The organism is Dactylosporangium sp. NPDC049140 (genome assembly GCF_040648435.1).
Genome location: NZ_JBEZDS010000001.1, coordinates 336,015 through 450,541 on the forward strand (window position 1 = coordinate 336,015; position 114,527 = coordinate 450,541).

Consider the following 114,527-nt stretch of genomic DNA (forward strand, 5'->3'; position numbering starts at 1 on the left):
GCCGATCAACGGCCGATCGTCCACGCGCTCGCCGTGACGGTCGGCCGCCTGTCGAGCCTGCACCTAGCCGTACGGCTCGGCGGCGCGGACGGGCCCTCCGAAATCGGCTCGGCGGCGCACCCGGGCAGATCGGCCTCCGCCCACCGTCCGACCGTGGGGATCGGGTTGCTGGCTGGTGGTCACCGCGCGGGAGGCATGGGACGGCGGCGTCGGGCTGGGCATCGTCCGAATCCTAGGGGCGGTTCGGCGAAGAACTCCGGCGCAAGAGGGGGCGTAGCGGGGTGTTCCGGACTGGCGGGTACGTGGCACGATCACCCGCATGGGAATCCTCATCCGGCTCGCTGTGAGCGCGTTCACGGTCTGGCTGGCGACGCTGGTGATCTCGGGGATCACTGTTGAGGGCGACACCGGCCGCAAGGTGCTCACGCTCGTCGTGGTGGCGGTGATCTTCGGGGTCGTCAACGCGGTGCTGCGGCCGATCATCAAGACGATCGGGTGCTTCGCGTACATCCTCACGCTCGGGCTCGTCTCGCTCGTCGTGAACGGGGCGCTGCTGCTGCTCACGAGCAAGATCGCCGAGGCGCTCGACCTGCCGTTCCACGTCGACAAGTTCTGGCCGACCGCCGTGCTCGGGGCGCTGTTCATCGGCGTGGTCAGCTGGCTGCTCAACTTCTTCGTTCCGGACGGCAAGGACAAGAAGCGCAAGCGGGACGACCGCGACTACGACCGCCGCCTGCCCCCGCCCCCGCCGCAGCAGTACGGCGGTGGGTACCAGCAGGGCCAGGGCCGCGGTAACCAGGGCTACGGCAACGGTAACCAGGGGTACCGCGACTACCGCTGAGGCCGGACCCGGTGACGAAGAACATTGCGTGAGGGGCGGGTTCCGGACCCGCCCCTTACCGTTGAAGGCATATGTTGTAGCCCGTGGACCCTCTGCGCCGTGGATATCTCTCCGCGTTGACCGCCAACGTGCTGTGGGGCGTCTTCCCGCTGTACTTCCATGCGCTCCGCCCCGCCGGCGCGGTCGAGGTGCTCGCGCACCGCATCGTGTGGTCGCTGGTGACGATGACGCTCGTGATCGTCGCCATCCGTCACTGGCGGCGGATCGGGGAACTGCTGCGGCAGCGGAAGCGCATGGCCGGGCTCGCGGCCGCGGCGGTCCTCATCGCCGTCAACTGGGGCGTGTACATCTTCGCGGTGAACACGGACCGCGTGGTGGAGGCCTCCCTGGGGTACTTCATCAATCCGCTCTTCGTCATCCTGCTCGGCGTGCTCGTCCTGCGGGAGCGCCTCCGCCCGCTGCAGTGGACCGCGCTCGGCATCGGCGCGGTCGCGGTGGTCGTGCTCAGCGTCGACTACGGGCACCTGCCGTGGATCGCGCTCACGCTGGCCGCGTCCTTCGGCTGCTACGGGCTGGTCAAGAAGCGGCTCGGGCTCCCCGCCGCCGAGGGCCTGTTCCTGGAGTCGGGCGTTCTGATGCTGCCTGCGCTGGTGTACCTCACCTGGCTCACCACCCAGCACCAGTCGACGTTCGGCACCGTCTCCGCGTGGCACTCGGTGATGCTGGCGGGCAGCGGCGTGCTGACCGCGGTACCGCTGCTGCTGTTCGCGGAGGCCGCCAACCGCGTGCCGCTCTCGGGGCTGGGTATTTTGCAGTACCTCACCCCGACCCTGCAGCTGATCATCGGTGTCGCGGTCTTCAGCGAGCCCCTCCCGCCCGCACGGCTGGCCGGGTTCGTGATCGTCTGGGCCGCGCTCGCCGTGTTCAGCTTCGACGCCATCCGCGTCGCGCGCCGCAACCGGGCCGAACGCGACGCGACGGCCGCGGTGCGTGAACCCGCGGTAAGTGTGCGCGAATAGTCGGAGAAAACGCGCAAAAGCCGCGCCACCCCAGCGGACCGCGCCTGGAAGCGGCCGCCCGCGGGGCGAGGAAGTGGCCATCGCCGGACACGGCCGAACGCGACGCGGCGGCCGCCTCGAAGGAAGCGGCCGCCGCGGCGGTGTGAGTGAGACAGGCGTTCGCGTCAGGTACGCAGGGACAGCAGCGGCGTCCCGTCGCCCTTGCGGATCTCGATGTGGTCGATGTTCGACTCCTTGATGTCGCTGTGCGCCGACAGCTCCATCTCGTCCCCCGGCCGCGCCGTCCAGGTGCTGACCTCCTCGGCCGGCCCGGACTTCGGCACCACGACGAGCGTGTACGACCACTTCGCGTACTCGTCGCCCTCGCCGTTCTTGTACGCGCAGCGCATCCGCACGGTCGCCCCGCCCGAGTCGGAGGAGACGGCCAGCGACGCGCTGATGGGCACGGTCGCGGCCACCTCGCGCATCGACTCGTAGTCCGGCTGCCCGACCCCTGCCGCACGGACCCCGATCACCGCGAGCACGCCCAGGAACGCGGCCACGAGCGCGGTGCCGGCCGTCTGCCAGCGCCGGCGGCGGCGGGCGGTGCGCCGGGCGCTCTGGGCCCGGTCGAGCACGCGCGGCAGCAGCGGGTCGACGGCGCTGCCGTTGACGGGCGCGGGCACGGCGGTGGGGCCGGCCCAGCGCGAGTCGGCGGGGCTGAGGGCCGGGCCGTCATCGGGCGTGACGGTAGGACCGGCCCAGCGCTGGCCCGGAACGGTCAGGTCGCGCTCGGAGTGAGCGCCGCCCTCCCGGGCGAGCCCCGCATCGGCCAAAAAAGGCGGCCCGTCCGCGTCCGGAGAGCCGTCGTCTGACGCCAGGGCGATCTGTGCGGCGATCTCCGGATCGAGCCGGCCGAGCAGGCCCGGCAGGTCGGAGAACTCCGCCACCTCCGCACGGCACTGCGCACAGTCGGCGAGATGCCGCTCGTATGCCTCGCGCTCGGGCGGCGACAACGCCCCCAGCACGTAGACGGCCGAGTCATGGAGGTGCTCACACCTCATTGCGTCACCCCCAACTCCTCTAGGACGACCTTCAGCGAACGCAGTGCGTAGTATGTGCGCGACTTGACCGTGCCCGCGGGCACGCCCAGCCGCTCCGCCGCCTCGGCCACGGAGCGCCCCTGGTAGAAGCATTCCACCAGGACCTCGCGGTGCGGGCGGGAGAGCCGGGTCAGCGCATCCGCGATCACCCAGGACTCCACCGCTCGTTCGGTCTCGTCGACCACCACCGGAGTCTCCGGCATCTGGTCGGTGTACACCTCACCCACCCGCGCCGATCGTCTTCGCCACGCGTCGATGGCGAGGTTGCGGGCAGTGGTGAAGAGCCAGGCTCGGACCGAGCCACGGGCCGGGTCGAGCGCCTCCGGGTGTTGCCAGGCCCGCAGCAGGGTTTCCTGTACGAGGTCCTCGGCCCGTTGGCGGTCGCCGCCGGTCAGTCGCAGGGTGTGCGCGAACAGCGCGTCGCCGTGCTCCGTGTGGAGCGCCTTCAGCAGGTCAGCATCGTCTCTACTCACGCTTCGTTATGTTTCCGATCCCTTCCACCAGCTTCTACGCACTAATACGCAGAGAGGTTCAGGTGGAGTAGACATGTCGCGGATGCGACAGTGCCACGGGTGATCGCGGGATTCCGGCATAACCGAAAAATCCGATAAGTCGCGGCGCGGAGTGCCCGACTTATCGGACCAAAGCGGTCACTCGGCGAGAACGGTCGCCAGGTGATGAGCCGTCGCCAGCAGGCGCGTACGCACCACCTTGGCCGAGGACATCAGCTCCGCCGGCGGCAGCGCGCACGCCAGCACCACCCGCCGGTCCTGATCGCGGTCGTTGACCACCATCACGGCGGCGCACGCGAGGCCCGGGCGGAACTGCCCGATCTCGATCTGCATCCCCCGGCGGTCGCCCGCGGCCAGGTCCGAGTCCAGCGCCTCCGGCGAGGTAAGCGTCGCCGAGGTGTAGGCGCGCATCCCGTACTCCTTGAGGAACCGCCACCGCTGGTCCGCGCTCATGGTGGCGAGCAGCGCCTTGCCGAGCGCGGTCGCGTGCGCGGCCTCGTCGTAGCCCGGCACGACATCGTCCGTCGGCGGGGTGCGCGGCCCCTCGGCCATCGCGGTCACCGCCACCCGGCCGCCCACGAAGCGGCCGAGATAGTGCGAGTACCCGGTCTCGGCCGCCGCACGGCGCAGGCGGTCGACGACGGCGCTCGGCCCGCGGAAGGCGAGCACGAGCTCGCGGTAGCGGTCAGCGATCTCCAGGCCGACGACGTAGGTGCCGTTCTCCCTGCGGATCACGTAACCCTCGTAGGCCAGAGTTCGCACCAAGTGATAGGTGGTGGCGACGGTGAAGTCACATCGGCGCGCGATCTGCTTCACTGTCAGACCACGGGGCGACTGGCCAACCGCCTCCAGCACTCGTAGGGCCCTCGAAACGCTTCGGATGAGATCCGAGGGTTCGGCTTGTGGATCTCGCACCGCCGCCCTCCCCAGCCGCAGCAGTAACTGGAGTCACACCATATGAAATCGGAGAGGGTCGAGGGAACAACCTGATCATTTATGGCGCGAGGTCAGGGGATGTACGAGGGCTGCGCATAGCGATGAATGCACCATATTGGACATAGGCCTTGTGCTACTCATGGCACGACACGCCGATGTATCACAGTAATGGCCCTAAGTAAGGGTCGTACGTCTGAGTAAGTAATGGCCTAGTAAGTAGGTACTTGGCGCAGAAGTGCGCATGCCACACTTCGGGGCGTCATCACGCCGTTGCGACTTGTTGCCGGGTCGGGTATCCCGCCAGGTGGCGTTGAGCAACGTGCAGGCGGCGAGCATGGCGCGGTCCCAGCCGGTACCAGCCCATGCCACCGGCCGGCGCCCGGTGAAAGTCACATTGACGGGCGTCGGTCGATGTCGGGAAACGTCAGTTGGTGCGGTCCGCGATGAAGTCGCAGAGGGACTCCAGGGCCACGCGGGCCGGCACCTCGGGGAGCACCGCCAGGGCCCCGCGAGCGGCATCGGCGTAGCCGCGGACGGTCTCGCGGGCCTGCTTGAGGGCGGCCGAGTCGCGGAGCAGGCCGAGCGCCTCGGCGTGCAGGTCGTCGTCGGTCACCGGGCCCGCCGCGAGGATGTCGCGCAGGCGAACCGAGGCCACGTCGTCGTCGGAGGACGCCAGCGCGTACAGCACCGGGAGCGTCGGCACCCCCTCGCGCAGATCGGTGCCGGGCGTCTTGCCGGACTCCGTGGCGTCGCTCGCGATGTCGATCAGGTCGTCGGAGAGCTGGAAGGCGATCCCGAACGTCTCGGCGAACGTCGCCAGCGCCTCGACCTGCTCCGGCGGGCACCCGCCGAACATCGCGCCGAAGCGGGCGCTGGTCGAGATGAGCGAGCCGGTCTTGTGCTCCAGGACGCGCAGGTAGTGCTGGATCGCGTCCTCACCGTCCAGCGGACCGGTGGTCTCGTCGATCTGGCCGTGCACCAGGCGCGAGAACGTGCTCGCCTGGATCTTGACGGCGTCCACGCCCAGCTCGGCGGCGAGGTCCGCGGCGCGCGAGAACAGGTAGTCGCCGACGAGGATGGCCAGCGCGTTGCCCCAGCGGGAGTTGGCGCTGGGCGCGCCGCGGCGCACCTCGGCCTCGTCCATGACGTCGTCGTGGTACAGCGTGGCGAGGTGGGTCAGCTCGACGACCGCACCGGCGATGACGACCTCGCGGGAGGTCGCGTCGCCGAACTGGGCGGCCAGGCCCACGAGCAGCGGGCGCACCCGCTTGCCGCCCGCGTCGACGAGGTGGCGGGCCGCCTCGGTGACCATCGGGTTGGCGCTGTGCACGGAGTCGATCAGCACCGCCTCGACGTCCCGGAGGATCGCCGTCACGTTGCGCTCAAGCTCCGGATCGGCCAGCGTCAGGCCGACCGAAGCAACCGACTGCACGGTTCCCGTACTCACCACAGCTCCAACGATGCCATACGAACTTCCGACTCCCGATACAGGGACGTCCCCACGTGGCAGGCCACGGGGGACGTCACCGTCGGGTTTTGCCGACAGGTTAGCCGAGGAACTTCCCCGCGTGCTCCGTGACCTCGAGCAGTGCACCGGGCGCGATGCCCAGGACCAGCGTCGCGACCGTCCCGATGACCAGCGCGGCCGCCGTCATGGCGCCCGGGATGGACACCGCCGGCGTGGTCTCGCCCGGCTCGGACAGCCACATCATGACGACCACCCGCAGGTAAGGGAAGGCGAGGATGGCGGAGCTCACCACGCCGGCGATCACGAGCCAGGTCTGGTGGCCGTCGACACCCGCCGCGAACACGCCCACCTTGGCGGTGAAGCCGCTGGTGAGCGGCAGGCCGGCGAAGGCCAGCAGGATGAACGTGAAGAGTGAGGCGTACAGCGGCGAGCGCCGCCCGAGCCCCGCCCAGCGCGACAGGTGCGTGGCCTCGCCGTCCGCGTCGCGCACCAGGGTGACGACACCGAACGCGGCGAGCACGGTGAAGCCGTACGCCACGAGGTAGAACAGCGAGCTGGAAAGGCCCTTCTCGTTGAGCGAGATCACGCCGATGAGCACGTAGCCGGCGTTGGCGATCGACGAGTAGGCCAGCAGGCGCTTGATGTCGGTCTGGGTGACCGCCAGGATCGCGCCGAGAATCATCGTGAGCACCGCGATGGTGCCCAGCACCGGCTGGATCGTCCACTCGGTGCGGTGGAAGCCCACGTAGACCAGGCGCAGCAGCCCGCCGAAGGCGGCGACCTTGGTGCAGGCCGCCATGAGCGCGGTGACCGGCGTCGGGGCGCCCTGATACACGTCCGGCGTCCACACGTGGAACGGCACCGCGGCCGCCTTGAAGAGCAGACCGATGGCGAGCATGGCCAGCCCGACGTACAGCAGGATGTCGTCCTTGCCCCCGGCCTGGATCGCCGAGTCGATCGCCTTGAAGTCCACCTGGCCCGCGTAGCCGTAGACGAGCGCGATGCCGAACAGGAAGAACGCCGAGGCGAACGAGCCCAGCAGGAAGTACTTCATCGCGGCCTCCTGCGACAGCAGCCGCCGGCGGCGAGCCAGCGCGCAGAGCAGGTACAGCGGCAGCGAGAAGACCTCGAGCGCGACGAACATGGTCAGCAGGTCGTTCGCGGTGGTGAACAGCAGCATGCCGCCCAGGGCGAACATCGTCAGCGGGAAGACCTCGGTCGCCCCGCCGGCGCGCTGGGCCTGCTCACGGTCGCGGTCGGTGTTGGCCGTGACCGCCGCCTGCGCGACGAACGCGCCGCCCGGCTCCAGCGTGCGCTCGCCGATCAGCAGCAGCGCGACGATGCCCAGCACGATTATCGCGCCGGACAGGAACAGGCCCGGCTTGTCCACGGCGACCGCGGTCGAGGCGGTGATGACCGGGTTGTCGCCCTGGCGGATCACCATGACCAGCGCCGCCACGAGACCGGCCAGCGCCAGGGTGAGCTGGACGGTGTGCCGCACGCGCCGGGGCACGAAGCCCTCGACGAGGACCCCGACGCAGGCGATGCCGAAGAGGATCAGCATCGGCGCGAGCGCCGCGTAGTCCAGGTGCGGCAGTTGGAGTTTGTCGTTCACTTGCCGGCCTCCACGGTACCCACGGTGGCTTTCGGGTCGGTCTTGCCGACGTCCTGCATGGTCGCCTTCACCGCCGGATTGATCACATCGGTCAGCGGCTTGGGGTAGAAGCCCAGCAGCAGGATCAGGGCGATGAGCGGGGCGACCACGACCGCCTCGCGCACCGACAGGTCGCGCCCCATGGCCTTGATCTCGGCCAGCTTCGGGTTCGGGGTGCCCTGCGTGGTGCGCTGGATCATCCAGAGCACGTAGCCGGCCGCCAGGATGATGCCGGCGGTGGCGATGATCGCGACCGTCTTGTTCACCGTGAACGTGCCGATGAGCACCAGGAACTCGGAGACGAAGGGCGAGGTGCCGGGCAGCGCCAGCGAGGCGAGGCCGGCGATGAAGAACACGCCCGCCAGCACCGGCATGAGCTTGCCGGCGCCGCCGAAGTCCGTCACCAGCGCGCTGCCCCGGCGGGCCACCAGCATGCCGACGACCAGGAACAGCAGGCCGGTCGCGAGGCCGTGGTTGACCATGTACAGCACCGCGCCCGTGCCGGCCTGCGAGGTGAAGGCGAACACGCCGATGCCGATGAAGCCGAAGTGCGCGATGGACGTGTACGACACCAGGCGCTTGAGGTCCTTCTGGCCGATCGCCACGAGCGCGCCGTAGATGATGCCGACGAGCGCGAGCGTGAGCCCGAGCCACGCGAAGTCCTTCGACGCGTTCGGGAAGAGCGGGAGGCAGTACCGCAGGATGCCGAACGTCCCGACCTTGTCCAGCACGCCGACCAGCAGTGCGGCCGCCCCGGCCGGCGCGGCGCCACCGGCGTCGGGCAGCCAGGTGTGGAACGGGAAGAACGGCGCCTTGATCGCGAAGGCGAGGAAGAACCCGAGGAACAGCCAGCGCTCGGTGTTGGTGGAGAAGTCGGCGTTGACCAGCGTCTGCCAGTCGAACGTCTCCCCGCCCAGCACCCACAGCCCGACCAGCGCGGCGAGCATGAACAGGCCGCCGAGCAGGGAGTACAGGAAGAACTTCACCGCCGCGTACTGCTTGTTCCGCCCGCCGTACGAGCCGATCAGGAAGTACATCGGCACGAGCATGACCTCGAAGAACACGTAGAACAGGAACACGTCCTGCGCGGCGAAGACGCCGATCATCGTGCACTCGAGGGCGAGCAGCAGGGCGAAGTACGCCGGCACCGACCGCTTGCTGGTCTCCGCGTCGTGCCACGAGGCCAGGATGACCAGCGGCACCAGCAGGGCGATCAGCGCGATCATGACGAGCGCGATGCCGTCCACGGCGAAGGTGAACTTGGCACCCCACTGGGGGATCCAGGTCCAGGAGTCCTTGAGCTGGAAGCGGTCGCCGTTCGGCTTGAACTGGGCCCACAGGCCGACGCCCAGCCCCAGGACCACGACCGACCAGGCCAGCGCGACGCGCTTGGCGAGCTCGGGCTTGTCCTTGGGCAGCAGCGCGACCCCCGCCGCGCCGACGAGCGGCGCGGCCGTGAGGACGGTCAGGTAGGGGAAGTGGCTCATCCGAACCTCACCGCAAGCGTGGCGGCCACCACGAGCACCGCACCTCCAAGAATGGAAAGGGCGTAGGAGCGCACGAACCCGGTCTGGGCCCGGCGCAGTCGGCCCGATCCGCCGCCGACGCCCGCCGCCAGGCCGTTGACCAGCCCGTCGATGCCGCGGTTGTCGAGGTAGACCAGGGCGCGGGTCAGGTAGCGGCCGGGCGCCTCGAACACGATCTCGTTGAACGCGTCGGTGTAGAGGTTCCGGCGGGCCGCGGTGACCAGAGGCCCGGCCGGCTCCTCCTCGAGCGCGGTGCCCTTGTTGAACAGCGCGACGGCGAGCAGGCCGCCGACCGCGGTGAACAGGAGCGACAGCGTCGTGATGAGCCAGGGTGCCATCACCGGGGCGTGCTCGGTGTGCTCGGCGCCGTACACCGGCGTCAGCCAGTCCGGAACGGAAGTCTTCAGGAGGACGCCGGCGAAGACCGAGCCGACCGCCAGCAGGATCAGCGGGATCGTCATGATCTTCGGCGACTCGTGCGGGTGCTTGATGTCGTCGGTCCAGCGCTTCGGGCCGTGGAAGGTCAGCCAGAACAGCCGGGTCATGTAGAAGGCGGTCAGGCCGGCGCCGAGCATCGCGGCGCCGCCGAAGAGCCAGCCCTGCCAGCCCTCGCGCTCGAAGGCCGCCTCGATGATCGGCTCCTTGGTGAAGAAGCCGGACAGGCCGGGGAAGCCGATGATCGCGAGCCAGCCCAGGCCGAACGTGGCCCAGGTGATCGGCATGAGCCGCCACAGGCCGCCGAAGCGGCGGATGTCGGTCTGGTCGCGCATGCCGTGCATGACCGAGCCCGCGCCGAGGAACATGCCGGCCTTGAAGAAGCCGTGCGCGAGCAGGTGGATCAGGGCCAGCGCGTACGCCGCCCCGCCGAGCCCGACGCCCAGGAACATGTACCCGATCTGGCTCACCGTCGACCAGGCCAGCACCCGCTTGATGTCGTCCTTGGCGCAGCCGATGATGCAGCCGATCAGCAGCGTCAGCGCGCCGACGGCGACCACCACGGTCTGCGCGTCGGGCGAGGCGTCGAAGATCGGGTGGGAGCGGGCGATCAGGTACACGCCCGCGGTCACCATCGTGGCCGCGTGGATCAGGGCCGAGACCGGGGTCGGGCCCTCCATCGCGTCGGGGAGCCAGGCCTGCAGCGGGAACTGGCCGGACTTGCCGGCCGCGCCGAGCAGGAGCAGCAGCGCGATCGCGAGGACCGGGCCCTTGCCCAGGCCGCCGACGCTGTTGAACACCTCGGCGTAGTCCACGGTGCCGAGGTAGGCGAACATCATGAAGATCGCGATCGCGAAGCCCGCGTCACCGACGCGGTTCATCAGGAACGCCTTCTTCCCGGCGGTCGCCGCGCTCGGGCGCAGGTACCAGAAGGAGATCAGCAGGTAGGAGGCGAGACCCACGCCTTCCCAGCCGAAGTAGAGCATCACGTAGTTGTTGCCGAGGACCAGCAACAGCATCGCCGCGATGAACAGGTTGAAGTAGCCGAAGAACTTCCGGCGCCCCGGGTCGTGCTCCATGTACCCCACCGCGTAAAGGTGGATCAGGGAGCCGACGCCGGTGATGAGCAGCACGAACATCGCCGACAACGGGTCGAACAGCAGGCCCAGGTCGACGTGGAAGGTGCCGACGCCGATGTAGTCCCACAGCTTGATCTCGACGCCCGAGCGGTTCTCCAGGCCCCGGAGGGTGAAGAAGTACGTCAGCCCGAGCACGAATGAGGCGGCGACGCTGAGCACGCCGAGCCAGTGGCCCCAGCGGTCGGCCCGCTTGCCGAGCAGCAGCAACACCGCCGCGCTGGCCAGCGGGATCGTCGGGAGCAGCCAGAACGAGCCCAGCCACCCGGACGCCGCCGTGAAGGTTGTGTCCACCACCCGCTCCTTTAGTACTTCAGCAGGTTCGCGTCGTCGACGCTGGCCGAGCGCCGAGTCCGGAAGATCGACATGATGATCGCCAGGCCGACGACGACCTCGGCCGCCGCCACGACCATGACGAAGAACGCCATGATCTGCCCGTCGAGCGTGCCGTTGATCCGGCTGAACGTGACCAGCGCGAGGTTGGCCGCGTTCAGCATCAACTCGATGCACATGAACAGCACGATCGCGTTCCGGCGGATGAGCACGCCCACCGCGCCGATCGTGAACAGGATCGCCGCGAGGACGATGTAGTACGTCGGAGTCACTTCTCGGTCCCCTTCGGTGCGACGTCCGCGGACGTCAACTCCCGGGTCGGCAGAATCTTGGAGATGCTGCGGTCGGCCGGCGTGCCGTCGGGCAGTCGCGCCGGGGTCGCCACCGAGTCGGAGCCGGCGAAGACGCCGGGGCCGGGCTTCGGCGCCGGGTAGTTGCCCGGGCGGAAGCGCGCCACCATGCGCTCCGGCTGGCTGACCTTGTCTTCCTTGCGCTTCTCGGTGTGGGCCAGGATCATCGCGCCGACCGCCGCCGTGATCAGCAGGGCGGACGTGACCTCGAAGACCCAGACGTACTTGGTGAACAGCAGGCGCGAGATCCCGATCACGTTGCCGGCCGAGTTCGCGTCGACCAGACCCTTCGGGTCGGAGTCGCCGAGCGCCCGGTAGAGCCCGATGCCCAGCAGCAGCGCCAGGCCGAGGCCCAGGAGGCTGGCCGCCATCCGCTGCCCGCGCAACGTCTCGATCAGCGAGTCCGAGGAGTCACGGCCGACGAGCATGAGCACGAACAGGAACAGCATCATGATGGCGCCGGTGTAGACGATGATCTGCACCATGCCGATGAACGGGCCCGCCTGCAGGATGTAGAACACGCCCAGGCTGAGCATCGTGATGATGAGCGACAGGGCGGAGTGCACCGCGTTGCGGGCCCACACCATGCCGAGCGCGCCGAGCACCGCCATCGGGCCGAGGATCCAGAAGGTGACGGCCTCGCCGCCCTTCACGTCGCCCGCGGACGCAAGCGTCTGCAGCGCCAGGGTACTGGTCACGAGTGGACCCCCTTGTACCGCTCGGCACCGGCGGAGGTGCCCGGGTTCTCCAGCGCGCCGACGTAGTAGTCCTTCTCGGTGTCGCCCAGCCGCATGTCGTGCGGCGGGCGCTCCATCCCCGGCAGCAGCGGCGCGAGCAGCTGCTCCTTGGTGAAGATCAGGTCGCGGCGGTTGTCGCGGGCCAGCTCGTACTCGTTGCTCATGGTGAGCGAGCGGGTCGGGCAGGCCTCGATGCACAGCCCGCAGAAGATGCAGCGGGCGTAGTTGATCTGGTACGTCTGGGCGTAGCGCTCACCGGGCGAGAAGCGCTCGTCCTCGGTGTTGTCCGCGCCCTCGACGTAGATCGCGTCCGCCGGGCAGGCCCACGCGCACAGCTCGCAGCCGATGCACTTCTCGAGCCCGTCCGGCCAGCGGTTGAGAATGTGCCGGCCGTGGTACCGCGGAGCAACGACCTTGCGCTCCTCCGGGTACTCCTCGGTGACCACCTTCTTGAACATGTGCGAGAAGGTGACCCCGAACCCCTTGAGGGTTCCACCAAAGCTCATGCCACCGCTCCGCTTCGCTCGGCGCCGGCATGAGACAGCGGCTGCAACATGATTCGCTCGCTTCGCTCACTCATAAGTCAGCTCTCCTTGCCGGTCGGGACGGTTTCCCGCTCGACGATCACGCGCTTGGCCCGCGGGCTGGGCGGCACCTCGAGGTTCATGGGCGGCAGCGGGAAGCCGCTCGCCCCACCGACGCGGCCGTCCGGATGGACCGGCGGCAGCTCGACGCCGGCGCCCCGCCGGGAGCGCTGGAGCGCGACAAGCGCCAGGACCAGCACCACGAGCACGACGATCCCGATGATCACGCCGGTGCGGGCACCGGTGCTGATGCCGCCGTTCTGCAGCACCCGGATGCCGGACAGCGCCAGGATCCAGACCAGGTTGGCCGGGATGAGCACCTTCCAGCCGAAGCGCATGAACTGGTCGTAGCGCAGCCGGGGCAGCGTGCCGCGGAGCCAGACGAAGACGAACAGCAGCAGCAGTACCTTGATCGTGAACCACAGCACCGGCCACCACCCGTGGTTCGCGCCGTCCCACAGCGAGAGCGGCCACGGGGCGCGCCAGCCGCCGAGGAACAGCGTCGTGCACAGGCCCGAGACGGTGACCATGTTGACGTACTCGGCGAGGAAGAACAGCGCGAACTTCAGCGACGAGTACTCGGTGTGGAAGCCGCCGACCAGCTCCGACTCGGCCTCGGGGAGGTCGAACGGGGCCCGGTTGGTCTCGCCGACCGCGGAGGTGAAGTAGATCAGGAAGCTCGGGATGAGCAGGATGCCGTACCAGGCCGGCAGGTGCCAGGTCATGCCGAAGACCTCCGCGGTGCCGTTACCGGCCTGGGCGGCGACGATCTGCGACGTCGACATCGTGCCCGAGACCAGGAAGACCGAGACGATCGACAGGCCCATCGCGACCTCGTAGGAGATCATCTGGGCGCTCGAGCGCAGGCCGCCGAGCAGCGGGTACGTCGAGCCGGAGGCCCAGCCGCCGAGCACGACGCCGTAGATGCCCATCGAGGAGCAGGCCAGCACCAGCAGCACGGCCACCGGGATGTCGGTCAGCTGCAGCGGCGTGTGGTTGCCGAAGACCGACACCACCGGGCCGAACGGGATGACCGAGAACGCGGTGAACGCGGTGATCGTCGAGATCACCGGCGCGAAGAAGAAGACCACCTTGTCCGCCAGGCGCGGCATGATGTCTTCCTTGAACGCCAGCTTGAGCCCGTCGGCCAGCGACTGCAGCAGGCCGAAGGGGCCGTTGCGGTTCGGGCCGGGCCTCACCTGCATGCGGGCCACGACGCGGCGCTCGTACCAGATGGCGAACAGCGTCATGACGACGAGGAACGCGAAGATCACGACGACCTTGGCGAGGACCAGCCACCAAACGTCCTGGCCGAACTCGTCGAGGTTGCCGGCGGCGGATGTCATCTCGTGCTACCCCCAGTGCTGATCTCGACCAGCGCGCCCTCGGTCACGCCGAGCGTGCGGCGCAGGGTCGAGCCCGGTGAGTTCGTCGGGATCCACACGACCCCGTCGACCATGTCGGTGACGAGCGCCGGCAGGGTGATCGCGCCCCGCTCGGTGCCGACGGTCACCGCGTCCCCGTCCACCACGCCGAGGTCGGCCGCGGTGCTCTTGGAGATCCGGACCACGGCCGGGCGGGCGGTCCCGGCCAGGTGGCCGTCGCCGTCCTGCAGCGAGCCGCCGTCGATCAGGTGGTGCCAGGAGGCGAGGACCGCCTGGCCACCGGCCGGCTTCGCGGGCGCGCCCGGCGCCACGTCCGGTGCGGTGCCGCGGACCAGGCTCGGGTTGCCCGCGCCGACCGTGCCGACCGCGACCGTGCCCGGCAGCGGCAGCCGGGCCAGGGCGGCCAGCTGGGCCCGGACCGCCTCGACGTCGCCGACGCCGAGCTGCACGCCGAGCTCGCGGCCCAGCGTGTCGAGGACGCGGGCGTCGGTCATGGCCTGGGTCTTGAGCACGGTGCCGAACGGACGGACCCGGCCCTCCCAGTTTACGTAGGAGCCGGACTTCTCGACCGCCGGGGCGATCGGCAGGACGACGTCGGCGCGCTTGGCGACGGCGCTCATCCGCAGCTCCAGGCTGACCACGAAGCCGACGTTGGCCAGGGCCTCCTCGGCCGCGAGCGGATCGGCCAGGTCGGCCGGGTCCACGCCGCCGACGACGAGCGCGCCGAGCCGGCCCTCGCGGGCGGCGGCGACGATCGCGTCGGTGTCGCGGCCGGACGCGCTGGGCAGCACGCCCGCGTCCAGGCCCCACGCGGTGGCGACCTCGCTGCGCGCGGCCGGGTCGAAGACCTGGCGGCCGCCCGGCAGCAGGGTCGGCAGCACGCCGGCCTCGACCGCGCCCCGGTCGCCCGCGCGGCGCGGGACCCAGGCGAGGCGGGCGCCGGTGGACTCGGCCAGGCGGGCCGCGGCGGACAGGCCGCCGGGGACGCTCGCCAGGCGCTCGCCGACGAAGATGAGCGCGCCCTCGGCCGACAGCGCGTCGCGCAGCTGCTCGGACGCGCCGAGCACCTCGGCCTCGCCGCCGGGGGCGGTGAGGAGGACCGTCGTGCCGAGCTTGCTGTACCCGCGGCTGACGAACGGGGCGACCGCGTAGCTGGGCAGGCCGCGCTTGAGGTACACCTTGCGCGCCCGCAGGAAGATGATCGGGCACTCCTCCTCGGGCTCCAGCCCGACGAAGACGACCGCGGGGGCCCGCTCGATGTCCGCGTAGGTCACGTCGGCCCGCCCGACGACGTGGGAGCCGAGGAACTCGGTCTCCTCCGCCGACAGCGGCCGCGCGCGGAAGTCGAGGTCGTTGGTGCCGAGGGCGACGCGGGCGAACTTGGCGTACGCGTACGCGTCCTCGACGGTCAGCCGGCCGCCGGCCAGCACCCCGACGCCGCCGTTGTCCTTCGCGGCGGCCAGGCCGGCCGCGGCGACGCTGAACGCCTCGGGCCAGCTCGCCGTGCGCAGCTCGCCGGTCTTCGAGTCGCGCACCAGCGGCGTGGTCAGGCGGTCGGTGGCGGTGACGTACTGGAACGCGAAGCGCCCCTTGTCACAGTTCCACTCCTCGTTCACCGCCGGGTCGTCGCCGGCCAGGCGGCGCATGACCTTGCCGCGGCGGTGGTCGGCCCGCTGGTCGCAGCCCGCCGCGCAGTGCTCGCAAGCGTTGGGCGTCGACACCAGGTCGAAGGGCCGGGCGCGGAAGCGGTACTGCGAGCTGGTGAGCGCCCCCACCGGGCAGATCTGGATCGTGTTGCCCGAGAAGTAGCTGTTGAACGGGGCGTCGCTCCCGGGCGAGTCCGGGTCGCCCCGGAACACGCCGATCTGCTCGTTGCTCGAGCGCTCCATCAGGTCGATGAACTTGTCGCCGGCGATCTCGTCGGAGAAGCGGGTGCAGCGCTGGCAGAGCACGCACCGCTCGCGGTCGAGCAGCACCTGCGTGCTGATCGGCAGCGGCTTGGGGAACTCCCGCTTGTGCTCGACGAACCGCGACTCGGACTGGCCGTTGCTCATCGCCTGGTTCTGCAGCGGGCACTCGCCGCCCTTGTCGCAGACCGGACAGTCGAGCGGGTGGTTGATGAGGAGGAACTCCATGATGCCCTCTTGGGCCTTCTTGGCCACCTCGGAGGTCACCTGGGTCTTCACGACCATGCCCTCGGCCACCGGCTGGGTGCACGAGGCGACCGGCTTACGCTGGCCCTCGATGTCGACCAGGCACTGGCGGCAGGCGCCGGCCGGCGCGAGCAGCGGGTGGTCGCAGAACCGCGGGATCGAGATGCCCGCCTGCTCGGCGGCCCGGATGACGAGCGCACCCTTGGGCGCCTCGACCTCGACGCCGTCGATGGTGAGCTTCACGGTCTCGGTCGCGGGAACCACGTCGGTCATCTCAGTGGGCTCCTACCAGCTCGCCGTGGAACATCGGCGCCTTGCGGCCCTCGATGTAGTCCAGGTAGTCCTGCTTGAAGTACTTGATCGAGGACGTCACCGGGCTGGTCGCGCCGTCGCCGAGCGCGCAGAACGAGCGGCCCAGCAGGTTGTCGCAGGCGTCCAGGAGCGTGTCGAGGTCCTGGAGCGTGCCCTGGCCGGCCAGGATGCGGTGCAGGATGCGCACCATCCAGTAGTTGCCCTCGCGGCACGGCGTGCACTTGCCGCACGACTCGTGGTGGTAGAAGGCGATCCAGCGGTAGGTCGCGTAGACGATGTCGTCCTGGTCGGAGAAGACCTGCACCGCGGTGGTGCCGAGCATCGTGCCGACGCTCATCATGCCCTCGAAGTCCATCGGGGTGTCGAGGTGCTCGTCGGTGAGCATCGGCGTGGAGGAGCCACCCGGCGTCCAGAACTTGAGCTGGTGGCCGTCCTGCATGCCGCCGGCCAGGTCGATGAGCTGTCGCAGCGTGACGCCGAGGCCGCACTCGAACTGGCCGGGGTTGTTGACCCGCCCGGAGATCGAGTAGATCTTCGGGCCCGGCGACTTCTCCGTGCCCATGCTGCGGAACCACGCCGAGCCGCCGAGCACGATGTACGGCACGCTGGCGATCGTCTCGACGTTGTTCACGACGGTCGGGGAGGCGTAGAGGCCGTGGGTCGCCGGGAATGGCGGGCGCAGCCGGGGCTGGCCGCGGTAGCCCTCCAGCGAGTCCAGCAGCGCGGTCTCCTCGCCACAGATGTAGGCGCCGGCGCCGCTGTGCACGATCAGGTCCAGGTCGAAGCCGCTGCCGAGGATGTTGGAGCCGAGGTAGCCCTTGGCGTAGGCCTGCTCCACCGCCGCCCGCAGCCGCCGGGCCGCGTGCACCGCCTCGCCCCGGATGTAGATCGCGGCGTAGTTCGCGCGGATCGCGTAGGAGGCGATGATGACGCCCTCGACCAGCGCGTGCGGGTCGGCCATCATCAGCGGCAGGTCCTTGCAGGTGCCCGGCTCGCCCTCGTCGGCGTTGACCACGAGGTAGTGCGGCTTGCCGTCGTTCTGCGGGATGAAGCCCCACTTCATGCCCGTCGGGAAGCCGGCGCCGCCGCGGCCGCGCAGACCGGAGTCCTTCACCAGCTGGATCAGGTCGTCCGGGTGGGCCTTGAGCGCCTTGCGCAGGGCCGAGTAACCGTCGAGGCGCTCGTACACGTCGAGCTTCCACGCGTCCGGCGAGAGCCAGCGCTTGGTGAGCACCGGCGTGAGCCTCGACAGCGAGTCCTGCGAGGGCTGGTAGTCCACGGCCATCAGGCCTTCGCCTCCTTCTGCGGCAGCGGTCCGTCGCCCGCCGGCTTGCCGTCCGATGCCGGCTTGGGCGTCGATGCCGGGGCCGCGGGCGGCGCCTGCTTGGCGGCCGCGTCTTCCTTCTTGGCGATCGGTGTCTTCGGGTCGAAGCCCGGCACCGAGATGCCGAAGCGCTCGGCGAGCCGGTTACCCGCGAGGGTGGGGGCGCCGGCCGGCCCGTCGGCGATGACCTCGTCGCCGCGGTCGTCGGCGAAGCCGGCCAGCTGGACCGCCATCTCCTTGAGCGTGCACAGGCGGGTGCCGCGGCTGGGCTGCGGGCGCTCGCCGTCCTGTAGCTGCTTGACCAGCTTCAGCGCGGTGTCGTCGTTGACCTGGTCGAAGAACTCGTAGTTGACCGTCATGACCGGCGCGTAGTCGCAGGCCGCGAGGCACTCGGCGTGCTCCAGCGTGATCTTGCCGTCGGCCGTGGTCTCGTCGTGCCCGACGCCGAGGTACTCGCTCACGGCCTCGTACGCCTTGTCGCCGCCGAGCACGCCGCACATCGTGTTGGTGCAGACGCTCACCAGCCAGTCGCCGGTCGGCTTGCGCTTGTACATGGTGTAGAACGTCGCGACCGCGCCGACCTGGGCCTTGGTGATGCCCAGGATGTCGGCGCAGAAGGCGATGCCGTCCGGCGAGACGAACCCCTCCTCCGACTGCACCAGGTGCAGGAGGGGCAGCAGCGCCGAGCGCGAGCGGCCCTCGGGGTAGCGCGCGATGATCTGACGCGCGCGCTCGCGCGTGAGGTCACTGAACACCATTAACGATCACACCCACCCATGACGGGGTCGAGCGAGGCGCCGCCCACGATGACGTCGGCGAGCAGGCCGCCCTCCGCCATCGCCGGGATCGCCTGCAGGTTGATGAAGCTGGGCTCGCGGTAGTGCACCCGGAACGGGCGCGTGCCGCCGTCGGAGATCGCGTGCACGCCGAGCTCGCCGCGGGGCGCCTCGATCGGCACATACACCTGGCCGGGCGGCACCCGGAAACCCTCGGTCACCAGCTTGAAGTGGTGGATCAGGGCCTCCATCGACTGGCCCATGATCTTGGCGACGTGCTCGAGCGAGTTGCCCAGGCCGTCGCCGCCGACCGCCAGCTGCGCCGGCCACGCGATCTTCTTGTTGGCGATCATGATCGGGCCGGGCTCGAGCCGGTCCAGCGCCTGCTCGACGATCCGCAGCGACTGGCGCATCTCGTTGAGCCGCACCTGGTACCGGCCCCACGCGTCGGCCGTCGTCGCGGTCGGGACCTCGAAGTCGTAGGTCTCGTACCCGCAGTACGGCTGGTGCTTGCGGATGTCCCAGCCCAGGCCGGCCGAGCGCAGCACCGGCCCGGTGATGCCCAGGGCCACGCAACCGGTCACGTCGAGCACGGCGACACCCTGGGTGCGCTCGCGCCAGATCGTGTTGCCCGAGAGCAGGTCCTCGTACATGTTGATGCGGTCCGGCATCCAGCCGAGCAGCTCGCGGATCTTCGCGATCGCCTCGTCCGTGACGTCCTGGGCAAGGCCGCCGGGGCGGATGTACGCGTGGTTCATCCGCAGGCCGGAGACCATCTCGAAGATGTCGAGGATGTACTCACGCTCGCGGAAGCCGTAGATCATCATCGACAGGGCGCCGAGCTCCATGCCGGTCGTGGCGAGCCAGACCAGGTGGGAGGAGATCCGGTTGAGCTCCATCATGAGCACACGGACCGTGCGGGCCCGCGCGGTGATCTGGTCCTCGATGCCGAGCAGCTTCTCGACCGCCAGGCAGTAGCCGGTCTCGTTGAACATCGGCGCGAGGTAGTCCATGCGGGTCACGAACGTGGTGCCCTGGGTCCAGTTGCGGAACTCCAGGTTCTTCTCGATGCCCGTGTGGAGGTACCCGACGACGGTCCTCGCCTCGGTGACCGTCTCGCCCTCGAGCTCCAGCACCAGGCGCAGCACCCCGTGGGTGGACGGGTGCTGGGGGCCCATGTTGACGACGATGCGCTCTTCGGACCCGGCCTCGTTGACGATCGTGTCCCAGTCTCCGCCGGTGACGGTGAAGACCTTGCCCTCGGTGGTTTCGCGGGCGGCGGCGTAATCGGTGGTCACAGGTAACTCCTCCGCTGGTCCGGCGGCGGGATCTCCGCACCCTTGTACTCGACCGGCACGCCGCCGAGCGGGTAGTCCTTCCGCTGCGGGAAGCCCTCCCAGTCGTCCGGCATGAGAATCCGGGTCAGGTTCGGGTGGCCGTCGAAGACGATGCCGAACATGTCGTAGGTCTCCCGCTCCTGCCAGTCGGCGGTCGGGTAGACCTGGGTGACGCTCGGCAGGTGCGGGTCCTCGGCCGTCACGGCGGCCTCGAGGCGGATCCGGCGGCGGAACGTCATCGACGTCAGGTGGTACACCGCGTGCAGCCGCCGGCCGTCGCTGCCGAGGTAGTCGACCCCGGACACCGAGGAGCACAGCTCGTAGCGCAGCGCGTGGTCGTCCCGCAGCGCCTGGCAGACCTCGGCGATGCGCTCCGGCACGATGTGCAGCGTCAGCTCGCCCCGGTCGACGACGATCCGCTCGATCGCGTCGTCGAAGCCCGGGAAGGCCTCCTCGAGGGCGTCCACGACCTCGTCGAAGTCGCCGCCGAAGGGCCGCGGCGAGTCGAGCTCGACCGCGCGCCGGCGGCGCAGGCCGCCGAAGCCCGACGTGTCGCCGCTGCCCTGCACGCCGAACATGCCGCGCCCGGCGCCCGTCGACGGCGGGGTCTGGGCGGGGGCACCCAGCTGGGCGCCGACCGGCTCTACGTTCGTCACTTCGACCCTCCGGACAGGTTCGCCCGCTCTTCCATCCACTTCTCGATGCGCAGCTGCTCCTCGCGGCCCGCGGCGACGGCCTTGGTCCACTCGGCGCGCCGCGCCTTGTCGAAGCGGTAGCTGGACGGCATCGCGCCGGGCGCGACCACCGGGGCGCCGTCGCGCTCGACCCGCGCCTCGATCATGCGGCGGCGCCGGTCACCCAGCGGCTCGGCCATGACCTTGTCGTGCAGGCGCAGGATGGCGTCGATGAGCATCTCCGGCCGCGGCGGGCAGCCCGGCAGGTACATGTCCACGGGCACGATGTGGTCCACGCCCTGGACGATCGCGTAGTTGTTGAACATGCCGCCGCTGGAGGCGCAGACGCCCATCGAGAGCACCCAGCGGGGCTCCGGCATCTGGTCGTAGATCTGGCGCAGGACGGGGGCCATCTTCTGGCTCACCCGGCCGGCCACGATCATCAGGTCGGCCTGGCGCGGGCTGGCCCGGAAGACCTCCATGCCGAAGCGCGCCAGGTCGTAGCGCGCGGCGCCGGTCGCCATCATCTCGATGGCGCAGCAGGCCAGGCCGAAGGTGGCCGGCCAGAAGCTCGCCTTGCGAGACCAGTTGACCAGCTTCTCGACCGTCGTCAGCAGAATGCCGGTCGGTACCTTTTCCTCGATGCCCATGGCTCAGTCCCAATCCAGCCCGCCGCGGCGCCAGACGTAGGCGAACGCGACGAACACGGTGACGATGAACAGCACCATTTCCACGAACCCGAACAGGCCGAGCGCGTCGAAGTTCACGGCCCACGGGTACAGGAAGATGATCTCGATGTCGAAAACGATGAACAGCATCGCGGTCAGGTAGAACTTGACCGGGAAGCGGCCACCGCCGACAGGCTGCGGGGTCGGCTCGATGCCGCACTCATAGGCGTCGAGCTTCGCGCGGTTGTATCGGCGCGGCCCGACGAACGGTGCGGCCGCCACCGAGAACAAGGCGAATGCGGCGGCTAGGGCGAAGAGCCCAAGAATCGGTACGTACGGCGCCAGCGACATCGTGCTGCTCCGTCCTTTCGGCGAGCCCACGGGGCGGTCGGCTCCGGGGACCACTCAAGCTGTATGCGGTTTAACACTATTCGGTGATACCTGGACGGCTTCGTCCGGGGCACCCCAAATGCGGCCTTGGCCAGTACGTTTGGGGATCAGGCGGCTGGCGCCAGGCGGGTCATGGCGTTGATCACGCGGTCCATCGCGTCGCCCCCTCGCGGGTCCGTGAGGTTGGCGAGGAGCTTCAGCACGAACCGCATGAGGGTCGGGTGGGGCATACCGTGCTTGGTGGCGATCCGCATCACCTGCGGATTGCCGATGAGCTTCACGAACATGTTCCCGAGCCGGTAGTACCCGCCGTAGCGGGCCTTGAGCTCGGTCGGGTAGTTGGCGAGCACCCGCTCGCGCGCCGTGCCCTGCGGACGGGCCAGCGCCTGGATGGCGATCTCCGCCGCCAGCTCGCCGGACTCCATCGCGTAGGCGATCCCCTCGCCGTTGAAGGGGTTGACCATGCCGCCGGTGTCGCCGACGAGGAGCACACCCCGGGAGTAGTGCGGCACCCGGTTGAAGCCCATCGGCAGCGCCGCGCCCTGGGCCTTGCCGTCGGCGTTGGCCGGGTCGGACAGGCCCCAGTCGGCCGGGGTGTTGTCCAGCCAGTCGGCGAGCAGCGTCTTGTAGTTGGTCTTGCCGTAGGCGACGCTGCTGTTGAGCACGCCCAGGCCGACGTTGACCCGGCCGTCGCCGAGGCCGAAGATCCAGCCGTAGCCCGGCAGCAGCTTGTCGCCCGACTCACGGCTGCGCAGCTCGAGCCAGGACTCCAGGTAGTCGTCGTCGTGGCGGGTCTCGCTGCGGAAGTACTGCCGCACGGCCACGCCCATCGGCCGGTCGTCGCGCTTGGCGATGCCCAGCCCCAGCGCGAGCCGCCCGGAGACGCCGTCGGCGGCGATGACCAGCGGGGCGCGGTACTCCAGCGGCTCCCGATCCGGCCCGGTGGCCGCGACGCCGACCACACGCCCGGTGCGGTCGAGGATCGGCCCGGTCACGTTGGTACCGCTGCGCAGCACGGCGCCGGCGGCGGTCGCGGCGGTCGCCAGCATCTGGTCGAAGTCCATGCGGGTGCGGGTCAGCCCGTAGTCGGGGAAGCTCGCGAGCTCCGGCCAGTCGAGCTCGAGGCGCACCCCGCCACCGATGACGCGCAGGCCGCGGTTGCGCAGCCAGCCCTTCTCCTCGGTGGTGTCGATGCCCATCTTCACGAGCTGCTTCACCGCGCGGGGCGTGAGCCCGTCGCCGCAGACCTTCTCGCGCGGGAACTCGGTCTTCTCCAGCAGCAGGACCCGAAGCCCGTGCCGGGCGAGGTGAAACGCCGCGGACGAGCCGCCCGGCCCGGCGCCGACGACGATGACATCCGCGTCTTTCCCGGTGTCGGTCACAGCCGTCACACCCCCTACCGTTCTACTTCCGCTCGGCTCGTGAAAGTCTTCACAAAGTCGCCCGAGGAGCAGTCTAGAACCGTGAAGTGCGCCGCTGCCGGTAAGGCGACCCTAATTTTTCACCCGACCGGGGACACCTTTGATCTGTACACCCGACGCGCTTTTCGTGATCCACTGACCCAGCTTGTCGTGGGCAGCACGTCACCGCACGGATATTGTGAGTAACCGCGCGGCGCAGTGCGAAATGTGTCAGATGCGGAAGCCGCGGTGCAGCGCCACCACGCCACCGGTCAGGTTGCGCCACGCGACCTTGCGCCAGCCGTTCTCGGCGATCTTGGCGGACAGCCCCTGCTGGTCCGGCCAGGCCTTGATGGACTCGGCGAGGTAGACGTAGGCGTCCGGGTTGCTCGACACCCGCTTCGCGATCGGCGGGATCGCGCCCACCAAATAGCCCTGGTAGGCGGCGCGGAACGGCCGCCACGTCGGGGTCGAGAACTCGCAGATCACCAGCCGGCCGCCCGGCTTGGTCACGCGGGCCATCTCGGCCAGGGCCCCGGCGGTGTCGGCGATGTTGCGCAGCGCGAAGGAGATCGTGACCGCGTCGAACGTCCGGTCGGCGAAGGGCAGGTGCAGCGCGTCGGCGGCCAGCAGCGGCACCTCGGGGCGCTTCGCACGGCCCGCCTGCAGCATGCCGACCGAGATGTCGGCGCCGACCGCGTAGGCGCCCGAGCGGGCCAGCTCCAGCGTCGACACGCCGGTGCCGGCGCCGAGGTCGAGCACGTTCTCGCCGTCCTTGAGGCCCAGCGCCAGGCGCGTCTCGCGGCGCCACATGCGGTCGCGGCCGCCCGACAGGACCGTGTTGGTCAGGTCGTAACGGCGGGCGACGCCGTCGAACATCGCCGCGACCTCGTGCGGCTGCTTGTCCAGGGAGGCGCGGCTCATGAGTTCACCGGAGTAAGAGGAAGGCTGCGGCCCGTGCCGCCGCCGGGGATGGCGATGGAGGAGAAGTGCGACTGGACCCGCTCGTCGGTCGGATCGTCCGCCTCGGTCCAGTGCACCTCGAGGTGGCGGTACTGCGTGTCGCGCTGGGCCGGGATGCGGTCCGCGCCCCGGATCATCTGCACCAGCTCGGTCAGACGCGAGCGGTGCCGGGCGCCGGCGGAGGAGATCACGTTCTCCTCCAGCATGATCGAGCCGAGGTCGTCGACGCCGAGGTGCAGCGACACCTGGCCGACGTCCTTGCCCGTGGTCAGCCACGAGGACTGCAGGTGCGGGATGTTGTCGAAGAACAGCCGGGCGACCGCGACCAGCCGCAGGTACTCCAGGCTGGTGGCCTGCGTGCGCCCCTTGAGGTGGTTGTTCTCCGGCTGGTAGGTCCACGGGATGAAGGAGCGGAACCCGCCGACGGTGCCGGCCAGGTCGGCCTCGACCGAGTAGCCGTTGGCGACCGCCTGGTCCTGCACCTCGCGGATCAGCCGCAGGTGCTCGATGCGCTCGGCGTTGGTCTCGCCGGTGCCCATCATCATCGTCGCGGTCGAGGAGACGCCGAGCTTGTGCGCGACGGCCATGACTTCGAGCCAGCGCGCGCCGGACTCCTTCAGCGGCGCGATCGCCTTGCGGGGCCGGTCGGGCAGCATCTCCGCGCCGGCGCCGGCGATGGAGGCCAGGCCCGCCGCCTTGATCCGGGTGATCGCCTCCTCGATCGAGGTGCCCGAGACCTTGGCCATGTGCAGCACCTCGGACGGGCCGATCGAGTGGATGACCAGGCCCGGGAACGCCTCGTGGACCGCGGAGAAGAGCTCCTCGTAGTACTCCACCCCGTAGTCGGGGTGGTGCCCGCCCTGCAGCATCACCTGGGTCGCGCCGAGGTCGAGCGCCTCCGCGCAGCGGCGCAGGATCTCCTCGGTGCCGTGCGTCCAGCCCTCGGCGTGCTTCGGCGCCCGGTAGAAGGCGCAGAACTTGCAGGCCGTGACGCAGACGTTGGTGTAGTTGATGTTGCGGTCGATGATGTAGGTGACGATGTTGTCCGGGTAGCGACGCCGGCGCACCGTGTCGGCGGCCTCGCCCAGCGCGTGGAAGGGCGCCTCCGTGTAGAGCAGGAGCGCCTCGTCCGCGCCGATCCGCCCGCCGTCGGCGGCACGCTGCAGAATCTCGCTGATCACCGGAGCAGTCACACCCAAGAGCGTACCCAGGTCACCCACGCCGTCGAGCAGGCGTGCCTAGTATCACGGGAGTGATTGATATGCGTTACCGGCGCCTCGGGCGCTCGGGCCTCACCGTCTCCGTGGTCGGCATCGGCTGCAACCAGTTCGGCCGGATCGACGCCGCGAGCAGCGCGGAGGTCGTCGCCGCGGCCCTCGACCACGGCGTGACCCTCTTCGACACCGCCGACATCTACGGCGCCACGCCCGGCTCGTCCGAGGAGGCGCTCGGCGCGGCCCTCGGCAAGCACCGCGACGACGTGGTCGTGGCCACCAAGTTCGGCATGGACGCCCGTGGGCTGCACGGCCCGGACTGGGGCGCCCGCGGGAGCCGGCGCTACATCGTGCGCGCCGCCGAGGCCTCGCTGCGCCGGCTCGGCACCGACTACATCGACCTGTACCAGCTGCACCAGCCCGACCCGACCACCCCGATCGAGGAGACCCTGGCCGCGCTGGACGACCTGGTCCGCTCGGGCAAGGTGCGCTACGTCGGCCACTCCAACTTCTCCGGCTGGCAGACCGCCGACGCGGCCTGGGTCGCCGAGACCCAGCACCTGACCCCGTTCGTCAGCGCCCAGAACCGGTACTCCCTGCTCGACCGGAGCGTCGAGGCCGAGCTCGTGCCGGCCCTGGAGCGCTTCGGCCTCGGCCTGCTGCCGTTCTTCCCGCTCGAGATGGGCCTGCTCACCGGCAAGTACCGCCGCGGCGACGCCCCGCCCGCCGGGACCCGGCTGGCCCGCGAGGGCATGGAGCGCGTGCTCGCCGGCGCGCCGTGGGACCGCATCGAGCGCCTCGCCGCGTTCGGCGCCGAGCGCGGCCTCGACCCGCTGACCGTCGCCATCGGCGGGCTGGCCGCGAAGCCGGCCGTGGCCAGCGTGATCGCGGGCGCCACGAAGGCCGAGCAGGTCGCGGCCAACGTCGCCGCGGCGGGCTGGGAGCCCACCGCGGACGACCTGGCCGAGCTAGCGCAGATTTAGCTTCCCGACGATCTCGGTCGGGGTGCCGGTCGTGGATCCGCCTTTCGGCTCCTTGCTCAGGCCGAAGGTCGGCTTCAGGCCCTCGATGTAGAAGCGGCCGCTGCCCGCCTCGGTCAGGCCCACCGGGCGGTAGGAGGCGGCCTCGGTGTCGACCATCCACAGCTGGTAGGCCCCGTCGGGCTTGCGGAGGTTGCTCAGCAGGGCCACTCCGGCGTTGTGCGACGGGGAGACGACCATGGTGATCCGGCCGCCCTCGACCTCCTGGCTGACCAGGTGGGCGTCGGCGGCCGCGAGCACCGCGTCGATCGACGCGCTCGAGGCGTAGTGCTGCCGGGTGAGCGCCCACGTGCCGGTGCTCACCCCGCCGGCGAAGAGGACGGCCGCCGCAGCCGAGGCGACCCAGGCCCGCCACCGGCCGGGCTCCCGGCGCTGGGCCGGTGCGGGGCGGATGCGCTCCTGCGGGGTGCTCGCGATCTGGGCCAGCACGGCACCGCGCAGCCGGGGCGGGGGCGCCTCGGCGACCGGCCCGGCCAGCCGGGTCGCGGTCTCGCGCAGCTCGGCCACCTCGGCCGAGCAGGCGGGGCAGTCGCGCAGGTGCCGCTCGAACGCGACCCGCTCGAGGTCGTCGACGGCGTCGAGGGCGTACGCGCCGACGAGCGCATGAATGTCCACGGCTCCCGTCATGACAACGCCACCCCCAGGCAGTCGCGCATGCGGATCAGGCCGTCGCGCATCCGGGTCTTGATCGTCGGCAGCGCGGCACCGAGGAGATCCGCGACCTCCCGGTAACTGTTGCCGCCGTAGTAGGCCAGCGTGATCGCCTCGCGCTGGAGCTCGGTCAGGCCGTCGAGGCACCGGCGCACCTGCTGCCGCTCGATGCGGGCGGTCGCGGCCTCGACCACCTCGTCGTAGGGCGTCTCGACGCTGACCGCGGCGGCCCGGCGGACCCGCTCGACGCCGGCCTGCTCCGAGCGCACCCGGTCGACGGCCCGGCGGTGGGCGATGGTGAAGACCCAGGCGGTGGCCGAGCCCCGGGCCGGGTCGAAGCGGCCGGCGGTACGCCAGACCTCGACCATGATCTCCTGGGTGACTTCCTCGGACTGGGCGGGGTCGCGCAGGACCCGGCGGACCAGCCCGTACACGCGGGCGGACACCAGGTCGTAGAGCTCGGTGAAGGCCCGCTCGTCGCCGCGGCCCACCCGGGCCAGCAGCTCATCCGCGTCGGGCGGGCGCGACTGCGGCGGTGGTACCGCGACGAGCCGCTGCGTGGGCCGCTCCTGTTCCGGTCTCATGTCGCTCATTCGGAACGGTCGCCGATCCGGATGGGTGTGACACGGGTCATGCGTCGAAGTCGACCACAACACGGTCCGAGATCGGCATCGCCTGACAGGTCAGGACATAACCGGCGGCGAGCTCGTCGGGCTCCAGCGCGAAGTTGCGCGCCATCTCGACCCGGCCCTCGACCACCTTGGCGCGGCAGGTCGAGCAGACGCCGCCCTTGCACGCGTACGGCAGCTCAGGCCGCGCCCGCAGCGCCGCGTCGAGCACCCGCTCGTCGTGGGCCATCGTGAACGTCGTCGCGCGGCCGTCGAGCACGATGCCGACCTCGGCCCGCTCGCCGGCGTCCTCGGGCGCCGCGGCCGGGCGTGCCGCCGGCGGGGCGTCGTCGACGTGGAAGAGCTCAGTGTGTACCGCCGAATCCTCGACGCCCCGCGCGGACAGCGCCACCTTCGCGTCCAGCACCAGGCCGTAGGGGCCGCAGAGGAACCACTCGTCGACCGTCCCGGCCGGCAGCAGCGCGTCGAGGACCGCGCCGATGCGCGCCTCGTCGAGCCGGCCGGACAGCAGCGGCGACTCCTGCGCCTCCCGCGACAGCACGTGTACGACGTGCAGCCGCTCCCGGTGCCGGTCCTTGAGATCGGCCAGCTCCTCAGCGAACATCACCGAGGCGGCCGCCCGGTTGCCGTAGACCACCGTGACCCGGCTTTCGGGCTCGGTCTCCAGCGCCGTGGCGGTCAGCGAGAGCACCGGTGTGATGCCGGAGCCGGCCGCGACGGCCGCGTAGTGCCGGGCCCGGCCCGGGTCGAACGCCGTGGTGAAGTGCCCGAGCGGCGGCAGCACGTCGACCTCGTCGCCCGGCGCGAGCCCGGACAGCGCGTAGGTCGAGAACGCCCCGCCGACGACCCGCTTGATGCCGATCCGCAGCTCCCCCTCGTCGCGCAGGCGCGACGGGGTCGAGCAGATGGAGTACGACCTCCGGATCTCTTCCCCGGTCTCGCCGTGCCGCCGCACGGTGAGGTGCTGGCCGGCCCGGAACGCGAAGAGGTCCCGCAGCTCGGCCGGCACGTCGAAGGTCACGGCCACGGCGTCGTCGGTCAGCCGCTCGACGTCGACGACGGCGAGGCGGTGGAACATGGGCCGCCGCTTCACCGGCCGGCGGATCTCCGAAACGGTCATGTCCTCAGATCGCCTTCACGCGCTCGAACGGTTCGCGGCACGCCCGGCAGCGCCAGAGCGCCTTGCAGGCCGTGGCGCCGAACCGGGACAGCTCCTCGGTCTCGGGCGAGCCGCACCGGGGGCAGCGCACGCTCAGCGTCAGCCTGGTCCTGGTCGAGGACGGCGGCGCGATCCCGGCCGCGGCCAGCTTCTCGAGGCCGGCGGCGGTGATCCAGTCGGTGGTCCACGGCTCGGCGAGCGTGGTGTCGACGGCCACGTCGGCGTACCCGTCGGCGTGCAGGGCCGCGGTGATGTCGGCGCGGATCGCGTCCATGGCGGGGCAGCCGGAGTACGTCGGCGTGATCGTGACCGTCACGCGCCCGTCACGCTCGGCCACGTCGCGCAGGATGCCGAGCTCCTCGATGGTGACGACCGGCAGCTCCGGGTCGCGGACCGCGGCCACCGTCGCGCGCGCGCTCACCACGTCGCCCCGGGGTGTGCGCGGTGCAGCACCTGCATCTCGGCGAGCAGTTTGGAAAGCTCCTCGGTGTGTACCCCCTGCCGGCCGCCCGAGGGCGCCCAGCCGTCGGCGGGCCGGTTCAGCGTCGCCTTCCGCAGCACCTCGGTGATCTCCGCCAGCCAGGGCTCCTTCAGGCTCGCGGCCTCGCCCTCGAACAGCTCGTGCGTGTAGGGCCAGAGCGCGTCGACGGCGGACTGCATGCGCCGGTGCGACTCCTCGGTGCCGTCGCCGAGGCGCACGGTCCACAGGGCGGCGTGCTCGGCGTGGTACGTGGACTCCTTGCGCGTCTTGGCCCCGATCCCGGCCAGCCGCGCGTCGTCGCCGGCGGCCAGGCGCTCGTACCGCAGCCGCTGGTACACGGCCAGGAACAGCAGCTTGCCGATGGTCACCGCGAAGTCGCCGTTGTCCAGCTCGACCAGCAGCGCGTTGCGGAACTCGCGGTCCCCGCGCAGGAACGCCAGGTCGTCCTCGGTCTTCTGCACGGCCTCGCCGGCGTAGGTGAGCAGGAGCCGGGCCGCGCCGAGCTGGTCGAGGGCGATGTTGGCCAGCGCGATGTCCTCTTCCATCTCCGGCGCGCGCGAGCACCATTCGGCGAGGCGCTGCGCCGCGATGAGCGCGTCGTCGCCGAGCTCGAGGGCCGTGTCGCTCATATGTGCTCCGCGCCTTCGGGGACGGTGTAGAAGGTCGGGTGGCGGTACACCTTGTCGGCCGCCGGCTCGAAGAAGGCGTCCTTCTCGTCGGGGCTGCTCGCGGTGATCGCGCTCGCCGGGACGACCCAGATCGAGACGCCCTCCTGGCGGCGGGTGTAGACGTCGCGGGCGTTGCGCAGGGCCATCTCGGCGTCGGGCGCGTGCAGGGAGCCGACGTGCGCGTGCGAGAGCCCGCGGCGCGGCCGGACGAACACCTCCCAGAGCGGCTCAGACATGCTGCTTCTCCGCATAGGCCTTGGCGGCTTCCCGCACCCAGGCGCCGTCCTCGTGGGCACGGCGGCGGTGCGCCATGCGCTGGCGGTTGCAGGGACCCTCGCCCTTGATCACGCGCATCAGCTCGTCGTAGTCGGGCTGGGTGTAGTCGTGCGCCTTCCGCTCCTCGTTCCACCTGAGATCCGGGTCGGGCAGCGTTATCCCGAGGACCCCGGCCTGCTGGACGCACATGTCCACGAACCGCTGCCGGAGCTCGTCGTTGGAGAAGCGCTTGATCTTCCAGGCCATCGAGCGCTCGGAGTGCGTGGAGTCGCCGTCGGGCGGGCCGAACATGGCCAGCGACGGGTACCACCAGCGGTCGACGGCGTCCTGGGCCATCGCCTTCTGCGCCTCGGTGCCGTGCGAGAGCGTGTGCAGGATCTCGTACCCCTGCCGCTGGTGGAACGACTCCTCCTTGCAGATGCGGATCATGGCGCGCGCGTAGGGCCCGTAGGAGCACCGGCACAGCGGCACCTGGTTCACGATCGCGGCACCGTCCACGAGCCAGCCGATGGCGCCGATGTCGGCCCAGGTCAGCGTCGGGTAGTTGAAGATCGAGCTGTACTTCTGGCGGCCCTCGACCAGCATCTCGACCAGCTCCTCGCGGGACACGCCGAGGGTCTCGGCGGCCGCGTAGAGATACAGCCCGTGCCCGGCCTCGTCCTGCACCTTGGCCAGCAGGATCGCCTTGCGCTGCAGCGAGGGCGCGCGCGAGATCCAGTTGCCCTCGGGCTGCATGCCGATGATCTCGGAGTGGGCGTGCTGGGCGATCTGACGGATCAGCGTCTTGCGGTACGCCTCGGGCATCCAGTCCCGCGGCTCGACCTTCTGGTCGGCCGCCACGATCGCGTCGAAGTACTCCTGCAGGTCTCCCCGGTCTTCAACGACCGAGCTTTTTCGGGAAAGCGCCTGCTCCGCGCTGTCCACCTGCTCGAGGAGGGGGGCGAAGTCGTTGCCGTACACACCTCCAGTGTTACAGCTTCCGACACTAGCGGCAAGAAGGTGTCACATCACGTCGAGGGAACTACCAGGGACTTTTGAGCACGTCCGGGCTGCGGGTGATTCGGTTGAACGAAAGACTGATCGGGCAATACCTCACGCGGGGTGAACTGCCGGTTCTCTTACGTCGTGTTAACACCGGCAACACCCGCTCATGACCGACGGTCGATGGAATCGTCGTGACGGCCGCCAGGGAGGGACCACCGACTGATGCGCAAGCGTGTCGGACTGACCGCGTTCGTACTGCTCGTGGCGGCGCTGCTGGTCGGCGTACCTTTCGTCTGGGGCAACGATCTGCTCGGGGCCAGCTCCGACGCCGCCGCGCCCGCGGCCCCCGCGCCGAACGAAAGCCCCGCGGCCAGCGAGGCCCCCACACGCAGGGCGGCCCCGGCCGCGCCGACCGCCCCGACCCTGCCGCCCGCCCTGCTCCACCCGGCGACGGTCGCGGTCGACGCCACCGGCTTCTGGTCGTGGACCGTCCTGGACCGCCGCACGGGCGCGATGGCCGGCTCGGACAACGCGAACAGCGCCCAGCGGACCGCCTCAATGATCAAGGCGTGGCTCGCGTCCGACTACCTGCGCCGCAACCCCAACCCGAGCAAGTCGAACCTTTCGCAGCTCAGCCTCATGATCCGCAACAGCGACAACAACGCGGCCGCGTACTTCTGGGGCCTCGACGGCAAGTCCGCCAGCATCACGCGCCTCGTGCAGACCTGCGGGCTGACCGACTCGAAGGCGTACATCGACTGGGCCTCGACCCTGGTCTCCGCCCGCGACGCGGCCCGGATGGGCGCGTGCATCGGCGACGGGCGGGCGGCCGGCCCGAAGTGGACGGACTGGCTGCTCAACGAGATGCGCAACGTGGCGAAGGACCAGAAGTTCGGCATCACGCCGGCGTTGCCCGCGGCGGAGCAGGCGGGGACGGCGGTGAAGAACGGGTGGATCGCCCGGAGCGACGGAAAATGGCACGTGAACTGCATGGCGATCGGGACGGACTGGGTGCTGAGCGTGCTGACGGTGTACCCGGCCGCGAAGGGGCAGGGCTACGGCGAGAACATCTGCTCGAGCGTGACCAGGCAGTTGCAGGCCTGACCGGCGTGATTGGCCCGACCGACGCGACCGATCCGACCGACGCGACTCGTCCCACCTGGGCGACTCGTCCCACCGGCGCGACCAAGCCGACCCGCTCGGCCGGTTGCTGGCGCTCTCGGGCCACACGACGAGGTCGGGCCGCGGTGTGGTCGAGCACGACGAGCATCCAGCGTCCGACTGGCACGACTGGCCCCACCTGCACGGCTGGTCCGACCGGCGTGACTGATCCGACCCCCGTGACGAAAAGTCCGACACTTCGTGATCGGACTTTTCGCATTTATACCCCGTCCGGAGATAAATCCGAAAAGTCGCGGCGCGGAGCGCCCGACTTTTCGCAAAACAGACCTTTCGCCCACCGTTCGCCGGCCGGCTCGACGTCCCGCCGGATCGCGACTTCCCTCCAAGCGGACTTTTCGGACGCACCGAACCTGCGCGCCGCCCGAGCGCAGACAGGCGGCTCAGCCCTCGAAGAACGCCGGACCGCCCGGCGGCAGTGGAGGCACGGCGCCCCGCTCGGCCGCGCGCCGGGCGAACTCGCGCAGGCCCTCCACCTGCCGCTCGCCCAGGGAGAAGTCCAGCGTGCGGAAGTACGTCGCCAGCGTCTCGGCCGAGAGCGTCTCCCAGCGCGCCGCCGCATCCGCGACCTCGTCCAGCTCGGTCAGGCACAGCTCGCGCGAACGGAGGAACGCCTCGTGAACATCCTTGACCAGGCCCGGGTGGGCCTCGGCGAAGTCGCGGCGCACGGCCCAGGCCGCGAAGACCATCGGCAGGCCGGTCCAGGTGCGCCAGGCCTGGCCGAGGTCGGTGACCTGCCAGCCGTGCTGCGGCGCGTCGTGCATCGCGCGCAGGGCCACGTCGCCGATGATCACCGCCGCCTCGGCCTCGTCGAGCATGCGGGCGAGGTCGGGCGGGCTCTGGAAGTACGTCGGGCGGACGCCGACATGGGACTCGAGGTACATCTGCGCCAGCATCACGCCGGTGCGCGAGGTGGCGCCGAGCGCGACCGGGCGGCCGTCCAGCGACTCCAGCGGTACCGCGGAAACAAGGTTCACGGAGAGGACCGGGCCGTCGCTGCCCACGGCGAGATCGGGCAGGAGGAGGAGGTCCTCGGCGTTGCGGAGGTACTCCACCAGCGAGATCGGCCCGATGTCCAGGTCGCCCGCGACGAGCGCCGCGTTGAGCCGCTCCGGGGAGTCCTTGAACAGGTCCACGTCGATCAGGGCGCCGGACCGCATCAGGCCCCAGTAGATGGGCAGGCAGTTCAGGAACTGGATGTGGCCGACGCGGGGCCGCTGCAGTGCAGGCACACCGCCCATGGTGCCCCAACGGCCGGGCTCCACACGGACGGGGCGGCCTTTCTCACAGCCGCTACCCTCGTCTGATGCGACGCCCCCTCGCTGTGCTCACGCTGCTCGCGGCGCTCGCGACCGCCGGCTGCTCGGCCGGCGCCACGCCGAAGGCCGCGAGCAGCCAGGTGCCCGCGGCCGCCGATACGTTCGAGTCGCCGGTCGCCGGGCCGAGCGAGGTCCCGAGCGCGGCGCCGAGCGGGCCGCTGTTCACGCCGACGCAGACGGTCACGATGAACGTCAAGGGCTTCTGGTCGTGGGCGTACTACGACCACAAGACGGATCAGATGTACGGCTCCACGCCGTACACCACCAGCGACACGGCCTCGATGGCCAAGGCCTGGGTCGCCGCGGACTGGCTGCGCCGCCAGGCCGAGTCCGGCAAGCAGCCCAGCAGCACCGCGATGGCCGAGCTCAGCCGCATGATCCGCGACTCCGAGACCATCAACACGTTCAAGTACCACGTGCAGAACGGCAATCTCACCTCGATCAAGCGAATGATCACGGTCTGCGGCCTGACCGAGACCAAGGGCACCCAGAACTCGTGGAGCCTGACCCAGATGTCGGCCCGCGACGTGGCGCGCCTGGCCAAGTGCATCGGCGACGGCCGCGCGGCCGGCCCGAAGTGGACCGGCTGGCTGCTCAACGAGATGCGCAACGTGCGCGGCCCGGGGCGCTTCGGCCCGATCGAGGCGCTGCCGGCCGACGTGCAGAAGACGACGGCGATCAAGAACGGCTGGCTGGCCCGCGACGACGGGCAGTGGCACATCGCCTGCATGGCGGTCGGCGACGGGTGGAGCCTGGGGATCATGGCGCACTACTCGAGCTCACTGGGCAAGGACTACGGGGCGAAGACGTGCCGCGAGGTGACGAAGCAACTGCTGACGCAGCACTGAGCAGTGGTACCGCGAACACGACGGCGACCGCCACGCCCGCCGCGCCGCAGCCGAGCACGATCGCGCGCGGGTCGAAGTGCTCGACGAGCACGCCGCCGGCCGCGTAGCCGACGAGGTTCGCGCCGTTGACGATCGCGCCGAAGCGGGCGTAGTACGCGCCCCGCACGGCCGCGGGGACGCGGCGCGCGGCGAGGACCCCGAGCAGGGTGTTGTCGATCCCGTTCAGAACGCCGCCGAGCAGCCACAGTGGGTACAACTGCCAAACCGTCGTCAAGAGGCCCGACCCCAGCACCACGAGGGCGGTGCCCAGGAACACCGCCGCGAGCAGCCGGGCCAGGCGCCCGTCGGGCCCGCGGATGGAGGCGCCGAGCCAGGCCCCCGCGAGCATGCCGGCCATCCAGGCCGCGTCGACCAGGCCGTACTGCGCCGCGCTGCCGCCCAGCGGTCCCCGGATGTAGAACACGCCGACGACCAGGTTGACGTTGAGCGCCAGCACCAGGGCCGCGAGCAGCCCGGCGGTGGCGGCGAGGAGCCGGTCCTGGCGCAGCCGCCAGCCGGTCGTCCCACCCGCGGCCGCGCGCCGCCGGCGGGTCCGGAACAGCAGCCCGGCCGCCGCGACCGCGAGGTAGGTGGCGGCGTCGATCAGCAGCGGTACCCGCAACCCGAACGCCCCCACGAGCACGCCCCCGAGCGCGGGCCCGGCCAGGGCGCCCAGCGCGTTCGCGGTCTGCCCGAGCGCCATCGCGCGCCCGAGCCCCTCGGGCCCGGCCATCTCCGGCAGCAGCGCGCTGAACGTCGGGGCGGTGACCGCGAGCCCGGCGCCGAGCAGCGCGACGAGGCCGATCAGGGCCCAGGTGTACGTCGTGAAGGCCATCGCCGCGCAGCACGCGGCCTGGGCCACGCCGGTGACCGTGAGCAGGAGCCGGCTGTCGACGCGGTCGACGACCCGGGCCGCGAGCGGTACGAACAGCACCTCGGGCAGGACGGCGGCGACGAACACCGCGGCGATGACGGCCCCGCCGGCGCCCCGCTCCTGCAGCGCCAGCACGAGCGCCGTCGTCGCGAGGAAGTCCCCGAGCAGCGAGACGCCGCGGACGGTGGCGAGCGCGTACACATCCCGGCGAGATGTGAAAGACATACTTCGAAAATAATGCTTCACATGTACCGCGAGCAAGCCCGTCGATTCACGTGAAACGGACTAAACTCGCGGAAATGCCCGGTATGTCACGTCTACCGCGCGCGCCTCGGCGGGCGGGTTCGGGCGCGTGCGCCGCGAGTACGGCTCGAGGAGGTCCAGCACCCGCTCGTTGAGCTCACGCAGCTCGTCCGCGGTGACCACGAGGTTCACGCCGGCCGAGACCGAGGCGAGGTACCACTCGTACGGCTCCTCGTCGCGCCGCGCGAGCCAGGTCCGCGCCCGCGCGTCCTCGACGTCGAGGAACATGCCCGCCAGCTCACGGTCGGCGGCCTGCTCGGCGGCGCCCCGCTCGGGCCCGGTGGCGACCTCCAGCCCGCGGTGCTGACTGCGCCAGAGCCGCTCGCGCCCGTCGCCGCGGCTGGGCGCCTCCTCGATCAGCCCCGCCTTGGCCAGGGCCCGCAGGTGGTAGCTGGTCGCGCTGGGCGAGAGCCCGCACACCAGGGCGAGCTCGGTAGCGGTCGCCGGCTCCCCGGAGAACAGCCGGTCGAGCACGGCAATGCGCGCCGGATGCGCGAGCGCCCGCATCGTGGCCGCGTCGCGAACCCGGGCCTGCCGCCGACCATCGTCACCCAATGTGTACCCCTTCAGACGATCTGGAACGTCTGACCATTTGCCTACTCTGGCGCGGTGCGAGTACGAGGGTATGCCCCCGCGACGCCCTGCTGGTCGGTGCTGACCAGCCCCGACCCGACCACGGCGGCCGCGTTCTACACCGGCCTGTTCGGCTGGACGACGGCCGAGACCGAGGACGGCGCCACCGTGTTCCTGCTGCGCGACCTGGTCGTGGCCGGCCTGGCCCCGTCGTCCGCCGAGCGCGCGGCCTGGCTGACATACGTGGCCACGGACGACGCCGACGCGACGACCGCCCAGGTCACAACGGCCGGTGGCACGGTCCTGCAGCCCCCGGCCGACGTATCGGGCCGCGGCCGCGCTGGCCTGTTCGCCGACCCGGCGGGCGCGGTCTTCGGCGCCTGGCAGAAGTCCCGCTTCGCGGGCGCCCAGGTCCAGGACGAGCCGGGCGCGATCTGCTGGAGCGAGACGGTGACCTGGGACGTGGCGACGACGTCGACCTTCTACGGCGAGGTTTTCGGCTGGACCGACCGCGAGGGTTCCGTGGCGGGCTCGAACTTCGAGTACCACGAGTGGGTCTCCAACAACCGCGTGGTCGGCGGCCTGAGCGTCATGGACGCCAAGTACCCGCCGGGCACCCCGCATCATTGGCGCACGATCTTCTCGATCGACGACTGCGCCGGCTTCATGGCCCGCGCAACGGACCTGGGCGGCCGCGTCCTGGCCGGCCCGATCGACGCGGGCATAGGCTTGGCCTGCCAACTCCTGGACCCGACGGGCGGCCAGGTCCTGGCCATCGACGTCATCCCGGAACTCCGCCCCTGACGGCCCCGAGCAGCTCCCCGACCGTCACGTCGAACGCCTCCGGGCCGCCCGCGATCTCGACCGCCCGCGCGGTGACCGGTCAACGCCGCCGGGTGTCGGTCTGTTTCGGACTCACCGCGCCATCGCCGTCCAGGGTGCGCCCGGCACCGGGAACCCCAACCCCGGATTCCGGCACACATGGGCGTCACTCGTCGGCGGTTCGCTGACCTCAATCAGTCGGGGCAGCAGCGCCCTCCGGCTGAACGGGTGCGGTCATGGGCGTTCGGCCGCCACGTCGGCGCGGAGGACCGCGGCCGCGTCGTCCGGCCTGGTCATCCATCGCGTGATCATCCGGTCGTTGCCGGCGGTGTAGAGGCGCCCGCCGTCCGGGCTCCACGCCACGGCGAGGACGTTCGCGCCCGTACCGCTGAGGACGGCGTAGACGGCCCGCTCGCGTACGGTCCACAGCACGACGGACTGGTCCATGCTCCCGCTGGCGAGCGTGGCGCCGTCCGGGGAGAAGGCCAGGGTCGTCACGGTCCCGGTGTGCCCACGCGGCAGGGTCACGTGCGTACCGTCGGTTGTGCTCCACAGGCTGACCGTGCCCGTGTTGTCGCCCACGGCGAGCACGGGCTCGGTTGGGCTGAGCGCGACGTCGGTGGCGTTGGCACCGGTGCGCAACTCCCGTCGCGTCCCGGACGTGAGGTCCACCAGCGTGATCAGGCCGTCCCGGGTGGCCACGACGAGCGTGTCGCCCGCGCGGTCGAACACGATCTTGGTGACCTGGCCGGCGAAGGCGAGCGGTGCGCCCAGCGGGGTGCCGTCGGTGCGCCAGAGGCGTACGGTCTTGTCGGCGCTGCCGCTGGCGAGCACCCCGTGACCGTCGAAGGCGAGGTTGAGCACCAGGTCGGTGTGGCCGCGAAGCGTCATCAGCGGCGTGCCGCCGGCGGCGTCCCATAGCCGGATGGTCCCGTCGTCGCTGGCCGAGGCGACCACGGTGCTGTCGGGGCTGACCGCGACCGCGGCCACCCGGGCGGTGTGACCGGCCAGCGTACCGACCGGGTTGCCTGTGGATGGATCCCAGGTCCGCACGGTCGTGTCGCGACTGCCGGACACGAGGCGCCGGCCGTCGGGGCTGACGGCCAGGCTGGTGATGTTGTCGAGATGGCCGGTGAGCGGGGCGTCCCGCGCCTCGTACGTCATCACGGAGCCGTCCCGGCTCGCGGTCGCGATGTCGTCGCCGGCCGGGTCCATCGCAACGCCGTACACCTCCGAGGTGTGGCCGGTCAGGTGGGCGAGCGCGACGCCCGACCCGACGTCCCACACCATGGCGAAGTCGTCGTTGCCGCCGCTGACCAGGCGCCGGCCCGTCGCGTCGAACGCCAGCGAGCGGACATAGGCACTGTGGCCGCGCAGTTGGCGGTCCGGCCCGCCCGCGCGGCTCACCAGAGTGATGTCCGGCGCGTCCCCGCCTACGGCGATGCGCTGCCCGTCCGGGCTGACGGCGACCGTCGATGCGGGTGACGGCAGCGGGTGTACGGTCGACGTGCCGCGGCGGGTGTCCCAGACGGTCAGCGACGGGTGCCCGTCGACGACCGCGAGCAGGCCGTCCGGGCCGTAGGACAGGTCGGCGCGTTGGCCCCCGGCCGCCGGCAGCCGCGGCAGCACCTGCCCGTCCGGCAGGTACCACCGATAGACCCAGGCGTCCGCGCCGACCGCCGCGACGGTCGTCCCGTCGGCGTCGAACGCCACAGCGGACACGCGCTGGCCCGGTCCATGCAACGCGGCGAGCGCCGCACCGGTGTCGATGTCCCACAGCCGCACCGTGCCGCCGAGCGTGCCGGCGGCGAGATACCGGCCGTGCACGGCCACGGTCCGCACCGCGCCGTCGGGCTGGTCGAGCGTCCGCACCACGCGACGCGTACGGGTGTCCCACACGAGGACCCGACCGTCCTGTCCGGCGGTGGCGAGCAAGCTGCCGTCCGCGGTGAACGCGACGTCCTTGACCTCCTCCGCGTGCTGCAGGCGGCTGGTGTACGCGTGCCGGCTCGCGATGCTCAGCAGCGCCCCGCGTGCCTCCACGGTCGGCGCCGACCGGTACGCCGACAGGCTCAGTCGCATCGCGGCGGCGACGTCGGTCGGCGCGACGGCTAAGGCCTTGCGCGCCAGGTTCTCCGACGTCGCCTGATGGGCGCGGTCGACGGCGGCGCGCCACTGGCCAACCGCCACGCCGCCAGCGGTGAGCGCCAGGACAAGCGTCGAGGACAGGCCGATGGTCAGCACCCGAAGTTGGCGGGCACGGCGCACGGACGCTGCCTGCTCGGCCGCGTCGGCCGCGATGCTGGCCTGGAGGAACTCGCGCTCGACGCCGGTCAGGGCGGCTCCGTCGTCGCCCGCGTCGGCCCACTCGCGTACCAGCGCGAGGCGGGTGCCCCGGTACAGCGTGCTGGGCTCGCGGCCCAGATCGAGCCAGATCCGGGTCGCCTCGGTGAGCTGCCGCTGCGTCCGCAGCGCCTCCCGGTCGCCGGCCAGCCACGAGCGCAGCCGCGGCCACGCCCGGATGAGCGCCTCGTGGGCGATGTCCACGGTGTCTTCGCCGGTCACGAGGAGCCGGGCGTCGACCAGCTGCGCCACAACCTGCGCCGCCCCAGGGAAGTCGAGCTCGTCGCGGCGTACCTGGCGCCGGGTGTCCTCCGCCCCGTCGCCGAGAACGGTCAGCCGCAGCAGGATCTCCTGGGCAACCCGCCGCTGCCCCGGGTCGAAGCTCAGGAAGACCTGTTCGGCGGTACGCGCCACCGCACCGGACACGCCGCCGGCCGACTGGAAAGCGCCGAGCGTCAACACGGTGGAGCGGCGCAACCGCCACGTCTCCCGCAGGGCGTGCGAGAGCAGGGGCAACGCCCCGGGCTGGCCCTTCGTCTCGGCGAGCACCTGGCCGACCAGCGCACGCTCAACGGTCAGGCCGGCCATGGCCGCAGGCCCGGTGATCACCTCTCGCAACTCGTCGTCACTCATCGGACCCACGAACACCACAGCCGAGGACAACCGCTCGGCCAGGGCCGGCAGGAGCAGACAGTCGCCGAGGAAGTCGGCGCGGACGCCGATGACCACCGCGCCGCCGCGCTCGTCCTCCGCCAGCGCGATCAACGCGTCGACGAACCGGGCGCGCTCCGCCGGATCGCGGCAGAGGGTGAAGACCTCCTCGAACTGGTCGACCACCACCAGGTCGCGACCGGCCCGCCCCGCCGTGAGCTGAGCGACGGGGTGCCCGCCCGGGCTGAACACCGCGGCGGACCTGTCGGGCAGCGCGGGCAGCAGGCCGGCACGCAGCAGCGACGACTTGCCGCTTCCCGACGGCCCGACGACAGCGACGAATCGGTTGACGGCCAGGGCGGCCACCAACTCACCCACCAGACGCGACCGGCCGAAGTACCGCGGCGCGTCCTCCGTGTCGTACCAGCGAAGACCCTGGTACGGCGCGTCGACGCCCACGTTGTCCGCCTGCGCCTCGCTGACGCGTCGCCAGCGTGCCTCCCACTCCTGCGGGTCGCCGCCGCACGCCTGGACATAGGCCAGGGTGATCCCGAGCCCCGGCAACCGCCGGCCGCCCGCCGCGTCGGACAACGACGTCACCGAACAACCGACGGCCTCAACCATCTTCCGGTAGCTCGGCGTGCCGGCGGCGCGCCGAAGCTCCCGCAGCTCCGCCGCGAACTCGTGCAACACTCCCAGCCGCGGATCGATGGGACGCTCCGGACGTGGCATCGCTTTCTCTCCCACGGGTCGCTCGGCGCACTGCTGGACGTGGATGCGGTCGTATAGACGTTTAGTTGATCGGCGCGTTGTCCGGCAACGCCGGTACCGCCGGACAACGCGTTCGCGCATGTCCGAGGACGTCCGGGGCTACCGGACAATCCCACCCACTGGTTGAGTCGCTGCGGCGTCGGGAAGCGGAGCCGTCCGCGGGTCGTCGGGTGTCACGACCCAACGGGGGGCGTCCCGCGGCGCCGCGCATTGCGAACCGATCGCCGGCAGAGAAGGAGACCAGGAAATGCCGAAGGTAGGTATGAATTTACCTATGGGAATCAAGTATTCCGTTGTGCGTGCGAGGTTCGGGGGTCGGGCTGGCAGGGCCATTCTGGCGGCGTTCGTTGGCAGTCTCCTCTCAATTACCGCTGCTACACCGGCGCTGGCGCACTACCAAGTCAGCAGCGTCATCGACTGCGGCTTCAGCCACCTGAAGCAGTGCGGATATGGCGGCGTTTATGATGGTGCTCACCACGTTATCTTCGCTTGTGACACCTACGCTGATGGCCATGGCGTTATCACCTACTACTGGCTCTGGAATGGGCAGACCGGAGGCATTTCTGACCCCAACGGCAGCGCAGCCGGGTGCGGCTCAGCGATTGTAGGATCGGACACCAACCCAATCTATCAGTACCAATTCTGCTATAAAGCGAGTTCCACATTCAACGAGTGCTATCTAATAACTACGGTGACTTGATCGAGGTGTGGACCAGCCGCACGGTCTCGGATTGATCCGTGCGGCTAAGTCTCTCTTTTCGTTTTCCGCTGCTCTCCGAAGTGAGCTAGTACCGGTGCTGGTGAGCGGCGTCGGCCGGTGTCACAGCGAGGATCACGGCGACGACAAGGAGTGCAAACGACTGCCCCGGGTGCCGGCTGCACCAGCGACAACCAGCCACCCGGAGCTATAGCGTCGCGCACGCGTCGCGCGAAATTCGATCACTACGTGCCGCACGCGGTCGCGGCCGGAGGCCAGACGCTGACGTTCGACGGGCCCTTCACCTTCCAGATCGATCCGAACACGTTGCTGGACTGGTAGCGACGATCATCGCGGCGCGGCCCGTCGCTCGTAATTCGGTGGAGCGGGCGGCACACCGGGCGTAACGTGAATGGCCGCTTGACGGCCGCGGTGAGGTAGCCACCGCAGCGGACGTCCCACGCGCCGGGCACGCCTGGATACGCGAGCGAGCCGACCGAGACCTCCACGAGGATCAACGTGCCCGCACTGGAAACCGAGCTCGCCGCCGAGCGAGCCCACCTCGACGCTTCACGACAGGCGCTCAAACGCATGCGCGAGCATGCCGAGGAGCTCTTCTCCACCGGAGACAAGGTCGCCGGGGATGCCTACGCCGCCGAAACGCTGGGCCGCCACCTCGCCCGGCGCATCGCCGACCTCGCCGACAATCCCGACACGCCGCTGTTCTTCGGGCGGCTCGACCTCGACGACCACGAATACCATGTCGGGCGCCGCCACGTGACCGACGCCGCCGGCGAGCCGATGGTCCTCGACTGGCGCGCGCCCCTGTCACGCAAGTTCTACCAGGCCAGCGCCCGCGACCCGCAAGGCGTCGACGTGCGCCGACGCTTCGGCTTCGTCAAAGGCGAACTCACCAGCTTCGAAGACGAACACCTCACCCAGGGCGAGGAACAGGGCACCAGCCGCATCCTGCTCGAAGAGATCGAGCGGCCGCGCGTCGGACCCATGCGCGACATCGTCGCCACCATCCAGCCCGACCAGGACGCGCTGGTGCGCGCCGAGCTCGACGAGTCCATCTGCGTGCAGGGCGCGCCGGGGACCGGGAAGACCGCGGTCGGGCTGCACCGGGCCGCTTACCTGCTCTACCTGCACCGCGAGCGCCTGCGCCGCGCCGGCGTGCTCATCGTCGGGCCCAACTCGGCGTTCCTGCAGTACATCGCGAGCGTCCTGCCCACCCTGGGCGAGCTCGAGGTGCGCCAGTCCACGATCGACGGGCTGCTGACCACGCCCGTGCGCGGGGCCGACAGCGAGGCCGCCGCCGAGGTCAAGAACCAGGAAAAGATGGCGGCGGTACTGCAACGACGCCTGCTGGCCAAGATCGGGCGGCCCGAGGAGCCGCTCACGGTGTCGGACGGCTCGTACCGCTGGCGGCTCTCGGCCGACGCGCTCCGCCGGATCGTCGACGACGTGCGGCGGGAGGCACCCCCGTACGGCATCGGCCGCGAGCGCGTCCGCGCCCGGATCGTGGGCCTGCTCATGCGCCAGTCCGAGGCCCGCCGCGGCGACTCGCCCAGCGAGGGCTGGCAGCGGCGGATGGGCAAGGCGGCCCCGGTGACCGAGGTCCTGGACAAGATCTGGCCCGCGGTCACGCCGGAGCAGCTGGTGTTCGAGATCCTGAGCGACCCGGCCGACGAACAGCTCGACGAGGCCGAGCACGGCGCCCTCGCCTGGGCCAAGCCGCCCAAGTCGGCGAAGTCGGCGCGGTGGAGCACGGCCGATGCGGTGCTCATCGACGAGGCCGCCGGGCTGATCGACCGGGTGCCGTCGTTCGGGCACGTGGTCGTCGACGAGGCCCAGGACCTCTCCCCGATGCAGGCCCGCGTCATCGCGCGGCGCAGCGAGCACGGCTCGATCACGCTGCTCGGCGACCTCGCGCAGGGCACGGCGCCGTGGGCCGCGCGGGACTGGCGGGTGCTGCTGTCGCACCTGGGCAAGCCCGAGGCCCGGGTGGTACCGCTGACCACCGGCTTCCGGGTTCCCGCGGCCGTCGTCGAGCTCGCCAACCGGCTGCTGCCCTCGCTCGGGGTGGACGTTCCTGAGGCCCGCTCGCTGCGCACGGACGGCGCGCTGACCATCGGTACCGTCGCGGATATCGAGGGATCGGTCGTGGACGCCGCCCGGGCCGCGCTCGGCCACCCCGGCTCGGTCGGGATCATTGCCGCCGACGCGGCCGTCGCGCGGCTCACCGAGGCCCTGCGCGAGGCCGGCCTCGACGCCGAGGAGCGGGTGACGGTACTGCCGGCGAGCCTGGCCAAGGGCCTGGAGTACGACCACGTCATCGTGGTCGAGCCGGCCGACATCGTGACCGCCGAGCCCCGCGGCCTCAACCGGCTCTTCGTCGTGCTGACGCGCGCCGTCTCGCGGCTCGATGTGCTCCATTCGCGACCTTTGCCGGCCCCCCTGGAAGGATTCGCCCGCTGATGGCAGCATCTCGGTCTGTCGAGGACCGGAACCGGAGGGAACGTCATGCGAGTGCGGGGTTATGCACCGGGCACGCCGTGCTGGGCGGAGCTGGTCACCCCTGACCCGGCCGCGGCCGAGCGCTTCTACGGGGAGCTGTTCGGCTGGGGCCGCAACGACGACGGGCACTTCACGCTGGGCGGGCGCGCCGCGGCCGGTCTGCGTCAGGGGCGCCCGGGCGGCACGGCGGCCTGGCTGATCTCGATCTCCACGGACGACCCGGCCGGCGCCGCGGCGGTCGTCGAGCGCTCCGGCGGGGCCGTGCGCGTCCCGCCCGCCAGCGTGCGTGACCTCGGTACCGCCGCCGTCTTCGCCGATCCCGGCCACGCGCTCTTCGGCACCTGGCTGCGCAGCCGGTTCGTCGGCGCCCAGGTCACCTTCGAGCCCGGCGCCATCTGCTGGTTCGAGCTGGCCGCGCGCGACCTCGACCGCTCCGGCGCCTTCTACAAGGAGGTGTTCGGCTGGCACACCGTCGAGGCCGACAGCGAGGGCCAGCCGTACTTCGAGCTGCACCACCACAACGACACCGTCGGCGGCCTCGTGCCGATCGACGACCGCTTCCCGCCCGGCGTCCCCGACCACTGGACGGTCTGCTTCATGGTCGAGGACGCGGCCGCCGCATGCGAACGGGCCACCGAGCTCGGCGGCTCGGTGGCCCGTGGTGCCGAACCGGCCTCGGCCGGCTTCTACGCGCGCCTGGCGGACCCGTCGGGCGGGCACTTCGCCGTCATCGAGTTCACTGAGGACTGGATGCTGTAGCGCACAGCTGCTGCTTGCCGATCACCCGGTACGCGCAGTCGCCGTACTCGGCCAGGGTCAGGCTGGCGTCCTTGTTGCCCCCGACCGCCGCGAACGCCACCATCGGTACGAACCTGCGACCCATCAAGCCCTCTCGAATGACCACGCGCCATCCAAGGCCTAATTGGCTTTAGTCCGATTTGGTGGCGCTTTCACCCCCATCATCATCCCCATTGAGGGCGGCACGCAGCCGTTCCTTGTTATCCGCGCGCCGCTGGGCCATCCCGACGGCCTGCACGGAAGCCTCCTCGCGCAGCCCGCGGAGCAGGAAGAACGCGAGGATGGCGGAGACGAACACGGCGATCATGAGCTTGAGGAGCACGTCGATGTCGAGCGGGAGCACGAGCATCACGAGCGCGGCGAGCCCGAAGAGCCCGAACCGCGCGAGCGTGTACTTGATAAACGGTGACATGGTGGACCCAGCGTAACGTCAGGCCCAGACCTGCTGGGGCTCGGAGCGGCGCTCCGCCAGCGGGGTCGGCCTGTCGTACTCGCGGACGATCTCGTACTTCGTGTTGCGCTCGACCGGCTGGAAGCCCGCGTCCCAGATGAGGTGCAGCAGGTCCTCGCGGTGCATCGTGTTCGGCGTTCCGTAGCTGTCGGCGTCGTGCGTGATCTTGTACTCGACCACCGAGCCGTCCAGGTCGTCCACGCCGAAGTTCAGCGACAGCTGCGCGACCGAGAGGCCGTGCATGACCCAGAAGCACTTCACGTGCGGGACGTTGTCGAACATCAGGCGCGACACGGCGAAGGTCTTCAGGCTCTCGGCGGGCGAGGCCATCTTGGTGCGGGCCTGGAGCTTGTTGCGGACCTTGCCGTCGGCGGAGTCGACGAAGTCGTGCTGGTAGCGCAGGGGGATGAAGACGGTGAAGCCGCCTGTCTCGTCCTGCAGCTCGCGCAGGCGCATGACATGGTCGACGCGGTGGCGGGGCTCCTCGATGTGGCCGTACAGCATCGTCGAGGGGGTCCGCAGGCCCTTGCTGTGCGCGAGCCGGTGGATGCGCGACCAGTCCTCCCAGTGGGTGGCGTGGTCGACGATGTGCTGGCGGACCTCCCAGTCGAAGATCTCCGCACCGCCGCCGGTCAGCGACTCCAGGCCGGCGTCCATGAGCTCGTCGAGGATCTCGTCGGCGGGCAGGCCGGAGATCTTCTCGAACCACTGGATCTCGGTCGCGGTGAACGCCTTGAGCTTGACTCCGGGCAGCGCCGCGCGCAGCTCACGCAGGACCTTCGGGTAGTACTTCCAGGGGAGGGTCGGGTGCAGACCGTTGACGATGTGCAGCTCCGTGAGCTGCTCGTCCTCCATCTCCTTGGCCTTGGCGACGGCCTCGTGGATGCGCATGGTGTACGCGTCCTTCTCGCCCGGCTTGCGCTGGAACGAGCAGTACGCGCAGCTGGCCGAGCACACGTTCGTCAGGTTGAGATGCCGGTTGACGTTGAACATCACCCGGTCGCCGTTCTTCTCGGTGCGTACCTGGTGGGCCAGGCCGCCCAGCCAGACGAGGTCGTCGGACTCGTACAGAGCGACGCCGTCCTCCCGGCTCAGCCGCTCCCCGGCGGTGACCTTGGCCTCGAGTTCGCGCTTCAAACCTGCATCCACGGCAGCCAGCGTACGTCGGACCTGTCGTTCGATCTGCATTCACCTCGGTACGACGAAGCTGACATTGATCGCCCCTCGACGTGTGTCGCCTCGTGCGGTAAGAAAAAGTGGGCAGAAACACGGTCGGGCGGCAGACCGACTGATCGATCGACAACGATCGACCATGTTGTATGGCTAACCGACTGGGGACGGTGGCAATGAGCGGGCTGTTGCTGAGGGCGGCGTTTCCGGGTGAGACGCCGGCGCCTTCGGTGGTACATGAGCGCCCTCCGGCGCTCGTGAAGGAGCGTCGTCCGCTGCTCAGGCGGGGTCCGGTGAAGACCGCGGTCGTGGTGTGCAGCATGCTCTGCGCCCTGATCGCGCGCCCGGCCTACGCCGATCCCGGGGGCGACATTCCGGACACCGGCTCGCGGCCGATCGCCTCCGGCCAGCTCGTGCTGCCCGGGGCCACCGGCGCGACGACCGCCCCGCCGGCCACGACCACCACCCAGCGCGGGCCCAAGGCGGCCGAGCTCACCCAGCTCGAGCTGACCGTCGCCCAGCTCGGCGAGAAACGCAACAGGGCCTCGACCGAGCTCGACACCGCGCGCAACGCGCTGGCGGACGCGCAGATCAAGCTGGCCGAGGCGAGCCAGCGGGTCGCGGAGCAGCGGCAGCGGGCCGACGACGCCGCGGCCGAGGCGTACAAGCGCGCCCAGCAGCTGGGGCCGCTGGACGGGTACGCCAGCGACCTGCACCAGTTCGGGCTGCTCGCCCCGGGCCTCGGCGGTCAGCCGGGCGGCCAGGAGGCGGCCCGCGACCTGCTGCGCGCCCAGGAGGCCGAGTCGGCCGCGCGCCAGGAGCTGCAGGCGGCCCAGCAGGCGCTGCAGGCGGCGCAGAACACCTACACGCCGATCGACACCGAGTTCCAGGCCAAGAACACCGAATACGTCACCCTGCGTGCGCAGAACGACCAGCTCGCGCTGCAGATGGAGGCCGAACAGGACGCCGCCGAGCAGGCGCTGAGCCCCAACCTGGCCGACAACCCGAACATCGACGGCATGATGGCCAACCCCAAGGCCGTCCAGGCAATGAACTACGCGCTGAGCAAGGTCAACATCTCCTGGTACGTCTGGGGCGACGAGGGCCCCGACACGTTCGACTGCTCCGGGCTGGCCTACTGGGCGTACGGCAAGGTGGGCGTGCACGTCCCGCGCGTCGCCGCCGACATGTACCACGGCACCCACGCCATCCAGGTCACCAAGAACAGCCTGGGCGACCAGCTGCTGCCGGGCGACCTCGTGTACTTCGCGACCGACAAGAGTGACTGGCGCTCGATCTACCACATGGGCATCTACATCGGCGGCGGAAAGATGGTCAACGCCCCGACGAGCGGCCAGAAGGTCAAGATCGCCGCGGTCCGCTGGTCGAATCTGTTCGGCGCGACCCGGATCTTCGATGCGGTACCGGGCCCGAACGCGACCCAGACGACCACCGCACCACCCGGGACCGGCGGCAACCCGACCACGCCGCCGGCGAGCACCGGCTCGCCGACCCCGTCGCACTCCACCTCCCCGTCGCCGACGCTGAGCACCTCGCCGTCGCCGACGACCCAGGAGCCGACGTCGGCACCGCCGTCGCCCACCGTCCAGCCGTCGACCAGCCAGCCCGCGCCGACGAAGACCCCGCCGAAGCCTTCGACGGCCGCGTCGTCCGCCCAGCCGGTTATCGAGAAGTCGACGTCCGCCGGCGCGAGCACACAGGCCACGACGTCGGCCGCCGCCTCGGGTAACTGACCGCGTCCGTCGGGCGGTGATCGAAAACCCGACGGACACCGATCGGGCGCTGCGTGACTCGATGTGGCACCGTGGACCCGTTGACTGACGGACGGGGAGCCCGTCGGGCACGCAATGATGCCCGTCGAGGGCACCGGTTCATGGAGGCAGCAATGGACGATCGGGAGACGCGGGACGGCACACGCGGCGAGGCGGCGCGCAGCGACCCCTCGTTCGGCTACCCGGCCCCGGCGAGCGGCATCCCCCAGGATGGCCGCCCGACCCCGGAGGACGGCGCCGACCTGCCGCCGCTGCCACCACCGCCCCCGGTCGGCGCGGAGCTGCCACCGGAGCCGGCCGACGAGGAGCTGCCCGACCGGGCGTACGAGCCTCCTCCGACCCCGACGGACGGCGCCCTGTGGCCGGGCGCGAACCCGTTCGACGCCGGCGGCCAGGACGACGACGACCCGGAGCTGGCCGCGATGATGGCGGCGTTCGGCGACACGTCGGACGCGGCGCCGGCGCCTTCACCGGTGGCCTCGGTCTCGGCCCCTACTTCGGCTCCTCCTACTTCGGCTCCTCCTGCCTCGGCTCCTCCGGCTTCGGCTCCTCCGGCTTCGGCTTCGTCGCCGTCCTGGGAGGCCTTCGCCCCCGCGCCGGAGTCGGCGTACGAGCTGCCGAACCTGAACCCGTCCCCCGACATCTACGGCCCCCCGCCGACCGACCCGCCCCCGCCCCCGCCGGCCCCTCCGGAGCCCCGCGCGGCGGACGAGCCCTCGGACGGCCTGGCCCCCCCGTTCGCCCCGACTCCCCTGGAGGGCTTCGCCCCGGCCGCGGACGAGCCTGAGCCGGAGTCGTCGATGACCCCGGTGGTGGGCCGGGCGACGGTGGCGGGGATCACGGCCCCGGCGGACTTCGAAGAGGTACGCCACGAGGCCGGCACCTACCGGGCCACGACGTACTCGACCTCGGGCACCGACCTGCCCGCCCCGGAGTCCCCGTCGCTCGACGACCAGGCACCGCCGGCCTCCTACGAGCCCGCCCCGCCTTCGAGTGACCTCGGCTCCTACCAGCCGCCGTCCTATTCGAGCGATCCCGGGTCGTACCAGCCCCCGTCGTTCGGCCAGCCGTCCGACGCGGATCAGCCGTCCTACGACCCCGCCCCGTCCGCGGGCAACTATCAGCCCCCGTCGTTCGGCGCCTACGGCGCGTCGTCGGACGCACCCCCGGCCCCCGCGGAACCGGCCGTCGGCGACGAGCCCCCACCGCTGCCGAACCGCCTGCGCACCCCCCGGTCCCAGGTGGAGTCCTCCTGGGACGCCTTCGCCCGCCCGTGGAAGGCCCCGGAGCCGACTTCGGCACCGCCGGCCGACCCCGAGCTCCCGGCCCCGGCCGCGTACCCGCTGCCGACCAACGAGGCCCCGGCACCGTACGGAAGCGCCCCGGCGTACGACCCGCTGAGTGAGCCGGCCCCGTCCTACAACCCGCCGGCCGAACCCGCACACGGGTACAGCCGGCCGGGCGACCCGGCCCCGTCCTACGACCCGGCCTCGTCCTACGACCCGTCCGGCGAGCCAGCACCGGCCTACGGCCAGGCCACGTCGTACGCCCCGGCCGGCTCCAACGACAAGGCCGACGAGCCCGCCCCGTCGTACGACCCGCTCAGCGACCCGGCGCCGTCCTACAGCCCGTCGAGCGACCCCGCCCCGTCGTACAGCCCGCCCAGCGAGCCCGCACCCGCATACGGCCAGGCGGCCGACCCCGCACCGTCGTACGACCCGCTGAACGACCCCGCACCCGCGTACGGCCAGGCGGCCGACCCCGCACCGTCCTACAACCCGCCCAGCGACCCGGTGCCGTCCTACGGCCCGCTCGGCGACCCCGCACCGTCGTACGGCCCGCCCAGCGAGCCCGCTCCCGCGTACGGCCAAGCCGGCGAGTACGCACCCTCCCACGGTGCCGCCGGCCAGCCGTTCGGCCAGGTGAGCGAGCCGCCCGCGCCCGCCGTCCACCCGTTCGCGGTGCAGCGGCCCCAGATTCCCGTGGTGCCCGAGCCGGCCGCCGCGTCGGCCGAGGTCCCGGCGGTCGTCGACGTGCCCTTCCCGGGTGCCGCCGACGTGCCGGCCCCAGTAGGCGACGCGGAGTCCGCGTTCGCCGGCGCCCGGGCCAGCGCTTCCGTCCCAGGCCTGCACACGGTCAGCGCCGAAGAGGCGGCCCAGGCGGCCCGGGGGGCGACACCCACCGTGTACCGCGGCGGCGCCGTCAACACCCAAGCAGCAAGCGACGCGCTCTCAGAGGACGAGCCCCACGAGCCGCACGAGCCGATCCCGGGCCCGACGCCGTCGCCGTTCCCGAGCCCGGAGCCGGTGCCGCAACCCGAGCCCACGCCGTTCCCGCCCGCGCCGACGCCGGAGCCGATCCCGACGCCGTACCCGCCGGCGCCCGAGCCCAGCCCGATCCCGCAGCCCGAGCCCACGCCGCAGCCGGGCCCCGCGCCGGGCCCGTTCCCGCAGCCGCCGTTCCCCGGCCCGTCGCCGTTCCGGCCCGGCCCGTTCCAGTCCCCGGACGCGCCCGCCGCCCCCGGCAGCTTCGGCACGCCCGGAAACTTCGGCACGCCCGGCCTACCGACGCCCCCGGAACCACCGGGACCGCCGACCTTCAGCCCGCCCCCGCTCCCCGAGCCGCCCGGACCGTCCAGCTTCAGCCCGCCGCCGCTCCCCGAGCCGCCCGGACCGTCCAGCTTCAGCCCGCCGCCGCTCCCCGAGCCGCCCGGACCGTCCAGCTTCAGCCCGCCGCCGCTCCCGGAGGCCCCGTCCTACGGCGTCCCCGACTCGCAGCCCGGCCCGTCATTCGGCCCCGGCGCACCGTCCTACGGCGTCCCGGACTCCCAGCCCGGCCCCTCGTTCGGCCCCGGCGCGCCGTCCTCCGGCGGCCCCGCCTACGGGCTCCCGGACGCGCAGCCGGCCTCGTCGTTCGGCCCGGGCTCGGGCGGCGGCTCCCCGTACGGCCTTCCGGACAACAACCCCGCACCGCCCTTCGGCGCCGACCGCACCCCGCCCCCGGTCTCCAGCTCGCCGTTCCTCGCGGCCGAGGAGCCCCCTCCGCTCCCGACGGAGGACGACAACCGGCCGGCCGACGGACCGAGGCCGCCCGCGTACACGACGCCGTCCGCGGAGCACCCGTGGGGCCACAACCCGTCGGGTGAGCAGCCGCCGCCGGAGCAGCAGCAGCCTTGGAACCGGCCCGGGTACGTCGCGCCGCTGCCCGGCCAGCAGAGCTGGGGCCCGCCGCCCAACACGCCGCCGCAAGGACACCCGCAGCAGCAGCAGTGGCAGGGACAACAGCCGCCGCCGCAGCCGGGACAGCCGGGCTGGCAGCCGCCCCACCCGCAGCAGCAGGGCTGGCAGGGACAGCAGCCGCCGCCCGTCCAGGGCTGGCAGCAGCAGGGCTGGCAGGGACAGCAGCCGCCGCCGCAGCCGGGGCAGCCGGGGCAGCCGGGCTGGCGACCGCCGCAGCCCCAGCCGCCCCAGCCGCCGCAGTGGCAGGGACAACAGCCGCCGCAGCCGGGCTGGAACGCGCCCCAGTCGGGGCCACCCGCCCAGCAGCAAGGGTGGAACGCGCCCCAGTCGGGGCCACCCGCCCAGCAGCCGGGTTGGAACGCGCCCCAGTCGGCCCCGCCCGCCCAGCAGCAAGGGTGGAACGCGCCCCAGTCGGGGCCACCCGCCCAGCAGCCCGGATGGAACCCGCCCCAGTCCGGGCCGCCCGCGCAGGGATGGAACCCGCCACCGGCGCAGCCGGGATGGCAGCCGCCCCCGGGGCAGCCGCAGCAGTACGGCCAGCCTCAGTACGGGCAGCCGCCCCAGTACGGGCAGCAACCGCAGTACGGGCAGCAGCCGCCCGCGTGGGGGGCCCCGCCCCCGGTGCCGGGCGCTCCTGGAACGGAGAGCGACGAGCATGAGGTACAACAGCAGAACTGGCCCGTCAGCGGGGGCTATCCGCCGCCGGCCAACCGCGGCCCCGGCAACGTGTACCCGTCCGGCGGCGCGCCGTCGCAGCACGGCCCGGAGCACGGCCAGCCCCCAGCCATCCCCCCGCCCGACGAGGAGGGCGAATTAGCCGAGGAAGCCGAGGCCGAGAAGGCCGACGCGGCCGACAGCTACGGGAAGTGGGCCCGCACCGAGCGAGCCCCCGCCGGCACTGTGTACGGCGGGAAGGGCGGCGCCACGCCGACGCCCCTCCCGGCCGACGGCGGGGACAGTCCGCTCGAGAGCTCCGGGTCACTCACCGGGCACATCCTGAGCCAGGGCACCGAAGAGTCGGATGACGAAGAGGCGCCCCGCAAGTCCGGCAATCGCCGGGTGTTCGTCATCATCGCGGTGATGGTGGTGGTACTGCTGGTAGGCGGCTACCTCACCGTCACACTGGCGCACAATTTCATCGACGAGATTTTCGGCGGCGTCAAAGCGCCCAAGTGAGGCGCGACACGGCGGCTGGGATCGTTCGGTGGGGATCGGATAGTCTTAACCGTTCTCCAACGGAAGGTCCCAGCTCCTTGCTGCTCGCTGACCCCAGCTCGTATCCATCCCTCTTCGAACGGCCCACCGAGCAAGCACCCGGATTTGCGGGCCTCGGGCTTCCCACCAAACTGGTGCGGGCGCTGGCCGCTGAGGGCATCACCGAACCGTTCCCGATCCAGTCGGCGACCGTCCCTGACGTGCTCGCCGGCCGCGACGTGCTCGGCCGCGGCCGTACCGGCTCCGGCAAGACGCTCGCGTTCGGCCTGCCGATGCTCGTCCGGCTCGCCGCCTCCGGCCGTTCCCGGCCCCATGCACCCAAGGCTCTCGTCCTGGTGCCCACCCGCGAGCTCGCGATGCAGGTCAACGACGCGCTGACCCCGCTGGGCAAGGTGCTCGGGCTCTTCTGCAAGACCGCCGTCGGCGGAGTGCCGTACGACCGCCAGATCTGGTCCTTGGAGCGCGGCGTCGACGTGCTGGTGGCGACGCCGGGCCGGCTCGGCGACCTGATCAAGCGGGGCGCCTGCCGCCTGGACTCGGTCGAGATCACCGTGCTCGACGAGGCCGACCAGATGGCCGACATGGGCTTCCTGCCCGAGGTCACCGAGATCCTCAGCCAGACGCCGGCGGGCGGGCAGCGGCTGCTGTTCTCCGCGACGCTGGACAAGGACGTCGACGCGCTCGTGGCGAAGTTCCTGACCGACCCGGTCACGCACTCGATCGAGCCCGCGATGGCCTCGGTGGGGTCGATGGACCACCACGTGCTGCTGGTGCCGCCGAACGACAAGATGGCCATCGCCGCATCCATCGCCGCGCGCAAGGGCCGCACGATCCTGTTCGTGAAGACCCAGCTGGCCGTGGACGAGCTGGTGGACCAGTTCGCGCGCGTCGGCGTGCGGGCCGGGGCACTGCACGGCGGCAAGACGCAGCGGGTGCGCACCCGCACGCTCGCCGAGTTCCGTGAGGGCTCGGTCGACGTGCTGGTCGCGACCGACGTGGCCGCGCGCGGGATCCACATCGACGATGTTTCGTTGGTGGTACACGTGGATCTTCCGCGAGACCAGAAGGACTATCTGCACCGGGCGGGCCGCACGGCTCGGGCCGGGGCCGCGGGCACGGTCGTGTCGCTGGTGCTGCCGCGGCAGCGACGGCGGGCGGCGGCGCTGCTGGCCAAGGCCGGCGTCACCCCCAACGAGCTGCGCGTCCGCGCGGGCGACCCGGCGCTGGCCGAGGTCACCGGCGCGCGTCAGCCCAGCGGGGTGCCGGTGCGCATCGCCAAGAGCTCGAACCAGGGCGCTCCCGGGCGCCGTCCGACGAACGACCGGCGCCCTCCCCGCTTCCGGTAGCGCTCGGTAACGAGGTCTACACAAACGCTCGCGGTCGAGTACGGTCCGGGGATGACCGTGCTACCGCGGGCGTTCGCCTGGCAGCGGACCGACACCGTCGGCGGCGAGTTCGTCACCCTGGACGACCGGCGTGGCCTGCACGCCAAGGGGGTTGCGTTCGCGGCCGAGCTGGCGCTGTACACCTGCCGCTATGAGCTGCACACGGACGAGTCGTGGGCGAGCACCCGGCTCGAGGTCACCGTCGAGGGCGCCGGCTGGCTCCGCACCCTGCGCATGGAGCGGGCCGCCGGGCGTTGGCGGGTCACCACCAGCGAACAGGGCAACCTGGAGCGACTCCTGCCGACGGCGCCGTTCTCGGGCATCGAGGACCCGGACCGGCTGCACGCGGTGCTCGACGTCGACCTGCACAAGTCGCCGCTGACCAGGTCGCTGCCCCTGCGCCGCCTCGGGCTGCACCGGGCCGAGCCGGGCACCACGGCCGACATCGAGGCGGCGTGGGTCCTGCTGCCGAGCCTGGCCGTGCTGCCCTATGCGGAGAGCTACGAGGTGCTGGCGCGGGGCCGGATACGGTACCGCTCGGAGAACTTCACCGCCGAGCTCGACCTCACCGACGACGGTTACGTGGCGGAATATGCGGGGCTGGCGACCCTGGCATGAAGCGCTCAGGCGACCGGCCGGATCCGCCCCTCCCATTTCGTGGAAAGGGCGATCGTGGTGCGTGTGCGGGCCACACCCTTGACGCGGTTCAGGTCCACGATGAGCCGTTCCAGATCGCCGATCGTTTTCACCCGCGCCTTGCACAGAAACGATTCCTCACCCGCCATGAAGTAGCACGACTCGATCTCCTGATGGTCGCGCAGCGCATCGAGGACGGCGTCGGTGTCACCGCTGCTGTCCTGCACGATGCCGATCACGGCGGTCAGCGGCAGGCCCAGCGTCTCGGGCTCGACCTCGGCCCGGTAAGCGCGGATGACGCCGGAGGATTCAAGCTTGCCGACGCGTTCGTGCACGGCCGGGGCGGAGAGGCCGACCTTCCGGGCGAGCTCCGCATATGGAAGGCGGGCGTTGTCGCGGAGGAGGTCGAGGAGTTGGCGGTCGATCGCATCCATCGCGACAAGCCTAACGGTCCGGGTTTTAACACAGCTAATTACCCAGAAGTGCGTTTTCCTCGTTTCCCGGACACGGCACGTGAGCGGTGCTGTAATGGGCGTACATCCCAGGATGACTCGCGCTTTCAGCTTCGCAGCATGGGGGTGCGCGAGCATGGCGAGCCACCCAGGGTAAAGGAGGGGCCGTGGAGACGGGAGATCGTCTGCTGACGCCCGGTGAGGTCGCTGCCTTGTTTCGCGTCGATCCGAAGACGGTGACGCGTTGGGCCGCGGCCGGCCGGATCAGCAGCATCCGAACCCCGGGTGGACACCGGCGGTTCCGGGAATCCGAGGTGAGGGCGTTGCTCGAAGGGGACGACGCTCCGGATGACACCTCTAACGGGAATGGCCGAGCTCACCCGACCAACGAGTGAACAGGCTGTGCGATACGGCGGCGGCGTCGAGAACCTTGCCGGCGACGAAATCGACCAGTTGAGCGGCCGTGGCCGCGGCGCCGGCGGCATAGAAGCCGGGGCTCGCGGGCAGGACCACCGCACCCGCGTCGTGTAGTGCGATGAGGTGCTCCAGGTGACTACGGGTCACCGGGGTCTCGCGTGGCACAACCACGACCGGGCGGCGCTCCTTGAGGTTCACCTCAGCGGAGCGCTGAAGGAGGTCCTTGGAAAGTCCGATGGCGATCCCGGCGCAGGCGGCGGTGCTCGCCGGCACCACCAGCATGCCCTTCGCGGGGTACGACCCACTGCTCGGCCCGGCGGCCAGGTCGCCGGCCGGCCAGTAGGCGACGTCGGCGCCGTCGAGCGTCCGGCCGAGCCAGGCGGCGAGATCGTCCTTCCAGTGCGCGTCCCGGAAGGACACACCGGTCTCGTCGAGGATCGTGAGCCGCGCGGCGCGTGACACGACGAGGTCGACGGCCTCGCCGGCGTCGAACAACGCCCGGATCACGGCCGCCGCGTAGGGCGTGCCCGATGCCCCGGACACTCCGACGACCCATGGCCTGCGCTGATCCACGCGACAACTCTGCCACGGCGGGCGCAAACGGCCGTGGCGGGAGGGGTGCCGACGAAAATGTCGTACCCGGTTGCGAGGATGCAGGCATGGCTCGCGGATTTCCCTATGCAGACCTCAACGAGTTTCTGGCCGCCCTGCAGAAGGCGGGAGAGCTGCACCGGGTCGCGGCGCCGGTCGACCCGCACCTGGAGATCAGCGAGATCGTCACCCGCACCGTGCGCGCCGGCGGCCCCGCGCTGCTCTTCGACAAGCCGACCCGCGGCGACATGCCGGTCGCCATCAACCTGTTCGGCACCGAGCGGCGGATGGCCATGGCGCTCGGGGTCGAGCACCTCGACGAGGTCGGCGCGCGCATCGGCGAGCTGGTCAAGCCCGAGCTGCCGGTCGGCTGGGCCGGCATCCGCGACGGCATCGGCAAGCTCATGCAGCTCAAGTCGGTGCCGCCCCGGCACGTGAAGTCCGCCCCCTGCCAGGAGGTCGTCTACAAGGACGACCAGGTCGACCTCAACAAGCTGCCCGGCCTGCAGGTGTGGCCCGACGACGGCGGGATCTACCACAACTTCGGCCTGACCCACACGCGTCACCCGGAGACGGGCAAGCGCAACCTGGGTCTGTACCGGCTTCAGCAGCACAGCCACAACACGATCGGCATGCACTGGCAGATCCACAAGGACTCCACGGCCCATCACGCGGTCGCGGAGCGGCTCGGGCAGCGGCTGCCGGTGGCGATCGCGATCGGGGCCGACCCCGTGGTCGCCTACACGGCGAGCGCGCCGCTGCCGTCCGACATCGACGAATACCTGTTCGCGGGCTTCCTGCGCGGCGAGCGGGTCGAGATGGTCGACTGCCTCACGGTGCCCCTGCAGGTGCCGGCCAACGCCCAGATCGTGCTGGAGGGCTATCTCGAGCCCGGCGAGCGGCTGCCCGAGGGCCCGTTCGGCGACCATACCGGCTTCTACACCCCGGTCGAGGACTTCCCGGTCCTGCACGTGCAGTGCATGACGACCCGCAAGCAGCCGATCTACCACTCGATCATCACGTCGAAGCCGCCGCAGGAGGACCACGGCCTGGGCAAGGCGACCGAGCGCATCTTCCTGCCGCTGCTCAAGCTGCTGATCCCGGACATCGTGGACTACGACCTGCCGGCCGCCGGGGTGTTCCACAACTGCGTGATCGTCTCCATCCGCAAGCGGTACCCCAAGCACGCGCAGAAGGTGATGAGCGCCGTCTGGGGCGCCCACCTCCTGTCGCTGGCCAAGCTCATCGTGGTCGTTGACGACGACTGCAACGTGCACGACTACGCCGAGGTGGCCTTCCGCGCGTTCGGCAACGTCGACTACACCCACGACCTGCTGCTCACCCAGGGCCCCGTCGACCACCTCGACCACGCGTCCTACCAGCAGTTCTGGGGCGGCAAGGCGGGGCTGGACGCCACGCGGAAGACGCCGGCCGAGGGCTACCATCGCGGCTGGCCGGAAGAGATGGTCATGTCGCCCGAGGTCGTGGCGCGGGTGGACAAGCGCTGGAGAGAGTATGGGTTCAATGACAACGCCGAAGGCGACAAATGGCCGCGGAAGACTTCCAGATGACGCTGGCTGAGGCACCTCCGAGCCGGGTCAAGGCGTTCCTGCGGCTGGTCGCGATCGAGCACTCGGTGTTCGCGCTGCCGTTCGCCTACCTGGCCGCCCTGACCGTGATGACCACGACCGGCGGCGAGCGCCCGCGGGTCGGCTGGCTCGACCTGCTGCTGGTGACGATCGCCATGGTCGGCGCGCGCACGTTCGCGATGGCCGCCAACCGGATCATCGACCGGCACATCGACGCGCGGAACCCCCGCACGTCCAAGCGCGAGCTGGTGACCGGCGCGGTGAGCGTGCGCACGGCGTGGACCGGCGCCATCGTCGCCATCGTCGTGTTCCTGGGGGCGGCGGCCCTGCTCAACCCGCTCTGCCTCGCCCTGGCGCCGCTGGCCGTGGTGCCCCTGGTCGTGTATCCGTACGGCAAGCGCTTCACCAACTGGCCCCACGCCATCCTGGGCATCGCGCAGCTGGTCGGCCCGGTCGGCGCCTGGCTCGCGGTCACCGGCGACCTGCGCGGCTCGGGCCCGGCCTGGGTGCTCGGCCTCGCGGTCGGGCTCTGGATCGGCGGCTTCGACCTGATCTACGCCTGCCAGGACACCGAGATCGACCGCGAGATCGGCGTGCACTCGGTGCCGGCCCGCTTCGGCGTGCCGTTCGCCCTGCGCCTGTCGACCATCGCCCACATCGTCACGTTCGCCCTGTTCGTCTGGTTCGGCCAGCTGGTCGGGCTCGGGTGGCCGTGGTGGATCGGGCTCGCGGTGACCGCGGTGGCCTTCACCTACGAGCACGCGATCGTGCGGCCGGGCGACCTGTCCCGCGTCAACCGCGCCTTCTTCACGGCCAACGGGTTCGTGGGGATCGCGTTGTTCGTGTTCGCCCTGCTCGACCTCGTGATCCGCGGCGGGCTTCGGCCCTGACCATGAGCGCCTCTACGATGCCGCAGATGGACGCCGACAGCCCCGGAGACCGCCCCGGCCCGACAACGGCCGCCGCGGCCTCACCGGCGGCCACCGATCCGACGGCAACGCCGAACCGCCCCGACGCGGGCGAGGCCATCGCGCCGCAGGCCACGGCGGACCCGACCACGGCGGACCCAATCGCGAAGGGCCAGACCGCGAGAAGTCGGGCCGCTGGGAGCCAGACCGCGAAGGGCCGGACCTCGGCGGACCAGCCGCCCGCACTCGACCGGTCGACGGCCGCGGTGGCCACAGCGGACCGGCCGGCGGCGGCCGAAGCCGACGTCGCGGCGGGCAGCGGCGGGCCGGAGGAGCCCGGCGGTGGCGTGGCGACCGGGCGCGATCGGCCGTGGCGGCGGGCGCTGCTCGTCGGGTTCGGGATCTTCGCGGCCAGCAAGATCGCGCTCGCCGTCGTCACGGCGTTCTCCTGGATCGGGGAGAAGCGGCCCAACGTCACCGCGGCCTACATCGCCGCGCAGTGGGCCTCGCAGTGGGACTCGAAGTGGTTCATCGACATCGCACAGCGCGGGTACTACCCGGAGCCGGACAAGGCGCCTGCCGCGTTCTTCCCGATGTACCCCATGCTGATCCGCGTTCTCACCCCGCTCTGCCTCGGCAAGCCGTGGGTGGCCGCGCTGCTCGTCGCCAACGTCGCGTCGCTCGGCACCCTGGTGGTGCTCTACCGGCTCGCCGAGCGCGAGTTCGACCGGGTCGTGGCCGGCCGCACGGTGTTCTACCTGGTCGCGTTCCCGACCGCGTTCTTCCTGACCGCCGGCTACAACGAGGGCCTGTTCATCGGGCTCATGCTGGCGTCGCTGTACTGCCTGCGCCAGCAGCGCTGGTGGTGGGCCGGCGCGTTCGGCGGGCTCGCGGTGTTCACGCGGTCCGCCGGGATTCTGCTGGCCGCGGCGTTCGTGTGGGAGTACGTGCGGGTCAATCAGTTCAAGCTGCGCAGCAGTGCGCTGGCGGTGCTGCTCATCCCCGTCGGGGTGGGCGGCGTGGCGGTGTTCTCGCTGAACGCGTACGGGGAGCCGTTCGCGTTCCTCAAGGCGCAGCGGTACTGGGGCCGGCACCTGGACTGGCCGTGGATGCCGGTCCTGCGCGGGGTCAGGTCGCTGGTGACCCCGCACGGCCTGCGGTACGGCTTCAGCGACGTCTGGGTGCACAACCTGCTGGAGCTGGCGACCGCGCTGATGTGCATCGCGCTGCTCGTGCTCTGCTTCGTCGGGCCGTGGAAGATGCGCCGCGACCAGTGGGTGTTGCCGCTGGTCGGCGTCGGGCTGACGCTGCTCATGATCAGCTTCCCGTCGTCGCACATGCCCTACCCGCTGTACTCGGCGTCGCGCTTCGGCCTCGAGGTGTTCCCGGCGTTCATGATCCTGGCGCGCATCGGGGCGCGGCCGTGGCTCGATCGGATCGTGGTCGCCCTCTTCTTCATGCTGCAGGCGATTCTGGCCGCTTACTTCGTGCGGGGCGGCTGGGTCGCGTAATCGTAGGGGTGTGCAGATGCGCAGCGGTGCCTTCTCCGACCAGCCCGCCGCCGACGAGCCGGGCGGCCCCGAGCCGACGACCATGCGGTGGCGGGTCTCGCCCGGCTTCACCGCCCTCAAGTGCGCGGTCACCGTGGCCCTCGCCCTCGGCGCCGTGTTCCTCGCCGAGGACCGCCCGGCCCGGACCGCGGCCATCGTCGCGGCCGTCGTCGCCGGGGCGTACGCGCTGCGCGACCTCATCGCCCCGGTACGCCTCGCCGCCGATCCGGACGGCCTGACGGTCGTGTCCGGCTACGCGGGCCACCGGCGCCTGGACTGGCCCGAGATCGAGCGCGTCCGCCTGGAGGCCCGCACGCGCGCGGGCCTGCGCACCGAGTACCTCGAGATCGACACGGGCGACAACCTGCACCTGCTCAGCACGTACGACCTCAACGCCCGCCCGGCCGACGTCGCCGACGCCCTGGCCCGCATCCGAGCCGCCAGTGGAACCCGCGACTGAGCAGCTCCCGGTCGTCCGGCCGGCTCCAGCAAAGACACCGGCGGCCGAGCGGATTCCTCGCACAACACGGCCGTGGCGGCGGGCGGTCCTGGCCGGATGCGCGATCTTCGCCGCCAGCCGCGCCGGCATCGCGGCCGTCTCCGTGCTCGCCTGGATCGGGGACCCCGCCCCGGGCAAGTCGCCCACCCACGTCGCCTGGCTGTGGGCGTCCCAGTGGGACTCGAAGTGGTTCATCGCCATCGCCGAGCACGGCTACCAGCGCACCTCCGACGCCTCCCCCGCCGCCTTCTTCCCGCTGTACCCCCTGCTCATCCGGGTCCTCACGCCGCTGTGCGGGCACCGGGAGTGGGTCGCGGCGCTCCTGGTCGCCAACGCCGCACTCCTGGCCGCGCTCATCCTGCTGTACCGCCTGACCGACCTCGAGCTCGGCCGCGCCGCCGCCGGCCGGGCCGCGTTCTACCTGGTGGCGTTCCCGACGGGCTTCTTCCTGAGCGCCGCCTACAACGAGGGCCTGTTCATCGCGCTCGTGCTCGCCACCGTGTACTGCCTGCGCCGCCGCCTCTGGTGGTCCGCCGGCGCGCTCGGCGCCCTGGCCGCGGCCACCCGATCCGCCGGCATCCTGCTCGCCGCGGCGTTCGTGTTCGAGTACGCCCGCACGCGCCCCAAGCGCTGGTCCGAAATATGCGCATTAATCGTCATCCCGGGCGGTCTCGGCGCGGTGATGCTCGTGAACAAGATCGCGTACGGCGACCCGCTCGCCTTCTCGCACACGCAGGCCACGCACTGGGGCCGCCACCTGACCTGGCCCTGGCAGGCGCCGCTCGACGCCGCACGCAACGCCGGCCCGCCGTTCACGGAGATCTGGGCCCACAACGTCCTCGAGCTCGCGACGGTCGCGGCTCTCGCCGCGCTCCTGCTCCCGTGGCTGCGCCGACCCCGGGACCAGGCGATCTTCCCGCTGCTCGGCCTGGCCCTGCTGACGTTCATGGTGAGCTTTCCCAGCCGGTACACCAGCGATATCCCGTATCCGCTCTACTCCGCGTCCCGGATCGGGCTCGAAATCTTCCCCGCGTTCATGGCGCTGGGCGCGCTGGGGCGACGGCCCTGGCTCGACCGCGGGGTGCTCGTGCTGTTCCTGACCACCCAGGGCGTGCTGGCCGCGCACTTCCTGCACGGCGGCTGGGTGGCCTGAATCAGGTGTGAAGCTCAGGCGTCGTTGCGCACCGCGAAGATCGCGATGTCGTCCCGCGGCGCCTCCGGCGAGTAGGCGAGCGTCCGCGCCCGCAGCCGGGCCACGACGACGTCGGCGGGGAAGCCGGCGAGCTTCGCGGCCTCGTCGCGGAGCCGGTCGACGCCGTACAGGTCGATGCCGCGGCGCCGCTCGGTGACCCCGTCGGTGAAGAAGATCAGCGTGTCGCCGGGATCGAGCAGCACCTGGGTGCGCGGGGTGTTGATGTTGTCGAGCAGGCCCAGGGCGGTGCCGCAGGCGCCGACGAGCTCTGTGCGCCCGTCCGCGCGCAGCAGCACCGGCTGGTCGTGCCCGGCGAGGTGGAGCGTCACGTCGAGCCGGTTGTCCTGGCGGCGCAGGATCTGGGCCAGGCAGAGCGTGCAGAAGCGGCCGCCGCCACGCTCCAGCAGGGTCTCGTTGAGCCGCAGCAGTACCTCGGGCAGCGGCCGCCCGTCGCGGACGAGCACCCGGGTCACGTCGCGGACCAGCCCGGTCACGGTCGCGGCCTGCACGCCCTTGCCGGAGACGTCGCCGACCACGACGAGCCAGCGGCGCCCGGACAGCGGCACGACGTCGTAGAAGTCGCCGCCGACCTCGACGCCCTCGCCCGTGGGCACGTACTCGGCGCCGAACTCGACCCCCTCGGCCCGGGGCAGCTGGGGTGGGAGCAGCGAGCGCTGGAGGGTCTGGGCGACGCGGCGGCGCTCGGCGTGGATGTTTGCGTTGTCGATGGCGAGCGCGGCGCGGCGGGCCACGTCCTCGACGACCGCCACCTCCTCGGCGCGCTGCCAGGTGTCGCGGTTCCCGCCGACCGCCAGCGTGCCCAGGTGCTGGTTGCGGGCGATGAGCGCGACGATGTAGCCCTCCAGCGGGGCCCCCAGGGGTACCACCGCGTCGGTGCCCATCGCCTCCTTCAGCTGCGGCGTGGCCTGCGCGAGGGCGTCGAGGAGGTCGGCGACCTGGGACTCGTCGGCGTGCGTGGCCGCGGCCAGGCGCAGCTCGCCCCCGGCATCGGCGGCGTGGATGGCGCACCACTGCCCCAGCCGCGGTACGACCAGCCGCGGGATCAGCGCCAGCGTGAGCTCGACGTCGAGGGACTGGGCCAGCAGCTCGCTCGTGTCGGCGAGGAACGTCAGCCAGGTCCGCCGCTCGGCGTCGGCGCGGCGCAGCCGGTGGTTCTCGACCAGCAGCGTGAGCCGGTCGGCGGCCAGGGCGATGAGCGGACGCGCGTAGGGGCTGCTCCCGCCCCCGGCCACGACCAGCTCGGCGCGCCACGGGCGGGCCACGCGCAGCGGCACCCGGCGGCCAAAGCCGCCGCCGGCCGACTGGGTCTCGACCGACGTGGCCTGTGTCGCCTGACTGCCGACGGTGCCGCCGAGGCGCCCGTACGCACTCACGGTGTGCGGCCCGTTGCCCTCGTCCACAGTGAGCGCCGCGCCGTGGGCCCCGATCGCCCGGCACAGCCGCTGCAGCAGCTCCTCGGCGAGCTCGTCCAGCGCGGCGCCCTGCCCCGACCAGATCAGCGAGTCGACCGCCGAGGGCAGGTCGAAGGCCGGCACGCCGGGCCGCTGCTCGGGGCTGACGTCGAGGCGGAACCAGACGCCCTTGCCGCCGCTGAAGTGCACGGTGCCCCAGGCCGTGGCCATCTGCTCGACCAGCAGCAGCCCGCGCCCGCGCTCGGGCAGCTCGCCGCCGGTGGTCTCGGGGAAGCTCGGCGCGATGGCGCCGGGCTGGAAGTCGAGCACGGCGACCGTGAGTGACGCGTCACCGGCGGTGATCTCCAGGTCGACCTCGGTGCCGGCGTGCACGACGCTGTTGGTCGTGAGCTCGGTGACGAGCAGGAGGGCCTCGTCGAGCACCGGGCCGAGGTCCCGTTCGTGCACGATCGTCCGGATCGCGTCACGGGCCAGACCGGGAGAGCTATGGTCGGCCGGGAGCCTGATCCGCCGGACGGTCGGGGTTGTCACATATCGCAGTCTCCACTGAACGGTGGTAACAATCCAACCTGAAGGACGACGATGGGTGGACACCGCCTGCCCCCGAGACCGGTGGAGACGTCATGACCACAGTCGAAGAAGTCCCCCAGAAGAGTCCGGAAACCCTCCTCCTCGAGGAGCTCTCCGGGGCGCTGGACCGATTGCTCTCCGGTGATCTGAAGATCAGGTTGAGCCGGCGCGACGGGCTGCCCGGCGAGGTGGTCGAACGCTTCAACCGGCTCGCCGAGATGAAGCTGCGCCACACCCGGGAACTGCTGCGCATCAGCCGGGTCGTCGGCCGCGAGGGCCGGATGACGGAGCGGCTCGACGAGGAGGGCTTCGAGGGGGCCTGGCTCGACCGCATCCACGCGGTGAACTCGCTCATCGACGACCTGGGCCGCCCGACCACCGAGATCGCCCGAGTGATCGTGGCGGTGGCCGAGGGCGACCTCTCGCAGCAGCTGGCGCTCGAGATCGACGGGCGGCCGCTGCGGGGCGAGTTCCTCACCATCGGCCGCACCGTGAACACGATGGTCGACCAGCTCTCGTCGTTCGCCGACGAGGTCACGCGCGTGGCCCGCGAGGTCGGCACCGAGGGCAAGCTCGGCGGCCAGGCCCAGGTCACCGGCGTCGCCGGCACCTGGCGGGACCTCACGGACTCGGTGAACTCCATGGCCGCCAACCTGACGGGGCAGGTGCGGTCGATCTCCACAGCGGCGACGGCGGTGGCCCGCGGCGACCTGTCGCAGAAGATCACGGTGAGCGCGAAGGGCGAGATCGCCGAGCTGTCCGAGACGATCAACTCGCTCGTCGACACGCTGCGGATCTTCGCCGAGCAGGTGACCCGGGTGGCCCGCGAGGTCGGCACCGAGGGCAAGCTGGGCGGCCAGGCCGACGTGCCGGGCGTGGCCGGCACCTGGAAGGACCTCACGGACAACGTCAACTCGATGGCGTCCAACCTCACCAGCCAGGTCCGCAACATCGCCCAGGTCGCCACCGCGGTGGCCCGGGGCGACCTCTCGCAGAAGATCACGGTGGCCGCCCAGGGCGAGATCCTGGAGCTCAAGGACACCGTGAACACGATGGTCGACCAGCTCTCGTCGTTCGCCGACGAGGTGACCCGCGTGGCCCGAGAAGTCGGCACCGAAGGCAAACTCGGCGGCCAGGCCCAGGTCACCGGCGTCGCCGGCACCTGGCGCGACCTCACCGACAACGTCAACTTCATGGCCTCGAACCTCACCAGCCAGGTCCGCAACATCGCCCAGGTGTCGACGGCCGTGGCGAAGGGCGACCTGTCGCAGAAGATCACGGTCGACGCCCGCGGCGAGATCCTCGAACTGAAGTCGACCGTGAATACCATGGTCGACCAGCTCTCGTCGTTCGCCGACGAGGTGACCCGCGTGGCCCGAGAAGTCGGCACCGAAGGCAAACTCGGCGGCCAGGCCCAGGTCACCGGCGTCGCCGGCACCTGGCGCGACCTCACCGACAACGTCAACTTCATGGCCTCGAACCTCACCAGCCAGGTCCGCAACATCGCCCAGGTCGCCACCGCCGTGGCCCGGGGCGACCTGTCGCAGAAGATCACCGTCGACGCCCGCGGCGAGATCCTCGAGCTCAAATCGACCGTCAACACGATGGTCGACCAGCTCTCGTCGTTCGCCGACGAGGTGACCCGCGTGGCCCGAGAAGTCGGCACCGAAGGCAAGCTCGGCGGCCAGGCCCAGGTGCGCGGGGTCGCCGGCACCTGGCGCGACCTCACCGACAACGTCAACTTCATGGCCTCGAACCTCACGGCCCAGGTCCGCAACATCTCGCAGGTCGCGACGGCGGTGGCCCGCGGTGACCTGTCGCAGAAGATCACCGTCGACGCCCAGGGCGAGATCCTGGCCCTGAAGTCCACGGTCAACACGATGGTCGACCAGCTCTCGTCCTTCGCCGACGAGGTCACCCGCGTGGCCCGCGAGGTCGGCACCGAGGGCAAGCTGGGCGGCCAGGCCCAGGTGAAGGGCGTCTCCGGCACCTGGCGCGACCTGACCGACAACGTGAACTCGATGGCGTCCAACCTGACCAGCCAGGTCCGCAACATCGCCCAGGTCACCACGGCCGTGGCGAAGGGCGACCTGTCGCAGAAGATCACGGTCGACGCGCACGGCGAGATCCTCGAACTGAAGTCGACCGTCAACACGATGGTCGACCAGCTCTCGTCCTTCGCCGACGAGGTCACCCGCGTGGCCCGCGAGGTCGGCTCGGAGGGCAAGCTCGGCGGCCAGGCCCAGGTGAAGGGCGTCTCCGGCACCTGGCGCGACCTCACCGAGAACGTCAACCAGCTGGCCTCGACGCTGACCACCCAGCTGCGGGCGATCTCGCAGGTGTCCACGGCCGTGACCCGCGGCGACCTGACCCAGCGGATCGCGGTCGAGGCGCTCGGCGAGGTGGCCGAGCTCAAGGACAACATCAACCAGATGATCGTCACGCTCCGCGAGACCACGAAGAAGAACGCGGAGCAGGGCTGGCTCGACTCCAACCTGGCCCGCGTCGGCGGCCTGCTGCAGGGCCAGCGCGACCTCGGCGAGGTCTGCCGCATGATCATGGCCGAGGTGACGCCGCTGGTCGACGCGCAGATCGGCGCGTTCTTCCTCTCCGGCGCCGACCCGGAGATCGGGCTGCGGCTGCGCCTGGAGGCCTCGTACGGCTACGTGGCCCCCGGCGTCGACATCAGCTTCGCGCCCGGCGAGGGCCTCATCGGCCAGGCGTCGCTGTCCCGCCGGGCGATCCGCGTGCAGGCCGCGCCCGAGTCCCGGCTCCAGGTGCGCTCCGGGGTCACCGAGACCCCGCCGGTCGACCTGGTCGTGCTGCCGGTGCTCTTCGAGGGCGAGCCGCTCGGCGTGATCGAGTTCGGCAGCGTCTCCCCGTTCAGCGAGCTGCACCTGTCCTTCCTCGACCGGCTCGTGGTCACCATCGGCGTGGCGCTCAAGACGATCCTGGCCAACCGGCGCACGGAGGAGCTGCTGTCCCAGTCGCAGCGGCTCACCGAGGAGCTGCAGGACCAGTCGGCGGAGCTGCAGCGCACCAACGCCGAGCTGGAGGAGAAGGCGACGCTGCTGTCGGAGCAGAAGGGCAACATCGAGAAGCAGAACCGCGAGATCGAGATGGCGCGGCTCGGCCTGGAGGAGAAGGCGCTGCAGCTCGCGCAGGCGTCGCAGTACAAGTCGGAGTTCCTGGCCAACATGAGCCACGAGCTGCGGACCCCGCTCAACTCGATGCTGCTGCTGTCCCGCCTGCTGGCCGACAACCCGGACACGAACCTGACCGCGCGGCAGATCGAGTTCGCGGCGACGATCCACAACGCCGGCTCCGACCTGCTCGCGCTCATCGACGACATCCTCGACCTGTCCAAGATCGAGGCGGGCCGGATGGACGTCGAGCCGGGCGAGGTCTCGTTCGAGGAGATCCGGGCGTACGTCGAGCAGGCCTTCGCCCCCCAGGCCGAGGACAAGGGCCTGGAGTTCACCGTGGTGACCGACTTCTCGCTGCCGCCGGCGATCGTCACCGACCCGCAGCGGCTCCAGCAGATCCTGCGGAACCTGGTCTCCAACGCGGTCAAGTTCACCGACCACGGCGGGGTGACGCTGACCATCGGGGTGGCCCCGGCCGACCTGGAGTTCCAGTCGCCGACGCTCGCCGGGGCGCGGCGCGTGATCCAGTTCGCGGTCTCCGACACCGGCATCGGCATCTCGGACGACAAGGTGGCGCTCATCTTCGAGGCGTTCCAGCAGGCGGACGGGACCACCAGCCGGAAGTACGGCGGCACCGGCCTCGGCCTGTCGATCTCCCGCGAGCTGGCCCGCCTGCTCGGTGGCGGGATCGGGGTGACCTCTCAGGTCGGGCGTGGGGCGACGTTCACGCTGTACCTCCCCGACGTCATCGCCACCGAGGTGACGCCGACCCTGCACCAGCAGCTGCACCTGGCGCTGCCGAGCCAGCTGGCCGCGCTGCCGCCGGCGAGCCGCCCGATCGCCGCGGCCCCGCCGATGCTGCGCTCGTTGCCCTCCGCCGAGCGTCACCCGACGGCGGCGGCCCACCAGCTCGACGGCGCCACCGTGCTGATCGTGGACGACGACGTGCGCAACGTCTTCGCCCTCACCAGCGCGCTGGAGCTGCACGGGATGACGGTGCTGTACGCGGACAACGGCGCCGACGGCGTGCGGATCCTCTCCGAGCACCCGGACGTCGACATCGTGCTGATGGACGCGATGATGCCCGACCAGGACGGCAACGAGACGACCCGCGCGATCCGGCGCAACCGGCGCTTCGCCGAGCTGCCGGTGGTGTTCCTGACCGCCAAGGCGATGCCGGGCGACCGCGAGTCGTCCCTGGCCGCCGGGGCCAGCGACTACATCACCAAGCCGGTGGACCTCGACGAGCTGCTTGACGTGATGGCCGCCTGGGTAAACGGGGAGGGCCGCGCAGTGTAGGTTGCGTGGGGGAAACCGTGGAAGGAGCGCCACCTTTGACTGGACCGGATCGGCCCGCGAAGGTGCTCCTCGTCGACGACCGGCGGGACAACCTGCTGGCCCTCGAGGCGACCCTGCAGGGCCTGGCGGTCCAGACGGTCGGCGCGGACAGCGGCGAGGACGCCCTCAAGCGGCTCCTTGTCGACGACTTCGCGCTGATCCTCCTCGACGCCCAGATGCCCACGATGGACGGTTTCGAGACCGCCCGGCACATCAAGCGCCGGGAGAAGACCCGCCACGTGCCGATCATCTTCCTCACGGCCGCGCCGGACCGGGACTCCCACCTGGCGCTGCGCGGCTACGCGGCCGGCGCGGTCGACTACATCACGAAGCCGTTCGACCCGTGGGTGCTGCGCGCGAAGGTGTCGGTCTTCGTCGAGCTCTGGACGATGACGCAGCAGCTCGCCGCCCAGTCGGACCTCGTGCGGGAGCGCGACGCCGAGCTGCGCGCGGCGGGCGTGTCCGTGGATGAGGCGACGGCGCTGCTGAAGGGGGCCCTGGCCGCGGACGGCGAGCTGGGCCGCGAGCAGGTCGAGAAGGCGATGAGCGCGCTGGCCAAGGCCCGCGCGAAGATCTAGGCCTAGGCCTCCTGGATCATCAGCGCGTCGCGCAGCCCCGTGATGTCCAGCACCCGGATCAGGAACGCGCCCACATTGACGAGCACCAGGTAGCTCTGCGCCAGCGTGGCCTTCCGGCTCAGCACGACAAGCGTCCCGAGCCCCTGGGAGTCGCAGAACGTGACCCCTGCCATGTCCAGCACCACCCGCGCGGGCGGCTCGTTCAGCACCTCGTCGACGGCGGCGGCCAGGCGCGGCACGGTCGACATGTCGATCTCACCGGTCAGCGCCACTACGGTCTCGCTGGGCGCTCGGCGCACGGATACGGAGAGATCGGGGCGATCCACGACACCAGCCTATATTGGATCAGCGCCCGCAGTGGTGTCGGGCACACGGCGCTGAGGCCCGCGCGTCGGGGCGCCGGGGCGACTGTCAGAATGGGCAGGCTGTGACCGATATTGACGCCGCCGGTCTGGGCCCGTACGCGGGCGATGCACCGGCCTCGCAGGCCCTGTTCGACCGTGCCCAGGCCATCGTGCCGGGTGGGGTGAATTCACCTGTCCGGGCCTTCCGGGCGGTGGGGGGCACCCCGCGCTTCATGGTCGGCGGCTCCGGCTGCTGGCTCACCGACGCCGACGGCCGGCGCTACCTGGACCTTGTCTGCTCGTGGGGGCCGCTGATCCTCGGCCACGCCCACCCGGAGGTCATCGCCGCGATCACCGAGGCCGCCGCGCGCGGCACCAGCTTCGGCACCCCGACGCCCGGCGAGGTCGCCCTCGCCGAGGAGATCGTCGCCCGGACCCCGGTCGACCAGGTGCGCCTGGTCAACTCCGGCACCGAGGCGACGATGAGCGCCCTGCGCCTGGCGCGCGGCTTCACCGGGCGGTCGAAGGTGGTCAAGTTCTCCGGCTGCTACCACGGGCACGTCGACGCGCTGCTCGTCGCGGCCGGGTCCGGGGTGGCCACGCTGGCCCTGCCCGACTCGCCCGGCGTCACGGGCGCGGCCGCCGGCGACACGCTCGTGCTGCCGTACAACGACTTCGACGCGCTCGACGCCGTCTTCGCGGCGCACGGGCACCAGATCGCCGCGGTGATCACCGAGGCGGCGGCCGGCAACATGGGCGTGGTCGCGCCCCGCGACGGGTTCAACGCCCGGATCGCCGAGCTCGCGCACCGCCACGGCGCCCTGCTGATCCTCGACGAGGTCATGACCGGGTTCCGGGTCAGCCGCGGTGGCTGGGCCGGGCTCGAGCCCGTCGACGCCGACCTCTACACGTTCGGCAAGGTCATGGGCGGCGGCATGCCGGCCGCGGCGTTCGGCGGGCGGACCGAGATCATGTCGCGGCTCGCCCCGGCCGGCCCGGTGTACCAGGCCGGAACGCTCTCCGGCAATCCGCTGGCGTGCGCGGCGGGCCTGGCGACCCTGCGACTGGCGACCGCGGACGTCTACGCGTGCCTCGACGCCACCGCCGCGACGGTCTCGAAGCTGACCTCCGATTCCTTGTCCGCCGCCGGTGTACCCCACGTGCTGTCCACGGCGGGCAGCATGTTCTCGATCTTCTTCACCGACCGGCCGGTGCACTCGTTCGCCGACGCGCAGACTCAGGACGTGGCCGCGTTCCGGGCCTTCTTCCACGAGATGCTCGCGCGCGGCGTCTACCTGCCGCCCAGCGCGTACGAGTCGTGGTTCGTCTCCACGGCGATCGACGACGAGGCACTCGGCGTGCTGGAGGCGGCCCTGCCGCACGCCGCCCGGGCCGCGGCCCAGGTGGCGGCATGAAGACGATCGTGCACGTGCTGCGCCACGGCGAGGTGTACAACCCGGACAAGATCCTCTACGGGCGCCTGCCCGGCTACCGCCTCTCCGAGCTCGGCGTGCAGATGGCCAAGGCCGCGTCCGAGTCGCTGGCCGGCCGGGACATCACGCACCTGGTCGCGAGCCCGCTGGAGCGCGCGCAGCAGACCGCCGAGCCGTTCGCCGCGCAGCTCGGCCTGCCGGTCACGATCGACGAGCGGCTGATCGAGAGCGCGAACTTCTTCGAGGGCAAGCAGGTCGGCGTGGGCGACGGCTCGCTCAAGGACCCGCGCAACTGGTGGGTGCTGCGCGACCCGATGACCCCGTCGTGGGGCGAGCCGTACAACGTGATCGCGGCCCGGATGTTCCAGGCCCTGCTGGCCGCCCGCGAGGCGGCCGAGGGGCACGAGGCCGTGTGTGTCTCGCACCAGCTGCCGATCTGGACCCTGCGCCGGCACGTCGAGAAGAAGCGGCTGTGGCACGACCCGCGGCGCCGCGAGTGCGCGCTGGCCAGTCTCACCAGCTTCCACTTCGAGGACACCAAGATCGTCGGGATCGCCTACTCCGAGCCCGCCGCCCACCTCATCGCGCTCTCGGCCTCGGCGCGCAACGCCAAGGGCGCCTGAGATGCGCCGGGTTCTGATCCTGGTGGCCCTCGCCGCGGTCCTGGGCGTGGGGGCCTGCGGCAGCGCCACGCCCCAGAACGCGCTCGGCAGCCGCAAGATCGCGGTGGACCAGCGGGCCAAGGCACCCGCCATGGGCGGCGACCTCATGGACGGCGGGGGCCGCTTCGAGCTCGCCCAGCACCGGGGCGAGGTCGTGGTCGTGAACTTCTGGGCCTCGTACTGCCCGCCCTGCCGCTCCGAGGCCCCCGAGCTGGAGAAGGTGCTCGCCGCCACCAAGGCCCAGGGCGTGACCTTCATCGGCGTCAACGTGCGGGACCAGCGCGGGCCGGCGGAGGCGTACCTGGCCGACATCAAGCCCACGTACGGCAGCATCTTCGACCCGTCGGCGTCGCTCGCCCTGAACTTCGACGTGCCGCCGAACTCGATCCCGGCCACGCTGGTGATCGACAAGGCCGGGCGCATCGCCGCGGTCATGCGCTCCGAGGTCGATCAGGCCCTGCTCGAACCGATCGTGCGCGACCTGCTGGCCGAGCAGGCCTGATGGACGCCGGGACGGTGGCCGCGAGCGGCCCGCTCCTGCTGGCCATCGGGGTGGCCGCCCTCGCCGGGCTGGTCAGCTTCCTTTCGCCGTGCATCCTGCCGCTGGTACCGGGATATCTCTCCTACGTCACCGGCCTCGCCGGCGCCGACCTCGACTCGGGGCGTCGCCGCGGCCGGGTGCTCGCCGGCGTGGGCCTGTTCGTCGCCGGCTTCAGCGCGGTGTTCATCGGCCTGATCATCCTCGCCACGCGCGCCGCGATGTCGCTCGTCGTGCACCGCCGGCTGATCGAGGTCGTCGTCGGCGTCGCCGTCATCGTGCTCGGCCTGGCGTTCATCGGCCTGATCCCGGGCCTGGAGCGGCAGTGGCGCATCCAGCGCCTGCCCTCCGCGGGCCTGGTCGGCGCGCCCGTCCTCGGCGTGGTCTTCGCGCTGTCCTGGGCGCCGTGCACCGGCCCGACCCTCGGCGCGATGATCGCGCTCGGCTCGACCAGCGGCTCGCAGGCCCGGGCGGTCACGCTCGCGGTGGCGTACTCGCTGGGCATCGGCATCCCGTTCGTCGCCCTGGGGCTGGGCTTCCAGCGGTTCATCGGGGTCGTGAAATTCGTCCGCCGCAACAGCCGCTGGGTCACCCGCATCGGCGGCGCCCTGCTCGTGCTGATCGGGCTCGCCCTGGTCACCGGCGTCTGGAGCTACCTCATGACCGCCCTGCAGGCGAACATCGGCCCGGCTGGAACGGTGCCGATCTGATGCGCTGGCTCTACCACACCACCGTCTCCGTGAGCCGGCGCGCCTGGCGCCAGCTGACCAGCATGCGCACCGCCCTGGTGCTGCTGTTCCTGCTGGCCGTGGCCGCGATCCCGGGCTCGGTGCTGCCGCAGCGCAACGTGTCGCCGGAGAAGGTCGACACCTACCTCGAAACGCACCGGCAGTGGGGGCCGACGCTCGACCGGCTGTCGTTCTTCGACGTGTACGGCTCGCCCTGGTTCTCGGCGATCTATCTGCTGCTGTTCGTCTCGCTGGTCGGCTGCCTGGTGCCGCGGTTCCGGGGACACATCGCGGCGCTGGTGAAGGTACCGCCGAAAGCTCCTGCTCGTTTCGAACGGCTGCCGCAGCACGCCGTGCTGGCTCCGTCGGGGACCGCCGAGGATGCCGAACGCATCCGGCTCGTGCTGCGCAAACGCCGCTTCCGCACCACGGTGCGCCAGGACGGCGACGTGCTGGAGATCTCGGCCGAGAAGGGCTACCTGAAGGAGACCGGCAACCTGGTCTTCCACTTCGCCCTGCTGTCGCTGATCTTCGGCGTCGCGTTCGGCTCGTGGTTCGGCTGGCACGGCAACCGCGTGCTGGTGGAGGGCGACGACTTCGCCTTCTGCAACACGCTGCTCAACTACGACGAGCACGCGCTGGGCGCCCAGGTCGGCGAGAACGACCTGCCCCGGTTCTGCCTGCGGCTGGACAAGTTCACCGCCTCCTACCTCGACAACGGGCAGCCGGTGACCTACAAGGCCGACGTCAACGTGACCCAGGACGGCCGGTCCTCGCAGCGCCTGCTGCAGGTCAACGACCCGCTGCGCCTCGACGGGGCGAACGTGTCGCTGCTCGGCCACGGGTACGCGCCGATCCTGCGCTACACCGACAAGTACGGCAGAACCTCGGAGAACGTCGCGACCTTCCTGCCCGCCGACGGCCAGCTCACCAGCCAGGGCGTGGCCACGTTCCCCGACGTGAACATCAACCCGCAGACCAACACCCGCGACGACAAGGCGCAGATCGGGTTCTCGGGCATCTACCTGCCCACGGTCCCGTCCGACCCGTCGGTCAACTCCTCGGCGTTCCCGGCGGAGAACGACCCTCGGCTCATGTTGCAGCCGTACCGCGGGGTGCTGGGCTTCGACGCGGGAGCGCCCCTGTCCGTCTACACCCTCGACACCCGCCAGATCGAGGCCGGCCGGCTGGCCAAGTTCGGCGACCCGCTCATGCTCAAGCGCGGCCAGAGCGCCACCCTGCCCGACGGGACCACCGTCCAGTTCGTCGGCACCCGCCAGTGGATCAGCATCTCCGTCCGGCACGACCCGGGCCAGCCGATCATGCTGGGCGGCGCCGTCGCGCTGATCGTCGGCCTGCTCGGCTCGCTCTGGGGCAAGCGCCGCCGGATCTTCTTCCGGATCACGCCGACCGGCATCGCGGCCGGCGGCCTGCCGCGCAGCGACCATCCCGGCTTCGCCGAGGAGTTCGCCGACATCGTGAGCGCGGCCGCCCCCGCCGCGACGGTGCCCGAGCAGGTGGCGCAGACTGACAACGTCGAGGAGGTTGTGTGATGGGCGGGTTGTCCAACCAATTGTTGGTCGTCACGATCTTCAGCTACGTGCTGGCGATGATGGCGTACGCGATCGAGTACGCCTTCGGCGGCCGCGGCGTGGTGGCGCGCGTGGCCGTGCGTGAGCCCGCTCTGGTGGGCGGAGGGTCCGCCGTGCCCTCCTCGGACATTTCCGATGTTCCGGTTTCCCCGGCCCCCTCCCTGGGCGCTCGCCGCGCCGGCATCACCGCGATCGTCCTCATGGTCCTGGGCTACCTCACCCACCTGGGCGCCCTGGTCACGCGCGGAATCGCCGCGGAGCGCGCCCCCTGGGGCAACATGTACGAGTTCGTCATGATGGCCACCGCGGTCGGCATGACGGCGTGGCTGTTCACGGTCGTGCGCCGGCCGAACCTGCGCCACCTGGGCCTCTTCGTGACCCTCGTGGCCGCGATCCTGCTGTCGATCGCGGGCATGAGCCTCTACGTCCCGGTCGGCCCCCTGGTCCCGGCCCTGCACTCGTACTGGCTGGTCATCCACGTCGGCGCCGCCTCGACCGCCTCGGGCATCTTCCTGGTCGGCTTCGTCGCGGCCGCGATGCACCTGATCCGCATGGGCTACGACGCGGGCAGGACGCGCTTCCCGTACTCCCTGGGCGAGCGCCTGCCGGAGCCCGAGGTCCTGGAGCGCGTGACGTTCCGGGTGCACGCCTTCGCCTTCCCGATCTGGACCTTCGGCGTGATCTCGGGCGCCATCTGGGCGGAGGCGGCGTGGGGCCGCTACTGGAACTGGGACCCGAAGGAGATCTGGTCCTTCATCGCGTGGGTCGTGTACGCCTGCTACTTGCACGCACGCTCAACCCCGAGCGTGAGCCGGCGCGTGACTTCGTGGATCGCCGTGATCGGCTGGGCAACGATGCTGGTAAACCTCTTCGGCGTCAACCTGGTGGCGAACGGCCTGCACTCCTACGCCGGCGTCTGACGCACCGCGCCCGGCTCGGCGCTCAGCGACCTTCATCCGGCGCGTGCGGGGAGTGGTCGGCACGCGGCGCGGCGGTAGGAAGCGCACCACGCGGCGGCGGATCTGCAGCACCGCACGAACCGACGTGCCGATCAGGCGCGGCGGGTCCGGCAGGCCGACGGCGGCGCGTACCTCCGGCAGCAGCAGGCTCGCGACCACCGGCCGCACCAGCGCGCGCAGCCACGGCCGAACGCGCGCGCGAGCCATCGCCAAGGTGCGCTCGCTGCACACCCGGCCCGCTTCCGTGAACGCGAAGGAGGCCTCGCACGAGGCCAGGTACGCGAACGGGTCCGCCGGGAAGTCGCTCACGCCCATGCGCCGGCCCAGCGCGGCGTAGAAGTCGATCAGGGCGTTGCGCTCGCCCGGCGCGAGGGGCCGCCAGCCGTAGGCGTCCAGCCAGCGGGCAAGCGTCACCGCCAGGGCCGCCAGAGCGAAGCGGTTGTGCGCGGCCGTCACCGGAGTGCCGTGATGGCTGCGGTTCACGAAGCGCAGGATCTCCCGGCCGCGCGGGGAGTCCAGGCCGTGCTCGACCAGGTCGCCGAAGGTCAGGGACGTTATCTCGGCGCGGGTGAAGAGGGCGTCCGTCGCGCCCACCACCTCCGCGGTCGCGGGCCACGCGTACAGGTGCCAGATCATGAGGCGGCCCGCCATCCGCACGTCCCACGGGAACTCGTGGAACATGAGGCGGCGCACGGTCTCGGAGTAGACGTCGCGGCGCACGCCGCCAAGGTAGAGCTACTTGGTCTTGGTGATCGACGTTGCTGTCACGGAACCGTCAGCCTGCTGCCCCTGGATCGTCACCGTCGAGCCGGCGGTAAGGTCCTTCAAGGCGCCCGGCGTCGAGACCGTGGTCTTGTCGCTCGTCTTCACGATCACGGTCTGGCCGTCGGCGGTCTGCACGTACACCGTCGTGCCGTCCACCAGCTTGACCGTGCCCGTCACGCCGCCGCGGGCGCCGGTGCCGGCGCCGCCGCCGTTGCCCTGGGCGCCGCCGCCCGGGAACTGGCCGCCGTTGCGGGCGAAGGCGCTCGCCAGGGCGGCCGGGTTCGCGCCGCCCGCGCCGGACGCGGCGGGTGCGGTGCCGTAGCTCTTCTGGACCTGGGCGCCGCCCACGAAGCCGACGACCAGCAGGGCCAGGCCGGCCAGGACGAAGGTGGCACGGTTGGCCAGGCGGCGGGGCGCGGCCTTGGCGATGCGCTCGTTGAGATCGTCGTCCAGCGGCGGCTCGGCGAGCAGGTCCGGCTCGTCGTCATCGGCGGCCGGCAGTACCGAAAAATCGGAAATATCAGAAATATCAGAATCGTCCGGGTCATCCGTCACGACCGGCAGCACCTCGGTGTCGTCGGACGAAGGGCGAACGTACGGCGACGTATCCGGACGGCGGAACGGCGAAGCGGCGTGGCTCACGGAACACTCCTCAAAGACGAAGCCGTGCGAGTGGGACCTGGTTGCGATGCCCGCGGGGGGTTTGGCACCGCAACCGGGACCCTCCCGCGCGGAAAGTGCGGAAAGAACGGATTTATTCGTACCGAAGCGCCTCGATCGGCCGCAGACCCGCCGCCCGCGAGGCCGGGTAGCTGCCGAAGAAGAGACCGATCGCCACGGAGAAGCCCAGAGCCAGTGCGACCGAGCTGGGCACGATGACCGGCTTGATGCTCACGATCGTGAACTGGCTGCCGATGATGGCCGCGGCCACCCCGAGCAGGCCGCCGATGAGCGACAGCACCGTCGCCTCGACCAGGAACTGGGTGAGGATGGTGCGCTTCGGGGCGCCGAGCGCCTTGCGGATGCCGATCTCGCGGGTCCGCTCGGTGACGGTCACCATCATGATGTTGGTGATGCCGATCCCGCCGACCAGGAGGCTGATGCCGGCGACGGCGCCCAGCAGCAGCGTGAACGTCTCGGCGGTGTTGGCCCGGGTCTCCAGCAGCTGGGACTGGTTGAGGATGCGGTACGCCGACGTCGTCGACGACCCGCTGATGTTGAGCTTCTCGTTGAGGATCGCGGTGATCTCCGACTGCGCCGCGCTGACCTCGTCCGGCGAGGTGGCCTGCACGAGGAGCTGGCTGAGCGAGCCGTACCCGGTAAGCGACTCCTGCACCGCGCTCACCGGCGCCATGGCCACGTCGTTGGGGTCGTTGAAGCCGCTGCCGCCCTTCGCCGCGAGCACCCCGATGACCGTGAAGAGCTTGCCGGAGACGGTGATCTGCTTCGACAGCGGGTCGACGTTGCCGAAGAGCTCCTCGGCGACGGTCGAGCCGAGCACCACGACCTTGCGCGAGTCCTTGACGTCGTCGTCGGTGAAGAGCGCGCCCTTGGCGATCTTGAAGTTCGACGCCCCGACATAGCCCGGATAGGTACCGACGAACTGCGGGATGGTGTGGTCCGTGCCCTCATAGGTCGCCGCCTGCGAGCCGGTCACCACCGGCGAGACGCTCTTGACGTGCGGGGCGTCGTCCTTGTTCTCCAGCGCCGGCACGAGATCCATGTTCAGCGCGGTGTTCTGGGTCGAGGCCGCCCCGCGCGCCCCGCCGCCGGCCCCGGCCGTCACGGTGAGCGTGTTGGTGCCCAACGCCTCGATCTGGTTCTGCACCGCCTGGGCCGAGCCGTTGCCGACCGCCACGAGCAGGATGACCGCCGCGACGCCGATCAGGATGCCCAGCACCGTGAGGCCGGAGCGCAGCTTGTTCGCGGTGATCGCGCGCAGCGCGAAGCGGATGGTCTCGAAGATGTTCACTTCAGCCGCTCATCCTGGACGATGCGTCCGTCGACCAGCCGGATCAGCCGCTTCGCGTGCGCGGCGACGTCCGGCTCGTGAGTGATCAGCACGATGGTGCGGCCCGACCGGCTGAGCCGGTCGAACACGGCGAGCACGTCGTTGGTGGACTGGGTGTCGAGGTTGCCGGTGGGCTCGTCGGCCAGCACCAGGGCCGGCGCGGTGACCAGGGCCCGGGCGACCGCGACGCGCTGCTGCTGGCCGCCGGAGAGCTGGTTGGGCTCGTGGCCCTCGCGTTCGGCCAGGCCGACCATGGCCAGCGCGGCGCGGGCCCGGCGGCGGCGCTCGGCCGACTTGACCCCGGCGTACGCGAGCGGCAGCTCGACGTTGGCCAGCGCGGTGGTCCGGGCGATGAGGTTGAACGACTGGAACACGAAGCCGATCCGGCGGTTGCGCACCAGCGCGAGCTGGCGGTCGTTGAGCCGGCTCACGTCGACGCCGTCGAGCAGGTACTGCCCGTACGTCGGAATGTCGAGGCAGCCCAGGATGTTCATGAGCGTCGACTTGCCCGAGCCCGACGAGCCCATGATCGCGACGTAGTCGCCGCGTTCGACGGTGACCGTCACGCCCCGCAGGGCGTGCACCTCGGTCTCGCCCTGCCCGTAGATCTTCTTCACGTTCTGGATGTCGAGGACCGGCTTGACGGCCGGGCCCGTCCCGGTCGCGAGGTCGTCGATCGTCTGCGCAGTCATCTCAGTTGCCCCCACGGATGCCACCGGCCCCGGCACCGGGGAAGTTGCCACCGCCGCCGCCGAAGTTGCCACCGCCGGGGAACTGCTGCTGGTTGTTCGTGCCGGTGGTCGAGTTCGTCGTCGTCGTGGTGATCACGACCTGCTCGCCGGCCTGGAGCCCGGACTTGACCTCGACGAAGCCGCCGCCGGTGATGCCGACCTCGACCTGCCGGTCCTCGTTCTGCCCGTTGACCTGCACCTGCACCGTGCGCTGGCCGCCGGCGGTACGCAGGGCGGTACTCGGGATGCGCAGCACGTTCTGCGCCTCGGCGACCGTCACCACCGCGGTGGTGCTCTGCCCCAGCCGTACCCCTTCCGGAAGCGAGTCCAGCGAGATCGTCACGGCGTAGGAGTTCACGTTGTTCGCGGTCGTGGCCGTCGGCGAGATGGTGGCCACCTTGCCGGTCGCCCGCGTGCCGGACAGCGCGCTCCACGTGATGTTGGCGGTCTGGGCGGCCTTGAGCTTTGTCGCGTCCGCCTCGGCGAAGCTCGCGTTGATCTGCAGCTTCGACAGGTCCGCGATCTGCACGAAGCCGCTGCCCGAGCTCGAGGAGGTCGAGCTCGTCGAGCCGGTGGTACTGCTGCCGCCGCCCCCGCTCGAGGAGGACGAGCCGCCCGAGGATGAGCCGACCGCGCCGCTGACCGCCGTGACCGTGCCGGCGATCGGGGCGGTGAGCACCGTACCGTTGACCGTGGTCTGGGCCGAGGTCACGTTCGCCTGCGCGGTGGCGACCTGCGCCTCGGCCGAGGCGATCGTGGCGTCGTCGGCGCTGTTGTTCTCGTCGCGGGTCAGCGCCGCCTTGGCCGCGGTGAGGTTGGCCTTCGCGGTGTCCAGCGAGGCCTGCGCGGCGGTCGGGTCGACCTTGGCCAGCGTCTGGCCCTTGGTGACCACGTCGCCGACCTTCACGTCGACCTCGGTGACGGTGCCCGAGGTGGCGAAGTTCGCGTTCGCGGTGGAGGCGCTGGCGACCGAGCCGGTCGCGGACACCGTCTGGGAGACCGTGCCCTGGGAGACGGCCACGAGCCGGGTGCGCGTGGTACTCGTCCCCGTGCCGGCGTTCGCGGCCGGCCCGTTGACGATCTGGTACGCCCAGAAGGCCCCGCCGACCGCGGCCAGCACGAGCACGGTGTTCACGAGGGTCACGGAGTTGATCCGTGGCTTGCCCAGAGACGGCAGCGACAAACGCATGAGGGGAATCCTGGGCGAGGTCGCTCGGAGCAAACCTCAGCGAACCTCGGAGTTGCCTCGGAATCCGGTTGCGGGCATTTCTCCCGATTCGGGGTCCTCATCGAGGTCGATGTCGGCGAGGTCGTCGGGAAGGTCAAGGGCCGGCAGCAGTACCCGGAACGTCGCGCCCTGCCCCGGCGCCGTCCACAGCTCGACGCGCCCGCCGTGCGCCTGCACGATCGAGGCGACGATGGACAGGCCCAGGCCGGCGCCGCCGTAGCGGCGGGAGCGGGAGCCCTCCGCGCGGTACAGGCGCTCGAACACCCGCACCGCGTCGTCCGGCTTCATGCCCGGGCCGGTGTCGCTGACCTCGATGCAGCCCAGCGGAACGCCCTCGGGCAGCTCCGGGCCGACGGTGGCGATCGGGAGCATCTTCGGCGGCTCGGCGCGCCCGACCCGGACCACGATCCGGGTGTCTTCCGACGTGTGCTGCAGGGCGTTGCTGACCAGGTTGCCGATCACCTGCCGCAGCCGGGCCTCGTCCCCCTCGACGGTCACCGGCTCGAAGGTCGCCGAGCGTTCGTCCAGCGCCGCGAGCTGCACGAACCGCGTCGGCACCCGCACGTGCGCGTCGCGGACCGTGTCGGCGGCGACGGCGAGCAGGTCGACCGGGTGCTGCTGCAGCGGGCGCTCCTCGTCGAGGCGGGCGAGGGTGAGCAGGTCGTTGACGAGCAGGCGCATCCGGCTGACCTCGGCGTCGATGCACTCCATCGCCTCGTCGAGGGCCGGGCCGGGCGGGGCGCCGCCGCGTCGGTACAGCTCGGCGAAGCCCTGCACGCTGGTCAGCGGGGTGCGCAACTCGTGCGCGGCGTCGGCCAGGAACTGCCGCAGCCGCCGCTCCGAGGCCGCGCTCTCGTCCACCGCGCCCTCGATGCGGGTCATCATCGTGTTGAGCGCGATGCCGAGGCGGCCCGACTCGGTGTGCGAGTCGGCGTCGTCGATGCGCCGCGACAGGTTGCCGGCGGCGATGTCGGCCGCGGCCTCCTCCATGCGCGTCAGCGGCGCGAGGCCCACCCGCACCAGCGCGGCCGTCGCCACGCCGACCAGCACGAGCAGGAAGAGACTGACCCCCGAGGTGTACTGCACCATCTGGTCGCGTGTCGCCTCGACGTCCTTCAGGGAGATCGCGAAGGCGCCGTAGCCGTAGCCGTTGCCGGTCGGCCACTCCTGCACCCGGACGCGCCACTGCGTGTCGGCCGCGTCGACGGTGAACGGCACGCCGGCGGCCGCCCGCTGCTTGATGTCGCCGAAGAGCTTGGGGTCGACCAGCGGCGTCTCGGCGGAACCGTCGGGCCGGCCTTCGGCGTCGAAGCGGAACACCTGGAAGTCCGGGCCCGGCGAGAACTGGCCCTCCGGACGCCTGTTCTGCGTTGCGGACGCGTTGGGCAGACGACCCCGGAAGGGGCCCGCGAGCTGCTGGTCGACGCGCTCCATGAGGTACCAGTTGAGAAACAGCACCCCGATGACGTTGGCGGTGATCAAGGCGACCGCGGCGATCGACACGACCGAGACGACGATCCGGGTCCGGACCGTCCAGCGCCGCCAGAGCCGCAGGTTCACCCCTCGGTTCTCGGCAGTCTCAGCGCGTAGCCGACGCCGCGAACGGTGTGGATCAGCGGCGGGTCCCACTTGTCGATCTTGCGGCGGAGGTAGTACACGTAGCTCTCCACGATCCGGCCGTCGCCGCCGAAGTCGTAGTTCCACACCCGGTCGAGGATCTGCGCCTTGCTCACCACGCGGCCGGCGTTCGTCAGCAGGTACCGCAGCAGGTTGAACTCGGTCGGCGACAGGTCGACGCGGTGGCCGCCGCGGCGCACCTCGTGGGCGTCCTCGTCCATCTCGAGGTCGGCGTAGCGCAGCACCCCGCCGTCGACGAGCTGCTGCTGGTCGCCCAGGCTGCGGCGCAGGATCGCGCGGATCCGCAGCACGACCTCCTCGAGGCTGAACGGCTTGGCCACGTAGTCGTCGGCGCCGACGGTCAGCCCGGAGATACGGTCCTCGACGGAGTCGCGGGCGGTCAGGAACAGCACCGGCACCGGCCGGCCGCTCGTGCGCAGCCGCTGGGCGACCTCGAAGCCGTCCAGGTCGGGCATCATGACGTCGAGCACGACCAGGTCGGGCGCGTACTCCGCGGCCGCCGCCAGGGCCTCGTTGCCCCCGGTGGCGACGCGCACCTCGAACCCGGTCAGGCGCAGCGTGGCCGACAGCAGGGCGCGGATGCTCGCCTCGTCGTCGACGACGAGTACCTTCGGCTGGCGTTCGGTCGGCTGGGTCGCGATCGGCATCGGCTCCATCGTCACTGACCTGCCGTCAGGATCTCGTCGCCTTGGGCAAGTCCGCTCTTGATCTCGGTGTTGACGTCGCCGCGGAGCCCGATCTCGACGGCCCGCCGCTCGTCCTTGCCGTTGGCGTGGACGGTGACGAACCCGTCGTGCACGGCGGTCGAGGGGACGAACAGGACGTCGTCGGCGGATGCGGTGACTACTGCGACAGTAGCGCTCTGACCGTAGAGCAGCGTGTCGGGCACCTTGTCGAAGGAGATGAGGGCCGCGTACCGCACCAGGCGGTTCGACACCGTGCCGGCCGGGTCGATCTGCAGGACCTTGCCGTCGTATTTCTCCGCGGCGTTGTCCGGCAGGGTGATCTTCGCCGTCTGGCCGACCTTGAGCGCGGCCACCTCGGCCTCGGTGAACTGGGCCTTGACGACCGCGTCGCCGGTGCCGGCCAGGGTGATCACGTTGGAGCCGGCCTGGCTGCCGACCGAGCCGCTGGCCGCGAGGATCTTGCCGCCGACCGGGGCCGTGATGACCGTGCCGGCCAGCTTGGCGTTGGCCTGGGTGAGGCTCAGCTTCGCGTTGTTGAGCCGCTGCTGGGCGTTCATGAGGTTGTCGCTGGTCTGCTGCACCTGGTTGGCGCGGACCTGGGCGGCGTTCTGGGTGTTCTGCCCGGTGTTGGTGCCCCCGGTGCCGCCGGTTCCCCCGGTGCCGCCCGTTCCTCCCGTGCCGCCCGTTCCTCCCGTGCCGCCCGTTCCTCCCGTGCCGCCGGTTCCACCCGTGCCGCCCGTTCCTCCGGTTCCACCCGTGCCGCCGGTGGTTCCCGTGCCGGTCGACCTTGTGGGGGTCGCGGCCGCGGTCGTCGGGTTGCTCGTGGGCAGGGCCAGCGCGGTGTCGTGCGCGGTCACGGCCTTGTCCAGGGCGTCCTGGGCGTTGGAGACGTTCTCCGAGGCCTGGTCCACCGCGTCCTGGGCGGCCGAGTCGTCGACCTTCGCCAGGACCGCGCCCGCGGCGACGACGTCACCGGCCTTGACGTTGAGCTCGGTGAGCGTGCCGCTGGTGGTGAACCCGAGGCTGCGCGTCGCCTGGGCCTGCACCGTGCCCGATGCCGACACCGTGCTGCTGACCGCGCCCCGGCTCACCTTCGCGGTGCTGACCTGCACCGGAGCCTTCACGTCACGACTCGTGAGCACAACCGTCGTCACGGCTGCGGCCGCGAGCACGGCGACCCCTCCGGCCAGCCACCAGACCTTCATGGGAAGGTAGTTCAGCGGGTTCTCCTCCCGGCCAGCTAGGCCCGACCTCAAAGTTGGCTGGGAGCCGTTTCGCCGTATTTGCGGGCGTTGGGTTGTGAGGCAATTTTGAGGTTCGGCCCACCTCCCATCGAGCTTGGCGACGTTGCATCACACGGGTGATGAACAAGCGGATCGGCGGCGCGGCCTTGGCGCTCGCCGCGGTGGCGTTCTTCGCCGCCGCCTGCGGCTCCTCCGATGACAACGCACCGGCCGCCGCGGGCGCGTCGGGCGGCACGGACTACGCGTCCTGCCTGCGCAACAACGGGGTCAACCTCCCGCAGTTCAACGCGTCCGGCCGGCCCACCGCGCGCCCCTCGGGCTTCCCGAGCGGCCGCGGGTCCGGCCAGCCCCGGCCCTCGGGCGAGCCCCGCCCGTCCGGCAGCGGGGGCTTCCGCGGCGGCAACCCGGGCGGCGGCGGGGGCTTCTTCGGCTCCACGGCCCCGGACGGCGTCGACCAGCAGACGTGGGAGAAGGCCCAGAAGGCCTGCGCGTCGCTGCGCCCGACCGCCTTCCCGAGCGGCGGTTTCGGCAACGGCGGCGGCAACCGCGGCAACGGCCAGGACGCGGCGTACCGCAACTGCCTCGCCGAGCACAACGTGACCGTCCAGGGCAACCTCGACCAGCTGAACACCGCCGACCCGAAGGTCGCGGCGGCGGTGCAGGCCTGCGCGCCGCTGAAGCCCGCCCCGGCCGCGTCCTGACCCCCCTGACCCCCCGCCCGGCCGGTCGCCGGACTCGACGGTTCCGGCCGCCGGGTCACTGCGCCCGGCGACCAGCCGGGCAGGGTCGATCCCTCAGTGCCTGATTCAGGGTGCGTCGGCGTCGCACCCGCTGTGCGCCGGTCTCGCGGCCGCAATCGACCAATCCGGACATCGTGGGAGTGTCCGGACGGCCGGGCCGCGAGATCGGCGCTCAAAACGCGTGTCGGTGCGCGAGGCGGGTCGTTGCGCACGGTATGGAAGCGCTGGACACCTTCTCACGGACATTCCTGCCGGCCACGGCGCTGGCGAAGCTGCCGGGCGGCACCGTCGCCCGCCATGTCCAGGTGCTGCGCCGCTGCGCCGGAGACCGCGACGTGGTAGCCGTGGTAGCGCGCTGCACCACGAGCCGCGGCCGCCGCAACGTGCTGATGCTGACGCGCAACCGCCTGGTGGTGACGAGCGAGACCGCGCTGCTGCGCCGGGTCGCCCTTCACCTCAACGCCGACCTCCAGCAGCTCGCCGACGTAACTTGGACCCCGGAGCCGGACCGAGCGGGCATCCAGCTGGGCGTGACCGCCATCGACGGCGTACGCGAGAACTTCTGGATCCGCCTCGACTCCAAGGCCGAGATGGGGCGCCTGGACGAGGCCCTGAAGCAGGCCTTCCGCACCCCGTGGGGCGTGATCGAACCGGCCCGAGCCGCGACGGCCAAGGTGCGCGCCACCGCCCCGGTGAAGTCCCGCACGGGACTCCGCCTCGCCTGAGCCCGAGGTCGAACCAGGCCGTACCCGCTTTTCCGACGCCGGGGCCAGGTCATCCACCTGCGATCGCCCCCACACCGCGGCGCCCGTCAACCGAGTCACGCCGCAGATCGCCACCACCAGCGCGTCGACCACGGGCCGCGAACGCCATCCCAAGCTCAGCCACCCCTCAGGGGCGTCCGCGATCCGATTTCCCCCGGAATCAGATTTAAGCCCCGTCGGGCGAAAAATCCGATAAGTCGCGGCGCGGAGCGCCCGACTTATCGTGGTGCCGCACGTGTGATCGCCGGCAACGCGGCTCGTCCAAACATCTCCCGTACATGCTCCGAGCACTCCAACCCGCAGAATGGGACGGTGGATCAGGGCAAGGGCCTCGTGGTCGTCGTCGAGGACGAGAAGCCGATCGCCGACCTGCTGCGGATGTACCTCACGCGCGAAGGCTTCGGTGTGCACGTCGAGCACGACGGGCCCGGCGGGCTCGCGGCCGCGCGCAAGCTCCGGCCCGTCGCCTGTGTTCTCGACATCGCGCTGCCGGGGCTCGACGGCACCGAGATCTGCCGGCGGCTGCGCGAAGCGGGCGACTGGACGCCGGTGCTGTTCCTGACCGCGCGCGACGACGAGGTCGATCGTATTCTCGGGCTCGAGCTCGGCGGCGACGACTACATCACGAAGCCGTTCAGCCCCCGCGAGCTCGTGTCGCGCGTGAAGGCGGTGCTGCGCCGCACCCAGGGGCCGCCCGACGTCGAGCAGGTGCGCACGGTCGGGCCGATCTCGATCGACCCCGCGCGCCGGGAGTGCCGCGTCGACGGTACGCCGGTCAGCCTGACGTCCACCGAGTTCTCCCTGCTGGCGCACCTCATGGGGCGGCCCGGACGGGTGTTCACGCGGGAGGAGCTGCTGGGGTCGGTCTGGGGGTACGCCGCGCACAGCGGCACCCGCACGGTCGACGTCCACGTGGCCCAGGTGCGCGGCAAGCTCGGCGGGGCCGCCTCGGTGATCCGGACCGTGCGCGGGGTCGGGTACACCGCCGATGCGTAGGAGCCTGGCCGCCCGTACCGCGCTCGTCACCTGCGTCGTGGCGGTGGTCTCGGTGCTCGTCACCGCGGCCGTCGGCATCCCGCTCACCGCGACCCAGGCCAACAAGGCCGCGCGCCAGCGGCTCGCGGACGACACCAAGCTCACCGCCGAGCTGATGCGCCCGCGCTTCAACAACACGCCCCGCAACCCGGTCGACGAGGAGAACGTCGCCAAGCGTCTGGCGGATCAGGGCATCGAGGTGTACCTCATCCGCGCCGGCAAGGCCGATCGCGACGGACTTCCCGCCGGGGTGGTCAAGTCGATCGGGGCCGGCCAGAACGTCGAGGTACGGCTGGCCAAGGTCGGCGGGCGGGTCCGGCTCGTGGCCGGGCGCGCGATCGGCAAGGACGGCAACGGGGTGGTGCTCGCCGAGGCGCCGCCGGGCGGGGCCCTCGCGCGCTTCGCCGGCCAGCTCTGGATCGCGCTGCTGGCCGGGCTCGCCGCCGGGCTCATCGCCGGGCCGCTGCTGGCCCGGCGCATCTCGCGGCCGATCCGCAACGTGGCCGCGGCGGCGAAGCGGCTCAGTGCCGGGGACCGCACGGTGACGCTCTCCCCCGACGGGCCGGCCGAGGTCGCCGAGCTCGCGCAGGCGGTGAACGGGCTCACCGCGGCCCTGGCCACCAGCGAGGGGCGGGAGCGGGACTTCCTGCTGTCCGTCTCGCACGAGCTGCGCACGCCGCTGACGACGATCCGGGGGTACGCCGAGGCGCTCGCCGACGGAGTCGTCGGTGCGGAGGGTGCGCAGCGGGCCGGGCAGACGGTGCTCGACGAGGCCGAGCGCCTCGACCGGCTCATCGCCGACCTGCTCGTGCTGGCCCGCCTCGAGGCCGCGGACCTGCCGATCGAGATGGTGGAGGTCGACCTGACGCAGCTGCTCGCCACCGCCGCCGAGGCGTGGGGCGGGCGGATCGCGGCGGCCGGGCTGGTGCTGCGCACGGAGCTGCCGCCGTTCGCCGTCCCGGTGGTGACCGACCCGGGGCGCATCCGGCAGATCATCGACGGGTTGCTGGAGAACGCGCTGCGCGTGGTACCGGCGCAGGCTCCTGTGGTTTTGGCTCTTCACACGGGCCCGGCCGCGGCCCGGCTCGAGGTCCGCGACGGCGGGCCGGGGTTCACCGACGAGGACCTGGCGGTGGCGTTCGAGCGGGGCGCGCTGTCGCGGCGGTACCAGGGCGTGCGCAAGGTCGGCAGCGGCCTGGGCCTCGCCCTGGCGGCCCGGCTGGCGCGGCGGCTCGGGGCGTACATCGAGGCCGGGCACGCGCCCGAGGGCGGGGCCAAGTTCACGGTCACCTTCCCGTTGCCGACCGTGTCATGATGTCGGTCTATGCATGCCTGGTGGGTGGTCCTGGGGCTCGGCGGCGCGGGTGCGGCGCTGGGGATTCTGCTCGTCCAGGTGCTCTTCTGGCAGCGACTGCGCCGCGTGGGCGGCGACCCGGTCGGGATCTTCACCCAGGGCGTCGCGCTGCGCTGGGTCGGCGTGCCGCTCGCGGCGCTGCACGTGGTCCTGTTCCTGCTGCTGACCCGGCTGGACCAGCCCGGCTGGTGGATCGGCGGCGTGGCCACGGTCCTGTCGGTGCCGGTGCGCCGCCTGCTCAACCTGAAGGCGATCGCCGTGATCGTGCGCGGGATCGGATACGAGCACGGTCCCGTCGCCGACCGTGACGGCGACCGGGTCGACCGGCAGTCCTACTGGCGGCTCGTCCGCAGCTGGTACCGCCACGAGTACACCGGCCACAACGTCAGCGACGTGATCGCCATCAAGATCCTGGGCCTGCTCGTCCACCTGCTCTTCTGGCCGCTGGCCGCGCTCGGCGCGCAGGCCTCGCACGTGCTCATGTGCCAGGACCCGGCCGACGCGCTCGGGCACTCCACCGACGGCCACGAGCGCCCGGGCGACGCCTTCCGCGCGCTGGGCACCCCCTACGTCAGGTTTGCGGGACGGGATCCGAGGTAGACGGGTAACCTGCCCTCTCCCGAGGAGGTACCCCCATGAAACGCTCGCGGATAGGCCTGCTCTGCAGCGCGGTGGCCCTCACCTTCGTCGGCGCCCTGCCGCCCGCCGTCGCGGTCGCGCAGCCCACGCCCGAACCCTCCGCTCCGTCCGCACCCTCTCAGCAGTCGCACGGCGACATGCTCAAGGGCGTGCTGCACGGCGAGGGGATCGTGGAGACGAAGAACGGCCCGGTCCGCGTGGCCCTGCAGAACGGCGAGGCAACGAAGGTGACCACGACGACGGTGACGGTCCAGTCGTCGGACGGCTTCACACGCACCTGGCAGTTGCCGAAGGACCTGAAGGTGTACGACAAGCGGCACACCGTGCAGCCCAACGGCGTGCAGAGCGGCACGCAGCTGACGATCGCGGGCACGGCGGCGGCCGCGAACGCGACCCCGGCCACGACCGCATGGACCGCGAAGTGGATCGTCATGCAGTCGAACGGTGAGACCCCAAGCTCGTCCTGACCGAGAGGCCCGGCCCCCGTACCGCGGAAGCCGGGCCTTTCCGTTTCTTTCCTTTGCCTACGCTTCTTTCCCTTGCCTACGCGCGCAGCTCGGCGACGCAGCACTTCACGCTGCCGCCGCCCTTCTTGAGCTCGGTCAGCTCGACCGGCACCGGCACGTAGCCCGCCGTGCGCAGCCGGGCCGCCAGCGCGGTCGCCTCGCTGCTCAGCACCACGTTGCGGCCGTCGGAGACGAGGTTGAGGCCGAACGCGAGCGCGTCCTCCTCGGTCGCGAGCACCGCGTCCGGGAAGAGCTGGGCGAGCACCTGCCGCGACGACTCGGAGAACGCCTCCGGGTAGTACGCGACGTTCGCGTCGTCCAGCGGCGCCAGGGCCACGTCGAGGTGGTAGAAGCGCGGGTCGACCAGGCGCAGCGAGACCACCGGCCGGCCGAGCGTCTCCTGCGCCTCCGCGTGCGCACTCACCTCGGTCCGGAAGCCGTGCCCGGCCAGCACCAGGCCGCCCAGGGCTGCGGGCAGGTAGGCGAAGTCGCCCTCGCCCTCGTTGGTCTCCGACGCGGCCACGTACCGCCAGCCGAGCGTGTCGTAGAACCGCCGGTGCGCGGCCGCCTCGGCGGTGCGCTGCGGGTACTTGAACTTCGCGCCGTAGACGACGCCGTCGACCGAGAAGGCGCCGTTGGCCGCGTAGACCATGTCCGGCAGGCCGATCTCCGGCGTCAGCACGTGGACCTCGTGGCCGAGGCGGGCCAGCGTCTCGCGCAGGCCCTCCCACTGCTTCACGGCCAGCTCGGTGTCCACCGGGGCGGTGGTGTCCATCCAGGGATTGATCGCATATTCCACCACGAAGTGCTCGGGTGGCGACATGAGGTACGACCGCGTCACGAGATCAAACGGTAGATTTCCTGTGTTTCACAAAACAGCGAGAAAAGTTGCTTTCGAGGAGGGATTCGTTGCGGCTCGACCCGATTGATCAGCGAATCATTGCGTTCCTGCAGGAGGACGCCCGCTCATCGTATGCAGAGATCGGCGAGAAGGTGGCACTGTCGGCCCCGGCCGTGAAGCGCCGCGTCGACCGGCTCCGATCCAGCGGAGTGATCCGCGGCTATACGGCCCTGATCGACCCGGGCGCGGTCGGCTGGACCACCGAGGCGTTCGTCGAGCTCTTCTGCACCGGGCGTACGTCGCCGGCGCAGCTGAAGGCGGCGGCCAAACGACACCCGGCGGTCGTCGGGGCGTACACCATCTCCGGCGAGGCCGACGCGCTCGTGCACCTGCGGGCGATGGACATGGCCGGGCTGGAGGAGGCCCTCGAGCGGCTGCGCGCCGAGCCGTTCGTGACCTCGACCCGCAGCATGATCGTGCTGTCGCGGCTGGTGGAGACGCTCGCGCCGCGAATCGCGGAGATGCCGGGAACCGCCGGGGGCCCGCCACCGTCCTAGAGCCATGAAACGCGCCGCCGTCACGCTGAGCGCCATCTGCCTGGTTCTTTCCGGGTGTACCGCTAAATCGGACTTGTCAGACATAGCGGCCAGCGGTGCCCCGGCCCCGCCGCTGCGCCTCGTCGCCTACGACGACTGCGCGGAGCTGTTGAAGGGCCTGCGCGCCGCCACCGCGGAGGCCGTCGGGCCCTGGGGTTTCAACAACCTGCCCGGCGGCATGCGGACCATGCTCAACGGGGCGGTCCCGGAGGCGGCCCAGGACACCGCGGCCGCCAAGGGCGCGGACGACCAGGCGTTCTCGGGCACCAACAACCACGAGGCCGGCGTCGACGAGCCCGACGTGGTCAAGACCGACGGCAAGCGCATCGTCACCCTCGCCCGCGGCCGCCTGGTCGTGGTCGACGCCGCCTCCCGGAAGGTCACCGGCACGCTGGCGATGGACGGGGCGAGCAACGGCGGCAAGATGGCCGTCGGCGCCGACCAGCTCCTGCTCGCCGGCGACCGCGCGCTGGTGCTCGGCTTCGACTACTCCAACCCGCGCGACGGCGGGCCGCTGCTCACGCTGGTCGACCTGGCCGGCGCGCCCAAGGTCCTGAGCACGTACCGCATCGACGGCGCCCTCGTCGACGCCCGCCAGGTCGGCAACGTCGCGCGGGTCGTGATCCGCTCGGCGCCGCGGATGGCGTTCCCGCAGTACGAGCAGTCCATGGACGAGGAGGCCCGGCTGGCCGCCAACCGCGCCGCCGTCGCCGCCGCGCCCGTGGAGGACTGGCTGCCGCGGTGGAGCTCGGTGGACGCCGCGGGCAAGCGGACCGATGGGCATGTCGGCTGCGGTGCGGTACAGCTGCCGGCGACCTATTCGGGAACGTCGCTGCTCACCGTGGCCACCTTCGACCTCGGCGCGGCCGGCCTCGGCTCCGGCGAGCCCGTCTCGGTCGCGGCGGACGGCGGGATCGTCTACGCCAACGGCCCGAGCCTCTACGTCGCCAACGACCAGCGCTGGCGGGTCGTGGGGCCGATGGTCAAGCGGGGCGGCCCGGCGCCGGACCCGAAGACGCAGCTGTTCAAGTTCTCCATCGCCGGGCCCGGCCGGCCGAAGTACGTGGCGGCCGGCGAGGTGCCCGGATGGCTGCTCAACCAGTACTCCATGTCGGAGTGGGACGGCCGCCTGCGGGTGGCTACGACCGCGAACGACGCCTCGACCGTCTACGTGCTCGAACAGAGCGCCGGCACGCTCGCCGTCGCGGGCCAGGTCGGCGGCCTGGGCAAGGGCGAGAAGATCTACTCGGTGCGGTTCATCGGCACCACCGGTTACGTGGTCACGTTCAAACAGACGGATCCGCTGTACACGCTGGACCTGAGCAACCCGGCGGCGCCCCGCACCCTCGGCGAGCTCAAGATCACGGGGTACTCCGCCTACCTGCACCCGGCCGGCGACGGGCGCCTCATCGGCATCGGGCAGGAGGCGAGCCGGCAGGGCCGCCCGCAGGGGCTGCAGGTGTCGCTGTTCGACGTGCACGACCTGACCCAGCCGGCGCGACTGGCCCAGTTCCAGCTGCCCGGGTCCGGCTCGGCCGCCGAGTTCGACCCGCACGCGTTCCTGTTCTGGCCCACGACGGGTGCCCTGGTCGTGCCGGTCTGGGGCGAGCAGCCCAGCGCCCTGGTGCTCTCGGTGCACGGCGACCAGATCACCAAGGCCGGGACCATCCAGCACCCCGTGCGGTACTCGGCGATGCAGCGCTCGCTGGTGATCGGCGGGACGCTGTGGACCCTGTCGGACCAGGGCCTGCAGGCGAACGACCTCACGACGCTCGCCCAGCAGGCCTGGGTGCCGATCGTCTAGAGGTACATGCCCGTTCGCTCGCTCTCGCCGGCGATCGCGGGCTTCGGCTTGTCGCCCTCGCCGAAGAAGCGCTTGCCGCCGAACTCGCCGTGCAGGCGGTCGTCGAGCTCGTCCGCGAGCCCGGTCATCACCTGCACGGCGAGCATGAGGTGAGTGGCCTGGAAGTCGCGGCCGAACACCGGGACGCTGGCCCAGACGGTGTCGTTGGTGCAGTACAGCCGGCCGATCGGCATCCGGTTGGTGAGCTCGGACAGCTTGACGTACAGCCGCTCGGTCGGCTCGATCTCGGTGAGGATCGGCGAGAACACGTCGACCAGCGGCGGGTTGTCGCGCACCCGCACGAACACCATCGCCGAGCCGGACCGGATGCCGATGTCCCCGTCGGGGTCGATCGGCAGCTCCTCGGGCGTGGTCTTCATGAGCTTCGCGACGACAGTGGTCACCTTGTCGTACAGCGGCAGGTCCTCGGTCTGCTCGGCCAGGTCGGCGAGGGTGCCCGAGCCCGCCCGGACCACGTCGCCGATGCCGTCCACAAGTGACGAGAGCGAACGCGCCACGCCGAGCGCCGGCACCGGAGCGATGAGCCCCTCGGCGTCGTGCGCCAGATACGTCAGGAAGGCCGGGTGCGGGGTGCCGTAGATGTCCCGCAGGGTGCGCGTGATCAGCCGGCTCAGCCGCGGCGCCTCGCTCTTGCCGACCCGCAGTCCGAACGACTCGCCCGAGCCGGCCACGACCCCGGGCGGCGCCCAGCCGAGCGCCACGATCTCCGCGATGACGGTACGGTCGAGCCGGTACGCGACGGGCAGGTCGGCATTGCTCACCGCCGTGGCCGCGAGCTGGTCTTCCTCCTCGCCGGTGACCTGGATCGAGTACACCGCGTCCCCGGTCCCGGAGGCCGTAGGATCGAGCGTCAGGTCGAGCGTGGTCCCGGGCGCGAGATCGCGCAGCGCGTCCACGAGCTGCCGCGCAAAGTCCCGCCAGGCCTCGGCCACCTTCTCCTTGAGGTTGCCGCCCACCGGGTCTTCGTCGTCGAACAACGCACTCTCGAACGCCGCGCCGCTGTCGCCAGGCTCACCAGCCATGATCGCCTCCCTTTCCCCGCGCCCTCACCCTATCCAGAGTCGATCGCTCACTCGGCGCGGGTGGCCAGGCGGCTCAACTCAGCGCTCGTGGCCTGCGCATCCGCCCCGCGCCCGACCGCCAGCCCCAGCAGGAACGCGGTGAGCGGCGCCCCGGGCCGAGCCACGTTGTGCGCCACGTCCCGAGCGAGATCGAGCACCGCCTTCCGCACGGCGTCATCGGGCGCATCCACCCCAACCGCCGCGGCGGCCGTCTCCAGCCACTGCCCGAGCACGTCCTCGCTCACAGCTCCACCCTCCGGAGATCTTCCTCGGTATCGCAGTCAAAGTACGGCGCCCGCTCCCCGTCCCACCGCACCTCGCCGATGCTGAGCCCCTCGACGAGCCGCCGGAGCGACCCACCCCGCGTCTCCCCGAACCGTGCGATCGCCTGCCGTAGCGAGCTGGCCCGCCAAACCCCGCACAGCAGCTGCCGCCGCCCGCCTTCGTCCACAAAGAGAGCCCCGTCGTGCTCGTGGAGGTGGTCGAGGAGCACGCGGATCGCCACGTCCGACAAATAGGGCATATCCGCCGCAAATATCCCGATGTAGGCGGCGTTTTCCCCGACGTCCGCCACTCCGGCCGCCGCGGCGGCGACGGGCCCTCCGCCGGCGGGCTCTTCGCGCACGACCCGGACACCGGCGGGCAACCCTTCCCGGGGCGGCCCGACCACGACAACGGGCCCGGCCCCGGCTTCCAGGACGGCCCGGACCACCCGGGCGAGCATGGAGACTCCCCCGACGGCAACCATGGGCTTGTCCCGCCCGTCGAGCCGCGAACCCCGCCCCCCGGCGAGAATGACCGCGGCGAGCTCGCTCCTCAGGTGGCCGTCAAGCACAACGAGAACTTACCGTCGGACGGGAACGCCCGTAATGCTGAACGACGCCACCACCAGAAGGGCCGCGCATGGGCCGCGTCACGCAACGCCGCACCATAGTCCGCGTCCACGTGTCATCCCCAGCCCCGCCGACGCCGCCCCCGCCGACTGAACCGCCGACCACAGCACCCACCAAGGCCGCAGCGCCGACACCCGCCACGCCGCCGACCAAAATCGCCGCGCCGGCCGCCACGATGGGACCGCCGGCATCCGCCACAGCACCGACCATCATCGCCACCGTCCAACGCGAAACCGCCGGCGCACCGGAAACCTCCGACCCGGGGATCGCCACGGCACTCGGGACCGCCACGCCAGTTCGGACCATCACGACGGCCGGAACCACCACCACGACCGGGACCGCCACGGCCGCCGGAACCACCACGACGACCGGGACCGCCACGGCCGCCGGGAGCGCCACGGCCGCCGGAACCACCACGACGACCGGGACCGCCACGGCCGCCGGGAGCGCCACGGCCGCCGGAACCACCACGACGGGCGGAACCACCACGACCGGCGGGCCCCCCACGGCCGACGGAACTGGGCGCGCGGAAGCCCTCAGCACGCCCCAAGCCAGACGCACAGAAGCCCTCAGCGCGCCCCAGACCCGGGTCGAAGCGCGAATCGGCCCGGACACACTCGCCGCCGAGGAACCACTCGAGATCCGTGTCGGCGGCGCCGCACTGGCCGTCACCATGCGCACCCCCGGCGACGACCTCGACCTGGCCATCGGCTTCCTGCTGACCGAGGGCGTGATCCGCCAGGCCGCCGACGTGGTCACGGCCAAACTGTGCGCGGGCGACGAGGAGCCGAACTCGTACAACGTCGTGGACATCCGCCTGAGCGCCGACATCCCCGCGCCGGTCACTCAGCAGGCCGCCCGCAACTTCTACACCACCTCCTCATGCGGGATCTGCGGCAAGGCGAGCATCGACGCGGTCCGGACAAGGTCGGCCTTCGACGTCAGCCGCGACCCCCTCACCGTCGCGCCCGAGGTCCTGGCCGGCCTCCCCGACGCCCTCCGCCGCCGCCAGCGCGCGTTCGACACGACGGGCGGCCTGCACGCGGCGGGCCTGTTCACCCCCGGCGGCGAGCTCGTCTGCCTCCGCGAGGACGTGGGCCGGCACAACGCGGTCGACAAGGTCGTCGGCTGGGCCGTGCGCCAGGAGCGCCTCCCGCTCGAAGGCCACGTGCTCATGGTCAGCGGCCGGGCCAGCTTCGAGCTGTGCCAGAAGGCCTGGATGGCCGGCATCCCCCTGCTCGCCGCGGTGTCCGCGCCGAGCACCCTCGCCGTCGACCTGGCGACCGAAGCCGGCCTGACGCTCGTCGGCTTCCTGCGCGGATCCACGTTCAACGTCTACGCCTCCCCCCAACGCGTCCAGGGCCTGCCGCCCCTACCGAGCCGATGACACCGCTCACCGCGCCGGCCTCCCGCCGTCGTGGCCGGCCTCCCCGGCGACGCCGAGCCCCGAGCACAGCCGAGACCGCGGCCCCGACCCGTCCGGAGCCGGAGTGTGCTGCGAGAACGTCAGCGCCCGGGCACCGACCCGCCGCGTGACCCGCCGGCGCCGGAGCCGCACGATGGGCGGCACCTGCCGCGGCGACAGCCCGCGCCCGAGGATCTCCGCCATCAGCCCCGCCGCCGAGTACCCCGGATCGGCGTCCAGCGCCCGATCCAGCGCCAGCGAGGCGTGCAGGCCGTTGCCGGTGCGCCAGGACAGGTACGCCAGCAGCGTCGCCGCCGGAGCGCACGCCGACGGCTCGCAGCGGCGCACCAGGTCGGTCCACAGCCGCTGGTGCGCCTCGCCCCGCCCGTCGGTGCGGCGCACGTCGCGGTCCAGGCGCTCCCACGCGCGGTCGCGGAAGTCGACGACGAGGAGCAGGACCTGCAGCCAGGCGACCTCGTCGTCGGTCAGGCGGCGCCCGGTCGCATAGCACTCGAGGGCCGCATCCAGGGCGACCCGGCCCGCGGCCACGACCGCCGTCCGGACGCCGGCCCGGTCGCGGTCCGCGACGAGGCGCAGCACGCGCAGGTGGGCCCGGTTCCCGGCCTCTTCCATCGCCTCGAGCGCCGGCCCCACCGGGCCCGCGAACTCGGCGGCGACGGCGGCCCGGTCCGGCAGCGCGACCAGCCCGGCCAGCGTGGCCTCGGCGGCCGCGATCGACGTCGCCGGGTCGAACGTGCGGCCCTCCGGCGGGCAGCAGCCGGGCACCTCGCACAGCAGTGACCAGAACCGCCCCTCGTACGTGCGCAGCATGTCCAGCACCGCGATGCCCCGGGTGTTCATCGCCGCGCTCACCGTGCGCAGGAAGGGCTCGGCCCGCTCGGGTGGCCCGTACCCGATCAGGAGCGCCCCGTCGATCGCGTTGCGCCGGAACAGGCGGCCGTAGTGCTCGGCCAGCACCGCGGCGGCGTCATGGTCGTCGGGCAGGTCGCCGCGCAGCTGGAGGTGCAGCCCGGAGCCGCGCAGGCCGAGCGCGACAAGGCTGTCGACGGGGTGGAACCCCATGAGGTAGGGCATGGCCGAGAGAAGCTCGGCGGGTCCGCGCAGTCGCAGTCGGGAAGCCATGCGGACGAGCCTTCTCCGGCCGGAGCGCCGTCGGAAGCCCGAGTTCCCGCCTGTGGACAACGCGCCCGTCGCCGTCCACAGGGTCTTGCGCGGCACCGCGACGTGCCGTTACCGCACGACGCAAAATCATCACGCACCGCAATAATACGAAATATCCGATAAGTCGTGGCGCGGAGCGCCCGACTTATCGCAAAAATCCCTCAGTACCGAAACCGCAGATCATGAAGATCGATCCCATCCCGAAACCCGGAAGACCGAGCCGGCTGCAGATCGATCGCCAGCGTCACCCGAGCCAACGCGTCATAACCGGCCGCATGCAGGCACCGGATCGCGTCGAGGTTCCGAGCCGAGGGCGAGATGCTCAGCTCCCCGAGCCCCCGCCGCCGCGCCTGGTCGGCGACGTGCGACAGCAGCGTCCGGCCGATGCCCTCACCCCGCCGGGAGGAGGCGACGACCAGCGGCTCGACCTCCCCACCCCGGCCGTCGAGCAGCAGCCCGACCATGCCGGCCACCCCGCCGCCCACGTCGGCGGCCACCCACATCCCGGACAGGTCCAGCCGGGTGAGGTACTCCTCGAAGGCCGCCCCCGAGTCGTCATCCGACACCGCTCCGTAGAGCCCCGCGTCGGCCGCGGTCATCTCGGCCCACAACTGACGGCACTCGCGATGATCGGTCGGACGATACGACCGAACCGTGAGCGCGGACACCTGCGTAGCCGGCGACACCTGAGTGCTCATAACTCATAGTTACTCCGCTCAGCCCGATCGCGACACCCACATCGCAGGATTGCTACCCGGCCCGATTCGCTACTTTTCGCGGCATCGCGCTACTCAAGACCTTGAAGTAGGCCCGGCCCGTAAATGCGGGATAACATCGGAAACGGCTCGCAGCTACGACGAAGGGACGACCCGGTCGGGGGTCGTCCCTTCGCTGTTCACTGAGCCGTTCACACCGCCCCGACAGAAGGGCGGGAGATCACGTTACGGAAGGCGGAATTCGCCGTCCACGTCGACCGCGGCGATGAAGGTGTCCCATTCCGCGCGGGTGAATCGCACCAGGCCCGCGTCGGGGGAGTTGGAGTTGCGGACCTCGACGACGCCGTCGACGAACCGCGCTTCTACGCACTGTCCGTTGTTACCGCTTCGCGTGGCCTTGTGCCACTGCTCGTTCAGCGCAGCCATCTGCGCACTCCTTTGGTTTGGGCCGGACTCAGTTCGCAGAATCCTCGATCATTTTGATCGACTCCAACGGGCTGAGCGCGGCAGCTCGCAGATTCTCGAACACGTCGGCATACCGCTGCACATCATCGGCGGCCGGGTAGATGTCGCCGGTCATGGCCTCGGCGTACACGACGCTTGGTGCATCTTGGAACTTGAGAATCGCGAACGATCCGGCCATGCCGGCATATGCCCCTCCGGAGAACGGCAGGACCTGGACCGTCACGTTTCTCGCCCGGCCCATGTCGGCCAGGTGCTTGAGCTGCGACCGCATGACGTCCGGCCCCCCGATGCTGCGCCGGATGACGCTCTCATCGAGGACCGTGATGAGCTGCAGTGGCTGGTCCGCGCGGCTGAGCAGGCTCTGCCGCTCGCGGCGCGCCTTGACGTGCGCCTCGACGGCATCCTCGGACTCGGTGGTCGAGGCGGCGAGCAGGGCGCGGGTGTACTCCTCTGTCTGGAGCATCCCAGGCACCACGAGCGCCTCGTAGTCGCGCATCTCGATCGCGCTGGACTCCAGCCCGATGTAGCGGGAGTAGCTCGCGGGCAGATCTCCGTAGCGGGCGAACCAGCCCCGGGTCTTGCCCTGCCGCGCGAGCACGACCAATGTGTCGATCTGTCCTTGATCAGTGACTTCGTAGATCTGCAGCAGCCGCTCCAGCGTGCTGCGCCGGATTCCGACCTTGCCGCCTTCCATCCGGCTGATGGTGCTGGGTGAGCAGTCCAGCTGCAGGCCGACGTCCTCCGTGGTGAGCCGGGCCTTCTCGCGCAACTCGCGAAGCTGCTTGCCCAACTGGAAACGGGGGAACGTGGGGCTGTGGGCGCTGGACACCGCTCACCTCCATTACTCAGGACGAGTGTGTCCGTTACCGGTGTGCGGCGCAAGCGCGGTTTGAGCAAGCGGTTGCCTTGCTCTACTCAAGTTCGCAACTGCGTATTGCCGCGCGAAACCTGCACGTGCATTCTGGTGGCGTGAGATCGCACCTCGGCCGGAGGGAGATCAGAGGTGTTCGAGGATGACACGCTCCTGCTCGAAGGGGCACCCCGGCTCTTCGGCATTGTCGCTGATCCACTCGACGACGACCACCCCGAAGTCGTGGCCTGGGGACACGAACTGCCCGATCAGGCGGTGCTCACCTGGCGTCTCGGCAACGGCCAGACGGAGGTCGCGGTGTTCCGCTCGGCCGAGGCCGCGCTGGCCACGGCCCAGCAGCTCTACAACGCGCGCCTGCTGTGGACCGCGCCCGCGGCCCAGGGTGTCTGAGAAGTGTCAGTGGCGGTCATCTACGACCACGCGGTCACGGACGCCCGGCGCCGTGTGGAGCAGCATCAGCCCGTCACCGGCCGGGCCACCACGGGCTGCACGGCGGGGTGCGCGCAGTGGCCCTGCAAACCCTTCGTCACCGCATGGGCGGTCGTGACGCGCAACTCGAACACGCGAGCCGGACGGTAGACCCCCGAACGCCGGATCGGCCGACCGGAAATGTCCGATCGACCGACCCTGGTGGATACCCGATTCTTTGATCTTGTCGTCCCACCCGGGCCAGGCCCGGTCCTGAATCGGTGGCTCCCCCGGTCGGGGCGTTCTGCCCGGGGTACCGATGCCACCTACCGATCCTCCGGAATCCTGTGTGGACCTTGGCGTCGCGCCGAGCGAGTGGCGGCCCGCCGGCCCCGAAGCGTGCAGGCCGGACGTCGGGCCCGAACCGACCACGACCGGCCCTGGCTGCGGGCCGGCGACGACGGGCGCGCGGGTCGGCGGGGCACTCTCCAGCGTCGCGCTCCCGGCCGCCACGACGATCATGGTCGGGACCGAGGTGAGTAGGACCAGCAGCGCGGAGATCAGCAGCGGCCGCCGGTTGGGCGGGAACAGCCGATGGTTGCGCACGTCCGAAGACAACGGAACTCCCAACCTAGCGGGGTCATTCGGACTAACGCGACGTAACGCGGAGAAGATCTGCCCGGCCTGGGGGGATTTTTCGGGATTAGCCCGCCGGTGGGGCACGACTCCATGGTGTCGACCGACACGCCTTCTGCGATGCTGGACACACACCGGCAACGGGGCCGTAGCCTCCGCATACCCTGCGAGGCAGAGCCCGGGGCCGGTCCCTGTGGGCACGATGCGAGTCGTGTCCACATGCGACGTGCCGACCCCACCGGGTCGCCGCGTGGCAGACACCCCCGCCGCGCGGCAGGGCAACCCCCGCTGCCGACGCGAAAGACGACAGGGAGATACGGATGGCGAAGGGCGAAGTCAAGGCCCGGGCGTCAGGGACACGGGCCGCGCCGGAACCCGCGTTCGTGCAGCTGCTCACCCCCGAGGGCGACCGAGTCGAACACCCCGACTACGCGGTCGACTTCACCGACGACGAGTACCGCGCGCTGTACCACGACCTCGTCGTGGTCCGGAAGCTCGACGCCGAGGCCACCGCCTTGCAGCGCCAGGGCGAGCTGGGCATCTGGGCGAGCCTGCTGGGCCAGGAGGCGGCCCAGGTCGGCTCCGGCCGGGCCCTGCGCGCGCAGGACATGGCGTTCCCCACGTACCGCGAGCACGGCGTGCTGTACACCCGCGGCATCGACCCGATCATGCCGTTGAGCCTGTTCCGGGGGGTCGACCAGGGCGCCTGGGACCCGAACGAGTGCAAGTTCAACATGTACACGATCGTCATCGGCGCGCAGACGCTGCACGCGACCGGCTACGCCATGGGCATCACCAAGGACGGCAAGGTCGGCTCGGACGACGGCGAGGCGGTCATCGCGTACTTCGGCGACGGCGCCACCAGCCAGGGCGACGTGAACGAGGCCTTCATCTGGGCGTCGGTCTTCAACGCGCCGCTGGTGTTCTTCTGCCAGAACAACCAGTACGCCATCTCGGAGCCGCTCGAGCGCCAGACCCGCGTCCCGCTGTACCACCGGGCCAGCGGTTTCGGCTTCCCCGGCCTCCGGGTGGACGGCAACGACGTGCTCGCCTGCTACGCGGTCACCCGCAAGGCGCTGGACGACGCGCGGCACGGCCAGGGCCCGTCCCTGATCGAGGCGTACACGTACCGCATGGGTGCGCACACGACCTCCGACGACCCGACCCGCTACCGCATCGCGAGCGAGGTCGAGGCCTGGCAGGCGAAGGACCCCATCAAGCGGCTCCGGGCGTTCCTGACCAAGCAGGGCATGGCGAAGGACGACTACTTCGACGCCATCGACGAGGAGGCCCGCGTGGCCGCCGTCAACCTGCGGGAACGCGTGCTCTCGATGCCGGATCCCGACCCGATGACGCTGTTCGATCACGTGTACCCGCACGGCTCCCCCGAGCTCGCGCAGCAGAAGGAACAGTTCGCCAAGTACCTCGCGTCCTTCGAGGGGAGTGGGCACTGATGGCCGCCGCGGAGAACCTCACGATCGGCAAGGCGCTCAACACCGGCCTGCGCCGCGCCATGGAGCGCGACGACAAGGTGCTGATCATGGGCGAGGACGTCGGCAAGCTCGGCGGCGTCTTCCGCATCACCGACGGGCTGCAGAAGGACTTCGGCGACGAGCGGGTCATCGACACGCCGCTGGCCGAGTCGGGCATCATCGGCACCGCGGTGGGCCTCGCGATCCGCGGGTACCGCCCGGTCTGCGAGATCCAGTTCGACGGGTTCGTCTACCCGGCGTACGACCAGATCGTCTCCCAGGTCGCCAAGATGCACTACCGCTCCGGCGGCAAGCTCAGCCTGCCGATCGTCATCCGCATCCCGTTCGGCGGCGGCATCGGCGCGGTCGAGCACCACTCGGAGTCCCCGGAGGCGTACTTCGCGCACACCGCCGGCCTCAAGGTCGTCTCGCCCTCGAACCCCGACGACGCGTACTGGATGATCCAGCAGTCGATCGAGTCCGACGACCCGATCGTCTTCATGGAGCCCAAGCGCCGGTACTGGGAGAAGGGCGAGGTCAACGTCGACGCGGCCACGCTGCCGCTGCACACCTCGCGCATCGCCCGGGCCGGCACCGACGTCACCGTGATCGCCTACGGCCCGATGGTCCGCACCGCCCTGGACGCGGCCACCGCCGTGGCCGAGGACGGGCGCTCCATCGAGGTCATCGACCTGCGGACGCTCTCGCCCCTGGACATGGCGCCGGTGTACGCCTCCGTGCGCCGCACCGGCCGCGCGGTCGTCGTCCACGAGGCGCCGGGCAACCTGGGCCTCGGCTCGGAGATCGCGGCCCGGATCACCGAGGAGTGCTTCTACTCCCTCGAGGCCCCGGTCCTGCGCGTCACCGGGTTCGACACCCCGTACCCGGCCGCGCGCCTGGAGGAGGAGTACCTTCCGGACCTCGACCGGGTGCTCGACGCCGTCGACCGCTCGTTCGGGTTCTAGGGGGCCACGCGCAGATGACCAGGGTCAAAGAGTTCAACCTGCCCGACCTGGGCGAGGGTCTCACCGAGGGCGAGATCCTCAAGTGGCTGGTGGCCGAGGGCGACACGATCACCCTCAACCAGCCGATCGTCGAGGTCGAGACGGCCAAGGCCGCGGTCGAGATCCCGGCGAAGTGGGCCGGCAAGGTCACCCGGATCTTCCACGCCGAGGGCACCATGGTCGAGGTCGGCCGGCCGATCATCGCGATCGACACCGACCCGGGCGCGGGCGACCTGCCCGCCCCCTCGGCCGCGTCGCTCGCCGCCGTCGAGGTGGCCGGCGACGCCCCGGTCGAGCCCGGCCTGATCGGCGGCCCCGCGCCGGGCGGCCGCACCGCGGTGCTGGTGGGCTACGGCCCGAGAACGACAGCGGCCAAGCGCCGGCCCCGCGTGGGTTCTCCAGAAAAACCCGCGGCGGTACCAGCTGAGCCCACACCACCCGCCCCGGCCCCCGCGCCCGCAGTCCCCGCCGCGGCCCCGACGGCCGCGGTTGCGGCGGCCCTCGCGTACCCGCCGGCCCGCAACGGCGCCGTGCTCGCCAAGCCCCCGGTGCGCAAGCTGGCCCGGGACCTCGGCGTGGACCTGGCCACGATCGCGGGCACGGGCCCGTCGGGCTCGATCACCCGCGACGACGTGCTCGGCGCCCAGGCCGGCGCCCAGCCCGCCGCCGCTGCGGCCGCGCCGACCCGGGCCCCGGGCGAGCGCGAGGAGCGCATCCCGGTCAAGGGCGTGCGCAAGCTGACCGCCGAGAACATGGTGGCCAGCGCGTTCACGGCCCCGCACGTGACCGAGTTCCTGACGGTCGACGTGACCCGGTCGATGAAGGCCCTGGAGCGGCTCAAGGCCCACCGCGACTGGCGGGACGCGCGGGTCTCGCCCCTGCTCATCGTGGCGAAGGCGTGCCTGCTGGCGCTGCGCCGGTACCCGATGGTCAACTCCACCTGGGCTGGCGACGAGATCGTGGTCAAGCACTACGTCAACCTGGGCATCGCGGCCGCCACCCAGCGCGGCCTGATCGTGCCGAACATCAAGGACGCCCAGGACCTGACGACCCGCGAACTCGCCGAGGCGATGACCGCCCTGGTCGGCACCGCGCGGGAGGGCAAGACCCCGCCGTCCGACATGGCGGGCGGCACCTTCACGATCACGAGCGTAGGCGTCTTCGGCATCGACTCGGGCACCCCGATCCTGCCCCCGGGCGAGTCGGCGATCCTGGTCTTCGGCGCGGTACGCGAGCAGCCGTGGGTCCACAAGGGCAAAATCAAGATCCGCCAGGTGACGACCCTGGGCCTGTCGTTCGACCACCGCATCATCGACGGCGAGCTGGGCTCCAAGTTCCTCCGCGACGTGGGAGCGTTCCTGGAGGACCCGGAGGGCTCGCTGCTCGCCTGGAGCTGACCGACTGCTTGTTCTGTACCCCGTGGCCTCGCGCACCCGCGCGGGGCCACGGGCACGTCCGGGTGCGCTCGGCGATAAGTCGGGCGCTCCGCGCCACGACTTATCGTATTTTTCGCCTGACGGGGCTTAAATCTGTTTCGGACACTTCGTGGGCATTCTGCGGAACGGTTCCACGACCCGGGCCGCAGGCCAATCCGCGCGCAGTGGACTGCCCCGGGGAGCGCTCCCAGTGTCACATGGCCGACGAACTGGGCGTTTGCGCTGGACAGGAGCCTACGAATCAACGGCGGGTGGGCGGCGTCACCTTGTATTCGCTGGCTCTGGATCACCGATCGGGAGTGTAATGGATGAGAGGCAAGGACATCCCTTACACACCCCCCTGAGGAGCCACAATGAGCACCCTGTTCGAGCGGATCAAGGCCCGTCGCAACGCCGCGCGTCGCATGGACGCCATCGAGCGCGCCATCGCCAAGAACCCGTCCAGCGCCCTGCGCGATGAGCTCTACGCCATGATCAATCGCAATTAAGCCGGCCAAGTCTTTGCGCCGCCGCCCGCACCGCCCCGGTCCGAACCTCCTCGGACCGGGGCGGTTGTGCATCTGTTGTCCGGTCCTGGTTTGCTGAGCATCCGAACCGACGAACCTCGGTACCGGCACTGGGATGTCACACTCCGGTCGACTACGGTCGGGGTCTGACCAACAGGAGGCATGCATGACGTCCGACCAGCAGCACCCGTCCGAGCAGCCGGACGAGGCTGCGGCCAGCACGCCCCCGCCTGGCCGCCCCCCGGCCGTGCGCGCGAAGGCGTCGGTCCCCGTCCCGTCGTCGCCCGCCCCGAACCAGCCCGGCCCGAACCCCGCCGACGCGGACCCCGCCGCCCGCCCCGGCCCGTTCCCGCCTTCGGGCCCCACGCCACCGCCGGCATACCCCCCGGCGCCCCAGTACCCACCGGCCGCCGGCGCCGCCGCGGTGCAGCCCGCATCCGCCCCGCCCTACCCGCCGTCTCCGTCATCCGCCCCGCCATACCAGCCGGCCCCGCCATACCCGCCGGCCGCCACATCAGCCCCGCCCGTGCCGCCCCCCGCGTCCGTGCCGCCCTTCGCGCCGCCCGTGACGTCCGCACCGCCCTTCCCGCCGCCGGTGACCTCCGCCCCGCCGTATCCGCAGGCCGCCGCGGTACCCCCGCCGGTGCCCGCATCGCCGGCCCCTCAGTTCCCGATGCCGGCCCAGGCCCTCCCGAACATCCCGAACCCGACCGGCGTCCCCGGCGCCATCGGCTCAGCCGACACCCCGAGCGCCTCGGGCTCGGCGCGGGTCCCCGGCGCGAGCGGCTCGGCAAGCGTCCCGCCCGCCAGCGGCTCCGCGAGCGTCCCGCCCGCCAGCGGCTCGGCAAGCGTCCCCGGCGCGAGTGGTTCCGCGAGCGTCCCGGGCGCGAGTGGCTCGGCAAGCGTCCCCGGCGCGAGCGGTTCCGCCAGCTTCCCCGGTGCAAGCGGCTCGGCCAGCATCCCGACCTCGGGAGCGGCCACCTACGGCTCGGCCGCCGGCCCCACCTCGGGATCCGGCACCACGTACGGCTCGGCGAGCGTCCCGACCACGTACGGCCAGCCCACGACGTACGGCCAGAGCCCAGCCCCAGCCCCCGCCGGCAGCTTCCCGGGATTCACCCCAGCCGCCTCGGACCAGCCCGAACCCGCCGCCGACCCGAACCCGTGGGCCCCGGCATCAGGGGCATCAGGCGCCGGCGCGGCCGGATCCGCCAGGGTCCCCGCCCCCGAGGTCCCCGCCCCGGTCAACCTGGGCCAGATCCCGCAGGAGGCGGGCCCGCGCACGTACGGCGCGAGAGCCCAGGTCGGCCCCACCTCCGCCCCGCCGTTCCCGAGCCAGCCGATGGGCGCGGGCCCGGTGAGCGGCGCCGGCACGTACCAGACGTCGGCCCCGCCCGCGACCGGCCAGTTCCCGACGTCCGGCGCCCCCCGGTTCGGCGACCTGGTCACCATGCCCGGCGAGAACCCGCCCGACGCCCCGCCCATCGACGGCGCCCCGCTCCCGACCCCGGAGCCGCCGGTCAAGAGCCGCCGCGGCCTGCTCATCGGCCTGCTCATCGTGGGCGCGGTGTTCCTGCTCGCGGTCGCCGGCACGGCCATCGTGGTGAAGATCAGCAACGCCGGCGGTACCAGCTTCGCGGTCAACTCGTGCGTCAAGCAGGACGGCGACTCGGCGACCGGCGTCGACTGCGGCAACAAGGACGCGTTCAAGATCGTGTCGAAGGTCGACAAGCCGGAGAGCTGCTCCGACGCCAGCCAGCCGTACATCGTGCTCCAGCACAAGGGCGACAAGGACCAGGTCCTCTGCCTCCGCCCGGCCAACCAGAAATAACGGAAATAACAGAAATGTCAGAAAAGCAGGTAAGAGTCCGCGCGCCCGAACTCAAGGGCCGGGGCTGGCTCAACGTCGAGAGCCTCAGCCTCAAAGACCTGCGCGGCAAGATCGTGCTGCTCGACTTCTGGACCTTCTGCTGCATCAACTGCCTCCACGTGCTCGACGAGCTGCGCCCGCTCGAGGAGCGCTTCGGCGACGTCCTGGTCACGATCGGCGTGCACAGCCCGAAGTTCGAGCACGAGAAGGACCCGGACGCGCTCGCGGCCGCCGTCGAGCGCTACGGCGTCGACCACCCGGTGCTGGACGACCCCGAGCTGAACATGTGGCAGCAGTACACCGCGAAGGCCTGGCCCACCCTCACGGTCATCGACCCCGAGGGCTACGTCGTGGCCAACATGGCCGGCGAGGGCCACGCCCAGGGGCTCACCAAGCTGATCGAAGAGCTGATCGAGACCCACGACGCCAAGGGCACGTTGAATCGGACGAATGCCCCTCATGCGGTACAAACCAGTGATTCGACGCTGTTGCGGTTCCCCGGCAAGGCGCTCGCGCTGCCCGACGGGCATTTCCTGGTCTCCGACTCCACGCACCAGTCGCTCGCCGAGCTCGACGCCGACAACGAGACGCTCGTCCGGCGGATCGGCACCGGCAAGCGCGGCCGCCGCGACGGCCTCGAGCCCGAGTTCTCCGAGCCCGGCGGGCTGTGCCTGCTGCCGCCGCACGCGGCCGAGATCGCCGGGTACGACGTCGTCGTCGCCGACACCGTCAACCACCTCCTGCGCGGGCTCAACCTCCGGACCGGCGAGGTCAGCACCGTCGCCGGCAGCGGCCGCCAGTGGCGCGGGACGGTGGACTTCGACGCCCACGACTCCCTGGCCGTGGACCTGTCCTCGCCGTGGGACGTGGCCTGGTACGACGACCGGGTCGTGGTCGCCATGTCCGGCATCCACCAGCTGTGGTGGTTCGACCCGGTGAAGCGCACGGCCGGCATGTACGCCGGGACGACCGTCGAGGCGCTCAAGGACGGCCCGCTGCACGAGGTGTGGATGGCCCAGCCGTCCGGCCTGTCGGCGTCGCCCGACGGCGGCCGGCTGTGGATCGCCGACAGCGAGTCCTCGGCCGTGCGCTGGATCGAGAACGGCGAGATGCACACCGCGGCCGGCCAGGGGTTGTTCGACTTCGGCCACGTCGACGGCCCGGCCGACCAGGCGCTGCTCCAGCACCCGCTCGGCGTGCTGGCCCTGCCCGACGGCAGCGTGCTCGTCGCCGACACGTACAACGGCGCCATCCGCCGCATCACCGACAACAAGAGCGTCTCGACGGTGCTCGACGGGCTGTCCGAGCCGAGCGACCTGGTGCTGACCGCGGACGGGGACGTCGTCGTGGTCGAGTCGGGCGCGCACCGCCTGGTGCGGCTGGGCCCGGGCACGCTCGCGGCGGCCGGCATCGACGTGACTGGCGTGCGGCACCGCACCGAGCGCCCGCCGACCATGCTGGCCCCCGGCGCGGTCGAGCTCGACCTGATCTTCGAGCCGGCGCCCGGGCAGAAGCTCGACGAGTCGTTCGGCCCGTCGACCCGGCTGGAGGTCTCCGCCTCGCCGCCGGAGCTGCTGCTGGAGGGCGCGGGCGTGAGCACGGACCTGCGCCGCCGGCTGGTGCTCGCCGCCGATGTCGCTTCGGGTGTACTGCAGGTAGTCGCTCAGGCCGCGACCTGCGACATCGACGCCGAGTTCCCGGCCTGCCACCTCACCCGCCAGGACTGGGGCGTGCCGATCCGCGTGGTGCCGGACGGCGCGGCTCGCCTGCCCCTGATCCTCCGGGGCATGGACAGCTAGACGAACGCCGCCACGGCCACCCCGGCCGCGGCCAGCGCGGAACGAACCGCCCGGGCCATGTCCACCGCGCCCGGGGTGTCGCCGTGCACGCACAGCGACTCGATCGGCATCGGGATCACCGTGCCGTCGACCGCCTCGACCACGCCGTCCACCGCCATGCGCACGGCCCGGGCGGTCACCGCGGCCACGCCGGTGACGAGCGCGCCGGCCTGGGAGCGCGGGACGAGGCGGCCGTCGGGGAGGTACCCGCGGTCGGCGAACCCCTCCGCGACCACCCGCAGCCCCCGCTCGGCCGCGAGCCCGGCGAGCACCGAGCCCGGCTGGCCCAGCACCGGCAGCTCCCCGGCCGCCGCGGCCGCGGCCACGACCGCCCCGGCGTGCCCGGCGTCGACGGCCGCGGTGTTGTAGAGCGCGCCGTGCGGCTTGACGTACGCGACCGGCCCGAACGCGGCCAGCGCCCCGATCTGGTACCGCAGCTCGTCCGCGAGCTCATCCGGCGGCACGTCGATCCGGCGCCGGCCGAAGCCCGCCAGGTCGCGGTAGCTCACCTGCGCGCCGACCCGCACCCCGAGCGCCCCCGCGCGGTCGCTGACCCGCCGCATGGTCGCCGGGTCGCCCGCATGGAACCCGCAGGCCACGTTGGCGCTGGTCACGATGGTCAGGAGGGCGTCGTCGTCGCCGAGGCGCCACACTCCGAAGCCCTCGCCGAGGTCACTGTTGAGGTCCACGAAAACGAACGCTATCCCCCGGCCGGGCCTGCGCGAGCAGCGGCAGATCGGCGGCGTGCACGACCGCGACCACCGGGTACCCGCCGGTCGTCGGGTGGTCGGCGAGGAACACCAGCGGCTGCCCGTCGGCCGGGACCTGCACCGCGCCGAGGACGATCCCCTCGCTGGGCAGCTCGCCGGCGTCCGCGCGGGTGAGGGCCGGCCCGTCGAGCCGGGCCCCGACGCGGTTGCTCTCACTGCGGATTCGGTACTCCACGCGGCCCAGCCGCCCCGCATCCGTGAACCGGTCGGCCCGAGGCCCCCACGCGATCCGGAGCACGACGGGCCCGCCGAGCGCGGCCCGGGGCGCCAGATCCACGGCCGCCGGGGCGCCGGTGGTCCGGCCGAGCGGCAGCCGGTCGCCCGCGCGCACCACCGGCGGGCCGAGCAGCGACAACGTGTCGGTCGAGCGGCTCTCCAGCACCGGGTCGCTGGCGAGGCCGCCGGCGGCGGTGAGGTACACCCGCAGCCCCAGCACCGCCCGTCCGACCTCGATCTTCTCGCCGGCCCGCACCGGCACGGGCGCGTTGAGGGGGGCCGGGCGGCCGCCGACCCGCAGCGGCGCCGCGGCCCCGGTGAGCGCGACGGTGCCGGCCCGGCCCGCGACCGCCGCGAACGGCCCGAGCGTGATCTCCAACCCGGCCGCGCCCGGCGGGTTGCCGACGAGCCGGTTGCCGAGCTCGAGCGCCGGGCGGTCGAGGGCGCCGGAGCGCGGCACGCCGAGGTGCGCGTAGCCGGGCCGGCCGAGGTCCTGGACGGTCGTGAGCGGGCCCGCGACTTCGACCCGCAGTTCGGCCCCACCGCTCATGAGGCCCGGAACCGCACGGTGCGACCCGGCGTCATGAGGGCCGGCGGCGTCCGGTTCACGTCGAAGAGCAGGGCCTCGCTGTGCCCGACGATCCGCCAGCCGCCCGGGGAGGCGGTCGGGTAGATGCCGGCGAACTCGGCGGCGAGCGCGACCGAGCCGGCCGGGACGCGGGTGCGGGGGGTGCCGAGGCGGGGGACGTTCCAGGGCAGGCCGGAGAGGTACGCGAAGCCGGGCGCGAAGCCGCAGAACGCGACCCGCAGCTCCGTGCCCGTGAGCACGTCGACGACCTCGTCCTCGCTCACCCCGGCGATCTCGGCGACGAACGGCAGGTCCACCCCGTCGAAGCGGACGTCCACGGTGAGGGGCGGCTCCGGGGGTACCGAGGCCGGATCGAAGGCCCAGCCGGACATCTCGGCGGCCAGTCCGACCGGGTCGGTCACACCGTCTAGCAGAACCGTGCGTGCGCCGGGCACGATGTCCACGACCGGCAGCCGGCCGGCGGCGCGCTCGGCGTCGAGCGCGGCGAACCATTCCAGCGGAGAGTCGACCTCGATGAGGAGCGCGGCGGCGCCGACCGGGCGAAATTGCACCTAGTCACGATAGACGTCACACAGCTGCTACTTGCGAGTAACCTACGGTACCGTAACCTGGAGAATGTGAGCGTGAAGACCGAACCCCGCCTCCGCCCGGTCGACCTCGGCAAGCCGCGTATGCGCGGCTGGCTCCACGCCTACGCGGCGGGCGCGGCCGTGATCTGCGGCATCGTGCTGTGCTCGCTCGCGGCCACGCGCCCGGGCTGGGGCCCCTTCGTGAGCTGTGTCGTGTACAGCCTGACGGTCGTCGCGCTGTTCGGCACCAGCGCCCTGTACCACCGTCGCGTCTGGTCCGAGCGCGGCTACAAGATCATGCGGCGGCTCGACCACTCCATGATCTTCGTGTTCATCGCCGGCACCTACACGCCCTTCAGCGTGCTGCTGCTCAGCGGCAACACCCGCGTGGCGATCCTGGTCACGGTGTGGGCCGGCGCCCTGCTCGGCGTGGCGATGAAGATGGCGGCCGCGATGAGCAAACGGCGATGGCTGTCGGCGCCGCTGTACATCGCCCTGGGCTGGGTCGCCGTGGCGGTGCTCCCGGACATCCTGCGCGCGGGCGGCGTGACCGCTCTGGTGCTGACCCTGGCCGGTGGCGCCTTCTACACGGTCGGCGCGGTGTTCTACGCCCTGCGCCGCCCCAACCCGTGGCCGACGGTCTTCGGCCACCACGAGTTCTTCCACGCTTGCACGCTCGTTGCCGCGATCTGTCACCAGATCGCCATTTATTTTGCGCTGTACGCGCACTGAGGGTTCCGCCATAATTACCCGCGCTGATATCGATCATCCGACATAGTGCGGAGGACAAAGCGTGGGCACAAAACATCCTTTATCCGGCCTCGCAGTAATCGCGGTGGCCACCGGCGCAGCTCTGGTCGCGGGGGCCGGACCTGCCAATGCCGAGACAGCAAACCCCCTCTACGTCAACAACGACCCCGCGGCGAACTGCTCCGACGCCGGAACCGGAACGAAGGCCCAGCCGTACTGCACGATCGCGCCCGCGGTCGCGGCGGTGACGGCGGGCCAGACGATCTACATCGCCGGCGGCTTCGACGAGCACGTCACCATCGCCAAGTCGGGCAATCCCGGGCAGCCGATCACGCTCAAGGACCTCGGCGACGCGGGCCAGCCGCGGGCCCGGCTGCAGGGCGCCGGGGCCGGGTTCACCATCGACGGCCAGCACGACATCGTGATCGACAACGTCTGGGTCCTGAGCGGGACGAGCGGACCCGGGTTCGACGTCAGCCGCTCCTCCCGGATCGCCGTCCAGAACACCAGGGTGCAGCCGGGCGCGGGGGCCGTGCCGGGCGTGCACCTCGCCGCCGTGACCGACTCGACGCTCACCGGAGTCGTGGTCATCGGGTCGCAGCTGACCGCCGGGATCTCCCTCGACGCCGCGACATCGGGCGTGGTCGTCACGTCCGCGCATGTCACCGGCACCGGCGGCACGGCTGGCACGAGCGACCGCGGCATCGAGATCCTCGGCTCGCACGACACGGTCCTCAACAGCACCGTCTCGGGCCTGACCACCGGGGTCTTCGTCGGGCCGGGCGCGACCGGCAACACCGTGGCCAACACCTCGATCTCGAGCGGCAAGGGCTCGGGCATCGACAACGCCGGCGCCTCCGGCACCGCGATCACCAACGACTCGGTGCAGGACAACTGCGGGCCGGGCATCCGCGTCTCCGGCGCCTCGAGCGGCGTGTCCGTGCAGAACAACATCGTCGCCGCCAACGGTGCCGCCGTGTCCCACAGCTGCAGCGCGGCGGCCGGCCCCGAGATCGGCGTCTACGACGGGGCCGTGGGCGCCACGGTGGTCGACTACAACGGCGTCAACCACAAGTCCTCCCCGGACACCTACGCGTGGGGCACGGCCACCTACTTCGCGCCGGCGGACTTCCGGGCGGCGTCCGGGCAGGCCGCGCACGACGCGATGGGGGCGCCCGTCGACATCTCGGAAGACTCGGCGAACTCGGCCGCGCCCGGGTACCAGGCGACCGACGCCGGCGGCCGCCCGCGCGAGGACGACCCGGCCCGGCCGAACACCGGCGCGGGCCCGATCACCTACGCCGATCGCGGCAACACCGAGCGGATCAAGGCGCCGAGCGCGCAGGTGACCGTCAAGTCGACCGACCAGAACGCGCTCTCGGTCACCGTGGACGCGTCGGGCTCGACGCCGGGGTGGGCGCCGCTCGGCTCCACCGCCTACCAGTTCGAATTCAACGACGGCACGCCGACCGTGAAGCAGGCGTCGCCGATCGCGACGCACAAGTACGCGCAGCCGGGCGTGCACAGCGGATACGTCACGGTCGTTGACGCCAATGGGATCAGCAGCAGCGGCGCGACCTGGACCACCTCGCTCTGGCCGACGGTCCGGACGGTGACGCTGCTGGCCGACAACGGCACGTACGTCAGCGCCGGCGCCGACGGCAACCAGCCGCTGCGCGTGGGCAGCACCACCATCGGCCCCGGCGAGCAGTTCGAGTTCGTCCAGTCCGGCAGCCAGATCGCGCTGCGGTCCAAGGTCAACGGCCGGTACGTCGCGAACAACGCCGGCGACACGACGCTCAAGGCGCAGGCCGAGACGACGATGCTCGACTACGACAGCCCCGCGTACCAGCTCCAGTCGTTCGACGACGGCACCGTGGCCTTCCTCTCCGCCTACTACCTCAACAACAACTCGTATGTCAGCAGCAACAGCGGCACCACCAAGGTGCTGACCGTCGACCGCTCGGTGGCCGGGCCGTGGGAGAAGTTCCGCATGGTCGACGTCGGGAACACCGCGGTCACGCTGCACGCGCACGCGAACGGCAAGTACGTCACCGCCGACCTCAACGTCAGCGGCACCCTGATCGCCAACCGCGGCGTCGTCGGGGCCTGGGAGAACTTCGACCTCGTGGACGCCGGCAACGGCTCCGTGGCCCTGTTCTCGCACGCCAACGGCAAGTACGTGACCGCCGAGAACGGCGGCAACTCCGCGCTCATCGCCAACCGCACCGCGGTCGGCCCGTGGGAGAAGTTCACCGTGGTCAAGAACGCCGACGGCAGCATCGCCCTGGTGGCGGGGGTCAACGGCAAGTACGTCACGGCCGACCTCAACAACAGCGGCACCCTGATCGCCAACCGCACCGCGATCGGCGCCTGGGAGTCGTTCGACCGGCCCTGATCGAGCACGTCAACCGGCCCTGGCGGGACATCCCGGCGGGGCCGTTCCGCTCGCAATCATCCGGTCGCAATCACGCAGAGGAACAGCGTGGGAACCAAGTACCCCTTGTCCGGCCTCGCGCTCGTCGCGGTGGCCGCCGGCGCAGCTCTGGTCGCGGGGGCCGGACCGGCCGGCGCCGAGACCGTGCCCGCACTCTATGTCCAGTTCCTCGCCCCGACCGGCTGCACCGATGCCGGCCCCGGTACCGCGGAGAAGCCCTACTGCACCATCGGGGCCGCGCTCGCGGCGGCCACCGCGGGCCAGACGATAAACGTCACCGGCACCTACAACGAGCACGTGACCTTCCCCCGCTCGGGCGAGCCCGGCCGGCCGATCACGCTGCGCGGCAACGGCGGGGCCCGGCTCGCGGGCGGCCCGGGCGTCGGCTTCACCATCGCCGACCGGCACGACATCGCGATCAGCGGCATCGACGTGGCGGGCTCGGGTCCCGCGGCCGCCATCGACGTCATCACCGCCCAGCGGATCGCCGTGGACAACCTCTCGATCCGGGGGGCGACCGGGCCGGCGAAGCCCGCCGTCCGGCTGGCCGGGGTGACGGACTCGTCGCTGACGGCGGTCGACATCACCACAGCCGAGCTGACCACCGGCATCGCCCTCGACGCGACGACCTCCGGCGTGCTGGTCAAGTCCGCGAGCGTCTGGGTCTCCTTCGCCGCGCCGGGCGGCCGCGGCATCGAGGTGCTCGGCTCGCACAACACGATCCTGAGCAATGACGTCATCGGCGGCGGCGAGGCCGGCATCGCGCTGCGGCCCGGGGCCGACGGCAACGTCGTCGCCAACAACACCGTCAGCGCCTCCACGGGGGCCGGGATCGACAACGCCGGCGCCACCGGCACGGCGATCACCAACAACCGGGTGCAGGACAACTGCAAGGGCGGCGTGTGGGTGTCCGGCGCGTCCGCGGGCGTCTCGGTGCAGAACAACGTCCTGCGCCTGAACATGCCGGGCGCCGACAACGCGAACTGCGACCGGTCGCAGCCGGCGGCCGAGATCGGCATCTACGACGGCGCCGCCGGGCGGACCGTTGCCGACTACAACAACGTCTACCACGGGTACGACGGGACCGGGGCGCCGAACACCTACGCGTGGAGCGGCACGGCGATGGGCCTGACCGCCTTCCGGGCGGCTTCGGGCCAGGCCGCGCACGACCTGGAGGCCTCGAACGCGAACACCATCGACAACGCGAACTCGGCGGCGCCCGGATGGCCGAGCGCCGACCGCACCGGCAACCCGCGCGAGGACGACCCGGCCGTGCCCGACCACGGGGCGGGCCCGGTCCCGTACGGCGATCGCGGCCCGACCGAGCTGACCAAGGGCCCGACGGCCGCGCTGGCCCTGAAGGCCGACCACGCCGGGAACTCGCTCACGGCGGACGCGTCGGGCACCCGGCCCGGGTACTCGCCCGTCACCACGTACGCCTTCGACTTCGGCGACGGCACCAAGGTGACCCAGGCCGCGCCGGTCGCCTCGCACCACTACGCCCGCCCCGGCACGTACACCGTGCAGGTGCTGGCCACCGACGCCAACG

At 71.4% G+C, this 114,527-nt stretch carries 103 protein-coding genes and 1 pseudogene (1 of these 104 only partly in view); 46 read left to right on the forward strand and 58 right to left on the reverse strand.

Going from position 1 to position 114,527, the window contains the following annotated elements; genetic code table 11:
• Nucleotides 1-319 precede the first annotated feature (319 nt).
• A pseudogene (locus AB0B76_RS01490) lies at nucleotides 320-667 on the forward strand (phage holin family protein); the annotation flags it as partial.
• A 257-nt stretch (nucleotides 668-924) separates the two neighbouring features.
• Nucleotides 925-1,860 carry an EamA family transporter RarD gene (gene rarD / locus AB0B76_RS01495; protein ID WP_360367510.1) on the forward strand — a complete coding sequence of 312 codons (936 nt, stop codon included), beginning with the start codon at nucleotides 925-927 and terminating at the stop codon, nucleotides 1,858-1,860.
• A 164-nt stretch (nucleotides 1,861-2,024) separates the two neighbouring features.
• On the opposite strand, the gene AB0B76_RS01500 is transcribed toward rarD, so the two are convergent.
• The 21 genes from AB0B76_RS01500 to mqnC all read right to left on the reverse strand — a co-directional run bounded on the left by AB0B76_RS01500 (nucleotide 2,025) and on the right by mqnC (nucleotide 25,188).
• Nucleotides 2,025-2,903, reverse strand: coding sequence for a zf-HC2 domain-containing protein (locus tag AB0B76_RS01500; RefSeq protein WP_360367513.1), 879 nt, complete (start codon nucleotides 2,901-2,903; stop codon nucleotides 2,025-2,027).
• Nucleotides 2,900-3,394 carry a sigma-70 family RNA polymerase sigma factor gene (locus tag AB0B76_RS01505; RefSeq protein ID WP_360368678.1) on the reverse strand — a complete coding sequence of 165 codons (495 nt, stop codon included), beginning with the start codon at nucleotides 3,392-3,394 and terminating at the stop codon, nucleotides 2,900-2,902. The genes AB0B76_RS01500 and AB0B76_RS01505 overlap by 4 nt, the downstream gene beginning before the upstream one ends.
• Nucleotides 3,395-3,592: 198 nt before the next feature.
• Nucleotides 3,593-4,369, reverse strand: a complete 777-nt coding sequence (locus AB0B76_RS01510) for an IclR family transcriptional regulator C-terminal domain-containing protein (protein ID WP_360367516.1) — start codon at nucleotides 4,367-4,369, stop codon at nucleotides 3,593-3,595.
• A gap of 445 nt (nucleotides 4,370-4,814) precedes the next feature.
• Nucleotides 4,815-5,798: a polyprenyl synthetase family protein gene (locus AB0B76_RS01515; protein ID WP_360368681.1), complete on the reverse strand. Its 984-nt coding sequence runs from the start codon at nucleotides 5,796-5,798 to the stop codon at nucleotides 4,815-4,817.
• Nucleotides 5,799-5,937: 139 nt separating this feature from the next.
• Nucleotides 5,938-7,473: an NADH-quinone oxidoreductase subunit NuoN gene (nuoN, locus tag AB0B76_RS01520; RefSeq protein ID WP_360367519.1), complete on the reverse strand. Its 1,536-nt coding sequence runs from the start codon at nucleotides 7,471-7,473 to the stop codon at nucleotides 5,938-5,940.
• On the reverse strand, nucleotides 7,470-8,999 hold the full coding sequence (locus AB0B76_RS01525; protein ID WP_360367522.1) for an NADH-quinone oxidoreductase subunit M: 1,530 nt from the start codon (nucleotides 8,997-8,999) through the stop codon (nucleotides 7,470-7,472). Before AB0B76_RS01525 ends, nuoN begins: the two co-directional genes overlap by 4 nt.
• Nucleotides 8,996-10,906 (reverse strand): NADH-quinone oxidoreductase subunit L, encoded by a 1,911-nt coding sequence (gene nuoL / locus AB0B76_RS01530; RefSeq protein ID WP_360367524.1) that lies wholly within the window; start codon nucleotides 10,904-10,906, stop codon nucleotides 8,996-8,998. The genes AB0B76_RS01525 and nuoL overlap by 4 nt, the downstream gene beginning before the upstream one ends.
• Nucleotides 10,907-10,914: 8 nt before the next feature.
• Entirely contained in the window at nucleotides 10,915-11,214 is a 300-nt protein-coding gene (gene nuoK / locus AB0B76_RS01535) for an NADH-quinone oxidoreductase subunit NuoK (protein ID WP_190254991.1), read from the reverse strand.
• Nucleotides 11,211-11,978 (reverse strand): NADH-quinone oxidoreductase subunit J, encoded by a 768-nt coding sequence (locus AB0B76_RS01540; RefSeq protein ID WP_360368684.1) that lies wholly within the window; start codon nucleotides 11,976-11,978, stop codon nucleotides 11,211-11,213. The genes nuoK and AB0B76_RS01540 overlap by 4 nt, the downstream gene beginning before the upstream one ends.
• A gap of 8 nt (nucleotides 11,979-11,986) precedes the next feature.
• Nucleotides 11,987-12,535, reverse strand: coding sequence for an NADH-quinone oxidoreductase subunit NuoI (gene nuoI, locus AB0B76_RS01545; RefSeq protein ID WP_360367527.1), 549 nt, complete (start codon nucleotides 12,533-12,535; stop codon nucleotides 11,987-11,989).
• A 77-nt stretch (nucleotides 12,536-12,612) separates the two neighbouring features.
• On the reverse strand, nucleotides 12,613-13,959 hold the full coding sequence (gene nuoH, locus AB0B76_RS01550) for an NADH-quinone oxidoreductase subunit NuoH (protein ID WP_360367530.1): 1,347 nt from the start codon (nucleotides 13,957-13,959) through the stop codon (nucleotides 12,613-12,615).
• A complete protein-coding gene (locus AB0B76_RS01555) occupies nucleotides 13,956-16,424 on the reverse strand; it encodes an NADH-quinone oxidoreductase subunit G (RefSeq protein ID WP_360367533.1) in 2,469 nt (822 codons plus the stop codon). The genes nuoH and AB0B76_RS01555 overlap by 4 nt, the downstream gene beginning before the upstream one ends.
• Before the next feature lies 1 nt (nucleotide 16,425).
• Entirely contained in the window at nucleotides 16,426-17,748 is a 1,323-nt protein-coding gene (gene nuoF / locus AB0B76_RS01560) for an NADH-quinone oxidoreductase subunit NuoF (protein WP_360367536.1), read from the reverse strand.
• The gene (nuoE, locus tag AB0B76_RS01565; protein ID WP_360367539.1) at nucleotides 17,748-18,545 is read right to left on the reverse strand and encodes an NADH-quinone oxidoreductase subunit NuoE; all 798 of its coding nucleotides are present in this window, start codon (nucleotides 18,543-18,545) and stop codon (nucleotides 17,748-17,750) included. Before nuoE ends, nuoF begins: the two co-directional genes overlap by 1 nt.
• Entirely contained in the window at nucleotides 18,545-19,861 is a 1,317-nt protein-coding gene (locus AB0B76_RS01570) for an NADH-quinone oxidoreductase subunit D (protein WP_360367542.1), read from the reverse strand. Before AB0B76_RS01570 ends, nuoE begins: the two co-directional genes overlap by 1 nt.
• Entirely contained in the window at nucleotides 19,858-20,595 is a 738-nt protein-coding gene (locus AB0B76_RS01575) for an NADH-quinone oxidoreductase subunit C (RefSeq protein ID WP_360367545.1), read from the reverse strand. The genes AB0B76_RS01570 and AB0B76_RS01575 overlap by 4 nt, the downstream gene beginning before the upstream one ends.
• Nucleotides 20,553-21,224, reverse strand: a complete 672-nt coding sequence (locus tag AB0B76_RS01580) for an NADH-quinone oxidoreductase subunit B family protein (protein WP_360367548.1) — start codon at nucleotides 21,222-21,224, stop codon at nucleotides 20,553-20,555. The genes AB0B76_RS01575 and AB0B76_RS01580 overlap by 43 nt, the downstream gene beginning before the upstream one ends.
• Before the next feature lie 3 nt (nucleotides 21,225-21,227).
• Complete coding sequence (locus AB0B76_RS01585; RefSeq protein ID WP_360367551.1) at nucleotides 21,228-21,593, reverse strand: NADH-quinone oxidoreductase subunit A; 366 nt, start codon at nucleotides 21,591-21,593, stop codon at nucleotides 21,228-21,230.
• Nucleotides 21,594-21,739: 146 nt separating this feature from the next.
• A complete protein-coding gene (locus tag AB0B76_RS01590; RefSeq protein WP_360368686.1) occupies nucleotides 21,740-23,014 on the reverse strand; it encodes a geranylgeranyl reductase family protein in 1,275 nt (424 codons plus the stop codon).
• 249 nt (nucleotides 23,015-23,263) lie between these two features.
• Nucleotides 23,264-23,956: a demethylmenaquinone methyltransferase gene (locus tag AB0B76_RS01595; RefSeq protein WP_360367554.1), complete on the reverse strand. Its 693-nt coding sequence runs from the start codon at nucleotides 23,954-23,956 to the stop codon at nucleotides 23,264-23,266.
• Nucleotides 23,953-25,188 (reverse strand): cyclic dehypoxanthinyl futalosine synthase, encoded by a 1,236-nt coding sequence (mqnC, locus tag AB0B76_RS01600; protein ID WP_360367556.1) that lies wholly within the window; start codon nucleotides 25,186-25,188, stop codon nucleotides 23,953-23,955. The genes AB0B76_RS01595 and mqnC overlap by 4 nt, the downstream gene beginning before the upstream one ends.
• 68 nt (nucleotides 25,189-25,256) lie before the next feature.
• On the opposite strand from mqnC, the gene AB0B76_RS01605 reads away from it, so the two are divergent.
• Nucleotides 25,257-26,192 (forward strand): aldo/keto reductase, encoded by a 936-nt coding sequence (locus AB0B76_RS01605; protein ID WP_360368689.1) that lies wholly within the window; start codon nucleotides 25,257-25,259, stop codon nucleotides 26,190-26,192.
• Here the strand turns inward: AB0B76_RS01605 and AB0B76_RS01610 are convergent.
• From AB0B76_RS01610 to paaA, 7 genes are read right to left on the reverse strand one after another with little or no spacing between them, the layout of a single operon-like run.
• Entirely contained in the window at nucleotides 26,178-26,876 is a 699-nt protein-coding gene (locus AB0B76_RS01610) for an anti-sigma factor (protein ID WP_360367558.1), read from the reverse strand. The two genes, AB0B76_RS01605 and AB0B76_RS01610, sit on opposite strands and share 15 nt — an antisense overlap.
• The gene (locus tag AB0B76_RS01615) at nucleotides 26,873-27,493 is read right to left on the reverse strand and encodes a sigma-70 family RNA polymerase sigma factor (protein WP_360367561.1); all 621 of its coding nucleotides are present in this window, start codon (nucleotides 27,491-27,493) and stop codon (nucleotides 26,873-26,875) included. Before AB0B76_RS01615 ends, AB0B76_RS01610 begins: the two co-directional genes overlap by 4 nt.
• A 37-nt stretch (nucleotides 27,494-27,530) precedes the next feature.
• On the reverse strand, nucleotides 27,531-28,649 hold the full coding sequence (gene paaE, locus AB0B76_RS01620; protein ID WP_360367564.1) for a 1,2-phenylacetyl-CoA epoxidase subunit PaaE: 1,119 nt from the start codon (nucleotides 28,647-28,649) through the stop codon (nucleotides 27,531-27,533).
• A 4-nt stretch (nucleotides 28,650-28,653) separates the two neighbouring features.
• Nucleotides 28,654-29,112 carry a 1,2-phenylacetyl-CoA epoxidase subunit PaaD gene (paaD, locus tag AB0B76_RS01625; RefSeq protein ID WP_360367567.1) on the reverse strand — a complete coding sequence of 153 codons (459 nt, stop codon included), beginning with the start codon at nucleotides 29,110-29,112 and terminating at the stop codon, nucleotides 28,654-28,656.
• Nucleotides 29,106-29,798: a 1,2-phenylacetyl-CoA epoxidase subunit PaaC gene (gene paaC, locus AB0B76_RS01630; RefSeq protein WP_360367570.1), complete on the reverse strand. Its 693-nt coding sequence runs from the start codon at nucleotides 29,796-29,798 to the stop codon at nucleotides 29,106-29,108. The genes paaD and paaC overlap by 7 nt, the downstream gene beginning before the upstream one ends.
• Nucleotides 29,795-30,073 (reverse strand): 1,2-phenylacetyl-CoA epoxidase subunit PaaB, encoded by a 279-nt coding sequence (gene paaB, locus AB0B76_RS01635; RefSeq protein WP_360367573.1) that lies wholly within the window; start codon nucleotides 30,071-30,073, stop codon nucleotides 29,795-29,797. Before paaB ends, paaC begins: the two co-directional genes overlap by 4 nt.
• Entirely contained in the window at nucleotides 30,066-31,073 is a 1,008-nt protein-coding gene (gene paaA, locus AB0B76_RS01640; protein WP_360367576.1) for a 1,2-phenylacetyl-CoA epoxidase subunit PaaA, read from the reverse strand. The genes paaB and paaA overlap by 8 nt, the downstream gene beginning before the upstream one ends.
• Nucleotides 31,074-31,319: 246 nt before the next feature.
• Here paaA and AB0B76_RS01645 point away from each other — a divergent pair, with 246 nt between their 5' ends.
• Nucleotides 31,320-32,201 (forward strand): hypothetical protein, encoded by an 882-nt coding sequence (locus AB0B76_RS01645; protein ID WP_360367579.1) that lies wholly within the window; start codon nucleotides 31,320-31,322, stop codon nucleotides 32,199-32,201.
• A 458-nt stretch (nucleotides 32,202-32,659) separates the two neighbouring features.
• On the opposite strand, the gene AB0B76_RS01650 is transcribed toward AB0B76_RS01645, so the two are convergent.
• Nucleotides 32,660-33,508: a menaquinone biosynthesis protein gene (locus AB0B76_RS01650; RefSeq protein WP_360367582.1), complete on the reverse strand. Its 849-nt coding sequence runs from the start codon at nucleotides 33,506-33,508 to the stop codon at nucleotides 32,660-32,662.
• Between the two features lie 74 nt (nucleotides 33,509-33,582).
• On the opposite strand from AB0B76_RS01650, the gene AB0B76_RS01655 reads away from it, so the two are divergent.
• On the forward strand, nucleotides 33,583-34,443 hold the full coding sequence (locus tag AB0B76_RS01655; protein ID WP_360367585.1) for a hypothetical protein: 861 nt from the start codon (nucleotides 33,583-33,585) through the stop codon (nucleotides 34,441-34,443).
• On the opposite strand, the gene AB0B76_RS01660 is transcribed toward AB0B76_RS01655, so the two are convergent.
• Together AB0B76_RS01660 and AB0B76_RS01665 are read right to left on the reverse strand one after the other, a co-directional pair.
• A complete protein-coding gene (locus AB0B76_RS01660) occupies nucleotides 34,355-35,581 on the reverse strand; it encodes an MFS transporter (protein ID WP_360367588.1) in 1,227 nt (408 codons plus the stop codon). The two genes, AB0B76_RS01655 and AB0B76_RS01660, sit on opposite strands and share 89 nt — an antisense overlap.
• A gap of 60 nt (nucleotides 35,582-35,641) precedes the next feature.
• Nucleotides 35,642-36,214, reverse strand: coding sequence for a metalloregulator ArsR/SmtB family transcription factor (locus tag AB0B76_RS01665; protein WP_360367591.1), 573 nt, complete (start codon nucleotides 36,212-36,214; stop codon nucleotides 35,642-35,644).
• A 54-nt stretch (nucleotides 36,215-36,268) separates the two neighbouring features.
• On the opposite strand from AB0B76_RS01665, the gene AB0B76_RS01670 reads away from it, so the two are divergent.
• Entirely contained in the window at nucleotides 36,269-37,036 is a 768-nt protein-coding gene (locus AB0B76_RS01670; RefSeq protein ID WP_360367594.1) for a VOC family protein, read from the forward strand.
• A gap of 252 nt (nucleotides 37,037-37,288) precedes the next feature.
• Here AB0B76_RS01670 and AB0B76_RS01675 read toward each other — a convergent pair whose 3' ends face one another.
• Entirely contained in the window at nucleotides 37,289-40,780 is a 3,492-nt protein-coding gene (locus AB0B76_RS01675; RefSeq protein WP_360367597.1) for a hypothetical protein, read from the reverse strand.
• Between the two features lie 286 nt (nucleotides 40,781-41,066).
• Between AB0B76_RS01675 and AB0B76_RS01680 the strand changes: the two genes are divergently transcribed.
• Nucleotides 41,067-41,519, forward strand: coding sequence for a hypothetical protein (locus AB0B76_RS01680; protein WP_360367600.1), 453 nt, complete (start codon nucleotides 41,067-41,069; stop codon nucleotides 41,517-41,519).
• 242 nt (nucleotides 41,520-41,761) lie between these two features.
• On the opposite strand, the gene AB0B76_RS01685 is transcribed toward AB0B76_RS01680, so the two are convergent.
• Nucleotides 41,762-42,025, reverse strand: coding sequence for a hypothetical protein (locus tag AB0B76_RS01685; protein WP_360367603.1), 264 nt, complete (start codon nucleotides 42,023-42,025; stop codon nucleotides 41,762-41,764).
• A 4-nt stretch (nucleotides 42,026-42,029) separates the two neighbouring features.
• Here AB0B76_RS01685 and AB0B76_RS01690 point away from each other — a divergent pair, with 4 nt between their 5' ends.
• Together AB0B76_RS01690 and AB0B76_RS01695 are read left to right on the forward strand one after the other, a co-directional pair.
• The gene (locus AB0B76_RS01690; protein WP_360368692.1) at nucleotides 42,030-43,997 is read left to right on the forward strand and encodes an AAA family ATPase; all 1,968 of its coding nucleotides are present in this window, start codon (nucleotides 42,030-42,032) and stop codon (nucleotides 43,995-43,997) included.
• A 51-nt stretch (nucleotides 43,998-44,048) separates the two neighbouring features.
• The gene (locus AB0B76_RS01695; protein WP_360367606.1) at nucleotides 44,049-44,795 is read left to right on the forward strand and encodes a VOC family protein; all 747 of its coding nucleotides are present in this window, start codon (nucleotides 44,049-44,051) and stop codon (nucleotides 44,793-44,795) included.
• Here the strand turns inward: AB0B76_RS01695 and AB0B76_RS01700 are convergent.
• From AB0B76_RS01700 to mqnE, 3 genes are read right to left on the reverse strand one after another with little or no spacing between them, the layout of a single operon-like run.
• Nucleotides 44,773-44,919, reverse strand: a complete 147-nt coding sequence (locus AB0B76_RS01700; protein WP_360367609.1) for a hypothetical protein — start codon at nucleotides 44,917-44,919, stop codon at nucleotides 44,773-44,775. The two genes, AB0B76_RS01695 and AB0B76_RS01700, sit on opposite strands and share 23 nt — an antisense overlap.
• A 45-nt stretch (nucleotides 44,920-44,964) precedes the next feature.
• Complete coding sequence (locus AB0B76_RS01705) at nucleotides 44,965-45,246, reverse strand: DUF4229 domain-containing protein (protein ID WP_360367612.1); 282 nt, start codon at nucleotides 45,244-45,246, stop codon at nucleotides 44,965-44,967.
• An 18-nt stretch (nucleotides 45,247-45,264) separates the two neighbouring features.
• A complete protein-coding gene (gene mqnE, locus AB0B76_RS01710) occupies nucleotides 45,265-46,434 on the reverse strand; it encodes an aminofutalosine synthase MqnE (RefSeq protein WP_360367616.1) in 1,170 nt (389 codons plus the stop codon).
• A 314-nt stretch (nucleotides 46,435-46,748) separates the two neighbouring features.
• Here mqnE and AB0B76_RS01715 point away from each other — a divergent pair, with 314 nt between their 5' ends.
• From AB0B76_RS01715 to AB0B76_RS01730, 4 genes are all read left to right on the forward strand, one after another.
• A complete protein-coding gene (locus AB0B76_RS01715) occupies nucleotides 46,749-48,209 on the forward strand; it encodes an NlpC/P60 family protein (protein WP_360367619.1) in 1,461 nt (486 codons plus the stop codon).
• Nucleotides 48,210-48,361: 152 nt separating this feature from the next.
• Entirely contained in the window at nucleotides 48,362-52,663 is a 4,302-nt protein-coding gene (locus tag AB0B76_RS01720; RefSeq protein WP_360367622.1) for a hypothetical protein, read from the forward strand.
• 170 nt (nucleotides 52,664-52,833) lie between these two features.
• Complete coding sequence (locus AB0B76_RS01725) at nucleotides 52,834-54,048, forward strand: DEAD/DEAH box helicase (protein ID WP_360368694.1); 1,215 nt, start codon at nucleotides 52,834-52,836, stop codon at nucleotides 54,046-54,048.
• Nucleotides 54,049-54,099: 51 nt separating this feature from the next.
• Nucleotides 54,100-54,705, forward strand: a complete 606-nt coding sequence (locus tag AB0B76_RS01730; protein ID WP_360367625.1) for a putative glycolipid-binding domain-containing protein — start codon at nucleotides 54,100-54,102, stop codon at nucleotides 54,703-54,705.
• A gap of 5 nt (nucleotides 54,706-54,710) precedes the next feature.
• Here the strand turns inward: AB0B76_RS01730 and AB0B76_RS01735 are convergent, their stop codons facing one another.
• Nucleotides 54,711-55,157: an Lrp/AsnC family transcriptional regulator gene (locus AB0B76_RS01735; protein ID WP_360367628.1), complete on the reverse strand. Its 447-nt coding sequence runs from the start codon at nucleotides 55,155-55,157 to the stop codon at nucleotides 54,711-54,713.
• A gap of 185 nt (nucleotides 55,158-55,342) precedes the next feature.
• On the opposite strand from AB0B76_RS01735, the gene AB0B76_RS01740 reads away from it, so the two are divergent.
• Nucleotides 55,343-55,570, forward strand: coding sequence for a BldC family transcriptional regulator (locus AB0B76_RS01740; protein ID WP_360367631.1), 228 nt, complete (start codon nucleotides 55,343-55,345; stop codon nucleotides 55,568-55,570).
• On the opposite strand, the gene AB0B76_RS01745 is transcribed toward AB0B76_RS01740, so the two are convergent.
• Nucleotides 55,533-56,165 (reverse strand): UbiX family flavin prenyltransferase, encoded by a 633-nt coding sequence (locus AB0B76_RS01745; protein WP_360367634.1) that lies wholly within the window; start codon nucleotides 56,163-56,165, stop codon nucleotides 55,533-55,535. The genes AB0B76_RS01740 and AB0B76_RS01745 overlap by 38 nt on opposite strands.
• An 86-nt stretch (nucleotides 56,166-56,251) precedes the next feature.
• Here AB0B76_RS01745 and AB0B76_RS01750 point away from each other — a divergent pair, with 86 nt between their 5' ends.
• Genes AB0B76_RS01750 through AB0B76_RS01770 form a run of 5 tightly spaced genes read left to right on the forward strand, consistent with a single transcriptional unit; the run spans nucleotide 56,252 to nucleotide 61,882 of the window.
• A complete protein-coding gene (locus tag AB0B76_RS01750; RefSeq protein WP_360367637.1) occupies nucleotides 56,252-57,754 on the forward strand; it encodes a menaquinone biosynthesis decarboxylase in 1,503 nt (500 codons plus the stop codon).
• On the forward strand, nucleotides 57,751-58,662 hold the full coding sequence (mqnP, locus tag AB0B76_RS01755; protein ID WP_360367640.1) for a menaquinone biosynthesis prenyltransferase MqnP: 912 nt from the start codon (nucleotides 57,751-57,753) through the stop codon (nucleotides 58,660-58,662). The genes AB0B76_RS01750 and mqnP overlap by 4 nt, the downstream gene beginning before the upstream one ends.
• 26 nt (nucleotides 58,663-58,688) lie before the next feature.
• Nucleotides 58,689-60,191 (forward strand): glycosyltransferase family 39 protein, encoded by a 1,503-nt coding sequence (locus tag AB0B76_RS01760; protein WP_360367643.1) that lies wholly within the window; start codon nucleotides 58,689-58,691, stop codon nucleotides 60,189-60,191.
• A gap of 16 nt (nucleotides 60,192-60,207) precedes the next feature.
• The gene (locus AB0B76_RS01765; RefSeq protein WP_360367646.1) at nucleotides 60,208-60,690 is read left to right on the forward strand and encodes a PH domain-containing protein; all 483 of its coding nucleotides are present in this window, start codon (nucleotides 60,208-60,210) and stop codon (nucleotides 60,688-60,690) included.
• The gene (locus AB0B76_RS01770; protein WP_360367649.1) at nucleotides 60,674-61,882 is read left to right on the forward strand and encodes a mannosyltransferase family protein; all 1,209 of its coding nucleotides are present in this window, start codon (nucleotides 60,674-60,676) and stop codon (nucleotides 61,880-61,882) included. Before AB0B76_RS01765 ends, AB0B76_RS01770 begins: the two co-directional genes overlap by 17 nt.
• 14 nt (nucleotides 61,883-61,896) lie before the next feature.
• On the opposite strand, the gene AB0B76_RS01775 is transcribed toward AB0B76_RS01770, so the two are convergent.
• Nucleotides 61,897-63,885 carry a SpoIIE family protein phosphatase gene (locus tag AB0B76_RS01775; protein ID WP_360367652.1) on the reverse strand — a complete coding sequence of 663 codons (1,989 nt, stop codon included), beginning with the start codon at nucleotides 63,883-63,885 and terminating at the stop codon, nucleotides 61,897-61,899.
• A gap of 92 nt (nucleotides 63,886-63,977) precedes the next feature.
• Here AB0B76_RS01775 and AB0B76_RS01780 point away from each other — a divergent pair, with 92 nt between their 5' ends.
• Both AB0B76_RS01780 and AB0B76_RS01785 read left to right on the forward strand, forming a co-directional pair.
• Complete coding sequence (locus AB0B76_RS01780; protein ID WP_360367655.1) at nucleotides 63,978-68,369, forward strand: HAMP domain-containing protein; 4,392 nt, start codon at nucleotides 63,978-63,980, stop codon at nucleotides 68,367-68,369.
• A 35-nt stretch (nucleotides 68,370-68,404) separates the two neighbouring features.
• On the forward strand, nucleotides 68,405-68,986 hold the full coding sequence (locus AB0B76_RS01785) for a response regulator (RefSeq protein ID WP_360367658.1): 582 nt from the start codon (nucleotides 68,405-68,407) through the stop codon (nucleotides 68,984-68,986).
• Between the two features lie 2 nt (nucleotides 68,987-68,988).
• Here the strand turns inward: AB0B76_RS01785 and AB0B76_RS01790 are convergent, their stop codons facing one another.
• Nucleotides 68,989-69,312, reverse strand: a complete 324-nt coding sequence (locus AB0B76_RS01790) for an STAS domain-containing protein (RefSeq protein WP_360367661.1) — start codon at nucleotides 69,310-69,312, stop codon at nucleotides 68,989-68,991.
• A 101-nt stretch (nucleotides 69,313-69,413) separates the two neighbouring features.
• Here AB0B76_RS01790 and hemL point away from each other — a divergent pair, with 101 nt between their 5' ends.
• Genes hemL through ccsB form a run of 6 tightly spaced genes read left to right on the forward strand, consistent with a single transcriptional unit; the run spans nucleotide 69,414 to nucleotide 75,203 of the window.
• The gene (hemL, locus tag AB0B76_RS01795) at nucleotides 69,414-70,745 is read left to right on the forward strand and encodes a glutamate-1-semialdehyde 2,1-aminomutase (RefSeq protein ID WP_360367664.1); all 1,332 of its coding nucleotides are present in this window, start codon (nucleotides 69,414-69,416) and stop codon (nucleotides 70,743-70,745) included.
• Nucleotides 70,742-71,386, forward strand: a complete 645-nt coding sequence (locus tag AB0B76_RS01800; RefSeq protein ID WP_360367667.1) for a histidine phosphatase family protein — start codon at nucleotides 70,742-70,744, stop codon at nucleotides 71,384-71,386. The genes hemL and AB0B76_RS01800 overlap by 4 nt, the downstream gene beginning before the upstream one ends.
• A gap of 1 nt (nucleotide 71,387) precedes the next feature.
• Nucleotides 71,388-71,927, forward strand: a complete 540-nt coding sequence (locus tag AB0B76_RS01805; protein WP_360367670.1) for a redoxin domain-containing protein — start codon at nucleotides 71,388-71,390, stop codon at nucleotides 71,925-71,927.
• A complete protein-coding gene (locus tag AB0B76_RS01810; RefSeq protein ID WP_360367673.1) occupies nucleotides 71,927-72,673 on the forward strand; it encodes a cytochrome c biogenesis protein CcdA in 747 nt (248 codons plus the stop codon). Before AB0B76_RS01805 ends, AB0B76_RS01810 begins: the two co-directional genes overlap by 1 nt.
• Nucleotides 72,673-74,244 carry a cytochrome c biogenesis protein ResB gene (locus AB0B76_RS01815; protein WP_360367676.1) on the forward strand — a complete coding sequence of 524 codons (1,572 nt, stop codon included), beginning with the start codon at nucleotides 72,673-72,675 and terminating at the stop codon, nucleotides 74,242-74,244. The genes AB0B76_RS01810 and AB0B76_RS01815 overlap by 1 nt, the downstream gene beginning before the upstream one ends.
• Nucleotides 74,244-75,203 (forward strand): c-type cytochrome biogenesis protein CcsB, encoded by a 960-nt coding sequence (ccsB, locus tag AB0B76_RS01820; RefSeq protein WP_360367679.1) that lies wholly within the window; start codon nucleotides 74,244-74,246, stop codon nucleotides 75,201-75,203. The genes AB0B76_RS01815 and ccsB overlap by 1 nt, the downstream gene beginning before the upstream one ends.
• A 774-nt stretch (nucleotides 75,204-75,977) precedes the next feature.
• Here ccsB and AB0B76_RS01825 read toward each other — a convergent pair.
• From AB0B76_RS01825 to AB0B76_RS01855, 7 genes are all read right to left on the reverse strand, one after another.
• Complete coding sequence (locus tag AB0B76_RS01825; RefSeq protein WP_360367682.1) at nucleotides 75,978-76,649, reverse strand: hypothetical protein; 672 nt, start codon at nucleotides 76,647-76,649, stop codon at nucleotides 75,978-75,980.
• A 112-nt stretch (nucleotides 76,650-76,761) separates the two neighbouring features.
• Nucleotides 76,762-77,979 (reverse strand): ABC transporter permease, encoded by a 1,218-nt coding sequence (locus AB0B76_RS01830; protein ID WP_360367685.1) that lies wholly within the window; start codon nucleotides 77,977-77,979, stop codon nucleotides 76,762-76,764.
• Entirely contained in the window at nucleotides 77,976-78,710 is a 735-nt protein-coding gene (locus tag AB0B76_RS01835; RefSeq protein ID WP_360367688.1) for an ABC transporter ATP-binding protein, read from the reverse strand. The genes AB0B76_RS01830 and AB0B76_RS01835 overlap by 4 nt, the downstream gene beginning before the upstream one ends.
• A 1-nt stretch (nucleotide 78,711) precedes the next feature.
• The gene (locus AB0B76_RS01840) at nucleotides 78,712-79,938 is read right to left on the reverse strand and encodes an efflux RND transporter periplasmic adaptor subunit (RefSeq protein WP_360367691.1); all 1,227 of its coding nucleotides are present in this window, start codon (nucleotides 79,936-79,938) and stop codon (nucleotides 78,712-78,714) included.
• 36 nt (nucleotides 79,939-79,974) lie between these two features.
• Entirely contained in the window at nucleotides 79,975-81,537 is a 1,563-nt protein-coding gene (locus AB0B76_RS01845; RefSeq protein WP_360367694.1) for a HAMP domain-containing sensor histidine kinase, read from the reverse strand.
• Entirely contained in the window at nucleotides 81,534-82,262 is a 729-nt protein-coding gene (locus AB0B76_RS01850; protein ID WP_360367697.1) for a response regulator transcription factor, read from the reverse strand. The genes AB0B76_RS01845 and AB0B76_RS01850 overlap by 4 nt, the downstream gene beginning before the upstream one ends.
• An 11-nt stretch (nucleotides 82,263-82,273) precedes the next feature.
• Nucleotides 82,274-83,506 carry an HlyD family efflux transporter periplasmic adaptor subunit gene (locus tag AB0B76_RS01855; protein ID WP_360367700.1) on the reverse strand — a complete coding sequence of 411 codons (1,233 nt, stop codon included), beginning with the start codon at nucleotides 83,504-83,506 and terminating at the stop codon, nucleotides 82,274-82,276.
• Nucleotides 83,507-83,664: 158 nt separating this feature from the next.
• Between AB0B76_RS01855 and AB0B76_RS01860 the strand changes: the two genes are divergently transcribed.
• From AB0B76_RS01860 to AB0B76_RS01885, 6 genes are all read left to right on the forward strand, one after another.
• On the forward strand, nucleotides 83,665-84,246 hold the full coding sequence (locus tag AB0B76_RS01860) for a hypothetical protein (RefSeq protein WP_360367703.1): 582 nt from the start codon (nucleotides 83,665-83,667) through the stop codon (nucleotides 84,244-84,246).
• Nucleotides 84,247-84,500: 254 nt separating this feature from the next.
• Complete coding sequence (locus AB0B76_RS01865; protein WP_360367705.1) at nucleotides 84,501-85,010, forward strand: hypothetical protein; 510 nt, start codon at nucleotides 84,501-84,503, stop codon at nucleotides 85,008-85,010.
• A gap of 351 nt (nucleotides 85,011-85,361) precedes the next feature.
• Nucleotides 85,362-86,045: a response regulator transcription factor gene (locus AB0B76_RS01870; protein WP_360367708.1), complete on the forward strand. Its 684-nt coding sequence runs from the start codon at nucleotides 85,362-85,364 to the stop codon at nucleotides 86,043-86,045.
• A complete protein-coding gene (locus AB0B76_RS01875) occupies nucleotides 86,038-87,399 on the forward strand; it encodes a histidine kinase dimerization/phospho-acceptor domain-containing protein (protein ID WP_360367711.1) in 1,362 nt (453 codons plus the stop codon). Before AB0B76_RS01870 ends, AB0B76_RS01875 begins: the two co-directional genes overlap by 8 nt.
• 9 nt (nucleotides 87,400-87,408) lie before the next feature.
• Nucleotides 87,409-88,038 (forward strand): hypothetical protein, encoded by a 630-nt coding sequence (locus tag AB0B76_RS01880; RefSeq protein WP_360367714.1) that lies wholly within the window; start codon nucleotides 87,409-87,411, stop codon nucleotides 88,036-88,038.
• 35 nt (nucleotides 88,039-88,073) lie between these two features.
• On the forward strand, nucleotides 88,074-88,544 hold the full coding sequence (locus AB0B76_RS01885) for a hypothetical protein (RefSeq protein ID WP_360367717.1): 471 nt from the start codon (nucleotides 88,074-88,076) through the stop codon (nucleotides 88,542-88,544).
• A 76-nt stretch (nucleotides 88,545-88,620) separates the two neighbouring features.
• On the opposite strand, the gene ddaH is transcribed toward AB0B76_RS01885, so the two are convergent.
• Nucleotides 88,621-89,424: a dimethylargininase gene (gene ddaH / locus AB0B76_RS01890; protein ID WP_360367720.1), complete on the reverse strand. Its 804-nt coding sequence runs from the start codon at nucleotides 89,422-89,424 to the stop codon at nucleotides 88,621-88,623.
• A gap of 68 nt (nucleotides 89,425-89,492) precedes the next feature.
• On the opposite strand from ddaH, the gene AB0B76_RS01895 reads away from it, so the two are divergent.
• Together AB0B76_RS01895 and AB0B76_RS01900 are read left to right on the forward strand one after the other, a co-directional pair.
• Entirely contained in the window at nucleotides 89,493-89,981 is a 489-nt protein-coding gene (locus AB0B76_RS01895; RefSeq protein WP_360367723.1) for an Lrp/AsnC family transcriptional regulator, read from the forward strand.
• A gap of 73 nt (nucleotides 89,982-90,054) precedes the next feature.
• Nucleotides 90,055-91,824 carry a beta-propeller domain-containing protein gene (locus AB0B76_RS01900; protein WP_360367726.1) on the forward strand — a complete coding sequence of 590 codons (1,770 nt, stop codon included), beginning with the start codon at nucleotides 90,055-90,057 and terminating at the stop codon, nucleotides 91,822-91,824.
• Here the strand turns inward: AB0B76_RS01900 and AB0B76_RS01905 are convergent.
• The 3 genes from AB0B76_RS01905 to AB0B76_RS01915 are packed head-to-tail and all read right to left on the reverse strand — an operon-like array spanning nucleotide 91,821 to nucleotide 93,780.
• Nucleotides 91,821-92,906, reverse strand: a complete 1,086-nt coding sequence (locus tag AB0B76_RS01905; protein ID WP_360367729.1) for a hypothetical protein — start codon at nucleotides 92,904-92,906, stop codon at nucleotides 91,821-91,823. The two genes, AB0B76_RS01900 and AB0B76_RS01905, sit on opposite strands and share 4 nt — an antisense overlap.
• Before the next feature lie 47 nt (nucleotides 92,907-92,953).
• On the reverse strand, nucleotides 92,954-93,190 hold the full coding sequence (locus AB0B76_RS01910; RefSeq protein WP_360367732.1) for a DUF6457 domain-containing protein: 237 nt from the start codon (nucleotides 93,188-93,190) through the stop codon (nucleotides 92,954-92,956).
• On the reverse strand, nucleotides 93,187-93,780 hold the full coding sequence (locus AB0B76_RS01915) for an NTP transferase domain-containing protein (RefSeq protein WP_360367734.1): 594 nt from the start codon (nucleotides 93,778-93,780) through the stop codon (nucleotides 93,187-93,189). The genes AB0B76_RS01910 and AB0B76_RS01915 overlap by 4 nt, the downstream gene beginning before the upstream one ends.
• Nucleotides 93,781-94,439: 659 nt before the next feature.
• Between AB0B76_RS01915 and fdhD the strand changes: the two genes are divergently transcribed.
• Nucleotides 94,440-95,225: a formate dehydrogenase accessory sulfurtransferase FdhD gene (gene fdhD, locus AB0B76_RS01920; RefSeq protein WP_360368697.1), complete on the forward strand. Its 786-nt coding sequence runs from the start codon at nucleotides 94,440-94,442 to the stop codon at nucleotides 95,223-95,225.
• A 6-nt stretch (nucleotides 95,226-95,231) separates the two neighbouring features.
• Here fdhD and AB0B76_RS01925 read toward each other — a convergent pair whose 3' ends face one another.
• From AB0B76_RS01925 to AB0B76_RS01940, 4 genes are all read right to left on the reverse strand, one after another.
• Nucleotides 95,232-96,386, reverse strand: a complete 1,155-nt coding sequence (locus tag AB0B76_RS01925) for a DUF4192 domain-containing protein (RefSeq protein WP_360367737.1) — start codon at nucleotides 96,384-96,386, stop codon at nucleotides 95,232-95,234.
• Nucleotides 96,387-96,586: 200 nt separating this feature from the next.
• A complete protein-coding gene (locus AB0B76_RS01930; RefSeq protein WP_360367740.1) occupies nucleotides 96,587-97,093 on the reverse strand; it encodes a GNAT family N-acetyltransferase in 507 nt (168 codons plus the stop codon).
• A gap of 273 nt (nucleotides 97,094-97,366) precedes the next feature.
• Entirely contained in the window at nucleotides 97,367-97,567 is a 201-nt protein-coding gene (locus tag AB0B76_RS01935; RefSeq protein WP_360367743.1) for a DUF397 domain-containing protein, read from the reverse strand.
• 28 nt (nucleotides 97,568-97,595) lie between these two features.
• On the reverse strand, nucleotides 97,596-98,435 hold the full coding sequence (locus tag AB0B76_RS01940) for a helix-turn-helix transcriptional regulator (RefSeq protein ID WP_360367746.1): 840 nt from the start codon (nucleotides 98,433-98,435) through the stop codon (nucleotides 97,596-97,598).
• Nucleotides 98,436-98,609: 174 nt separating this feature from the next.
• Between AB0B76_RS01940 and AB0B76_RS01945 the strand changes: the two genes are divergently transcribed.
• The 7 genes from AB0B76_RS01945 to AB0B76_RS01975 all read left to right on the forward strand — a co-directional run bounded on the left by AB0B76_RS01945 (nucleotide 98,610) and on the right by AB0B76_RS01975 (nucleotide 107,608).
• Nucleotides 98,610-98,867, forward strand: coding sequence for a hypothetical protein (locus tag AB0B76_RS01945; RefSeq protein WP_360367749.1), 258 nt, complete (start codon nucleotides 98,610-98,612; stop codon nucleotides 98,865-98,867).
• A 974-nt stretch (nucleotides 98,868-99,841) separates the two neighbouring features.
• Nucleotides 99,842-100,975, forward strand: coding sequence for a pyruvate dehydrogenase (acetyl-transferring) E1 component subunit alpha (pdhA, locus tag AB0B76_RS01950; protein WP_360367752.1), 1,134 nt, complete (start codon nucleotides 99,842-99,844; stop codon nucleotides 100,973-100,975).
• Nucleotides 100,975-101,958, forward strand: a complete 984-nt coding sequence (locus AB0B76_RS01955; protein WP_360367755.1) for an alpha-ketoacid dehydrogenase subunit beta — start codon at nucleotides 100,975-100,977, stop codon at nucleotides 101,956-101,958. The genes pdhA and AB0B76_RS01955 overlap by 1 nt, the downstream gene beginning before the upstream one ends.
• A 14-nt stretch (nucleotides 101,959-101,972) precedes the next feature.
• Entirely contained in the window at nucleotides 101,973-103,394 is a 1,422-nt protein-coding gene (locus AB0B76_RS01960) for a dihydrolipoamide acetyltransferase family protein (RefSeq protein ID WP_360367758.1), read from the forward strand.
• 392 nt (nucleotides 103,395-103,786) lie between these two features.
• Nucleotides 103,787-103,921 (forward strand): hypothetical protein, encoded by a 135-nt coding sequence (locus AB0B76_RS01965; protein ID WP_360367761.1) that lies wholly within the window; start codon nucleotides 103,787-103,789, stop codon nucleotides 103,919-103,921.
• Between the two features lie 583 nt (nucleotides 103,922-104,504).
• Nucleotides 104,505-105,770, forward strand: a complete 1,266-nt coding sequence (locus AB0B76_RS01970) for a hypothetical protein (RefSeq protein WP_360367764.1) — start codon at nucleotides 104,505-104,507, stop codon at nucleotides 105,768-105,770.
• 14 nt (nucleotides 105,771-105,784) lie between these two features.
• Nucleotides 105,785-107,608, forward strand: a complete 1,824-nt coding sequence (locus AB0B76_RS01975) for an NHL domain-containing thioredoxin family protein (protein WP_360367767.1) — start codon at nucleotides 105,785-105,787, stop codon at nucleotides 107,606-107,608.
• On the opposite strand, the gene AB0B76_RS01980 is transcribed toward AB0B76_RS01975, so the two are convergent.
• The 3 genes from AB0B76_RS01980 to AB0B76_RS01990 are packed head-to-tail and all read right to left on the reverse strand — an operon-like array spanning nucleotide 107,605 to nucleotide 109,773.
• Complete coding sequence (locus AB0B76_RS01980; protein WP_360367770.1) at nucleotides 107,605-108,336, reverse strand: 5-oxoprolinase subunit PxpA; 732 nt, start codon at nucleotides 108,334-108,336, stop codon at nucleotides 107,605-107,607. The genes AB0B76_RS01975 and AB0B76_RS01980 overlap by 4 nt on opposite strands.
• Complete coding sequence (locus AB0B76_RS01985) at nucleotides 108,320-109,183, reverse strand: biotin-dependent carboxyltransferase family protein (RefSeq protein WP_360367773.1); 864 nt, start codon at nucleotides 109,181-109,183, stop codon at nucleotides 108,320-108,322. Before AB0B76_RS01985 ends, AB0B76_RS01980 begins: the two co-directional genes overlap by 17 nt.
• Entirely contained in the window at nucleotides 109,180-109,773 is a 594-nt protein-coding gene (locus tag AB0B76_RS01990; protein WP_360367776.1) for an allophanate hydrolase subunit 1, read from the reverse strand. Before AB0B76_RS01990 ends, AB0B76_RS01985 begins: the two co-directional genes overlap by 4 nt.
• A gap of 120 nt (nucleotides 109,774-109,893) precedes the next feature.
• Here AB0B76_RS01990 and AB0B76_RS01995 point away from each other — a divergent pair, with 120 nt between their 5' ends.
• From AB0B76_RS01995 to AB0B76_RS02005, 3 genes are all read left to right on the forward strand, one after another.
• Nucleotides 109,894-110,523, forward strand: coding sequence for a hemolysin III family protein (locus AB0B76_RS01995; RefSeq protein ID WP_360368700.1), 630 nt, complete (start codon nucleotides 109,894-109,896; stop codon nucleotides 110,521-110,523).
• Between the two features lie 103 nt (nucleotides 110,524-110,626).
• Nucleotides 110,627-112,939 carry a right-handed parallel beta-helix repeat-containing protein gene (locus AB0B76_RS02000; protein WP_360367779.1) on the forward strand — a complete coding sequence of 771 codons (2,313 nt, stop codon included), beginning with the start codon at nucleotides 110,627-110,629 and terminating at the stop codon, nucleotides 112,937-112,939.
• An 87-nt stretch (nucleotides 112,940-113,026) separates the two neighbouring features.
• Nucleotides 113,027-114,527, forward strand: partial view of a PKD domain-containing protein gene (locus tag AB0B76_RS02005; protein WP_360367782.1) — the 5' portion only. The gene runs 830 nt beyond the window's last position; only the first 1,501 of its 2,331 coding nucleotides appear in the window; it begins with the start codon at nucleotides 113,027-113,029; the stop codon falls past the right edge of the window.

Excerpts from the sequence above, each read along its gene's own strand:
- AB0B76_RS01865 (WP_360367705.1), top strand. The coding sequence starts at position 84,501 with ATGGAAGCGCTGGACACCTTCTCACGGACATTCCTGCCGGCCACGGCG.
- paaC (WP_360367570.1), bottom strand. The coding sequence starts at position 29,798 with ATGAGCGACACGGCCCTCGAGCTCGGCGACGACGCGCTCATCGCGGCG.
- AB0B76_RS01860 (WP_360367703.1), top strand. The coding sequence starts at position 83,665 with ATGAACAAGCGGATCGGCGGCGCGGCCTTGGCGCTCGCCGCGGTGGCG.
- AB0B76_RS01680 (WP_360367600.1), top strand. The coding sequence starts at position 41,067 with ATGCCGAAGGTAGGTATGAATTTACCTATGGGAATCAAGTATTCCGTT.
- nuoF (WP_360367536.1), bottom strand. The coding sequence starts at position 17,748 with ATGGCCGTGGACTACCAGCCCTCGCAGGACTCGCTGTCGAGGCTCACG.
- nuoH (WP_360367530.1), bottom strand. The coding sequence starts at position 13,959 with ATGACATCCGCCGCCGGCAACCTCGACGAGTTCGGCCAGGACGTTTGG.
- AB0B76_RS01580 (WP_360367548.1), bottom strand. The coding sequence starts at position 21,224 with ATGGGCATCGAGGAAAAGGTACCGACCGGCATTCTGCTGACGACGGTC.
- AB0B76_RS01965 (WP_360367761.1), top strand. The coding sequence starts at position 103,787 with ATGAGCACCCTGTTCGAGCGGATCAAGGCCCGTCGCAACGCCGCGCGT.
- AB0B76_RS01985 (WP_360367773.1), bottom strand. The coding sequence starts at position 109,183 with ATGAGCGGTGGGGCCGAACTGCGGGTCGAAGTCGCGGGCCCGCTCACG.
- AB0B76_RS01810 (WP_360367673.1), top strand. The coding sequence starts at position 71,927 with ATGGACGCCGGGACGGTGGCCGCGAGCGGCCCGCTCCTGCTGGCCATC.
- paaE (WP_360367564.1), bottom strand. The coding sequence starts at position 28,649 with ATGACCGTTTCGGAGATCCGCCGGCCGGTGAAGCGGCGGCCCATGTTC.
- AB0B76_RS01880 (WP_360367714.1), top strand. The coding sequence starts at position 87,409 with ATGCATGCCTGGTGGGTGGTCCTGGGGCTCGGCGGCGCGGGTGCGGCG.
- AB0B76_RS01500 (WP_360367513.1), bottom strand. The coding sequence starts at position 2,903 with ATGAGGTGTGAGCACCTCCATGACTCGGCCGTCTACGTGCTGGGGGCG.
- AB0B76_RS01850 (WP_360367697.1), bottom strand. The coding sequence starts at position 82,262 with ATGCCGATCGCGACCCAGCCGACCGAACGCCAGCCGAAGGTACTCGTC.
- AB0B76_RS01815 (WP_360367676.1), top strand. The coding sequence starts at position 72,673 with ATGCGCTGGCTCTACCACACCACCGTCTCCGTGAGCCGGCGCGCCTGG.
- AB0B76_RS01960 (WP_360367758.1), top strand. The coding sequence starts at position 101,973 with ATGACCAGGGTCAAAGAGTTCAACCTGCCCGACCTGGGCGAGGGTCTC.
- AB0B76_RS01730 (WP_360367625.1), top strand. The coding sequence starts at position 54,100 with ATGACCGTGCTACCGCGGGCGTTCGCCTGGCAGCGGACCGACACCGTC.
- AB0B76_RS01660 (WP_360367588.1), bottom strand. The coding sequence starts at position 35,581 with ATGTCTTTCACATCTCGCCGGGATGTGTACGCGCTCGCCACCGTCCGC.
- AB0B76_RS01595 (WP_360367554.1), bottom strand. The coding sequence starts at position 23,956 with ATGAGCCGCGCCTCCCTGGACAAGCAGCCGCACGAGGTCGCGGCGATG.
- AB0B76_RS01610 (WP_360367558.1), bottom strand. The coding sequence starts at position 26,876 with ATGACGGGAGCCGTGGACATTCATGCGCTCGTCGGCGCGTACGCCCTC.
- mqnP (WP_360367640.1), top strand. The coding sequence starts at position 57,751 with ATGACGCTGGCTGAGGCACCTCCGAGCCGGGTCAAGGCGTTCCTGCGG.
- AB0B76_RS01975 (WP_360367767.1), top strand. The coding sequence starts at position 105,785 with ATGTCAGAAAAGCAGGTAAGAGTCCGCGCGCCCGAACTCAAGGGCCGG.
- nuoI (WP_360367527.1), bottom strand. The coding sequence starts at position 12,535 with ATGAGCTTTGGTGGAACCCTCAAGGGGTTCGGGGTCACCTTCTCGCAC.
- AB0B76_RS01615 (WP_360367561.1), bottom strand. The coding sequence starts at position 27,493 with ATGAGCGACATGAGACCGGAACAGGAGCGGCCCACGCAGCGGCTCGTC.
- AB0B76_RS01835 (WP_360367688.1), bottom strand. The coding sequence starts at position 78,710 with ATGACTGCGCAGACGATCGACGACCTCGCGACCGGGACGGGCCCGGCC.
- ccsB (WP_360367679.1), top strand. The coding sequence starts at position 74,244 with ATGGGCGGGTTGTCCAACCAATTGTTGGTCGTCACGATCTTCAGCTAC.
- AB0B76_RS01675 (WP_360367597.1), bottom strand. The coding sequence starts at position 40,780 with ATGCCACGTCCGGAGCGTCCCATCGATCCGCGGCTGGGAGTGTTGCAC.
- AB0B76_RS01765 (WP_360367646.1), top strand. The coding sequence starts at position 60,208 with ATGCGCAGCGGTGCCTTCTCCGACCAGCCCGCCGCCGACGAGCCGGGC.
- AB0B76_RS01700 (WP_360367609.1), bottom strand. The coding sequence starts at position 44,919 with ATGGGTCGCAGGTTCGTACCGATGGTGGCGTTCGCGGCGGTCGGGGGC.
- AB0B76_RS01605 (WP_360368689.1), top strand. The coding sequence starts at position 25,257 with ATGCGTTACCGGCGCCTCGGGCGCTCGGGCCTCACCGTCTCCGTGGTC.
- AB0B76_RS01800 (WP_360367667.1), top strand. The coding sequence starts at position 70,742 with ATGAAGACGATCGTGCACGTGCTGCGCCACGGCGAGGTGTACAACCCG.
- AB0B76_RS01855 (WP_360367700.1), bottom strand. The coding sequence starts at position 83,506 with ATGAAGGTCTGGTGGCTGGCCGGAGGGGTCGCCGTGCTCGCGGCCGCA.
- AB0B76_RS01655 (WP_360367585.1), top strand. The coding sequence starts at position 33,583 with ATGCGACGCCCCCTCGCTGTGCTCACGCTGCTCGCGGCGCTCGCGACC.
- AB0B76_RS01705 (WP_360367612.1), bottom strand. The coding sequence starts at position 45,246 with ATGTCACCGTTTATCAAGTACACGCTCGCGCGGTTCGGGCTCTTCGGG.
- pdhA (WP_360367752.1), top strand. The coding sequence starts at position 99,842 with ATGGCGAAGGGCGAAGTCAAGGCCCGGGCGTCAGGGACACGGGCCGCG.
- AB0B76_RS01905 (WP_360367729.1), bottom strand. The coding sequence starts at position 92,906 with ATGGCTGGTGAGCCTGGCGACAGCGGCGCGGCGTTCGAGAGTGCGTTG.
- AB0B76_RS01750 (WP_360367637.1), top strand. The coding sequence starts at position 56,252 with ATGGCTCGCGGATTTCCCTATGCAGACCTCAACGAGTTTCTGGCCGCC.
- paaB (WP_360367573.1), bottom strand. The coding sequence starts at position 30,073 with ATGTCTGAGCCGCTCTGGGAGGTGTTCGTCCGGCCGCGCCGCGGGCTC.
- AB0B76_RS01805 (WP_360367670.1), top strand. The coding sequence starts at position 71,388 with ATGCGCCGGGTTCTGATCCTGGTGGCCCTCGCCGCGGTCCTGGGCGTG.
- AB0B76_RS01645 (WP_360367579.1), top strand. The coding sequence starts at position 31,320 with ATGCGCAAGCGTGTCGGACTGACCGCGTTCGTACTGCTCGTGGCGGCG.
- AB0B76_RS01955 (WP_360367755.1), top strand. The coding sequence starts at position 100,975 with ATGGCCGCCGCGGAGAACCTCACGATCGGCAAGGCGCTCAACACCGGC.
- AB0B76_RS01925 (WP_360367737.1), bottom strand. The coding sequence starts at position 96,386 with ATGGCTTCCCGACTGCGACTGCGCGGACCCGCCGAGCTTCTCTCGGCC.
- AB0B76_RS01555 (WP_360367533.1), bottom strand. The coding sequence starts at position 16,424 with ATGACCGACGTGGTTCCCGCGACCGAGACCGTGAAGCTCACCATCGAC.
- AB0B76_RS01840 (WP_360367691.1), bottom strand. The coding sequence starts at position 79,938 with ATGCGTTTGTCGCTGCCGTCTCTGGGCAAGCCACGGATCAACTCCGTG.
- AB0B76_RS01780 (WP_360367655.1), top strand. The coding sequence starts at position 63,978 with ATGACCACAGTCGAAGAAGTCCCCCAGAAGAGTCCGGAAACCCTCCTC.
- AB0B76_RS01875 (WP_360367711.1), top strand. The coding sequence starts at position 86,038 with ATGCGTAGGAGCCTGGCCGCCCGTACCGCGCTCGTCACCTGCGTCGTG.
- AB0B76_RS01525 (WP_360367522.1), bottom strand. The coding sequence starts at position 8,999 with ATGAGCCACTTCCCCTACCTGACCGTCCTCACGGCCGCGCCGCTCGTC.
- AB0B76_RS01995 (WP_360368700.1), top strand. The coding sequence starts at position 109,894 with ATGCGCGGCTGGCTCCACGCCTACGCGGCGGGCGCGGCCGTGATCTGC.
- AB0B76_RS01935 (WP_360367743.1), bottom strand. The coding sequence starts at position 97,567 with ATGGCTGCGCTGAACGAGCAGTGGCACAAGGCCACGCGAAGCGGTAAC.
- nuoE (WP_360367539.1), bottom strand. The coding sequence starts at position 18,545 with ATGGTGTTCAGTGACCTCACGCGCGAGCGCGCGCGTCAGATCATCGCG.
- AB0B76_RS01760 (WP_360367643.1), top strand. The coding sequence starts at position 58,689 with ATGGACGCCGACAGCCCCGGAGACCGCCCCGGCCCGACAACGGCCGCC.
- AB0B76_RS01885 (WP_360367717.1), top strand. The coding sequence starts at position 88,074 with ATGAAACGCTCGCGGATAGGCCTGCTCTGCAGCGCGGTGGCCCTCACC.
- AB0B76_RS01720 (WP_360367622.1), top strand. The coding sequence starts at position 48,362 with ATGGACGATCGGGAGACGCGGGACGGCACACGCGGCGAGGCGGCGCGC.
- AB0B76_RS01585 (WP_360367551.1), bottom strand. The coding sequence starts at position 21,593 with ATGTCGCTGGCGCCGTACGTACCGATTCTTGGGCTCTTCGCCCTAGCC.
- AB0B76_RS01735 (WP_360367628.1), bottom strand. The coding sequence starts at position 55,157 with ATGGATGCGATCGACCGCCAACTCCTCGACCTCCTCCGCGACAACGCC.